Origin of the sequence: Achromobacter sp. MYb9 (genome assembly GCF_002975275.1) — a bacterium.
Taxonomy (GTDB): domain Bacteria; phylum Pseudomonadota; class Gammaproteobacteria; order Burkholderiales; family Burkholderiaceae_B; genus Achromobacter.
This window is the reverse complement of sequence record NZ_PCOQ01000014.1, coordinates 56,289-151,847: the sequence shown is the minus strand read 5'-3', so window position 1 is coordinate 151,847 and position 95,559 is coordinate 56,289. Positions and strand designations below refer to the sequence as shown.

Below are 95,559 nucleotides of genomic sequence, written 5' to 3'. Positions count from 1 at the left end.
GTGTCCGTTGGGTTGCCCCGGGATGCCCTTGCTTTGCCTGTTGTGCTTGCTTGGCTTCGCCGTTCAAAAAACTGTCTGAACTGCGAAGGAGCGAGACTATAGCATAAGTTTTTGGGCTGTCATCCGATGGAAGCCAGAAAGTTGCTACGCCATGCATGGCGCAGGCGTCGCCCCATCCCTCCGCACGCCTTCCCCATACCTGACTCTATATAGAGGGGCGGTTTTTCTGCCTTCTCTATATATAGTTGCCCTGCCCGGCTTGCCTACCCTTGGGGTACGTTTACTATTCGCCTGTACGCCGTACCTAATTGGAGACGAACACGCTATGCCCCCAGCCATCGCCCTGCGCGAAGATATCCTGATCAACGTCACTCCCTTTGAAACCCGCGTGGCGCTGGTGGAATTGGGGTCCGTACAGGAGCTGCACGTGGAACGCAGCATCCAGCGGGGCCATGTTGGCAATATTTACCTGGGGCGCGTGGTCAGAGTGCTGCCCGGCATGCAAAGCGCCTTTATTGACATCGGCCTGGAGCGCGCCGCTTTCATCCATATCGCCGATCTGCGCGAGAACCGGGGCGAGCGTAGCCAGGGTTTGACGCCCACGCCCATCGAGAAGCTGCTATTCGAGGGACAGACCATCATGGTTCAGGTGGTCAAGGACCCCTTGGGCACCAAAGGCGCGAGGCTGTCGACCCAGATCAGCATGGCCGGCCGGATGCTGGTCTACCTGCCGCATGATCCGCACATCGGCATTTCACAGAAGATCGATTCCGAGTCGGAGCGCATCCAATTGCGCGAGCGTGTGCAGGCCCTGATGCCGGCCGAGGAAAAAGGCGGTTTCATCGTCCGCACCCAGGCAGAGGGCGCCAACGACGAGGAGCTGACGGCCGACCTGGAGTATCTGCGCAAGCTGTGGGCCAGCGTCCAGGCCGCGGCCCGCACCAAACCCGCCCCCGCCCTGCTTCATCAGGACCTGACGTTGGCGCAACGTGTGCTACGCGACATGGTGGGCCCAAGCACCGGCACTATTCTGGTGGATTCGCGCACGACCAGCGCGGCCATGCTGGAATGGGCGCGCGTTTACACGCCATCGGTGGTGGACCGCATCCAACACTACAGCGGCGAGCGCCCCCTGTTCGATACCGCCAACGTGGATGACGAGATCGCGCGAGCGCTGTCGCGGCGGGTGGACCTGAAATCCGGCGGTTACCTGATCATTGACCAGACCGAAGCGCTGACCACGGTGGACGTCAATACCGGCGGTTTCGTGGGTGGCCGCAATTTCGACGACACTATTTTCAAGACGAACCTGGAGGCCGCGCAGGCCATCGCTCGCCAGCTTCGGCTGCGCAACCTGGGCGGCATCGTCATTCTGGACTTCATCGACATGGAGGAACAGGAGCACCGCGATACCGTGCTGGCCGAGCTAAAGAAGGCCCTGTCGCGCGACCGCACCCGCATGACGGTCAATGGCTTCACACAATTGGGCCTGGTGGAGATGACGCGCAAGCGCACGCGTGATTCACTGGCGCATCAGCTGTGCGAGCCCTGCCCCATGTGCGAATCGCGTGGCAACGTGCGCACGCCGCGCACCGTTTGCTATGAGATCCTGCGCGAAATCCTGCGCGAAGCGCGCCAGTTCAATCCCAAAGAGTTTCGCATCCTGGCGTCGCAAGACGTGGTGGACCTGTTCCTGGAAGAGGAAAGTCAGCACCTGGCGATGCTGGGCGACTTCGTGGGTAAGCGCGTGTCGCTGGAAGTGGAAAGCACGTATTCCCAGGAAAAGTACGACATCATCCTGGTTTAGTTTTCCGTCCTGACGCGCCGCCTTTCCCTGAAGACATGGATCTGACGCTTGCCCGAGTCCTGCTGTTCGGCTTAAGCCTGGCGGGCATCCCCCTTCTGGTGTTCGCGATAAAACTGATCCGTGGCGTGTTCACGGAGGAGATCGTCGCCGAGCTGCCTTATACGCAAAAAGAAGCGCCATTTTCGATTGCCACGGCGGGCACCTACGCCATCTGGCAGAAGGCACCCTTGCTTGCCAGGACGCCCGTCGGCGAATTTCGCCCGGAAGTACGATCGAGCCCGTCGGGCCGTCCCTTGCGATTGCGTGTTTCCTGGATGCGGCCCAGCGTCAATAACGGAATGACGGGCCGGATGGAACTATTCCGATTCTTCGCCCCCGCGGGCGATTACACGATCGCCTTCGGGGAAGGCGCGAGCGTGTCCAAGGTCGAGCTGGCGCTCTCCGCGCTTTTGCCGATCCGAAAGTCGGCACTGCCGGCAGACTATTCGCTGCAAGTCACGAAGGCGCGATCGGCTTTCGTTCTCTTGGCGGGGATATTCCTGATCCTCATCGCGGCCGGCTGCATTCTTGGCGGATTTGTTTTGGGGATATCGGCGCACCAGTTTGCCGGCCAGGCGGCAACGGCCCTCACGCGTTAACAGGTCGCAACGTTCTTTTCAACCCAACCTGTATGGATTGTGTGACTTAACAATTCGATTGAAATGAAGTTTGAAACCGATGGCGGCAACAGAAAGCAGCCGATAAGCTGCGGGCGCTTTGCGGGGTCTACCCTGCCTCGCGCCTTTTTCTTATGCTTTCGGAGGTCAATGCAATGAAGTCCCTATTCCGTCCGTTCCTGTTGCTGGTCGCAGCGTTGCCGCTGGTGCTGGCCGCCTGCGGCAACAAGGAGCCCGAGCAGCGCGCCGCGTTCACGCAGTACCTGCAAACCCGCATCGTCGATAAGCCCGGCGTGCGCGTGCCCGCATTGACGGATGAAGAAAAGAAGTCTTTTGGCGATTACGCGGCGCACTACGCCGTGATCACCGATTTCAATTCCGGCATGGATGCATCGGTCAAGCCGCTGTCCAGCATCATGCAGAAGGGTGCCGTGCGTTCGTTGAGCGATATCGTGGCGCGCCGCGACGACCTGAAGGGTGTGCAGACGTCGCTGAACGACATGGGCGAGGCATTGAAGGCGCAGAAATCGAAAGCGGATGCCGCACGCGCGCAGCTCAAGCAGCCCGATGACCTGAAGGCCGTGTACGACAAGGCCTATGACAAGACGGTGAGCCTGCCGGCCGATACATTCCGCGATGTGTTGCCGCAGCTGAACGCCACGTTCGACAGCAGCCTGAAGATCGCTGATTACGTCCAGGCCCACAAGGCGCAGATCGAGATTTCGGGCCCCGTGGTCAAGGTGCAGGATCCGGCGGTGCAAGCTGAGTTGAACCAACTGCTGCAAGACCTGAACGCCCAGGCGAAGAACCTGCAGCAGGCGCAGACGCGCATGCAAGCGGTGATGCTGGGCCGCTGATCGCACCCAGGCCCCGGGCCGAGGCCGCTACAGCGCGACAACCCGGTTTCGACCGGATTCCTTGGCCTGGTAGACGGCAGCGTCGGCGGCTTCGACCAAGGCGGACGGTTCATCGCCCGCCTTGGGGAGCATGGTAGCAACACCGATGCTGACCGTGACGACCCCGCCGTCGTTGTCCGGGTGCGGGACGCCTGATTCCAGCATGGCGCGCCGGATGGCTTCGGCAATGCTTATCGCACGCTGACCGCTGGTATCAGGCAACAGCACCACGAATTCTTCGCCCCCGTAGCGCGCCGCCAGGTCGCGCGGACGGCGGGCGTTTTTTTTCAGTATCGCCGCCAGCGTCTTCAGCAATTCGTCGCCTTCCTGATGGCCGTAGCGATCGTTATAGCGTTTGAACCGGTCCGCATCCAGGAACAGCAACGATAGCGGATGACCGTCGCGCCGGGCGGCCTGCCACTCGCGCGCCAGCGCCTCGTCAAACGCACGCCGGTTGGGAATGCCGGTCAGGGCGTCCGTCTGCGCTTGCATTTCAAGTTGCGCCTCGAACGCGCGCCTTAAGCGCATCTCTCGCCGGAACAGCACGATCTGCGCGATGACCGATAGGAACAACGCCAGTGTGACGGGCACGACCAATGCGACGCGCCTGACCCAGGGCTCGAGGATATCGTCCACGGCCTGCGCCACGTTAATCACCAACGGCGTATCTTCTATTGGCTCGAACGTGTACAAGCGCTTGACGCCATCCGGCGACAACGTGCCGACGAATGCACCCTCGCGGCGGATCAGAAATTGCTGGAAGTCCTGTGGGAAATCGACTTCGCGGCCCATGTCCGACAGCGAGTAGGGATTGCGAACCAACACCACGCCGTCATTGCGGAAAACCGTGATGGCGTCGCGCTCGCCAATCGACAGCGTGGCGAAGCGGTCACGGAAGTACGCCAGCCGAAGCGACCCGACGACGACACCCGCGAAACTGCCGTCGGAATGGGAAACCCGCCGGCTGATGGCGATACTCTCGTCTCCGCCGCGCAAGGGGCTCTGATACGGGCGGCTGACATACATGCCGACATCGTCGGCGTCACGGTGGACCTGAAAATAGTCCCAGTCGGAAAAATTCCGGTCTGCCTCGTCGATTTCCATCGAGGCGTAGCGCACGTTGCCATGTTCGTCCAGGACGCCGATGGCGCCCAGGTATTCCGCCGAGGACGACCGGTCGAACAGGAAACGGCGCAGCGCTTCGCCTTTGACTTGTTCGATCCCGGGTTCGCGCAGGCGTTCGACCACGCCTTGCAGCGACAAGTCGTAGAGGTGCAGCGTACGGCTGATGTCGGCGGCCAGCACGCTCGTGACGTTGTGCCCCGCGGTATAGGCGGCCTCCCACGTCAGGCGCCTGTCGATCCACAGCAACGCGACCGCGGCGGCACAGATGCCGATGGCGACCAGCCCGGCCAGTGCATACAGGATGCGATGCAAAAATCCACGGGATTTCAATGCGGCACTCCTTCGCAATGGCGGCCCGGACGCGGTGGCTGCCGCGCGGGCTTCATGTCCGGAGAGATAATGCCGGGCCCCCGCCCCCTGCGCAAGATCGCGACGGGCTCGGGGGGGCACGATCAAGGATGGCCCTTGGCTTTACTTGCGGGATTCGAGAATGCGCGGAGCGCGCGCCGTGGAACGGGCGCTTTACCGGCGAAAATCGCCGGTGATCGCCAGCAGGCGATGGCTTAGTCTTGAACTCCGGACGCTCTGCGCCCGGAGTCGCCCTTACGACACCGCCGTGGCGGCGATGCGGAAGGGAAAGGCGCGGACGCCCCGTACCTTGTCGGTCTCGCGTTGCGCGTTGATCGCCCAGGCAGGCCCAGCCCCGCCAGAGGACGACATCAGCTGGCGCATCGCGCCGGCCGAAAACCCGCACTGCAAGGCCAAGGCCTGGCGCCGGGCAAGCTCAACACCCACAGCGTGCGGCGTCGCGAAACTACGATCCGATTGCAGCATGGCAGCCCCCTGGCAAATGCTCTTCGTCAGTGAAGAGTCAGTGCAAATGAGACTACCGCAGTCTTTTAGTTTTGCGCGTGAAATGATACGTAAAGTAATGCAAAGATGCGGAAATATAGCGTACGAAATAAGGCTGTCATGCCAATGGGTTAGCAGCCGCCTGGGCGGTTTCGCGGTCGGGCTTGTCATTTCTGCCATCCGCCGGGCCCACCATGTTCCCGTACAGCAGCGATCGGCCCGCAAACAGCCCGCCCGCCACTTCGAGGTCAAACCGCTCGGTGTCGCGCCTGCGGACATCTTCAACGACCTGTGATGCTTCGTCCGCCGGCACGCCGATGGCGCGCAAGGCGGCCTCGCCGAATACCAGCGCGGATTCCAGGGTTTCGCGCACCTGATAATCCACGCCCTCCTTGGCCAGCGCCAGGGAATGGATCCGGTCATATGCGCGCACGACCACCTGGACCAACGGGAATTCAGCCTTGATCAGCTTGACCATGTGATTGACGGCCTGGGGATTGTCGATGCAGATCAGGATCGCGCAAGCGTGTTCGGCACCGGCGGTGCGCAGCATGTCGATGCGGGTGCCGTCGCCGTAATAGACCTTGACCCCCCATTTTGCCGCTGCGCGGATTGCGTCGGTGTCGGTGTCAAGGATGGACACTTTCAGGTCGCGGGCCAGCATCGCCTGCGTGACGATCTGCCCGAAACGGCCAAAACCGACGATCAGGGCGCAGCCGTCCAAATCCTTGGCGACGTCCACGCCGTCCATGGAGGGCGTGGATTTGGGTAGTAGCCAGCGTAGCGCCAGCACGCACAGCGGCGTCAAAGCCATCGAAATAATGACGACGGCCGTCAGCACGGCGCCCGTATGGGCATCGAAAATGCCGGCCGCGGCCGCCGCCCCATAGAGCACGAAGGCAAACTCGCCGCCTTGGGCGAGCAGCGCGGTGCGCGTCATGGCTTCGGCGTGGGAGGCGCGTAGCAACCGCGCCACCACGTAAACACCCACCGATTTCACCAGCATGAACACCAGCACGGCCGCCAGGATCAGGGGCCACTCCCGGGCCACGGCGGACAGGTCGAGCGACATGCCAACGCCCAGGAAAAAGAGGCCCAGCAAGATCCCCCGGAACGGCTCGACCTCGGCCTCTAATTGGTGACGGAACGTGGACTCGGACAATAGGACGCCCGCCAGGAAAGCTCCCATCGCCATCGAAAGGCCGCCCAGTTCCATCAGCAGCGCGGCCCCGAGCACGACCAGCAGGGCAGCCGCGGTCATGACTTCCCGGGCATGGGCAGCCGCCAGCAGACGGAACAGCGGATTCAACAGCCAGCGGCCCGCGGCCAACAGGGCCAGGATGCATCCGATTGCGATGGCGGACTGCAGCCAAGGGTCGCTTTGCTCGGCGCCGCCCGCCGGGGCCAGCAAGGCGACCAGCGCCAGCAGGGGCACGATGGCCAGGTCTTCCAGCAGCAGGATGGAGACGATGCGTTGACCTTGCGCAGTGGCGCTGTCGCCGCGTTCGCCCAGGATCTGCATCACGATGGCGGTGGAGGACAGCACGAAACCCATCGCTGCCATGAAGGCGGCGGGGCCCGACAGGCCGGCCAACAGGCCGACGACCGTCAAGAGGCCGCCGCACGTCAGCACCTGGGCCACTCCCAGGCCAAAGATCTCGCCCCGCAGCTTCCACAGGCGCGAGGGCTGCATTTCCAGCCCGATGATGAACAGGAACATCACCACGCCCAGTTCAGCGACGTGCAGGATGGATTTCGGATCCGAAAAGAAGCCGATCCCGAAGGGACCGATGGCCAGGCCGGCCGCCAGGTATCCCAGCACTGAGCCCAGCCCCAGCCGCTTGAAGATCGGAACGGCGATGACGGCCGCGCCCAGCAAGACGACGACGTTGACGAGTTGATTGCCTTCGATAGGCAGAGCCATGTGGCGCTCCAGGTTATGCGGCGGGGGCCTGCCCCATTTTCCGGCAATCCGGGGGATTGGCAATCCGGGAGTACGGCAAGCTGAAGGCAAAAAAACCGCCGCGATGGGCGGCGGTCGAAGGGGAAAGTTCGGTCAGTCGTCGCGGAACTGCATCTTGTACAGCGAGGCGTACAGGCCATTGGCGGCCAGCAGTTCGGCGTGGGGGCCGTGTTCGACGATCTTGCCGGCGTCCAGCACGATGATGCGGTCGGCGTTCTGGACGGTGGACAGGCGGTGCGCGATGACCAGCGTGGTGCGGCCCTTCATCAGGCGTTCCAGCGAGGCCTGGACCTGGCGTTCGGACTCGTTGTCGAGCGCCGAGGTGGCTTCGTCCAGGATCAGGATGGGCGCATTCTTGATCAGCGCCCGGGCAATCGCCAGGCGCTGGCGCTGGCCGCCCGACAGGCGGGCGGCATTTTCCCCGACCGGCGTGTTGATGCCCTGCGGGAGCCCTTCCACGAACTCCAGCAGGTTGGCGGCCGCCAGGGCGTCGCGCACCTTCTGTTCGCTGGAATTGCCCAAGGCGCCATAGCCGACGTTGGCGGCGATGGTGTCGTCGAACAGCACGACGTCCTGGCTGACCAGCGACAGGTGTGATCGCAGGCTGCGCAAGGTCAGGTCGTTGATTGGCGTGTCGTCGACCAGGATGGTTCCCCCGTCGGCCAGCACGAAGCGCGGCAGCATGTTGACGAGCGTGGTCTTGCCGCTGCCTGATCGGCCCACCAGGGCCACGGTCTGACCGGGTTCCACGACGAAGGAAATGTCGTTGACCGTATCGCGGTCGGCATCGGGGAAACGGTGCTTGACGTTGCGGAATTCCACCTTGCCACGCACGGGTTCCGGCAGTTCCTTGGTGCCCGTGTCGTTTTCGGGCGTCTGGTCGATCAGCGCGAACACGCTTTCGGCCGACACCAGCATCTTCTGCATGCGCGCCGCGACGTTGGTCAGGCGCTTGATGGGATCGAAAATCTGCGCCAACGCGGCCATGAAGGAAGCGAAGCTGCCCACGGTGAGCGCCCCGCTGTTGGCCTGGCTGAGCGCGACGGCGATGACCGCACCGACGGAAATCGAGATGCAGACCTGCGTCAGCGGCGTCAGCGCGGCATCCGCCGTGGCGGTGCGCATCGCGAAGCGGCGGAGACGGCGGCTGACGAAATCGAAACGGCCTCGCTCGACTTCATAGCCATCGAACAGCTTGATGACACGCTGGCCATCGATGCCTTCGCCTACCACGCGGGTCAGCTCGGCGTTCATGTTGACGGTGTCGCGGTTGATGCGGCGCAGGCGCTTGATGAAGAAGCGCGAAATCAGCACCGACACCGGCAGCATAATCAGGATGATCAGCGTCAATACCCACGACATGTAGAGCAGCACGCCAATCAGGGCCAGCACCACCAGCGTTTCGCGCACCAGCACCGTGATGACGTCGGTGGCGTATCCCGTGACGTTGCCGGCATCGATCGTGAAGCGGTTGAGCAGCCGTCCGGTGTCGCCGCGCTTGAAATCGGAATCGGGCAGGCCAAGCAGGCGTTCGAACATGTCGCGGCGCATGCCCAGCAACACATTGTTGGCCACCCAGGCCAGCAGATAGTCACTGAAGAAGTTACAGATCCCGCGCAACAGGATCAGGCCCACGACCGCCAGCGGCAAGGCCCAGACATAATAGGGTTTGGCCCCGGAAAAGCCGCCATCCAGCAACGGCTTCATAATGACGGCCAGGACGGGTTGCGTGGCCGCCGCGCCCGCCATCAGCAGGACAGCCAGCAGCAAGCCCTTCCAGTAGGAACCCACGCGGCTGTAGATCCGGCTCCAGAGTTCAGACTTGACGGGGTTGGAATCCGCGGGTGCGTTGCGTGCGGCAGAATTCAAAGGGAACACTCGCTTTTATACAATTGTGCCCCGGATTGTACCGGCTACGCGCCGCCGCGCTGTAGCGCCCACCCTCATTTCAGCCCCATTTTCCCCTCGCCCGCCCATGTCCGAAATCAGTTGCTTGTACGTCCGGTTACCCAATTGGGTGGGCGATGTCTGCATGAGCCTGCCCAGCCTGCGCGCCCTCCAGGGCAGCGGCTTGCCCCTGGTGATCTGCGCCCGCCCGTGGGCCCGCGACCTGCTGGATGGCGTGGCCAAGCAGGATTTCATCCCCATGCGGGGCAAGGTCGGCCCCGATCGGGCCGCCGTCAGCGCCCACCGGCGCAGCCTGGGCGCCCTGGGCCGGCGCGCCCGCGGACTGCTGCTGCCGGATTCGCTGTCCAGCGCGCTGGTCTTCCGGCTGGCGGGCCTGCCATCGGCCGGCTATCGGGACGACGGGCGCAGCTTCCTGCTGCGCTGGCCGATCGCCAAGCCCGATGAATCACTGCACGCCGTTCAGTCATGGCATTACCTGACCCGCGCGGCCCTGACCCGCTGGGGCCTGCCGTCCGGCCCTGCTCAGCCGGGTCCGACCCTGGATTTGCCCCTGACGCCCGCCCACCAGCAGGCCGCCAGCCAGGCGCTGGACGCCGCCGGGCTGACCGCCGACCGATTCGTGCTGATCGCTCCCACGGCCACCGGCCTGCACAAGGGCAAGATCAAGGTCTGGCCGGGATTCGATACACTCACCCGCGCCTTGCAGGCACGCGGCCATACCGTGGTAATGTGCCCCCCTCCGGCCGAAACCGACGAGGCGCGGCGCAATGCACCGACGGCGCAGTTGCTGCCGCCGTTGTCGCTGGGCGCCTTTGCGGCGCTGACGGCCCGGGCGGCACTGGTGATTTGTAACGATTCCGGCGTCTCGCACGTTGCCGCGGCGGCTTCCGCCCGGGAACTCGCGCTGTTTGGCGTGACCCGTCCGGGACGGACCGGCCCCTGGTCGCCGCAGGCGGTCTGCGTCGGATCGGATCAAGCGTGGCCGTCCGTGGAAGAAGTTGAACAGCAGGCCGTCACCCTGTTGGGCAGGACGAAGTAATCAGGATAGTTTTGACATGACCTTTTCCAGCTACCTCACGAATCTGATCATTCCCTACAACCTGTGCGTGACCTTAGTCATCATCGGTCTCGCGTTAGGCTGGTTCCGGCTGCGCAAGACCGGCGGCGCCATCATCGCCACGGGTTTGCTGTGGGCGCTGGTTTGGTCGCTTCCGGTGACTTCGCTGTGGCTGGGCGGCGCGCTGGAAAACCGCTACCCGCATCTTCCTCCGGCGGAATCGCCAACGGCCGACGCGATCGTGGTGCTGGGTGGCAACACGGCCAATGGCCGGGCCAATTGGTTCTTGCCCTATGACAAGGACACCGCCATCGTGCGCATCGATACTGCGGCCCGCCTTTATCTGGCTGGCCGAGCCCCCAAGGTGCTGCTGTCGGGCGGCGCGTTGGAAGGCGATGTCAGCGAAGCCCGCGGGATGGCGCACGCGATCCGTCAACAGGGGGTGCCTGAAACCGCGCTGATCCTGGAAAACGCCAGCCGCACCACTTACGAAAATGCCGCCCTGACCGAAGATACGCTGAAGTCGCGTGGCATCGGCAAGGTGCTGCTGGTGACGTCGGCGCTGCACATGCCGCGCGCCATGGCGGCCTTTTCCAAGCAAGGCGTGGAAGCCATTGCCGCCCCCGCCCCGCCCCAGATCGTGGCACCCGCGGATGGCTCGCTGCCGTTGTGGCTGCCCGACCAGCGCACCTTTGACGCCAGCCGTTCCATCATCAAGGAATACGCCGGCCTGTTCGTGTATTGGCTGCGCGGATGGGTGTGAGCCCGGCCGCGCGGCCCGCGCCGGCGCTGGACTGCCGGGCGGGATGTGGCGCCTGTTGCATCGCGCCATCGATCACCCGGCCGATTCCGGGCATGCCTGACGGCAAACCGGCGGGCGTGCCCTGTATCCAGTTGCTGCCGGACATGCGTTGCGCCATCTTCGGCCTGCCCTCGCGGCCGGACTTCTGCGGCGGCCTGCAACCCCAGCACGACATGTGCGGCCCCGACCGCGAGCACGCGATCCGGTGGCTGGGGGACCTGGAACGAGCGACTGCCCCGGCCCACTGAACGGCCGCTTCTTCAGCAGCGGGCTTCCAGCACCTTTTCGTACAGTTCCTCGTACCTTGAGGCGACCGTTTCCCAGCTTTGATCGCGCGCGATCTCCAGGCCGCGTTCGGTCAATGCCGCCCGCAACTCGGGTTCCGAACCCAGCCGTTCCAGCGCCTGCGCCAGTTGGGCTCCGTCGCGCGGATCTTGCAGGATCAGGGCATCCTTGCCGGCGCAAAGGTATTGCGCGAACCCGCAATATGCCGGAGAACTGACCACGACCGGCAAACCATGCGACATGGCCTCCAGTGGCGCCATGCCGTAGCTGTCGTTCAGCGTGGGATGCGCGTAGATATCGGCCGCGCTGAAATACTGCGCCACGTCCGGGGTGGGATCGACGAGCGAGATGCGGTGGGCGATGCCACTGGCGGCGCGGACGCGGTCGCGGGTGGGCTCGTCCGCCCCGACGACCAGCAGCTTGTAATGGGCCGGCAACTGCGACAGCGCATCCAGCAAGGCCGGCAACCCTTTGCGCAGCGGATTGCGAGCCACCAGCAGGCAGCCGATGGTGCCGGCGTCCCAGCCCAGGCGGGCCCGCGTGGCCTCGCGGCCCAGGGCATCCTCGGCAGACGGCAATTTCACGCCGGGCGCGATGATGTCCACCAGTAGTTGCTGGCCGTAGCTGCGGTGCAGCTGATCCATGATCAGGCCGGACACGGCCACCACGCGCCGCAGCGGCGTACCGCGCACGCGCAGCTTTTCCAGCAGCAGGTAGGTCGCCAGGCGCGGGCTCAGCCAGGCCGTCACCCGGGCGAGCGGCCTGACGCGGGTGACGCGGTTGTAACGCACGGGCGTCACGTGCATGACCTGGATCTCTCCGGCCCACCCGTTCATGTGCGAGTGCACGATGTCGAACTTGCCGCGCGTGAGCCGGTCGGCCCGCCAGGCGAAGTACAGCACGCGCATCCAGCTGGGCAACCAGCCCGGAAAGCGCACCGGCAGGAAACGGAACGGCAGGTCGCTGTCGAAGTCGCGCGCCACGATGGAGATCTCGTGGCGCTGACCCAGGACGCGCATCAACTCGACGCCATAGGCCTCCGCGCCTCCGAAGCGATTGCCGAAGCGGTCGACCAGCAACGCGATGCGAAGCCGCCGCTCAGCGGCGCCGGCGGGTGTCTTCATACCGGGTCAGGCACTTCTGCAGGAAGCGGATGATGTTGGTGGAACGCGCCACCGTCACCCGGGGCAACCCGAAGGGATCGTCGGACGCCGCAGCCAGACCGCGCTGCGTCAGCGTGGCGTTGTCGTAGCCGGCCTCGCGCACCATGTCGCGATGTTCCTGCCCGTGGTCCCCGTAGGGGTAGCAGAAGGCCGTCACGGGCGCTCCCAGCGCCTGCTCCAGTTCGTCCTTGGATTCGACGATCTGGCGCCTGGCTTCAACGGGCGTCATCTGCGGCAGGTGCACGTGGTCCAGCGTGTGCGAGCCCACCTCATTGCCGGCCTGGGCCCATTCGCGCATTTCCTGCACGGTCATCAGGGCCGAAAACGGGATGCCTTTTTCATGGTCCCAGACATTGCCGCCATCGAACTGATGCGCCACGAAATAGTTCGTGGCGGTAAAGCCCAGTTCACTGAGCATGGGCATCGCATTGCGATGCACGTTGCGGTAGCCGTCGTCGAAGGTAATGCCGAACACCTTGCCCTGGCGCTCGCCGCGCACATAGGGCATGACGTCGCGCATCGACAGGCCGCGGTAACCCAGCCGGCGCATCCAGCGCATCTGGCGGGCAAAGCTGTCGGGATGTACGGTCAGCCCACGAAACGGCGTGCCCTTGGGGTTGGGCTCGCCGATCTGGTGGTACATGAGAATGGGGATAGACATAGGACCGGATTATAGGGCCCGGCGTCCATCCCGCGTACGCTGGTAGACGTCGACTGTGGCGGCGGCGAAACGGTCGATATTGAAGTCGCGCAGGCTGGTTTCCCGGGCACGGACGCCCATGGCGCGAACCGTATCCGGATGCTCGAGCATGAACCGCAGCTTGGCCGTCATCGCGGGCACATCGCGCACCGGCACGATCCAGCCATCCACGCCGTCGGTCACGTTTTCAGGCAGCCCGCCCGCATCGGTCACCAGCGCGGGCAACCCCAGGCCCATGATCTCGCGGCAGGCGAAGGACAGCGCTTCGCGATAGGACAGCACGAAGCCCGCGTGGCATGACGCCAGCGCGGCGCGCACATCGTCGAGCAGGCCGGGGAACCGCACCTGGTCGATCATGCCCAGCTCGCGCACACGGGCCAGCTTGGCCTCGGAAGGCGGATCGCCCGCCACCATCAGCAGCACGCGCGCCTTGTCGGCTGGCGGCAATGCCGCCACCGCCGCCACCAGATCCAGCCAGCCCTTGTCGTAGTCGGTGCCCCCCGCGCTGCCCAGCAGCAGCTTGCCTTCCCACTCGGCGCCGAAGATCAGCGCGCGCAGCTTGTCCAGACTTTCGGGCGGAGGCGGGGCGAAGAAATTCGTGTCGATGCCGTGCCGGATGGTCGTGATGGGGCGCTTGCTGTAGGGCGAACGCTGCATCAGGCCATGCACGTAATCGCTGACGGCGATGCCGTGGTCGGTTGCCAGCGCGACGCGCAGCTTGTGACCGAAGCTGGTAAGCGGATGGTCGTTGTGCTTGGTGAACACGATGCGCGGACGGCGCGCCATGCCCAGCGTGGCCAGCATCACCTGCTTGTGGTCGGCCGAACCGTTGACATGGATGATGTCGAAGCGCCCTGCCTTGATCAGGCGGCGCAGTTGCGCGCGGTCCTTGAACCAGGAGGACGGACGGGTCGTGTACTGCATGTCGACCACCGTCACGCCGGGAATGGCGCGGGCGTAGCGGTGCAGCCGGCTGGTGGCGGGGGCCGCCACGGTGATTTCGTGATCGCGCGCCAGCGCTTTCGCCAGGTTGATGATGTAGGTGACGTGCCCCCCGCCGTTGCCGGCGTGGAAGTTCGTGTACAGGATCTTCACTTCTGTTTCTCGGCCAGGAACATCAGCTTGGAATAGCGGAAAAAGCTGCCTGCCGCCGCCGTCACCGCCAGCACCAGGCCGTGCTTGCCATCCAGAAAGCCGCGCCGGATCAGATAGATGCGCACGAAGGTCCAGAAACCATGGCCCAACGCGCCGAAGATCGACGTGCGGCGCCCCTTGGCGTACATCATCGCCGCGGCATCCGAGGAATAGCGGTTGACCTTGTTGATCAGCGCGTCCAGGTTGTCATAGGGGTAATGATTGAAGTAGCCCTGCATTTTCAGCGGCTGGCCGTTGGCCGGCACGACACGCTCGTGCACCGCGGCGTCGGTGAAGCGCGCCGTGCCGCGCTTGAACAGGCGCAGCACGTAATCGGGCCACCAGCCGCTATGCCGGATGTCCTTGCCGCAGAAATTCGACAGCCGGGCGATCTCGTAGGCGTCGGCGCGCGGATTCGCCAGCACTTCCTGGATTTCGCGGGCCAGTTCGGGCGTGACGTGCTCGTCGGCATCGATGGACAGTACCCAATCGCCTGTCGCCAAGTCCAGCGCCCGGTTCTTCTGGGGCCCGAAGCCAGGCCAGTCGGACGTGATTTCAACGCGTGCGCCCAGCGCTTGCGCGAGCTCGACGGTGCCGTCGGTGCTACCCGAATCCACCACGATGAATTCGTCGGCGAAAGCCACGGACTTGAGGCAGGCGGCGATGTTCGCCGCTTCGTTCTTGGTGATGATGATGACTGATAGCTTCATCCGCGATTCCTAAGACGCTTTTTCCAGGCTTTCCAGGCGTGGTAGCGAGGCCCCCAGAAGGGGTCGCGCGACAGCCAGATGCGCCGGTTCAGCCAGGTTCCGCCCTGATTGCGCACCGCGAAACGAAAGATGTGTCCGGGGTCGGCGCCAGGCGTGTTCTGCCCGAAAGGGTCGGTAGTGTACAAGTGCGCAAAGCCTGCCTGCCGGGCGGCGGCCACATAATCCGCATCGAAATAGCCCTGCGGCCAACAAAGATGGTCGCTGACGGCGCCCAGGCGCTGCAGCAGGGTCTTGCGGGAGTCGTGCAGCTCTTGTGCGATGTGGTCACGCTTGGCGTCCACGTCGGCGCCACAGACCTTGTCCCAGCGGGTATGGGTATGCGTGTGGGAATGGAACTCGAAGGTGCCCGCCGCCTGCATGGCTTCGATTTCGCTCCAGCGCAGCATGGCCTCGTCGGGGCGACCCGCAGCCACCAGCTGTTTGCAGGCGTCGTGATCGGGCGTGGCCGGCAACGGACCGCCCTGTCCCGCATGCGGCCGCACGGGACCGTCGCCGATCCAGCCCGTGATGGTGAACAGCACGGCATGCATGCCGTGGCGCGCCAGCACGGGATGCGCGTGCACCCAGTTGTTCAGGTAGCCATCATCGAAGGTGATCAGCACGGACCGTTCAGGCGCCGGGCCGCCCGCCAGATACGCCGCGAACTGGCTGGCGGACAGCGATTGGTATCCCGCCCGCGCCAGGCGCGAGATCTGGGCATCGAATACGTCGGGTGTCGCCGCGATCATGCCGCCCGCGGGCGTGACATGGTGGTACATCAGCACGGGGACGTTGGGCGCGTTCATCCCGCCCGCTCCGCCAGCCACTTGAGGTAGACGGCTTCGGTGGTTTCGGCCAGGCGGGCGGGCGAAAACACGGCCTCTTCCCAGACCATCTTGTGGCCGGCTTCGCCCATGCGTCGCCGCAGGGCCGGGTCGTCGATCAGGCGCGCTAGCGCGTCGGTCAGCGCCTGGGGATTCTTGGGAGGCACCAGGATGCCGGTATCGCCATTGCGCAGCATCTCGGAAACGCCGCCCACGTCGGTGCCGATCACAGGCAAACCGCTGGCCTGGGCTTCGACATAGACGGTGCCCGACGCTTCCTGCTGCGTGGCCAGTGCGAACAGGTCGAATCCGGCCAGCAGATTTGGCACGTCGCGGCGCATGCCCATCAGGTGGATCCGGTCTTGCAGGCCGAGTTCGGCCACGTAGTCTTGGGTCTGCTCAAAGACGGGCGACCCGCCGCCGACGAACACCAGATGCAGTTTGGGCCGGCTTGCCATCAGCGGCGCCATCGCGTCGATCAGGTCCTTGTGCCCCTTGGTGGCGCGCATGACGGCCACGCAGCCCACGACGATATCGTCTTCGGCCAGGCCGAGTTCGTCGCGCAGCGTCGAGCGCTCGACGGGCGGCGGCAGCACGATGGGCGAGTAAACGGTGGCCACTTTGTTGGCGGGCACGCCGCGTTCGATCAGGTATTTGCGCACATGATCACTGACCGTCGTGACCCTGTGCGGCAGACAGGTATAGGACCATAGGGAGCCCACCTTGTTCGACAGGTGGCGGGTCCGCACGATCAGCGCAGTGCCCGCCAATCTGGCACCGACCGCCGCGATGACGGTATCGCGCCGGCTATGGGTGTTGAGTACGTCAAAGCGCCCTTCCTTCAGGATGCCGCGGACGGCCGCCACGCCCTTCAGGTAGTTCACGGGCCCGTCCATCTCTATCTTGTGCACCGTGAAGCCGGCATCGGACAGACGTTCAGCCAGCAAGGCCTTGGGCTGGCAGATGGCTTCAAGATGATGGCCGCGCGCGCGCATGGCCGTCATTTCCTTGAAGATCCGCCCTTCCTGGCCGCCAAAGCTCGTGGCGGCTTCCGAATGCACGATACGCAGATTTCGCATCAATAGGTGACCTCGACTCCGTCCGGCTTGGTCCAGGCATTCAGGTTTTCAAGCAGCGTGTCCGCCATGCGAACCCGCCACTCCTCGCCCAACCGGACCGTGCACAGGAAATTGTTCTTGGTATAGACAATATCGATCGGCACGCCGGGGATGCCGTTTTCGGGCTCGGCGCGGAACGGGTTCAGCATCTGGCGCAAGCGCGCCGCGTCGGCCGACCCGTTGAGCTTGACCCGCAAGGATTTGGCGCGCGCTTCGCGGGCCAACTGCAGGTCGTACAGCTGTTCGGCCACGATGCGCATGCCGCCGGAATAGTCGTCGTTGCTGACCTTGCCCTGGACGATGACCAATTGATCTTCGCGCAACCGGTTGCGGTGCTTCTCGTAGAGTTCGTTGAACACCGAGATCTCCACCTGCGCGGTGCCGTCATCCAGCACGGCGAACACCATCTTGCCGCGGCGGGTCATCATGACGCGCACGCTGGCCAGCACGCCGCACATCCATTGCAGGTCTCGCTGCGGTTCCACGCGCGCCAGCTGCATCGGCACGATGCGGCGGACTTCGTCGCGCCAAGCGTCGAACAGGTGGCCGCTGTAGTAGTAGCCCAGCGCGGATTTTTCTTCCGTCAGCTTCTTGTGCAGGTCCCACGGCGCGACCTTGGCCAGTTCGCCCGCAACCACGTCGCCGCTATCGTCGCCGAACAGCGAGGCCTGGTTGGCGCTGCGCGCCGCCTGTTCGGCGGCTTCCATCGCGGTAGGCACCGACGCCAGCATGGCGGCGCGGTTGGGTTCGATGGTGTCGAAGGCTCCAGCCTTGATCAGGGCTTCGATGGTGCGGCGGTTGACGGCCTGCTTGCCGACGCGGCGGCAGAAGTCGAACAGGTTCAGGAACGGGCCGCCTTCCTTGCGGGCACGCAGGATGTCTTCGACTGCGCCCTGCCCGGTGCCCTTGACGGCGCCCAGGCCGTAGCGCATGGTGCGCGGCGGCTTGCCTTTTTCGGTGTACTTGTCCTTGACGGGTTCAAAGCGATAGCCCGAAAAATTGACATCGGGCGGCAGCACTTCAACGCCGTTGTCCTGGGCGTCGCGGCAGAAAATCTGGACCTTGTCCGTGTCGTCCATATCGGAAGACATGGTGGCGGCCAGGAATTCGGTCGGGTGATAGGCCTTGAGCCACGCGGTCTGGTACGAGATCAGCGCATAGGCGGCCGAGTGCGACTTGTTGAAGCCGTAGCCCGCGAACTTTTCCATCAGGTCGAACAGCTTGACCGCCAGGTCCGGGTCGTGGCCCTTTTCCTTGGCGCCTTGCTCGAACAATTCGCGGTGCTTGGCCATTTCCTCGGGCTTTTTCTTGCCCATGGCGCGGCGCAGCAGGTCGGCGCCGCCCAGCGAGTAGCCGCCGATGATCTGCGAGATCAGCATCACCTGTTCCTGGTAGACGATGACCCCATAGGTGCTTTTCAGGGTGCCTTCCAGGTCGTTGTGGAAGTAGTCCACCGCGGCGCGGCCGTGCTTGCGATTGACGAAGTCGTCCACCATGCCCGACTCCAGCGGCCCCGGACGATACAGGGCCAGCATGGCGATGATGTCTTCGAAGGTGTTCGGCCGCAGCTTTTTCAGCAGCTCCTTCATGCCGCGCGATTCCAGCTGGAACACGGCGGTGGTGTTGCCGTCGCACAGGATCTTGTAGGCGGCGGGGTCGTCGAGTTCCAGCGCCATGACATCGAAGTCGCGCTTGTCCTCGTTGAACTGGCGCACGTAGCGCACGGCCCAATCCAGGATCGTCAGGTTGCGCAAGCCCAGGAAGTCGAACTTCACCAGGCCGGCGGCTTCGACGTCGTCCTTGTCAAACTGCGAGACCGCGCTGTTCTCCTGGCCCGGCTGGCAATACAGCGGGCAGAAGTCGGTGAGCTTGCCGGGTGCGATCAGCACGCCGCCGGCGTGCATGCCGATGTTGCGGGTCAGGCCTTCCAGCGGCTTGGCCAGGTCGACCAGCGCGCGCACTTCCTCTTCCTGCTCGTAGCGGTCCTTGAAGGCGGGTTCGTCCTTCAGGGTGCGCTCCAGCGTCCAGGGATCCATCGGGTTGAACGGGATCAACTTGGACAGGCCGTCGCAGAACATGTAGGGCATGTCCAGCACGCGGCCGGCGTCGCGCACCACGGCCTTGGCGCCCAGCGTGCCGAACGTGGCGATCTGGCTGACGGCGGCGCGGCCGTACTTTTCCTTGACGTAGTCGATGACGCGTTCGCGGTTGTCCTGGCAGAAGTCGATATCGAAGTCGGGCATGGAGACCCGCTCGGGATTCAGGAAGCGCTCGAACAGCAAGTCATAGCGGATCGGGTCCAGGTCGGTAATGCCCAACGCATAGGCCACCAGCGAACCCGCGCCCGAACCGCGTCCGGGGCCGACGGGCACGCCGTTGTTCTTGCCCCAGTTGATGAAGTCCTGCACGATCAGGAAGTAACCGGGGAACCCCATCTGGATGATGGTTTTGCATTCCCAGCGCAGGCGCTCGTAGTATTGCTCGCGCTTGGACTCGCGTTCCGCCTCGTTGGGAAACAGGAACGCCATGCGTTTTTCCAGGCCTTCTTCCGACAACTGGACCAGGTAATCGTCCAGCGTCACGCCCTCGGGCGTGGGGAAATTGGGCAGCCGCGGCTTGCCCAGCACCAGGCTCAGGTTGCAGCGTTTGGCGATTTCGACCGTGTTGGCCAGGGCCGAAGGCACATCGGCGAAACGCCGGGCCATTTCCTCGGAACTGAGTAGATACTGTTCCTTGGTGAAGCGGCGCACGCGGCGCGGGTTTGCCAGGATTTCGCCTTCGGCAATGCAAACGCGCGCCTCGTGGGCCTGGAACTCGTATTCATCCAGGAATTGCACGGGATGGGTGGCCACCACCGGCAGCCCGGCCTCGCCGGCCAGCCGCATGGCCGCCTGCGTATAGGCCTCGTCGCCGTCCATGCCGGCCCGCTGCAATTCAATGTAGTAGCTGCCGGGAAACAGGAGCGCCCATTGGCGCGCCAAGGCCAGCGCGGACACGGCGTTGCCGGCGTCCAGCGCCTGACCCACGTCGCCCATGCGCCCCCCGGACAGCGCGATCAGGCCCTGCTGGCCTTGCAGCCATTCACGGCGGATTTCCGCGCGGCCCTTGCCCTGGTTCGTCAGGAAGGCCTTGGACAACAGTTCGCACAGGTTCAGGTAACCCTGGTGGTTGCGCACGAGCAACAGCAGACGGAACGGCTTGGCCGGGTCGTCGTCGTTGGTCAGCCAGACATCGCAGCCGGCGATGGGTTTCACCCCCGCGCCGCGCGCGCCCTTATAGAATTTGATCAGACCGAAAAGGTTCGACAGATCGGTCAGCGCCACGGCCGGTTGGCCCAGCTTGGCGACGCGTTTGATGAGGTCGGGGATGCGCACGATGCCGTCCACCACCGAAAACTCGGAGTGGACGCGGAGATGCACAAAAGGGGTCGGGGTTGTTACGGCTTCGGACATAGCGGGAATTGTACCTAGGGATCCCGGTCCAAGCCGATGCGCCCGAGATTCCGCAAAGGGGGCGCCACGGACCTTGTGTAACAATATAGGTAGACATGACCCATCTGTCGCAGGACAACGATTACGTATGAAATGGTTAATACCCGGGATCTGGCTGGCCGCCATCCTGTTTGCGCACTTCCGAGGCCGAGTAAGACTGCCGCTGGGTCGGCAGATGTTGGACCACTCGGTGCTCCTGGCTCCGGTCAACGCGTTCATGGTGCTGGCCTCTCGCGTGCCGTCCACCCCCTACCTGACCACGAGTGAAATCGCCGAACTCAAGGTGCTGGACGACAACTGGGAGACCATCCGCGAGGAAGCCGTGCAAATGGCCGAATTGCAGCGCATCAAGGCGGCCGACGCCCATAACGACATCGGCTTCAACTCTTTCTTCAAGTACGGCTGGAAACGCTTCTACCTGAAGTGGTATGACGCCCGCCACCCGTCGGCCGAAGAACTGTGCCCCAAGACCGTCGCCATCCTGAAGACCCTGCCCAAGGTCAAGGCCGCGATGTTCGCCGAGCTTCCCCCCGGCGGCCAGTTGAACCCGCACCGCGACCCGTTCGCCGGTTCGCTGCGCTATCACCTGGGCCTGGTGACGCCGAACGACGACCGCTGCCACATCATCGTGGACGGCGAACCCTATAGCTGGCGCGATGGCGAAAGCGTGGTGTTCGACGAAACCTATGTGCACGAGGCGTACAACCACACCGATGAAAACCGGATCATCCTGTTCTGCGACGTGGAGCGCCCGCTGAAGTGGGGCTGGGCTGAAGCGTTCAACCGCTGGTTCGGCCGCGTGGTCATGTCGGCCGCCAGCTCGCCCAACGATGGCAGCGACCAGACCGGCGCCATCAACCGGTTGACGCACGCGCACTGGGTCATCGACCAGAAGCGCAAAGCGTTCAAGACCTGGAACCGGACGGCCTACAAGGCCACCAAGTACGCCTTGATTGCCCTGGTCATCCTGGGCTTTCTCGCCCTGTAATACGGCCGGGCCGCGCCCAAGAGGCGCCGGCCCACCGCCTCAACGCTTCAGCGACTCCCAGCTCTTCATCAGCCGCTTGACCGAAACCGGCATGGGCGTCCGCAGTTCCTGGGCGAACAACGCCACCCGCAGCTCTTCCAGCAACCATCGGAATTCGTCCAGCCGAGGATCGGGCGCCCCCTTCAATGCCGCCCGCGCGCGCTGATACTGCGTGACCAACGGCGCCATTTCCGCCACCAGCTTCGCATCGCGGCCCGGGTCCGCCCGCAACTTGTCGATGCGGGCCACGGCTGCCTTCAGGTAGCGCGGATAGTGCGAAAGCTGCGAATACGGCGTGTCGCGGATGAACATCTTCGGCATCAGCGCGCCTAGCTGCTGCTGCAAATCCGCGTACGCCGCCGCATGCGGTTTTGCTTGCGGCAACTTGCGTTGCAATGCCGCGTACTCCGTCAGCACCGCGCCTGCCAGCCTGGCCACTTCCTGCGCCAGCAGGCCCAGCCGGCCCTTGCCTTCCGTGCGGCGCGCATCGAATTGCTGTTCATTCACCGGCCAGGGTTCGGCCAGGCAGGCCTGCCCCAGCGCGCAATCAATGATCTGGTCGCGCAATTCCTCTTGCGTGCCCAGCGTCATGTACAGCATGCTGATCTTGGTCAGGTCGGCCAGGTTCTTTTCCAGGAACTTGACCTGCTCGCGCAGCCCCAGCCGGAACAGTTTCAACAGGCCCGCGCGGTGATGCTTGCGCGCCTCGTCGGGATCGTCGAACACGTCCAGGTCGCAATGCGCGCCCCGGTCCACCAGCGCCGGATAGCCGATGACCGACTGGCCGCGCCGCTTGATTTCCATGATTTCCGGCAACGGCCCGAACGACCAGGTCGTCAGATTTTCGTGCGCCAGCGCCTGGGCCACCTGCGTATCGCTGGCCGCCAATTGCTGGAAGGTGGCCTGCGCCTGCTTGCCGAATTCCGCCCGCAGCTGCGCCAGATTGCGCCCCGCGGCCAGCATGCGGCCGTGCTCATCGACCACGCGGAAATTCATGAACAGGTGGGGCGGCAGGGTTTCAAGCTTGAAGTCGCCCACGGCCGGGCGCACCTGCACCTGGTCCCACATGTCGGCGATGATGGCATCCACCAGGCCCTGCCGCGGATCCGCCTGCCGATCGAACCAGCGCTCGTAGAAGCCAGCGGCGTAATCGGGCAGCGGCACGCAATGGCGACGCAGCTTTTGCGGCAGCGACTTCAGCAGCAGATGCACCTTTTCCTTCAGCATGCCCGGCACCAGCCATTCGCAACGTTCCGGGTCGATCTGATTCAGCGCGAACAGCGGCACCGACAGCGTCACGCCGTCCCGGGGGGACCCGGGCTCGAAGTGGTAGTCCAGCGCCATCGACACGCCTTGCCATTCCACCTTCTTGGGGAACACATCGGTCGTCACGCCGGCGGCTTCGTGCCGCATCAGTTCGTCGCGGGTCAGCATCAACTTGCTGGCGGCCGCCTTGTCCAGGCCGGATACCCATTTCTCAAGCGACGCCGTCTGCGAGATATCCGCCGGCAGTTGGCGGTCGTAGAAGGCGAAGATCAGCTCGTCGTCCACCAGGATGTCCGGACGGCGGGTCTGGTGCTCCAGCTTTTCGATGCCGGCGATCAGCTTGCGGTTGTGCGCCACGAAGGGCAGCCGCGTATCGATCTCGCCGGGCACCAGCGCCTGGCGGATGAACAATTCGCGCGCGTGAGTCGGGTTCACGCGGCCATAGTGGATGCGGCGGCCCGTGTAAATGGTCAGCCCATACAGCGTGGCGCGCTCGTTGGCCACGACCTGCCCGGCCTTCTTCTCCCAGCGCGGGTCCGACCAGTTCTTGCGGATCAGGTGGGCGCCCACCTTTTCCAGCCACACCGGATCAATACGCGCCACGCAGCGCGCATACAAGCGCGTGGTTTCGACCAGTTCGGCCGCCATGATCCAGCGCCCGGCCTTCTTCACCAGGCGCGAGCCCGGATGGATGTGGAAACGGATTTCGCGGGCGCCCTGGTAATGGCCGCCCTCGTCGCTCTTGAAGCCGATATTGCCCAACAGGCCAGACAAAAGCGCCAGATGCAGCTGTTCGTATGTGGCTTCCACCTGGTTGACGCGCCAGCCTTGCTCGCCCACCAGCGCCGCCAGCTGCGTATGGACATCGTGCCATTCGCGCAGCCGGATGGGCGACAGGAAGTTCTGCCGCAGCAGGTTCACCAGCTTGCGCTGCGAGGCCTTGTGCTGCACCTGCTCGCCATACCAGCGCCACAGTTTCAGGAAGGAGATGAATTCCGATTTGTCGTCGGCGAACTTGGCGTGCGCCGCCTCGGCCGCCTCGCGTTCCTGCATGGGGCGGTCGCGCGCGTCCTGCACCGACAGGGCCGACGCGATGATCAGCATTTCACCCAGGCACTGGTGCTCGCGCGCGGCCAGGATCATGCGGCCGATGCGCGGGTCCACCGGCAACTTGGCCAGTTCGTGCCCGGTCTCGGTCAATACGAAAGATGCGCCGGTCCGCGTGGCTTCGGGGTCGTCGTCCGATGCGGATGCGAGCTCGATCGCACCCAATTCCTGCAGCAGATGGTAGCCGTCGGCCACCGCGCGCCCAGGCGGCGCCTCGACGAAGGGGAACTGTTCGATATCGTCGAGCTTCAGCGACTTCATCCGCAGGATGACGGATGCCAGCGATGACCGCAGCACCTCCGGATCCGTGAAGGCGGCGCGGTTATTGAAGTCCAGTTCGTCGTAGAGCCGGATGCACAGGCCTGGCCCTACGCGGCCGCAACGGCCGGCGCGCTGGTTGGCCGAGGCCCGGCTGATCGGCTCGATCCGCAGCTGTTCGACCTTGTTGCGCCAGGAATAGCGCTTGATGCGCGCCAGCCCGCTGTCGACCACGAAGCGGATGCCGGGCACGGTCAGCGAGGTTTCCGCCACGTTGGTGGCCAGCACGATGCGCCGCGCATTGGTGCGCGGATGGAATATCTGTTCCTGCTCGGCCTGCGACAGGCGCGCATACAGCGGAAGCACCTCGGTGCCGGCGGGATGACGCTTGCGCAGGGCCTCGGCGGATTCGCGGATTTCGCGCTCGCCGGGCAGGAACACCAGCACGTCGCCCGGGCCATGGCGGGCGCATTCGTCCACGGCATCCACGATGGCGTCGATCAGGTCGCGTTCTTCGTCGCCGGACATGCGCTCGCGCTCGCGCCCGGACTTGGCGGCCGGGGCGGCGGCGTCTTCGGGCAGTTCCTCGCGCACGGGCCGGTAGCGGACTTCGACCGGATACAGCCGGCCCGACACCTCGATGACGGGTGCGGGCTTGTCTTCGGACGCGGCAAAGTGGCGGGCGAATCGCTCGGCGTCGATCGTGGCCGACGTGATGATCAGCTTCAGGTCCGGACGCCGCGGCAGTAGCTGCTTCAGGTAGCCCAGCAGGAAATCGATGTTCAGGCTGCGTTCGTGCGCCTCGTCGATGATGATCGTGTCGTAGCGGCGCAAGAGCGGGTCGCGCTGCGATTCGGCCAGCAGGATGCCGTCGGTCATCAGCTTGATGGACGCGTTGGGGCCGGTGCGGTCGTTGAACCGCACCTGATAGCCCACGACTTCGCCCATCGGCGTATTCAGTTCTTCGGCGATGCGCTTGGCCACCGAGGTCGCCGCCAGGCGGCGCGGCTGGGTATGGCCGATCATCTTCTGACGGCCGCGGCCCAGCTCCAGGCAGATCTTGGGCAACTGGGTAGTCTTGCCCGAGCCGGTTTCCCCGCTGACGATCACGACCTGATGGCCGGCGATCGCGCGCGCGATCTCCTGCCGCCGCGCACTGACGGGCAGGTCTTCGGGGTAGGTCACCACAGGGATGGGGCGCTCGGGCCGGGGCGTGCTACGGGGCTCGTTCCGGGGCGATTTCTGGCCCCCGGATTGCGGCGCCGGCTTGGCAGGCGCCCGCGGGCGGGAGGATTCAGGCATGTAGGATTTATCCAATTAGCCCGACATTATAAATTTCTGGCGATTTCGCGCCCGGGCCCGGCCACTCGCGGCCCCTGCCCGACCGCGACCGCTACAACAGCTTGCCCGGGTTCATCAGCTGGTTGGGGTCCAGCGCGCGCTTGATCATCAGCATCAGGTCCATTTCCACGGGCGACTTGTAACGCCGCAGCTCGTCGCGGCGCAGCTGCCCCACCCCGTGTTCCGCGCTGATGCTGCCCCCGCGCTGCGCCACCAGATCGTGCACGCGGCGGTTCAGGGCGGCCGTCAGGCGGGCGTACTCGGCGGGCGCCACGTCCAGCGGCAACAACACGTTGTAATGCAGATTGCCGTCGCCGATATGGCCGAAGTTCACGACGGGCAGATGGGGAAACTCGGACATCAGCGCCAGGTCGGCCTCGTCCACGAAGGCCGCCAGCCGCGAAATGGGCACGGCGATGTCGTGCTTGACCGCCTTGCCCGCCCGCATCTGCGCCTGCGAAATGCCTTCGCGCAATCGCCACATCGATTGCGCCTGGCTGTCGTTCATGGCGATCACGCAATCTTGAATCAGGCCCGCCTCCAGCGCCCCGCCCAGCGTGGATTCCAGCATGGCGGGCAGACCGGACGGTTCGGTGTCGGACAGTTCCAGCAGCGCGTAGTACGGATGGCGCGCGGACAGCGGATTGGCGGCGCCGTCAACGTGGGCCACGATCAGGTCCAGGCAACGCGCCGACATCATTTCGAACGCGGTCAGACGGTCTCCGCAGGCCGCCTGCATGCGCGTCAACAGGCCGACCACCTGCGCCAGCGACTCCACCCCGACCCACGCGGTGGCGCGGCCGGCGGGTGCGGGAAACAGCTTCAGCATGGCGCCCGTGATGATGCCCAGCGTGCCTTCGGAGCCGATGAACAGGCTTTTCAGGTCGTAGCCGGTGTTGTCCTTGCGCAGACCGCGCAAGCCGTTCCAGACCCGGCCATCGGGCAACACCACTTCCAGGCCCAGCGCCAGGTCGCGCGTATTGCCATAACGCAGCACCGCCGTGCCGCCGGCATTCGTGGCCAGGTTGCCGCCAAGGGTGCAACTGCCCTCGGAACCCAGGCTTAGCGGGAACAGCCGCCCCGCGCAGCGTGCGGCCTGCTGCACGTCGGCCAGCAGCACCCCGGCATCGGCGCAGAGCGTGTTGTTGACCGGGTCCACCTCGCGGATGCGCGTCATCCGGTTCAAGCTCAGGATCACCTGCGCGCCGCTGGCGTCCGGGGTGGCGCCACCGCTCATGCCGGTGTTGCCGCCCTGCGGCACCACCGGCGTACGGCTCTGATGACACAGCCGCATCACGGCCGAGACCTCGGTGGCGTTGCGCGGGCGCACCACCACGGGCGTGCCGCCTTGCCATTTGCCCAGCCAATCCCGCACGTAAGGCGCCTGTCCCTCGGCATCCAGCACCAGTCCGGTATCGCCCACCAGATGCGATAAGCGTTCGATCAATTCCGGTTTGCGCATGACGGCCTCAGGCGCCGTGCCAATTGAGCTGGATGCGGCCGATGGCCATGGCTGCCGCCGCCTGCGTCGGCTCCACGACAGGCACCCCCAGTTCGGCCTGCAACCAGCCCCGGTAGTTGGCCATGCCGGCGCAGCCCAGCACCAGCACATCGGCCAGATGCTCGTCGCGCAGGCGGCGGCCCACTTGCAGCAGCCGTTCGCGTGTGCGGGCAACGTCCGACAATTCCACCACGGCAAGGTCCAATGGCAACTCGGCGGCCACGCGGCCCGACAGGCCGGCCGCCCCGAACAGCCGGCCATGGCGCGGCAGCGACTGGCGCAGAATGGCGATCACGCCCACCCGCTGGCCCAACGTCAGCGCCGTCAACATGCCACATTCACTGATGCCCAACACGGGTTTGGCCGTAACCTCGCGCACCGCGTGCAGGCCGGGGTCGCTGAAGCAGGCGATGACGTAGCCCGCCGCGGCGGCGCCATGCTCCGCGTCCAGTTCGCGCACGCGCCGGGCCAGCGGCAAGGTCACGCTTTCCACGTCCATCTGCGTCTGCACGCCCGCCGGGCCTTCGGCCAACGTCAGGCATTGAATGCGGGGGCCACCCGCCACGCGCAGCGGCTCCAGGGCCGCATCGAACGCATCGGTCACGGCCTGGGTGGAATTGGGATTGATGACAAAAAGGGTTTGTTCCATTTGTCTGTCCGGGTAAGGGATTGGTCAGGATACGGCGCCAGTCTAGCTGCGCCGCCCCCTAAGCATCCATTGTCAATTTGTGCGTTTCCCTTAACTCTTTGTTATGCTTTTTTCGACCCCACCCCAGCGTGCGCGCCATGCAACTGAATCTGCGACAAATCGAGGTCTTCCGCGCGGTCATGACGACCGGCACCATCAGCGGGGCAGCCAAGCTGTTGTTCGTGTCCCAGCCGGCCGTCAGCCGCCTCTTGTCGCATACCGAACAGCGACTGGGATTCGCGTTGTTCGAGCGCATCAAGGGCAGGCTCTACCCCACGCCCGAATCGCGGCAGTTGTTCCGCGAGGTTGAAGCGGTGTATGCCGGCGTGCGGCGCGTGGGCGAGTTGGCCGCGGAATTGGCCGAACGGCGCAGCGGCATCCTGCACCTGGTGTCCAGCCCCAGCATCGGCCACATGCTGATTCCGATGACCATCACGCGCTTTCGCGAAACGCATCCCGACGTAAAGATCACGTTCCACCCGCTGACACAGCAGCCGCTGACGCAGATGCTGCTGGAGAACCGCGCGGAGCTGGGCGTGGTGATCCTGCCTGTCCAGCATCCCAACCTGCTCACGCAGGCCATCGGCCAGGCGCGGCTGGTCTGCATCTGCCCCTACAACCATCCGCTGGCGCACCGCTCGCTCTTGTCCATTGCCGACCTGCTACCCTATCCGCTGATTTCGTACGGCGGTGACACCCCCTTTGGCACGCTGGTCGAACAGATGTACCAAGAGGCCGGACACACGCGCCGGGTGGCGGTGGAGGTCAGTTCGCCGCAGAACGCCTGTTCGCTCGTGCAGGCCGGCGCCGGCATCGCCATCGTGGACGAATTCTCGGTCAAGAGCCGTACTCAGGGGGACTTCGTCGTGCGCCCGATCAACCAGGCGAAGATCCTGACGGCGAACCTGGTGCAGTCGCGTTTCGAGCCGCTGTCGCAGTTGGCGCAAGCCTTCGCGGATGTCTTGCGGCACACGCTGCAGGAACAGGGTTTCGAGCTCTCGAATTCCGTCCAGACAAACCCTGCCAAGGGTAAACCTTGACTTAACTCGGTGTTATACCAAGGCAATAAAAAAGCAAGTGGAGTCCTAAAACATCCGCATTAGGATGACAACCGAAACGCTGTTTTCGCTTTCGGTTTTCACGCATCCTGACGGAGAAATGATGGCTGGTTCCATTGACGCCCGAGGCGTCTTCACCATTTGCCCCACGCCCTTTGACGACGCCTTGAAGGTGGATGCCGACAGCATCCGCACCCTGGTCGATTTCCTGCTGGAAACGGGCGTCACCGGCCTGGCCATCCTGGGGTTCCTGGGCGAGCTGCACAAGCTGTCCAATGAAGAACGCCGACAGGTGCTGAAGACCTTCGTCGACCATACCGACGGCCGCGTGCCGGTGTGGGTGGGCGTGCGCGCCCACGGCATCGCGGGCGCCATCGAGCAGGCGCGGGAAGCCCAGGACCTGGGCGCGGCCGCCGTGTTCGCCGCGCCGCTGGACAACGCCAACGACGCGCTGCTGTTCGACTACTACAAGGCCGTGGCCGACGCCGTGCGGATTCCGGTCGTCATCCACGATTTTCCCGACTCGTTCGGCACCGAGATTCGCCCTGAAGTCGTGGCGCGGCTGGGCCGCGAAGGCGGCGTGCACATGATCAAGATGGAAGAGCCGCCCGTCGCGCAGAAGATCAGCCGGATCCGCGAACTGGTGCCCGACGAGGACATGTTGATCTTCGGCGGGCTGGGCGGCGTGTACTTCCTGGAAGAGCTGCAACGCGGCGCGGTGGGCACGATGACGGGCTTTGCCTTTCCCGAAATCCTGGTGGCCATCTATGAACGCTACGCGCGCGGCGACAAGGCCGGCGCCGCCGCCATCTTCGACCGCTACTGCCCACTGATCCGCTACGAATTCCAGCCCAAGATCGGCCTGGCCCTGCGCAAGTATGTGTACCAGCGCCGTGGCGCCATCAAGAGCTACGCCTTGCGTTCGCCCGGTATGCGCATCGACCCGGTGACCGCCGCCGAACTGGAAGCCACCGTCGCGCGCGTGGGCCTGTCGCTGGCCGCCACCGGCCGCCAAGCCGTTCAAGACTGAGGAGGTTCGACATGGATCTGGGAATCCGGGGCAAGCGCGCGCTGGTGTGCGCGTCCAGCAAAGGATTGGGCCTGGCCTGCGCATGGTCGCTGGCGCGAGAAGGCGTGGACGTGGTGATGGCCGCGCGCACCGCGGCAACACTGGACGCGGCGGCCGAGGCCATTCGCCGGGAGACGGGCGCGACCATCGTTACCGTGGCCACCGACGTCACCACCGAGGCCGGCCGGCAAGCCCTGCTGGCGGCCTGCCCCGAACCCGACATTCTCGTCACCAATGCGGGCGGCCCCAAGCCGGGTGACTTTCGAGAATGGTCACGCGAAGACTGGATCGCGGCGCTGGACGCCAACATGCTGACGCCGATCGCCCTGATCCGGGCCACGGTGGACGGCATGATCGCGCGCCGGTTTGGCCGCATCGTCAACATCACGTCGGCCGCCGTGAAGATGCCCATCGACATTCTTGGCCTGTCCAATGGCGCCCGCGCCGGACTGACCGGTTTCGTGGCGGGCCTGGCGCGCCAGACGGTGCGGCACAACGTCACCATCAACAATCTGCTGCCCGGCCCGTTCCTGACCGACCGGCTGCGCCAGACCGCCGAACGTGCCGCGCGCGACGCCGGCAAAACGGTGGATGACGTTCTGGCGGCAAGACTGGCGACGGTGCCTGCCGGCCGCTACGGCGATCCGGCCGAATTCGGCGATGCCTGCGCGTTCCTGTGCGGCGCCCGCGCCGGCTTCATGACCGGGCAGAACCTGGTGCTGGATGGCGGCATCTACCCCGGCACGCTCTGATCCCTTCTTCCTTTTTCCCCCTTGCCCCATGACCCACGTCGCCCCCTTTGACCTGACGATACGCAACGGCCGCATCAGCACGGCCACCGACACTTTCCATGCCGACATCGGCGTGCGCGATGGCGTCATCGCGGCGCTGGGCCAGGGCCTGGCGCCCGGCGCGCGGGACATCGACGCGGCCGGCCGCTGGGTGCTGCCCGGCGGCATTGACAGCCATTGCCACGTTGAACAGTTGTCCGGCATGGGCATCATGTGCGCCGACGATTTCCATAGCGCCACCGTGTCGGCCGTGTTCGGCGGCACCACCACCATCATTCCGTTCGCGGCCCAGCACCGCGGCAACGCCTTGCCCGAGGTCGTGTCCGACTATGCGCGCCGCGCCGCCGAGAAGGCCGTCATCGACTACGGCTTCCATCTGATCCTGTCGGACCCGACCGAACAGGCGCTGCGCCACGACCTGCCCGAATTGATCCGCAACGGCATCACCTCGTTCAAGGTCTTCATGACGTATGACCGGCTGAAGCTGGACGACTACCAGCTGCTGGACGTGCTGGAAGTGGCCGACCGCGAGGGCGCGCTGGTCATGGTGCATGCCGAGAACAACGACATGATCCGCTGGGTGGCGCGCCGCCTGGCCGAACGCGGCATGACCGCGCCCAAATACCATGCCGTGGCCCACACGCCGCTGGCAGAAAGCGAAGCGACGAACCGTGCCGTGAGCTTGGCGCGCATGATGGACGTGCCGATCCTGATCGTGCACGTGGCGGGCCAGGAAGCGGTGCGCGTCGTGCACTCGTCGCAGGCGCTGGGCCTGCCGATTCATGCGGAAAGCTGCCCGCAATACCTGTTCCTGACCGCCGACGACATCGACCTGCCCGGGCTGGAAGGCGCCAAGTTCTGCTGCAGCCCGCCGCCGCGCGATCCGGCGTCGCAAGAAGCCGTGTGGCAAGGACTGATCAACGGCACGCTGCAGCTGTATTCGTCCGACCACGCTCCTTACCGGTTCGACGCCAGCGGCAAGTTGCCCAAGGGCGAGGACACCACGTTCAAGGACGTGGCCAATGGCGTGCCCGGGCTGGAGGTCCGCATGCCGCTGCTGTTTTCGGAAGGCGTGCTGAGCGGACGCCTGAGCATCGAGCGCTTCGTCGCGCTGACCTCGACGAACCATGCCCGTACCTACGGCCTGTACCCCAAGAAAGGCACGATCGCGGTCGGCGCGGACGCAGACATCGCCATCTGGAACCCGGAACGCAGCGTCACGATCGGCACCGCCATGCTGCACGACAACGTGGGCTACACGCCCTATGAAGGCAAGACGGTGCGCGGCTGGCCGGAAGTGGTGATCAGCCGTGGGCGCATCGCGGTTGAAAACGGCGAATTGCACGTGGCGCGCGGCAGCGGCCAGTTCATCAAGCGCGGCACGCCGGAACCGGTGCTGCGCCAGCGCCTGAACGGCAACCCGGACGCGTTGGTGCGCAAGTACTTCAGCAATACCGCCCCCACCCCTTCCCACGACTAAGGAACACACGATGAGCAAACGTCCCTTTGGCCTGGCGGTCGCGCAGATGGGCCCGGTGCAGCCCGAGGAAACCCGGCGCCAGGCCGTGGCCCGGCTGCTGGCCATGATGCGCGAGGCCCATGCGCGCGGCGCGAAGCTGGTGGTGTTCCCGGAGCTGGCGCTGACGACCTTCTTTCCGCGCTATTGGATGACCGAGGAAGAAGCCGTGGCGCGCTACTTCGAAAAGGAAATGCCGGGCCCCGATACCCGCATCCTGTTCGACACGGCGCGCGAGCTGGGTATTGGTTTCTACCTGGGCTATGCCGAAATCGCGTCGGATGGACGCCGCTTCAACACCAGCATCCTGGTCGACACGAACGCGCGCATCGTCGGACGCTATCGCAAGATCCACCTGCCGGGACACAGCGACCACAAGCCGCAGGCGCCGTTCCAGCATCTGGAAAAGAAATTCTTTGAAGTCGGCAACGACGGCTTCAACGTCTGGGAAACCCTGGGCACACGCATCGGCATGTGTCTGTGCAACGACCGCCGCTGGACGGAAGCCTGGCGCGTGCTGGCGCTGCAAGGCGCCGAGGTCGTGGCGCTGGGATACAACACGCCGTCATTGAATATCCACTGGAATGAACCGGTCCACTTGCGCATGTTCCACCACCTGCTCAGCTTGCAGGCCGCCGCGTATCAAAACGCGGTGTGGGTGGCGGCGGCAGGCAAGGCCGGCGTGGAAGACGGCAGCCACCTGATCGCCGGATCAGCCATCGTCGCGCCCACGGGCGAGATCGTGGCGCAGGCGCAGGGGGAGGAGGATGAGGTGATTTTTTGCCAGGCCGACCTGGCCCTGGGAGACACCTTCAAGCAACACATCTTCAACTTCGCCGCCCATCGGCGCCCGGAACACTACGGCTTGATTCTTGAGCGCGTGGGGGCCGGGCCGGCGCTGGGCAAGACGCCTCTTCCCTAAAGGACCCGCCATGAACCGCAACATCCGTATCCTTTCATTCGCCAGCCGCTGTGGCCTGACCCTGTTGCTGGCCGGCGCAGGCCTGGCCCATGCCGCCAAACCCCTGACGACGGGCGTGGACGCCACCTTTGCGCCCCACGCCATGCCGAAGCTGGGCGGCGGCCTGGACGGCTTCAACATCGAACTGGGCCAAGCGATTGCCAAGCAGTTGGGCACCACCATCACCATCGAAGGAACCGAGTACGCCGCGCTGATTCCGGGGCTGAACGCCAAGAAGTACGACTTCGTGCTGGCGCCCACCACGGCCACCGAGGAGCGCGCCCGCGCACTGTTGTTTTCCGAGGGTTACCTGAACACGGACTACACCTTCGTGATCGCCAAGTCCGGCAAGGACATTGCCGGGCTGGACGACCTGAAGGGCCGCAAGCTGGCGGTCAACAAAGGCTCGGCCTACGAGAACTGGGCGCGCGACAACGCCGCCAAATACGGCTTCAAGTACGACGTTTATGCGTCCAACGCCGATGCCGTGCAGGCGGTGCAGTCCGGCCGCGCCGACGCCAACCTGGCCGGCAACACCGTCGCGGCGTGGGCCGCCAAGCAGAACCCCGCCGTGCGCACCAGCTACACCATCAAGACGGGCCTGGTCTGGGCGCTGGCGTTCCGGCTGGATGACAAGGAAGGCCGCAACCGCGTGTCTTCCGCCCTGAAGTGCCTGAAGCAGGACGGCACCGTGTCCAAGCTTGCGCAGAAGTGGTTTGGCTTCACGCCTCCGGCCGGCGCCGCCGCCGTGACCGTCACGCCGGGCCAGGGCGTGCCGGATCTGCCCGGCTACGACGCCACGCCCGTCGAACTGCGTTGCAGCTGAACCCACGCCCGCAAACCAGGAGCCACACGATGGACACTCCCATCCTGAAAATCGCCGGGCTGCACAAGTCCTACGGCGACAACGCGGTGCTCAAGGGTATCGACCTGGAGGTGAAACGGGGCGAACTGGTCTTCATGATCGGTCCGTCCGGCTCGGGAAAAAGCAGCCTGCTGCGCTGCTGCAACCGGCTGGAAGAGGCCACCGCCGGCAGCATCCATGTCGATGGCGACGAAATCACGGCGCCCGCCGCCCCGCTGAACCGCATCCGCCAGAACATCGGCATGGTGTTTCAGCACTTCAACCTTTACCGCCACATGTCGGTGCTGTCCAACATCACGCTGGCGTTGCGCAAGGTGCAGAAGCTGGCGCGGGCCGAAGCGGACCGGCGCGGCATGGAGGCGCTGGACCGCGTCGGCCTGGCCGACAAGGCATCGTCGTTTCCCGACCAATTGTCCGGCGGCCAGCAGCAGCGCGTGGGGATTGCACGATCGCTCGCGCTGCGGCCCAAGGTGGTGCTGTTTGACGAACCCACCAGCGCGCTGGACCCCGAGCTTGTCGGCAGCGTGCTGAACGTCATGCGCGAATTGAAGCATGACGGCATGACGATGATGGTGGTCAGCCACGAAATGGGATTCGCCAAAGCGGCGGCCGACCGCGTCGTGTTCATGGACGGCGGCGTGATCGTCGAGCAAGGCCCGCCGCAGGACGTCTTTGGCGCCCCCCGTCAACCCCGCACGCAGGCATTCCTTGCCCGCATGGCGGAACATGCCGCCTAGCGCGCATCCGGTACGTATTCCATGGATCTGAAAGCCCTGCTGTTTTCCTTCTTCAACGCGGAAGTCGCCTGGCGATATTTGCCGGACATCCTGTCCGGCATGTGGATCACGCTGCAACTGGGGGTGGCGGTGGCTGCCACCGGCGTGGCGCTGGGCCTGGTGCTGGCCGTGGTGCGCGCGCTGCGCATCCGGCCGCTGAACTTCCTGATCATCTGCTTTGCCGACATCCTGCGCGCCTTGCCGCCGCTGGTCGTCATCATGCTGCTGTTCTTTGCGTTTCCCTACATCAACCTGTCGATGTCGGCCTTCATGGCCTGCTGGCTGTCGCTGTCATTGGTGCTGGCGGCGTTTGCCGAAGAAATCTTCTGGGCCGGCATCTTGTCGGTGCCGCGCGGCCAGGCCGAAGCCGCCCGCTCGACGGGCCTGAACTGGCTGCAAAGCATGGTGTATGTGGTGATGCCGCAAGCCATGCGGCTGACGGTCGCGCCGCTGACCAACCGCGTCATCGCCATCACCAAGAGCACGGCGCTGGGGTCGGTGGTGGGTTTGAGCGAGGTGCTCAACAACGCGCAATCGGCCAGCAGCAACGCGGGCAACGCCACGCCGCTGACGCTGGCGGCCATCGCCTGCCTGCTGATCTTTTTGCCCGTGGTGATTCTGGGCCGATGGACCGAAACGCGCTTCAAGTGGAAGCACTGAAGTCGAAGCACCGAGCCGGCTACACGGACCAAGGGGAATGGCATGGATGAAATCCTGCAGAATTTTTTCAATCTGAATATCTACAAGAATGTCGCGCCCTACCTGCTGCAAGGCTTGGGCCGCACGCTGTTGCTGTCGGCAATGGTGATTCCGGTGGGGCTGGCCTCGGGCCTCTTGATCGGCGTGCTGTCGATCACGCTCAAGCGGCGCTGGGCGCGGGTGCTGCTGGCGGTCTATATCGATTTTTTCCGAGCGCTGCCGCCGCTGGTGCTGCTGATCTTCATCTACTTCGGCGCGCCGTTCCTGGGCATGGACCTGCCCAAGCTGCTCGCCGTGGCCATCGGCTTCATGCTGAATAATTCCTCTTATTACGGCGAGGTGTTCCGGGCGGGCCTGGAAAGCGTGCCGCGCGGCCAGATCGAAGCGGCCAGATCGACCGGGCTGTCCAGCTGGCAAACGCTTTGGCATGTGCAGATTCCGCAAGCCACGCGCAATGTCATGCCCGATCTGATCAGCAACACGCTTGAAGTGGTCAAGCTGACCACGCTGGCCAGCGCCGTCGCGCTGCCCGAGCTGCTGCGGGTGGCGCGGGACGCCCAGTCGCTGGTCTACAACCCGTCGCCGATCGTGCTGGCCGCCCTGTTCTACCTGGTGCTGCTGTGGCCGGTGGTACGCCTGCTGAGCCGGCTGGAGCACCGGCACCTGCCCGGCCACTGAGGGCGGCGTGGGCGTCACGCAACAAATCCTGTCACGCGTTGCAACGGTGAGGGGGCCTTGCGGCCATATAATTCCGCGTAGCGCCGCCCCCGGCGGCGCGAGCGGCCAGGCCCAAGGCCACGCCGTCCCGCGATCTCATAGGACCTTGCAACCCACATCATGCCCGACCTGGAACCCGACACCGTCTCCGCCCTTGAAGCCCCAGAATTCGCACCCGCCCAGTTCGTCCGATGGTTTCGAGACGTGGCGCCCTATGTGCATGCATTCCGAGGCAAGACCTTCGTGGTGGCGTTCGGTGGTGAACTGGTGCAGGCTGGCGCGCTGAATGCGCTGGTGCAGGATCTGTCCCTGCTGTCGTCGCTGGGCATCCGGCTGGTGCTGGTGCACGGTTCGCGCCCGCAGGTCAATGAACAGCTGCGCCTGAAGGGGTACACGCAGCAATTCGACCGTGGCCTGGCGCCGACCGACGCCGCCGCGCTGGAATGCGCCAAGGAGGCCGCGGGCGAAATCCGGCTGGACATCGAAGCCGCGTTCAGCCAGGGGTTGCCCAACACGCCGATGTCGCATGCGCACATCCGCGTCATTTCCGGCAATTTCGTGACGGCCCGCCCCACTGGCGTGTTGGACGGCGTGGACTACAAGCACACCGGCCAGGTGCGCAAGATCGACATCGACGCGCTGAAGTTCGCCATCGAAAAAGGCTCGTCGGTGGTGCTGCTGTCGCCGCTGGGCTTCTCGCCGACGGGCGACGCGTTCAACCTGGCCATGGAAGACCTGGCCACCAGCGTCGCCGTGGCGCTGCGCGCCGAAAAGCTGATCTTCCTGTCCAGCTCGCAAGGCGTGCTGAACGACGACGGCACGCTGGACACCGAACTGGCCCGCGTGGATGCCGACGCCCTGCTGGCAGGCGGCGAACTGGACGAAGAAACGCACGCCTTCCTGCAATACGCGTCGCTGGCCGTCAAGCGCGGCGTGGCGCGCGCCCACCTGCTGCCATTCGCGCTGGACGGCAGCGTGCTGCTGGAGATCTTCACCCACGACGGCGTGGGCACCATGGTGGTGGAAGACACGCTGGATGACCTGCGCGCCGCGACGATCGACGACGTGGGCGCCATCCTGAGCCTGATCGAACCGCTGGAAGCCGACGGCACCCTCGTTCCGCGCCCGCGCAGCGTGATCGAACGGGACGTGGAAAACTTCACGGTGCTGGAGCACGACGGCGTGATCTACGGCTGCGCCGCGCTGCACACGTTCGCCGACGAGCAGATGGCCGAGATGGCCTGCCTGATCGTGCATCCCGAATGGCAAGGCTCCGGCGAAGGCGAGATTCTGCTGCGCCACATGGAGTCCCGCGCGCGGGCCACCGGCGCCAAGCGCCTGTTCGTGCTGACCACCCGGACCTCGCACTGGTTCATCAAGCGCGGATTCGTGCAGGGTGGCGTGGCCGACCTGCCCCGCGAAAAGCAGAACAACTACAACCGTTCGCGTAACAGCATGGTCTTCATCAAAAAGCTGTAACCGCCGCGTCGATCAGGCCCTGACCGCAGGGCTTGAAGGGGCTTGGCGCCCCCTGGACGCCAAGCCCGTTAAAATACGCCGTTATCTATCTTTCCGGCAGCGAACCATGTCCCGTATCGTCAACTGTGTGAAATTGAAGCGTGAAGCCGAAGGGCTGGACTTTCCTCCCTACCCCGGCGAACTTGGCACGAAGATCTGGCAGAGCATTTCCAAGGAAGCCTGGGAAGAATGGAAGGCCATCCAGACCCGCCTGGTCAACGAAAACCGCCTGAACCTGGCCGACGCCCGCGCACGCAAATACCTGAAAGAACAGATGGAACGCTTTCTGTTCGAAGACGGCACCGTGGAAGCGCACGGCTACGTCCCGCCCTCGGCCTGATTCCAGCTGCGCCGACGGTGCCGGACGGCATCGGCGACCCCGTTCGAAGCCCCTCGTCAGCGAGGGGCTTCGTGTTTTCGGCCGCCGCGCGCGCATCGCCAAGACGTCGCCCCCCGTTGCGCTTAAGATTCGAACATTGCTGGCCGTATTAATGCAGTCATGAAAGAAGAATCGCGCTTGTCCCCTCCCGCCGCACCGCCGCCGTCCATCGCGCGCGCGCTGGCGATTGCCCCGGACCGCAAAACCGGCACGCTTCAAGATGTACGGCATATCGTCATCCTGATGCAGGAAAACCGGTCATTCGACCACTATTTCGGCACCTTGCCGGGCGTGCGCGGTTTCGCGGACCCCCACCCGGCGCCCACGGCCTCGGGAAACGTGCTGACGCAAACGGACGGCGATACGCAGTGCCGCCCGTATGCGCTGCAACCGGAATACGCCAGCGGCACGCCAGTGGGCTACATCACGCCGCACACCTGGGACGACGCGCAACGCGCCTGGAACGACGGCCGCATGGATCAATGGCTGTCTGCCAAGGGCCGCCTGGGGCTGGGCGCCTACACCACCGCCGACGTGCCGTTCCAGACGGCGCTGGCCAATGCCTTCACGGTCTGCGACGCCTATCATTGCTCGGTGCATGCTGGCACCAATCCCAACCGGCTGTTCCTGTGGACCGGCACCAACGATCCGCTCGGACAGGCGGGCGGCCCCGCCCTGGTCAACACCTATGATCGCTTGGGCCCGGCCGATGCCGGCTATGCCTGGACCACCTACCCCGAACGCCTGCAGGCGGCCGGGGTGGACTGGCGGGTGTACCAGGACATGGCCGACAATTTCCACGACAACCCGCTGGCCGGCTTCCGGCAGTACCGCCGCGAACATGCCAGCGGCGCCGAAAACGCCCCTTTGCGCGATCGCGGCCTGTCCACGCACACGCTGGATGACCTGGCCCGCGACGTGGACGACGGAACGCTGCCCCAACTGTCCTGGATCGTCGCGCCCGCGGCCGATTCCGAACATCCCGAGGTGTCGTCGCCGCGCCAGGGCGGGGCCTACACCGAGCGCGTGCTGGACATCCTGACCCGCAACCCGGACGTCTGGAGCGGTTGCGTGTTCTTCGTCACCTACGATGAGAACGACTGCTTCTTCGATCACATGCCGCCGCCGGCGCCGCCCGCCCGCCACGCCGATGGCCGCTCTGGCGGACTGTCCACGGTGGAGCTGGATGGCGAATACCACGACACCCGCCACGGCCCGAGCGCCGCGTCCCCCGACGACCCCGCCAGCCTGCATGGCCGCGGCTTCGGCCTGGGGCCGCGCGTGCCGATGCTGGTGGTGTCGCCCTGGAGCCGTGGCGCGTGGGTCAACTCGCAAGTGTTCGACCACACCTCGGTGATCCGCTTTCTTGAAGCCCGCTTCGGCGTGGCTGAACCCAATATCAGCCCTTGGCGCCGCGCCGTCGCGGGCGACCTGACGTCGGCGTTCGATTTCGCCGGCGACTGGGGCCCGCTCCATCCGGACAGCAATCGCCACGCCTGCCCGCTGCCCTATGCGCTGGAAGCCGTGGGCCGCATGACGGCCGACGGCGAACACTACCGGCTGACCCTGCGCAACCCGGGCAGCGCGGCCGCCGTGCTGCACGTGTACGACCGCCTGGATCTGGCGCATGCGCCTCGGCGCTACACGGTGGGCCAAGGCGCGCGGCTGGATGACGGCTGGCGGCTGCACGACCACGGTCGCTACGACCTGTGGCTGTTGGGGCCCGACGGTTTCCACCGGCAATTCCGAGGTGACGCGCGGGATGCCGGCATGCTGGAGGCGCAACTGGTTCCCGTAAGCTCGGGCCTGCGCCTGCGGCTGATCAACCACAGTGATGCGCCGCAACCCGTAAAGGTCGAATCCCACATGGGCGACGGCTGGCGCGCCATGGCGCATGTGCAGGCCGGCGGCGCGCTGGAACTCAAATATGCCGGCAGCGAAGGCTGGTACGACCTGGAAATCAGCGCCCCGGCCCTGCCCGCTTTTGGACGCCGGCTGGCAGGCCGCGTCGACGCCGGCAAACCCGGCGTGCCCGACCCACGCCTATGCCAGGGCGCCGCGCTGCCGCTGTAAGCCTCGCGGCAGCCCGCCCGGCTACTGCTCGTCTTCTTCGGTGCCGTCGTCACCGCGCGCCAGGCGCTCGGTGTTCTTCACGCCGGTGTGGCGCACGTCAGCGCCCTTGACCATGTAAATCACGCGTTCGGACATGTTCTTGGCATGGTCGCCGATACGTTCCAGCGCGCGTGCGATGAAGATCATGTCGATGGCGCGCGAGATGGTGCGCGGGTCTTCGATCATGTAGGTGATCAGGTGCCGCAAGGCGCCCTTCCATTCCTTGTCCACTTCCTTGTCGCTGCGCACGACGGCAGCGGCCTGGATCGGGTCAAGGCGGGCAAACGCGTCCAGCGCCTGGTGCAGCATGGTGCGCACATTGGCGGCCATGTGGCGCAGTTCGATCACGGGGATGTGGCGCAGTTCGGCTTCGTGGATACGGCGGGCGACGGTCGCGACCTTCTCGGCCTCGTCACCGGAACGCTCCATGTCGGTCAGCATCTTGGACACGGCCATCAGCATGCGCAAGTCGATGGCGGTAGGCTGGTGCCGGGCCAGAATGCGGCTGATGCTTTCGTCGATCTCGACTTCGTGGCGGTTGACTTCCTTTTCCCGCTCACGGACCTTTTCCACCAGCGACAGGTCGCCCGTGGCCAGCGCGTCGATCGCTTCCTGGATCATGGCTTCCACCAAGCCGCCCATTTGCAAGAACTGCGAACGGACGCTTTCCAGATCGGCGTCGAACTGCTTGTTTGTATGCTCCGTCATCCGGGCTCCCTGCGTGGTTGATCTCATTGCATTGCCCCGAAATAAGAGAATTACGAGATGGGCCTGCACAACCGGCAAGGTTATGACCCAAGTGTGACAGGATTATGAATCGAGGCCCCGCCGCCCGCAAGGCAGGCAGACGGAGCGGCCTTCCCCCCGCACGGGCCGGGAGGCTTACGCGGCGCGGTCCAGGCGGCGAATGCCGTTCTGCGTTGCCAACAATGCCACATCGGCGCCGGCCAGTGCAAACAGGCCGCAGGTGACGACGCCCGGCAAGTTGTTCACGCGGGCTTCAAACGCCGGCGCATCCGTGATGGACAGGCCCGACACGTCCAGGATGATATTGCCGTTGTCCGTGACAAAGCCTTCGCGCAGGCGCGGCTGGCCGCCCAGGGCCGCCAGGGCGCGCGCCACCGATTCGCGCGCCATCGGGATGACTTCCAGCGGCAGCGGGAACTTGCCCAGAGTCTGGACCAGCTTGGATTCGTCGACGATGCAAATGAAGCGCTGGGCGACCGACGCCACGATCTTCTCACGCGTCTGCGCGCCGCCACCGCCCTTGATCATGTGCAGGTTGGCGTCGATTTCGTCGGCGCCATCCACGTAGATCGGCATGGTCGACACGTCGTTCAGGTCCAGCACCTTCAGACCATGGCCGGCAAGGCGGGCCGCGCTGCGTTCGGAACTGGCCACCGTGCCGGCGATCCGACCCTTGAAACGCGCCAGGCCATCGATGAACAGGTCGGCCGTCGAGCCGGTGCCCACGCCGATGATGGCGTCCGGGCCGGCGACCTGTTCAACGAATTCCAGGGCGGCGTCGGCGGCTTGTTGCTTGAGTTCTTGTTGCGAGAGCATGGCGGTGAAGAATGCGGGTAGGTTGGTCAAGCCAGGAAATTTAGCATGCGGCGGCAGGCCAGGCCCGCGACAGGATCGCCCGGGTGTCGGCGCCGGCGGCCAGTTCTCCGAAAATACCGCCGTCCGCTTGCAGGCGGCTGGCCACAAAAGCCTGCGCGACGGGTTCGGGCGCATGCTGGATCAGCAAGGCGGCCTGCCATAGCCGCGCCAGCCCACCGGCGATGCGGCGCGCGTGGAATTCCGCCTGTCCGCCATCGGCCAGCAAGGACCGCCAGCGCGCCACGGCCTCGTCGAATGCACGATGCCGTCCGGCCGCCTGCGCGAATTCCTGTTCCAGCGCGGGCAAGGCCTCGGGCTCGCGTTGCAACGCGCGCAGCACGTCCAACGCCATCACGTTGCCGGAGCCTTCCCAAATAGAGTTGACCGGTGTTTCCCGGTAGATGCGCGGCATCGGCCCTTCTTCCACATAACCGTTGCCGCCCCAGACCTCCATGCACTCGGCGACCGCATGAACGGCGCGCTTGCAGATCCAGAGCTTGGCCGCGGGCGTGCCCACGCGCACCAAGGCCCGCGACGAGGCATCGGCGCGCGCGTCCACCGCCCGCGCCAGGCGCAGCGCCAAGACCATGGCGGCCTCGCTTTCCAGCGCCAGGTCGGCCAGCACGTTGCGCATCAGCGCCTGTTCGATCAGTGGCCTGCCGAAAGCCGAGCGATGCCCCGCGTGATGCAGGGATTGCACCAGCGCCTGCCTGAGCAGGGCCGCGCTGCCCAGCACGCAGTCCAATCGGGTCGTGGCCGCCATTTCCAGCAACACGGCCAGGCCCCGTCCGGGTTCGCCGACCATGACGCCCCACGCGCCCTCGAACTCGACTTCGGCGCTGGCGTTGCTGCGGTTGCCCAACTTGTCTTTCAACCGCCGCACACGGATGGCATTACGCGGTCCGTCCGGAATCCAGCGCGGCACGAAGAAGCAGCTCAGGCCGTCATCCGTCTGCGCCAGCACCAGATGCGCATCCGCCTGCGGCACTGAAAAGAACCATTTGTGGCCCACCAGTTCATAAACGTTGCCCCGGCCCGGCGTGCCCAGCGGCACGGCGCGGGTGCTGACCGCGCGCAAATCGGAACCGCCCTGCTTTTCCGTCAGCCCCATGCCGATCAAGGCGCTGCGCTTGGCGGACAGCGGGGCGTCGGCCCCGTCGAATTCGCGCGAATACAGCGCGGGCAGCCATTGCCCCGCAAAGTCGATAGCGCCGGACGGTTCGCGCTGCAGCAGCGGCACGGCGGCGAACGTCATGGTGGTGGGGCACAGCGTGCCCGCTTCGACCTGCCCCTGCATCAGATAGGCGGCCGCTCGCGACACCTGCGCGCCCGGCACCGGCTGCGCCCAGGCACGGCTGTGCAGGCCGCGGGCCAGGATGCCGCTCATCAGCAAGTTCCAGGCTGGATGGAATTCGACATGGTCGATGCGGTGGCCGCCGCGGTCATAGGCGACCAGCCTGGGCGGACAGCGATTGGCCTCGGCGCCGGCCGCCAGCGTCTGCGCGCGCCCCAGCCAGGCGCCATGCGCGGACAGATCGCCCGCCCAGTTTTCGGCCCCTTCGCGCCGCACTGCCTCGCCCAAGGCGGGGTCGGTGTCGTACAGCGAATAGTCTTCCAGGGGTGGAACCTGATTCTGTACGGTATGCGTCGCGAACGATGACATGGCTGCTCCGTGGAATGCCGCTATCTGGCCATGGGCGCCACCAGGGCCCAGGGCCGCAATGCTTCGACCTGCGCCGCCAGCTCCAGCAGCAGCGCTTCGCTACCCAGCGGGCCCATGACCTGGATGCCGATCGGCAGCCCGTCGGACGACACCGCGAACGGAATGGAGATCGCCGGCATGCCGGTCAGGTTGGCCAGGGGCGCGAAGGGCGAATAGCCGATCACGCCCTTCTTGCCCAAACGGTAGGCCAGGTAGTCGGCGTTGTCCATGGCGTAGCGGCCGAGAGGCGCTGGCAGTTGCGCCAGGACGGGGCTGAGGAACAAGTCATGGCCTTGCGTGCCGTCCCGGTGCAGAAAACGCCCGATGCGGCGCGTGATGTCGTGGCACGTGTCCACGCAAGCCACGTACTGCGCGCCCGAGATGGCGCGGGCGTACTCGCGCGCGCCTAGCGTGGTGGGCTGCAATTCGTCGGCGGCCAGGCGGCGGCCGCGCGCGGCCACGAAACTGTCGATGGCGTTGGCCGCGGCGCTGGCGATCAGCGGCAGCATCGGCGACAGCACTTCTTCGGAACCGACCGGCGGCGCGGCCACCACCATTTCGTGCCCGAGTCCCGCAAAAAACCGCGCGGCCTCGTCCACGGCTTCGGCCACTTCCGGATGAATCGCACCGCCCTCGTACGTGGTGTTGATGAATGCGATGCGGCGGCGCGGGGCCGCGTGTGGATCGGCCGCCACCCGTGCCGCCACGGCGCGGAACGACTCCTGCGGGACCGCCGGCGCCGCGTAAGGCGCCCCCACATCGGCGCCCGCGCTGATATCCAGCGACGCGGCGCAATCACGCACCGATAGGGTCATCATGTGTTCGGTCGCCAGACCGCCCCAGCCTTCGCCCTTGAGCGGCCCCAGCGGCATCAGCCCGCGGGAGGGCTTCAACCCCAGCACGCCGCAGCACGAGGCCGGGATGCGGATGGAACCGCCGCCGTCGCTGCCGTGCGCGATTCGGACCATGCCGCTGGCCAGCGCCGCTCCCGCGCCGCCACTGGATCCGCCGGCGCTGTGGCCGGCTTTCCAGGGATTCTGCGTCGGGGGCCCGTAGGCCGGCGACTCGGTGGTGGGGCTCAAGCCAAGTTCGGCACTGGTTGTGCGGCCGAACGGGATCAGGCCCGCGCGGCGGTAGCGCTTCACGATTTCAGCGTCGACGTTCCAGTCCACGTGGCCATAGAGCACCGAGCCCATCGCGCTGGGCAGGCCCAACGCCGCCGTGCCCAGGTCCTTCAACAAGGTGGGCACGCCCAGGAAGGGACGGCCCTGCAATTGCGCCACGCGCTGTTCCGGTGTCAGGGCGGCCAGTTCGGCGTCCAGCGCCTGGGCCAGGCGCAGCCCGGTTTCGGGCTGCATTCCGCATGCGGCGTTGATGGTGGGATTGCGCGCCGCCACCCGGTCCACCGCCTGCTGCATCGCAGCAAGCGCGGTCGTGACCCCTTGGGCGATATCGGCGCCCAGCGCCGTCGCGTCGAGGGAAGAGGAATCATGGCGTTCAGCGGGGCTCATGCTTGCGATGCTCCAGGGTTCGACGGCAACATGCCGCACATGCCAGGATATCGACAGTCCGCGCGGCCAACAAGCTTGCAGGGCGGCGGCCGACGCCGATTCAAAAACTGCCCTGCCCGCCCGAACGGATCAGATCGCGCCGCGAGCGGGCGCGGGCGGGGCATCGCCCTCTTCGTTCAAGCCGCCATCGGCGTCGCCGTCCCCGTCGGCTTCGGCTTCCGGCCCTGCCCCCAATAACCGCAAGGCGTCGGCCTCGGGCAAGGCTTCGACGCTTTTCAGGTTTCTGAGCATCGCGCGGGTGCGCACTTCGGTCTGGCCGATCTTGTTGCTGGCGGTATCCAGCGTCTTCTTGACGCTGGCCAGCGCTTCGCCGAACTTGCCGAATTCGGTCTTGACGGCGCGCAGCACCTGCCACACCTCGGAGGACCGCTGCTCGATCGCCAACGTGCGGAATCCCATCTGCAAGCTGTTCAGCAAGGCGGCCAGATTGCTGGGCCCGGCCACGTTGATGCGCAGGTCATGCAGCTTATCCAGCAGGCCCGGGCGCCTCAACACCTCGGCATACAGGCTTTCCGTGGGCAGGAACATGATGGCGAAATCGGTCGTGTGCGGCGGCGCGACGTACTTGCTGGCGATCAGCCTGGCCTGCACCTCGACCGCCCGGCCCAGCGCGGCACCGGCCGCTTTCACGCCTTCCGCGTCCGCGGCCTCTTGGGCGTCCATCAGGCGCTCGTATTCTTCCTTGGGAAACTTCGCGTCGATCGGCAGCCAGACGGGTTCGCCGCCTTCGCCCCGCCCCGGCAGGCGGATGGCGAACTCGACGACGGCGTCGCTGCCCGGCACCGGCTTGATATTGCTGGCGTACTGGTCTGGCGTCATGTTGTCTTCGATCAGCCGGGCCAGTTGCACTTCGCCCCACGTGCCTCGCGACTTCACGTTGGTCAACACGCGCTTCAGGTCGCCGACTCCCGCGGCCAGGGCCTGCATTTCGCCCAGGCCTTTATGCACCGCCTCCAGCCGGTCGGACACCAGCTTGAAGGATTCGCCCAGCCGCTGCTCCAGCGTGGCATGGAGTTTTTCATCCACCGTCCGGCGCATCTCATCCAGCTTGGCGCTGTTGTCCGTCTGCAACGATTGCAGGCGCTGATCCACCGTGGCGCGCACTTCCATCAGGCGGCGCTCGTTGATCTGGATCAGCCCCTGCAATTGCTCGCCAAAACCGGCGGCAAAGCGCGCCAGGGACTCGGCCGATTCCGCGCGGGCGGCTTGGGCGTCCCGCGATAAGCCTGCACGCAGGTCGCCATGCGATTGCGACAATTCCAGCCGCAGCGCGCGGGTGGACTCCGCGAATTCGCTGCGCAAGCCGCGCTGGCCTTCGGTGATGTCGGCGCGCAGCGCGCGTTCGGTGCGTTCCAGACCTTCCAGCAAGGCGTCCAGCCGGGCGTCCCTTGCGGGGGGCCGCAACCATGCCAGCACGGCCGCCAGGCAAGCCAACACGGCGCCGCCCGCGGCGACCCAAAGCAGAATGTCGTTCAAAAGAGGCATCTCCAAAGCCGGAATTGTAGGACGCATCCGCCCCCCGTTGTAACCAGACGACAAGACTTTGACCGCCCCTGAGCGCGGCCGGCGCGCAACGGGATTAAACTTGCCCCACCCTGAACTGATCGCCCGGCCCTCATTTGAATCCCGCTGATCTTCCCTCCTGTCGACCCTGGGTGTCGTTCCAGTCGGTCTTCGGCCCGCTGGACCTGAACGCCGAACATCCCCTCGCGACAGGCGGCGACCGCCACATTTTCCAGCACCCCCATGCCCCTTCGCTGCTGGTCAAGGTGATGGACATGCGTGCCCGCGCCATTTATCTGGAAGCGCGGCCGTTCAAGCGCTGGTACAAACAGTACCAGCGTGAAAGCGCCTACCGCGTCTACCTGAACGAAATATCCGAATATGTCACCACGACCACCCGCCCCTCCGGCGTGTGGCAAGTGCCCATGGCGCGCATCCTGGGGGTGGCGCAGACCACGCTGGGGCTTGGCCTGCTGGTCGAGAAAATCACGGATCCGGCGGGCGATATCGCGCCCACCGTGGCCGACCTGGCCCGGCAGGGCAAGGTCGACGACCATTTTTTTGGACAGCTGGACGAATTTTTCGAAGACCTGGCCGACGCCCACGTCGTGTTGCATGACGTGTCGGCCAGCAATATTGCCTGCGGCCTGAACGCCGACGGCAAGCAGGGCCTGTATCTGATCGACGGATTCGGGGTGCTGCCGCTGGTGCCGCTCTACGCGTGGAGCAAGTCGCTGAACCGCAAGCGCATCGCGCGCAAGTACAAGGAAATGCGCGAATCCCTGGAGAAGCGCATACAGGACACGGGCAGCGCCTAGCGCATGCCCGGCCGAGGGTCCTCGGGCAATACGATGCCCTGGCGGTCCACCCACACATAGTCGTGCCCGGCGCGCTGGCCGCGCCGCAGCGGATTGCGCGTGCAGACCGCGGCGTAGGCGGGGTCCACAAAACGATAATGCAGATGTTCGTCTCGTCCTGGCGGGATGCCCAGGCGTGTCGTGCAGATCAGGAATTCCGGCGAATCGCCCACATCTTCGACATAGAGCGCGTCGGGGTCGAAGCGGCGCGCGTCCCACTCGGGCACCTTCAAGCCCAGCGACCGGCACAGCAGCGTCTGGCCCGCGCACAACCGCGACGGCGGACGTGGCTGGCCTTGCGCATCCGGATTCAGTTGCTGCATCCGGGCCAGGGCATCGGGCCCCGACCGCGCGTCCGTCCAAGGATGGGCGGATTTGATCAGTACGGCGTTGCCGGGGCCCGCGGCGCTGAAGTTCAGCGAGTCGCCGCCCCGCGCGTAGTACATGTAGATGACGCCGCCATCCATGAACAGCGCCCGGCGCTTGTGGGTGTAGCCCAGCGACGCATGGCTGCCCTTTTCTTCCAGGTAGTAGGCTTCGGTTTCGATGATGCGGGCCGACAGCCACAGGCCGTCCTGGCGATGGCGGATGACCTTGCCCAACAGATCCCGCGCCAGCTCGGCGGCATCGCGATTGAAAAAAGCATCGGGCAACGCCAGCGCGGCGTTGCCCGATGTCTGGATGGAGGCTGCCATCGCCGCAGGCGCCGTGTCAGGCGAAGCGTTCGCCGTAGCGCTTTTCGCTGAAGCCCACGGTGACTTCGCCATCCGGCGTCACCGTGACGGGGCGGCGAACCAGCGCGGGATATTCCGCGATCAGTTGGCTCCATTGCACATCGGTGTGCGCCGTCTTGCGGTCTTCGGGCAGGTTGCGCCACGTCATCGACGTGCGGTTGACCAGCTTTTCCCAGCCACCGACCTTGTCCGACCAGGCTTTCAGCGTGGCCGCCGGCACCGGCTGATCGCGATAATCCACGAAAACGTGCTCGACGCCGTGCGCCGACAGCCAGTCGCGCGCCTTGATGCAGGTGCTGCACTTGGTCAGGCCGTACAGGGTGGTTTGTTGCTTCATTTGGGTTCGGACTCCTTGCGCCATTGCAGGCGGTTGGCCAGGATCACGCACGTGCCCACCGCAAGGATGAACAGGGTGGCAAGCGCGTTGATCTCGGGTTTCAGGCCCAGCCGCACTCGCGAGAACACTTCCATCGGCAGCGTGCTGGAACTGGGACCGGACAGGAACGACGCCAGGACGACGTCATCCAGCGACAGCGTGAACGACAGCAGCCAGGCCGAGGCCAGCGCCGGCGCGATCAGCGGAAGCGTAATCTTGAAGAACACGGTAATGGGCGTGGCGCCCAGGTCCAGCGCCGCCTCTTCCAGCGACCGGTCCAGGTCGCGGATGCGGGTCTGGATGACGACGGCCACGAACGCCATGCACAGCGTCACGTGCCCCACCCAGATCGTGAAGATGCCGTTTTCGGCCGGCCAACCCAGGCTGCCCCGCAGTTCCACGAACATCAGCAGCAAGGAAATCCCCAGCACGACTTCGGGGATGACCAGCGGCGCGCTCAGCATGCCGACGTACAGCGAGAATCCGCGGAAGCGGCCCATGCGCCCCAGCACATACCCGGCCCACGTGCCGATGATGACGGCCGCCGTCGCCGTCATCGCCGCGATGCGGAACGACAGCCAGGCCGACCGCAGCAGCGCATCGTCGTTGAACAGCGCGTGATACCAACGGAACGAAAAACCGGCCCACGACGTGACGGTGGGCGACTCATTGAACGAAAACGCCATCAGGCTGACGATGGGCACATACAGGAAGAAATACCCCAGCCCCAGCACAACGGCGCGCAGTGTCTTGTTGGGCCCCTTCATTTGCGGCCTCCACTGCCTTGTTCTTGCTGCTTGACCTGGTTGTACTGGAAGTAGACCAGGGGCACGAGCAGCAACAGCACCATCACGCAGGTCACCGCCGACGCCATGGGCCAGTCGGCGTTATTGAAGAATTCGTTCCACATGACGCGGCCCATCATCAAGGTATTGGCGCCCCCCAGCATTTCGGGGATCACGTATTCACCCACCGCAGGAATGAACACGAGCATGGCGCCCGCGATGACGCCCTGGCGCGACAGGGGCACGGTGATCTGCCAAAACGCCTGCCAGGGCTTGGCGCCCAGGTCATACGCGGCTTCCAGCAGGCGCAAATCCATCTTTACCAGCGTCGCGTACAGCGGCAGGATGAAGAACGGCAGGTACGCATAGACCATGCCGATGTAGACCGCCACGTCGGTACGGTAGATTTCCAGCGGGCTGGAAATCAGCCCCAGGCTTTGCAGCAGATTGTTCAGCAGGCCGTCGTTGCGCAGGATGCCGACCCAGGCATACACGCGCAGCAGCAGCGACGTCCAGAACGGCAGGATCACGCCCAGCAGCAGCAGGTTGCGCACCCGCGGCGAAGAGCGCGCGATGTAGTAGGCGATCGGGTAACCGATCAGCACGCAGATCAGCGTGGTGATACCGGCGATCTTCACCGAGCTAAGGTAGGTCTTGAAATACAGGCTGTCGGTGAACAGCAGGATGTAGCCGCGCAGGTGCAGGCTGAACTGCACGGCTTCGTCCTTGAATTCCGCCAGCGCCGTGTAGGGCGGGATACCGAACGTCACTTCGGCGAAGCTGATCTTCAGCACCAGCAGGAAAGGCAGCAGCAGGAACAGCACCAGCCAGGCGAACGGCGGCACCACCGCCAGCGCCCGGCCCGACGGCAACCAGTCGCGGGGCGAAAACCGGATCATGACGCCAGCACCGTCGCGCTATCGGCGTCCCAGCTGACGAAGATCTCTTCGTCGATACCCGGGGCGTCCATCTGGGCCAGCAGCAGGCTGGGCACGCTGGCCTCGACCGTCTTGCCGGAATCCAGGCGGATCTGATACAGCGCGTAGCTGCCCATCCAGGCCATGTGGCTGACCATGCCGTGGGCCCAGTTGTATTCGCCGGCAGGTTGCTCGCGCGACACCACCAGGCGTTCGGGCCGGATGGAGACATGCACCTCCATGCCCAGCGGTTCGGAGACGCCATGGTTCACGAACAGCGGCCGCGTCAATTCAGCGCATTCGATCGCCACGTGGTCGGGTTCATCGACCACGATGGTGCCGGTGAACATGTTGGTCGACCCGATGAAGCTGGCCACGAAGCGCGAATTCGGGAACGCGTAGACGTCCTGCGGCGTGCCGCACTGAACGATCTGCCCTTCGGTCATGACGGCCAGGCGGTGCGCCATGGTCATGGCTTCTTCCTGGTCGTGAGTCACCATGATGCAAGTCACGCCGACCTGCTCCAGGATCTTCACGAGTTCGATCTGGGTCTTCTGGCGGATCTGCTTGTCCAGCGCCGACATGGGTTCGTCCAGCAGCAGCAGCTTGGGGCGCTTGACCAGGCTTCGCGCCAAGGCCACGCGCTGCTGCTGGCCGCCAGACAGCTGGTTCGGCTTGCGGCGCGAATAGCCCGCCATCTGGACCAGGTCCAGGGCTTCGAACACGCGGTCGTGGATTTCAGCGCGGTCCACGCCTTCCTGCTTCAGGCCGAACGCCACGTTGGCTTCGACCGTCATGTGCGGGAACAGCGCATACGACTGGAACATCATGTTCACGGGGCGCCGGTACGGCGGCACGCTGGTGATGTCTTCGCCGTCCAGGAGTATCTGCCCGGACGTCGCTTCCTCGAAACCGGCCAGCATGCGCAGCAAGGTGGATTTGCCGCTGCCGGAGCTTCCCAGCAGCGCGAAGATCTCGTTGCGCTTGACGGACAGGTTGACGGAACGCACGGCGACCACATCGCCAAAAATCTTGACCACATCGGAGACCCGGACGAACTCGTCCGGGTCGACCGCATGCGGCGCCGAGTAACGGCTATCGCTCATGATGACTTATCTTCCAGACTTCAGCTCGGACCACATCCGGTTTTGCAGGCGTTGCACGTTCAAGGGCAGCGCCTTGATCACGTACAGGGTCTTCGCGACCTCGGCCGGCGGGTAGATCATGGGGTTGTCGGCCACGTCCTTCACCACGTACTGGCGCGCCTCTTTGTTGGCGTTGGGGTAGAACATGGTGTTGGTGATGGCCGCATGGACCTTGGGCGTTTCAATGTAATTGATGAACGCCAGGGCCTCTTCCGGATGCGGGGCATCCTTGGGGATGACCATCAGGTCGAACCACGCGGGCGCGCCGCCCTTCGGGATGAAGTAGTTCACTTCATACGCCTTCTTGGCTTCCTGCGCGCGCTTCTTGGCGATCATGACGTCGCCCGAAAAGCCGTAGACCATGCAAAGGTCGCCGACGGCCAGTTCGTCGATGTAGCCCGACGAACTGAACTGGCGGATATACGGACGGATCTGCTTGAGCACGCCCAGCGCAGCCTTGTAGTCGTCGGGATTGGTGCTGTTGGGATCCTTGCCCAGGTACTTCAGCACTGCCGGGAACACCTGCGCGGCCTCGTCCAGCATCGAGATGCCGCATTCTTTCAGCTTGGCGGCGTTCTCGGGCTTGAAGATCATGTCCCAACTGCCCAGGTCGACGTTGTCGCCCATGATCTGCTTGACCTTGGTGACGTTGTAGCCCAGGCCGTTGGTGCCGTAGCCCCAGGGGATCGCGTGCTCGTTGCCGGGATCGACGGTCGCCACCAGCGCCATCACTTCCGGGTCCAGGTACTTCCAGTTCGGGATCTTGGACTTGTCCAGCTTCTGGAACAGGCCGGCCTCGATCTGGCGCGAGGCGTAATGGGTGGACGGGACAACGACGTCGTAACCCGACTTGCCGGCCAGCAGTTTGGCCTGCAGCGTGTCGTTGCTGTCGTAGACGTCATAGCGGACCTTGATGCCGGTTTCCTTTTCGAAACCCGGAATCGTGTCCGGCGCCGTGTATTCGGCCCAGTTGTAGACGTTGACGACCTTGTTCTGCGCGACCGCCGACGATGCCGATGCCGCGACCAACACCGCGCCTAGCGCCCAGCGCATTCCCGCCCTTAGTTCCATTACGAGCCCCCTTGCTGTATGCCGTGAGTGTCAGGACTACCAAAAGGCGAAATCATAAAGCCTTTTGGCGGTCGGCCGCCCAACTTCAGGGGATCTTCGATGCAATTGGGGCCCGATGACGGCAAACGGGCGCCCCGCGCCGGATCAGGGTTGGACGCCGACGCCCCATGCCGTCCAGTAGCTGTCGCGCAGCTTCATCCAGAAGCGATCGCCTTCTTCTCCCGCCACTTTGACCAGCGACCGGCGCAGGCGGTCCAGGTTGGCTTGACGCTGCCGATCCGACAACGCGCCCTGGGTGCCGCGGTCGAAATCGATCAGCCAGACCCGGCCATCGCCCCCGATCAGGATGTTGAAGGCATTCAGATCGGCGTGCCACACACCGGCGCGGTGCATGCGGACGATGGCGTCCGCCACCGCGCCCCACAGCGGCTCGGCCAGCGCGTGGGCCAGGGGCTGCACGCCGGGGATCCGTTCGACCACGATGGCCGCCCGGTAGATGGGGCCCTGGCGCCAATACGCGGCGGCCAGCGGCGCGGGCACGGCCAGCCCCTGGGCGCGCATGGCGGCCAGCAATCGGTATTCGCGGAAGCTGCGCGTGCGGTCTTCGCCGTTCCAGAGATAGGCATCGCGGCTGACGCGGGCGATCATGCCGCCACGACGGTAGCGGCGCAGCACGCCCTGCCAGCCCTGGCCCTGCACGAACCACGCCGCCTGGCGGCCGCCAGCGTCCACGGGACGGGCCCGGTCGCCATAATGCGCCGGGTTGAAGATTTCCGGGCCCGATCCGGCCAGGCGGGACGCGTCGCTGAGCATGGCGCCGCCAAGCGGCCCTGGCCAGGACTGACGCTGGGCGCCATTACGGGGATCGTCAGCCTTCACGGTTGCGCATCCAGTCGGCCACGCCGTAGAACGATTCCAGCAGCCGCTCCACCAGCGGCGGGGCAATGCCCTGATCTTCCATGGCGCGCCCGATGCAAGTCACCCACTGGTCGCGCTCGACCTCGCCGATCGAGAACGGCAAATGGCGTGCGCGCAGGCGGGGATGGCCGAAGCGTTCAATATAGTGGTCGGGGCCGCCGAAGTACCCGCACAGGAACCAGAACAGCTTGTCGCGCGCCTGGTCCAGGCTGGGCCCGTGGGCAGCGCGAAGCGCCTTAAGGTCGGGCTCCATGTCCATCAAGTCGTAAAAGCGGTCGACCAGCGCACGCACGCCGGGCTCGCCGCCAAGAAGGTCAAAAACGCTGCGGGTGTTTTCCACGGGTTCAGTAATGGTATGGACGCGGGACGTCATCAGGTTTCTCGAAGGGTGACCAGGGGCGGCGTGCGCAACACGCCGCGCAGGGCCAAGGCGCCGCCTGCCCAGGCGCCCAGCATACCCGCGCCGATACCGGCCAGCCACGGCCAGAGGCTGAGGGTAATGGTGAAATCGAACACCTGGGTTGATAAAACCCAAGCGATCGCGGTGGCGCCGGCGGCCGCCAGCAGACCGGCCAGCCCGCCCACGGCCCAAAGCTCGATGCGCTGGGACCGCGCCAGTTGGCTGCGCGTGGCGCCCAGCGCTCGCAGCACCGCGGCTTCGCGCATGCGCTCGTCGCGGGTGGCCGTCAGCGCCGCCGACAGCACCAGCACACCGGCCGCCAGGGTGAACAGGAACAGCAGCTGAACCGCCTTGCCCACTTCATTCAGCACCGATTGCAATTGCTGCAGGATGGCGCCCACGTCGAACACGGTCAGGTTCGGGAACTCGCGCACCAGCGCGGGCAGCACTGCCGCCTTTTCAGGCGGCAGGTAAAAGGAAGTGATCCAGCTTTGGGGCATGTCGGCAAGCGCGGCCGGGGTCAGGATGGCGAAAAAATTGACGCGCATCGTATCCCAATCCACGCGCCGGGTGCTGGACACGGCCGCCTCGACCTGCTGGCCGGCCACATCGAAAGTCATCTTGTCGCCCAGTTTCAGGCCCAGCGTCTTGGCCAGCCCCGATTCCAGCGACACCTCGGATGAGCCCGGCGCCAGCCAGCGGCCTTGCTCGATCTTGTTGGTCGACGGCATTTCGTCGCCATAGGACAGGTTGAACTCGCGGTCCACCAGCCGCTTGGCGCGCGGTTCTTCGTAATCATCAGGGCCGACGGGCTTGCCGTTGATGGCGATCAACCGCCCGCGCACCATCGGCGACAACGCGATGCGGCCCAGGCCCTCGCGGGTCAGCGCATCGGTCACGGCCTGGCGCTGGTCGGGCTGCACGTTGATCAGGAAGCGGTTGGGCGCATCCGGCGGCATCGTGCGCTGCCAGCCGTCGATCAGGTCGGTGCGCGTCATGGTCAGCAACAGCAACGCCATCAGGCCCACCGCAAGCGCGCAGACCTGCGTGATCGTGGCGGCGCGCCGGCGCACCACCCCGGCCAGCGCGAAACGCAGCGCGGGCAGCCCCGAAGCCAGCCCGCGCAGCCGCGCCAGGCCCAGGATGCACAGCCACGCCACCAGCGCGAATACGGCGAAAGCGCCCAGAAAGCCCCCGGCCACCACGCCACCCAGCTTGGCGTCGCCCGCGAACCACCAGATCAGCAGGGCAAAGCCCGCGGCGCCCAGCGCGTAGCCGAAGGCGCTGCGGGCGCTGATCGTGTCGGCGTCGCGGCGCAGCACCCGGGCCGGCGGCACATGGCGCAACTGCGCCAGCGCGGGCAAGGCGAACCCCAGCAGCAGCAACAGGCCGGTCAGCACGCCCTGCAAGGCGGGAATGGCGGACGGCGCGGGCAACTGCGTGTCGATCAGCGACCCCAGCAGCATCACCAGCACCTGGTGCACCGCGTACCCCAGCAGGCAGCCCGCGGCGGACGAAAACAGGCCGACCAGCGTGAACTCCAGCGTCAGCATCCGCGACACCTGCGACTGCACGGCGCCCAGGCAGCGCATGACGGCAATGCCGTCGCGGTGCCGGGTCATGTAGCGGCCGGCGGCCAGCGCCACGGCCACCGCGGAAATCAGCACGGCCAGCAACGCCACCAGGGACAGGAAGCGCTGCGCGCGGTCCAGGGTGCGGCGCACCTCCGGCCGGCCGGACTCCAGCGTGGCAACCTTCTGGCCGCGCTTCAGATTCTGGTTGAGCCAGGCCGAATATCCGGCCACGGCGTCCGGCTGACCGGCCACCAGCATGGCGTAGCCGATGCGGCTGCCCGGCGCGATCAGGCCGGTGGCCGGCAGGTCGCTTGCGCGCAGCAGCACGCGCGGCGCCACATTGACGAACTGCATGCCGCGGTCCGGCTCGTAGGTAATCACGCGGTCGATGCGCAGGTGGGCATCGCCCACGTTCAGGGTGTCGCCCACTTTCAGGTTCAGCAGCGACAGCAGTTGCGCGTCCACCCAGACGGCACCCTCGGCGGGAATGTCGCGGGTGGGCGCATCCGGGGCGAAGGGCGCTTCGGCCACGCGAAGGGCCCCGCGCAGCGGATAGCCCGGCTCCACCGCCTTCAGCGCCGCCAGTTGCGCGCCGTCGCCGGCCCCGACCATCGACGGGAACTGCCAGGTGCTGGAAAGCGCCAGGCCGCGCTCGCGCGCCTGGTCCAGGAACGCGGCGGGCACCGGTTCGTCGGCGTCCAGAACCAGATCGGCGCCCAGCATCTGCCCGGCGTCGCGTTCCAGCGCCCGGCCGACCCGGTCGGCCAGGAAGCCGACGCTGGTGACGGCAGCCACCGCCACGACCAGCGCCAGCACCAACAGGCGCAGCTCGCCCGCCCGGGCATCGCGCATCATCATCCTGGCGCCCAGGCGCAGGGTGGACCAGAAACCGGGGCGCTTGGCCTGTGACATATCAGGGAAATCCATCATTCATCAATGTTAACTAACCGCCTATAAGGCGTCCGAATCCCGATATCATCCCGGGGCGGGAGGCAATGCCGCCCATCAAGATACCTAATACCGGAGAAGACAATGCGTAAATCCTGGCTTGCGGCCACGATTCTGGCCGCCTGCGCGGCCGCCACATCCCTGCCCTCGGCAGCCCAGACCACCCTGAAGATGGCCTACGCCCTGTCGACCTCGTCGCACTACGGCGCGGGCGCCGAAGCCATGGCCAAGTCCATCGAGGCCTCGTCCAACGGCAAGTACAAGGTACAGCAATTCGCCAACAGCGCGCTGGGCGGCGAACGCGAAGTCATCGAAGGCCTGCAGATCGGCACCATCGACCTGGCCATCGTTTCGACAGGGGCTACCCTCAATTTTGTTCCCGAGACTGGGGTTTTCGATATCCCCTTCCTGCTGCGCGACCTCCAACACGCCCGCGCCGTGCTGGACAGCAAGATCGGCCAGGACATGTTGGCCAAGTTCCCCAGCCGCGGCATCATCGCCCTGGCCTGGGGCGAACAGGGCTTTCGCCACCTGACCAACAACGTGCGCCCGGTCAAGACCCCGGCGGACGCCAAGGGCCTGAAGATCCGCACCACGGAAAACCCCATCCACATCACGGCTTTCCGCCAGATCGGCATCCTGCCCACGCCCATGGCCTGGCCTGAAGTGGCCACGGCCCTGCAGCAAGGCACCATCGACGGCCAGGAAAACCCGCTGTCGGTGATCACGTCGGCCAAGCTGTCGCAAATGCAGAAGTACCTGTCGCTGACCGGCCACGTGTACGGCCCGGCGCTGGTGTTGATGTCGGCCAACGTCTATGACGGCCTGTCGGCCGCCGACAAGGCCAACTTCGACAAGGCCGGCAAGGAATCCGCCATGGCGATGCGCGCCTACGTGGACAACATCGAGAAAACCGGCGTCGAACAGCTGAAGAAGGAAGGCATGCAGGTGTCCGAAGTGGACCGCGCCGCCTTTGCCGCCGCAGTCGAGCCCGCCTACCCCGAGTACTACAAGAAGTTCGACAAGAAGCTGATCGACTCGATCCGCGACACCAAGTAAGCGGCATACGCCCCACCCGGGCGCCATGCCTTCAGGCGGCGGGATTGTCGTCCCGCTGCCTGCCGTTTTCCACCCTGTGCGTTTGACGCCATCGGGATTCATCATGCGTTTGCTCTGCGCTTTCGACCGCGGCCTGTTCAAGCTGGTCTCGGTTCTTGCCCAACTTCTGCTGGTAGCCGCCGCGGCTGCCGCCTTCTATCAGGTCATCGCCCGCTTCGTGCTGCATTCGCCTGCCGACTGGAGCGAGGTGCTGACGCGCGCCCTGCTGATCTGGACCGTGCTGCTGGGCGTGGCCCTGGCCTTCCGCCATGGCGCCATGATCAGCGTGGAATTGCTGCGCAACCTGCTGGGCGGCACGAAGCGCCGGGTGCTTGAAGCCATCATCGGGCTGATCTGCGCCAGTTTCCTGGGCTTTTTGGCCTGGATCGGCGGCAACATGACCTACCGCGTGCGCTTTCAGACCGTGCCCAGCCTGGATATCTCGATTTCCTGGATCTATCTGGCGATCCCCGTCGGCGCGACGCTGGCCGCCATCGCCGTGCTGGCCCGCTGGTGCGCCGGCGAAGAAGACGACGTGCCCGTGCGCAACGACGCGCAAGGCTAAGCCGCCCCAACGAACCTACGCAGCAGATATCGCCATGTCCCAAATAATGATTGTCTCGATGCTGATCTTCTTCGGGCTGTCCGTGCCGGTCGCCGTGTCGATCGGCCTGGCCAGCCTGGCGGGCGTCGGCACCGCCGGCCTGCCCTGGGTGGTGGTTGCCCAGCAGTTGTACGCCGCGCTGGACAAGTACCCGTTGGTCGCCATTCCCTTCTTCATCCTGGCCGGCAACCTGATGGAAGCCGGCGGCATTTCCGAACGCATGGTGGAATTCGCCAAGAGCGTGGTGGGCGGCATCCAGGGCGGCCTGGCCTGCACCTGCGTGCTGACCTGCATGATCTTCGCAGCAGTGGCCGGCTCCAGCGTGGCGACCACGTTCGCCGTGGGCGCCATCCTGATCCCGGCGATGATCCGCCACGGCTACCCGGCGCCGTTTGCCGCGTCGCTACAGGCCAGTGCGGCCGAATTGGGCGTGATCATTCCACCGTCGATCCCGATGATTCTCTACGCCGTATCCACCGACACGTCGACCGGCGAGCTCTTCATTGCCGGCGTGATGCCCGGCATCCTGATCGGCGTCGCGCTGATGTTCTACGTGTGGTTCTACGCCAAGCGCAACAACCTGGGCAAGCGCGACGGCGAAGGCCGCCTGCCGCTGTGGCCGGCGTTCAAGAGCGCCTGGCTGGCGTTGATGATGCCCGTGATCATCCTGGGCGGCATCTACGGCGGCGTGTTCACACCGACCGAAGCGTCGGTGGTGGCCGTGATGTACGCGGTGGTGGTCGGCAAGTTCATCTACCGCCGCCTCAGCTTCAAGCAGTTGTCCGTGACGCTGCACAAGTCCGTGGTGTCCACCGCCGTGATCATGTTCGTGATCGCCAACGCCGGCGTCTTCAGCTTCCTGCTGAACCGCGCGGGCATCCCGGATGCGCTGGGTACGTGGCTGTCGCAGATCTTCGAAACGAAGTTCTCGTTCCTGATGGGCGTGAACGCGGCGCTGTTCCTGATCGGGATGTTCATCGAAACGTCGGCATCGATCGTGGTGCTGGCCCCGTTGCTGCTGCCGGTGGCGATGAAGTTCGGGGTGGAACCGGTGCACTTCGGCATCATCATGGTGGTGAACCTGGCGCTGGGCATGATCACCCCGCCGTTCGGCGTGAACCTGTTCGCCGCTTGCGCGGTGGCCAAGCTGCCGCTGGAGCGGATAGTCAGGCCGCTGATTCCGTTTGTCGGGGTGGTGATTGTCTGCTTGATGGTGATTACCTACTGGCCGGGACTGTCCTTGGGGTTGAGGGATTTGGTTTACGGGAAGTGATGGGGGGATTCGTAGGTCGTGGTCAGCTTTTTATGCGACCGATGAGCGCTTCGTAGGTCGCCCATCGGCGGGGGCGCCATGGCCACTCGCGCCCCCGCCGACGGGCTGCCGTCGTCTTGGTTTGGTCCGCTGTTAGGGGTGGGGTGACTGACGAGTGCTGCGGGGCCCGCCGATTGCGCCCGCGCGGGCGGGCGTAATCGGCATACGAGGTGGTGGTGCGTCGCGCGGTGGTCGCTTGCGCGTGGGTGACGAGTCGGTTTCTTTGGGGTCCCGCAGTCATTAGGGGGTGGAGCGACGGGTGTAGCGCGATAAGTCCGGCATCAGGATGAGAGTGTCCAACGCGCGAAACCCATCATGCGGTCATGATCGACGATACCTGTCATGGGAACCCCAATGACATGCACCTGCGCCGATGATGGGTTTCATGCGGCGCGCACCGGCGTTCGTCGGCCTACCCGAACGCACTCCACCCATCCTACGAACACGATCAACAGCCCCACCCACACGCGCAGCGCAGAAGGCCACGACGCAAGACGCTGCGTAAGCCGTTGGTGGGAACCCCAAGCACGCCGCCCTCCCCGGCTGACGTCAGGGCACAGCTGCTGGAGTCTGGCGCTTGGGTGGTCTGAGGCGCGCGGGGAGTCGATAAGCCCGAGGGAATCCGAAGGCAGCGGCCGCAGGCCGCCACGAGGATGACGACGGGGAAGTCCGGAGCGAAGGCTCCGGACCGCAATCGTTGACCCGCGCGCCCCAGGCCACCCACGCGCCAGACGTCAAAAGAACACCCTCCCCAGCAGCACAACAACTAAGCCGCCACCGCCCTCCTCTCCCACCTCACCGCATGACACCGTACCTGGCGGCCGCCGACGACGCTCACCTCCGGCACATCGATCCGGCATTCGTCGCGCGCATCCGGACACCTGGGATGGAACGTGCACCCCGTCGGCGGCTGGATCGGGTTCGGGACTTCGCCGCCCATCGGCTCTCGGTCCCGCCTGGGGTCTTCCAGATCCGGAATCGTATCCAGCAGCATCCGCGTATACGGATGCTGGGGCGAATCGAACAACAGGTCCGCCGCGGCCTGTTCGACGATTCTGCCCAGATACATCACCGCCACACTGTCCGACACATGGCGCACGACCGACAGGTTGTGGCTGATGAACACGTAGGTCAGGCCGAATTCCTTTTGCAGATCGCCCATCAGGTTCAGGATCTGCGCCTGCACCGACACGTCCAGGGCGGAAGTCGGCTCGTCGCAGACCAGGAATTCGGCTTCCGTCGCCAACGCGCGGGCGATGGAGATGCGTTGCCGCTGGCCGCCCGAGAACTCGTGGGGAAAGCGGCCCGCGTCGCTGGCGGACAGGCCCACCAGTTCCAGCAACTCGTCGACGCGGCGGCGCGTATCGGCGGGCGTGGCCCGCAAGCCCAGCGTGATGATGGGTTCGGCCACAATGTTGCCCACGCGCCAGCGCGGATTCAGACTGGCGTACGGATCCTGGAAGATCATCTGCGGGTGCAACACGCCGCCACTGCGGTTGCGGCCGTATTGCAGCCTGCCACGGGTCGGGGCGACCAGGCCCACCAGCAGTTTCGCCAACGTGGACTTGCCGCAGCCGGATTCGCCGACGATGCTTAGCGTGGTGCCTCGCGGCACCGCCAGCGACACCCCGTCCACCGCCTTCAGCGTTTGCTCGGGCTGGCGCGACAGCGTCCGCTCGAGCCAGGGCGGCGACACATCGAACCAGCAGGCCAGGTCGTCGGCCCGCAACAGCAGATCATCGTTACGCGGCATGAGCGACGCCTCCTTGATGCAGCCAGCAGGCGCTGACCGTGGCGCCTGCCGGGGATGCGGCCAGCGGCGGGCGTGTTTGCGCGCAGCGCGGCCCTGCCATGGCGCAGCGGGGATGGAATGCACAGCCCTCGGGCATCGCGTGCAGCCGCGGCATGGCGCCGTCGATCTGGTTCAGGCGCTCGGCGCGCTGGCGCAGACCGGGGATGGCGTTCATCAAGCCCTGCGTGTAGGGATGGCCGGGACGGCGCAACACGTCCAGCACCGGGCCGATCTCGACGATGCGGCCCGCATACATCACCGCCACGCGATCGGCGGTCTCGGCAATCACGCCCATGTCGTGGGTCACCAGCAGCACCGAAGTGCCTTGCTCCCGACACAACCGGCGCAGCAACGCGGTGATCTGCGCCTGCACGGACACGTCCAGCGCCGTCGTGGGCTCGTCAGCGATGATCAGCGCGGGCCGCGCCGCCAAGGCCAACGCAATGACCACGCGCTGGCGCATGCCGCCGGAAAACTGGTGTGGATAGTGGTCGATGCGCTTGTCGGCCGCCGGGATCCCCACGGCCAGCAGCAGTTCCAGCGCACGGGCGCGCGCCGCGGCGGCGGAAGACTTGTCGTGATGGCGGATGGTCTCGACCAACTGGTCGCCGACGGTGAACAGCGGATGCAGGCTGGTCAAGGGGTCCTGGAAAATCGCCCCGATCTCTTTGCCGCGCAGCCGCTGGCGCGCCTTCGGCGGCAAGTTGTCAATGCGCTTGCCCGCCAGATGGATCTCGCCGCTGCCCAGCCGGCCGGGCGGCTCCAGCAGGCCGATCACCGCCATGCCGGTCAGTGATTTGCCCGCGCCTGACTCACCCACCATGCCCAGGACCTCGCCGGGCTGGATATCGAAACTGATGTCACGCGTGGCCACCAGGACGCCGTGCCGCGTCGGAAATTCCACGGACAGGTCGCGCACGGACAGGGTCGGCGTGCCAGCGGGCGTGGCGTTGGCCTCGGGCGTAGCCGAGCGGGACAGGATGGCCATCATGACGGGCTCCTTGCGGGACGCGGATAGCTGGAAGAGAAAATCTGGTCGGCCGGGGGATGGCCCCAGGTGCGATCGGGGTAGCGCGCGACCAGGCCGTCGAACTGCGCTTGCGCCTGCTCTTGCGCCAGGCGCGCATCGAAGCCGGGGATATGGCCGTCCACCATCACAAAGCGGCCGTCGATGATCACCTGCGACACGTCGCGCCCGCTGCCGCTGACCATCAGCGTCTGGATCGGATCGATCATCTGGCCATTGCGGTCGTGCGAGAAATCGAACACCACGATGTCGGCCTTGGCGCCGACCGCCAGCCGGCCCAGGTCTGGCCGCCCCAGGGCATCCGCGCCGCCGACGGTGGCGGCGTCGTAATAGTCCTCCGAGCGCACGGCTTCGGTCGTGCCGTCCGCCACCCGGCACAGCATCATCCCGATCTGCATGTTCAACACCATGTCGGGCGGCCAGGTGTCGGTGCCCATGCCGATGTTCACGCCCAGCTTGCGGTAGCGCGCGAACGATTCCAGCGTGGCGCCGTGGCGTCCCGACACCAGCGGGCAATGCACGATGCTGGCGCCCGCGTCGCGGATGATCTCGATATCGTGCCCGGGCCGGTCGATATGGCGCGAGCCCGACACGTAGGTGCCATGCGGCAGCAAGGCGCGTTCGGACAGGAAGTCCAGGCTTTGCAGCCATTCCGGCGGGCTCATGCCGTGCTGCTCCAGCACCAGGTCGTATTCCAGGCGCGACTGGCAGCAATGCAGCCGGATCGGGATGCCACGCTCGCGCGCGGCGGCGGCCGACGCACGCAACAACCCGGGCGTACACGTCTCGATGCGATCGGGCGACAGCATGGCGCGCACGCGGCCGCCGTGGCGCCCTTCGATCTCGTCGCAGAATGCGACCGCGTCGGCCAGACCCGCCATGCCACGCGCCTCATCGTAGTGGCAGCGGATCTTGCCCTCGCCGTCCACATACGTATGGCCGCTACGGTAAGCCGGGCCCAGATACACGCGCAGCCCCAGTTCGCCGGCGGCGTCGGCCGCCGACAGGAACTCGTCGCGCGTTTCGCCCCAGACGCGGTAGAACAGCGATGCGATGGGCAGTGCCGTGGTGATCCCGTTGCGAATCAGCTGCGCGAAGGCGTAGCGCTTCTGGAAAGCCAATTCGGCGGGGGTGTACATCTCGTACGGCCCCCGCTTCATATAGGTATCCGGCCAAATGCGGCCCTTGCGCCAGGCGGGGGAATTGTCGAAGCCCAGGATGGTCGTGTCCAGGTCGGACAACGCATCCAGGTCCACGAAACCCGGGCCGATCACCGCGCGGCCGTAGTCGTGGCGGCGCGCGACCGGCCCCGGATAACGGTGGCCGACATACACGATGCGATTGCCTTCGAAGACGACTTCGCCGTTCTCGTACAGGCAGTGGCGCCCGTTTTCGTGGCCGACCACCCAGCGCGCGGTCAGCAGGATGGGGCCTTCGGCGGCGCGCATCATGGCGCCTCCGCCAGCGCGCGGCCGTCGCGCGCGACCACGCGGCCACGTTTGACCACCAGTTTGCGGACCGGCCGCGACACGATTGCCTCTGCGACCGTTTCGGCATCCACCAACACGAAGTCCGCCTGGCAGCCGGGTTCCAGCCCGTAGTCCGCCAGATTCATGACCCGCGCATTGCCGTAGGTGGCCACGTCCAATGCCAGCGCCAGTTCGTCGTCGCGCCGGAAGTTATTGCGCAGGCCCACCAGCATCGTGCGTTCCAGCATATCCGGCTTGCCATAGGGGCCCCAGGTATCACGCATGCCGTCGTTGCCGGTACAGACGGTGACGCCCGCCTGGCGCAGGCGCGCCACGTTGGGCACGGGACGCGATGCGGAACCCGTCGTCATGATGTGGACGCCCGCTTGCAGCAACCCGTCGGTCAGCGCCTGCACCGCCTGCGTGTCGGTCATGCCCAGGCAAAACGAGTGCGATAGGGTGACTTTGCCCTGCATGCCCAGCGCCAGCACGCGGTCAATCGTCATCTGCATCGAAAACGCGCCCAGTTCGCCCGCTTCGTGCAGATGGATGTCGATCGGCTTGCCGTGCTTGTCGGCCAGCCCGAAGATGGCGTCCAGATGTCCCTTCGGGTCGCGGTCCATGCCCGCCGGGTCCAGCCCGCCCACGACTTCCGCGCCCATGCGCAGGGCCTCGTCCATCAGCTCCAGCGTACCCGGGCGGATCAACAGCCCGCTCTGCGGAAAGGCCACCAGTTCCACATCGATCTGGTCGCGATATTGTTCGCGGGCGCGCATCACGCCTTCGATCGCGGCCAGGCCAATGTCGGTGTCCACATCCACATGGCTGCGAATATGGCTGGTACCGTCCGCGATCGACATCACGATCTGCCGCGCCGACTGGCGGTACGGGTCGATGCCCAGGCGCTTCTTCTCGGCGCGCTCGTTCTCGATCTTGTCGATCAGCCGCGGCCCCACCTCGTTGCGGTACCAGGGCATGCCGTACATCGTCTTGTCCAGGTGCGCGTGGGCGTCGATCAGCCCCGGCAGCAACAGGGCGCCGCCGCCATCCACGACCGGCACGTCGGCGGGGGCCGCGCCCCCCCATGCGTGGATGCGCCCGTCGCGCACCAGTACCGACGTCGGTTCGCCGCCCGCCGGACGCACGTGGGTATACAGCGTTGCATTTTCCATGCTTGTCCTCTATTGAACGATGCGCTTCAGCGCAAACGGGGATTCAGGGCGTCGCGCAGCCAATCGCCCAGCAGGTTCACCACCAGCACGATCAGGCTCAGATACAGCGCGGGGAAAACCACGACCCACCATTGCCCCGAAAACAGGAACTGGTTGCCCAGGCGGATCAGCGTGCCCAGCGACGGCTCGGTGGGCGGCATGCCCACGCCCAGGAAACTCAGCGTGGCCTCGATCAGGATGGCCAGCCCCAGGTTCAGCGTGGCGGTCACCATGACCGGCGTCAGCGTATTGGGCAGGATGTGGGTCAGCATGATGCGCAAGGGACTGACGCGGATCAGCCGCGCCGCCTGCACGTATTCCTTGCCCCGTTCCACCAGCGCCGAGGCCCGGACCGTGCGGGCGTACTGCACCCAGTTGGTCATGGAGATCGCCAGGATCAGGATGACGGACGACAGCGTTTCGCGCAGCCCCGGCGGCAGCAACTGGCGGAACACGGCCGTCACCAGGATGGCCACGAGAATCGTCGGGATGCTGAGCAGCGTGTCGCCCAGCCGCATCAGCGCGTTGTCGATCCAGCCGCCGAAGTAGCCCGCCGCCAGCCCCACCAAGAGGCCGATCGCCAATGACAGCACCACCGTCGCCAGGCCGATCACCAAAGACATGCGCGAGCCATACAGGATGGCCGACCACACATCGCGGCCCTGCGTGTCCGTGCCCAGCAGGAATTGCGGGTCGGCGCCCTCCACCCAGAACGGCGGCAATTCGGCGTTCAGCAGGTCCAGCTGTGCCAGGTCATAGGGGTTCTGCGGCGCGATCCACGGCGCGAACAGCGCCAGCAAGACCACCACCAGCAGCACGACGCCCGCGCCCATCGCCACGTAGTCGTGCCGCAGGCTCCACCACAAATCGCTTTGCAGGAAGCGGGACAGCCGGCTCTGCGCGCCGCCCGAAAAAGGTTTAGTGAGCATTGGCGCCTCCTTTGACGTGCTGACTGCGCAGGCGTGGATCCACCACGCCGTACATCATGTCCACGAGCGTATTCAGCGCCACGAAGATGAAGGACACGATCACCAGATAGGCCGCCATGACGGGAATGTCCACGAACATGACCGATTGGATGAACAGCAGGCCCATGCCCGGCCACTGGAAGACCGTTTCCGTGATCAGCGCGAACGCGATCAGGTTGCCGATCTGCATGCCGGTCACGGTAATGACGGGCATCAGGCAGTTGCGCAGCGCCAGCCGAAAATGCACCACCCTGTCGGGCAGGCCGCGCGCCCGCGCGAACTTGATGAATTCGGTGCGCAGCGTCTCCAGCATCTCGGCCCGCACCAGCCGCATGATCAGCGTGATCTGGAACAGCGCCAGCGTGATGGACGGCAGCACCAGCGCCGCGCGGCCCGACGGCGTCAAGAGGCCCGTGGACCATCCACCGGTCTTCACCGTATCGCCGCGGCCGAAACCGGGCAGCCAGCCCAGCTGGACCGAGAAGATCAGGATCAACATGATGCCCACCACGAAGCTGGGCAGCGAGATGCCCAGAATGGACACGAACTGCAAGGCCTGCGCCACGCGCGACTTGCGGTAGATGGCCGTCAGGACGCCCAGCGGCACGCCAATGACCAGCGACAGCAGCGTCGCCATCATCACCAGTTCGAACGTGGCGGGAAAGCGTTCAGCCACCAGCGCGAACACGTCTTGCTGGTTGCGGTACGAAATGCCGAACTCGCCTTGCGCCGCATTCGTCACGAAGTGGACGAACTGCATGCCCACCGAGGCGTTCAGCCCCAGCCGCTCGCGCAGTTCATCGCGCTGCGTCTGCGAGGCCTGCTCGTTCAGCATCATGTCGACGGGGTCGCCGACAAAACGGAAAATCACGAAGGCCAGCAACGCCACCGCCAGCATCACGCCAACCGCGTTTACGACCCGTCTAACAATGAATGCCAGCATGTGCGGCTCCCTTCAGACCCGATGTCGGACTCCAGGCCGCCGCGCCCCGATCGGCACGCGGCAGCCCGCTCAGGCACGCATCACTGCATGCGCACATTCCACAGACGGGCCTTGTTGTCCGGCATCTGCAGCACGTCGCCCACCTTGTTGCCCACGGCCCAGGCCATGGGCTGCTGGTGCAAAGGCAAAAAGCGCACGTCGTCATGCAGGGTCTGCAATACCTCAGCCATCATCTGGATGCGCTTCGGACGGTCCATCTCGGCGGCGGCCGCGTCGATCTTCGCGTCCAGCGCCGCGTCTCCCCACTGCCCCCAGTTGAAGACGCCGGCAGGCCCCGTGCGGCTGTGCATCACCTGCAGCAGGATCGACAGCGCGTCGATCTGCGGCTCGTTGGCCCAGCCATGGATGGTGATATCGAACTCGCCGCGCGAGCGCTTGGGGTTTTGCAGCGAGCGCGGGCCGCTGGCCAGCGTCGCCTTCACGCCAATCCTCGCCCACATCGACGCCGCGGCCTGGCACAGCTCTTCCTCGTTCACGAACATATCGTTCGAGCACAGCAGGGACAGCGTGAAGCCGTCGGGATATCCCGCGTCGGCCAGCAGCTTCTTGGCACGGGCGGCGTCGAATGGCAGGCGCTCGTCCTGCTTGGCCTCGTAGCCCGGGATGGTGGGCGCCACCAATGCGCCCGTCGTGCGCGACAGGCCGCGCATCACGCGCTTTTGCAGCAGATCGGGCGATAGCGCCATGTACAGCGCCTGGCGCACGCGCACATCCTTCAGCGGATTCTTGTCCGTGATATTGGAGCCGACCAGCTTGTCGCTCAGATTGAACCCGAAGTACAGCGTGCGCAGTTCGGTGGCCGCCAGCACCTTCACGTTCGGCGCGGCGCGCAGGCGGTCCAGATCCTGGAGCGGCGCGTTTTCCGTGAAATTGATGTCGCCCGACAACAGCGCCGCGACCCGCGTCGGCGCCGAAGCGATGGGCGTGAATTCGATGCGATCCAGGTTGTGCCGCGGCGTGTCCCACCAGGCTTGGTTCACGACCAGCACGGTCCGCGTGTCGGGGCGGTACGACTCCACCTTGAACGGGCCGGTGCCGTTCGCGTTGTGCGTGGCATAGCCTTCGATCTTCTTCGCGGCGTCCGTCGGCTTGGTGCTGTTGTTGTCCACCAGCCACTGGCGATTGAAGATGAAGATGTTGGTCAGGTCATTGAGCATCAACGGGTACGGATGCGTCATCTCGATGTCGACCGTGAAGTCGTCGACCTTGCGCACGGACTTGAACGCCGGCAGGTTGCCCTTCAGCGGCGAGGCGACGTCCGACACCCGGGTCATCGAAGCCACCACGTCGTCGGCGGTAAACGGCGCGCCGTTGTGGAACTTCACGCCCTGGCGCAGCTTGAAGCGCAGCACGGTGGGCGACGTGGCCTCCCAGGACTCGGCCAGCGCCGGCGTGATGTTGAACTTGTCGTCGTAGCGGATGAGCGCTTCGTACACATGGTTCAGGAACGCCAGATTGAAGGTGCTGCCGTAGGAATACGGATCCAGCGAATCCAGGTCGCGCGCGGCGCCCCACTTCAGCGTGTTGGCGGCAGAGGCCCCGGTGATGGCGGACAGCGCGATCACGGCCCCGGCGGTCCATTTAAGCAACGTCTTCATGGCTGCAACTCTCCCTTGTCTATCGGTCTGAAATACCGGTTTGCTGTCGCCGGGATCGGGCCCGGCGCGATGTGTGAAGCGATCGGGTCGGGCGGGTCAGACTGGGGCGTACAGGCGCTGCGCCCGGTCCAGCGAGGCCAGGGCCAATACTTGGGCCAGCGCCGCCCGGTACGAGTCGATGATGGGTACGGCTGGCCGGCGCGGCAGCGCGGGCAGGTAGCCCGCCAGCGCCGCGCCCGCCACGATCACCACGTCGGCGCCCTGCGCCACCGCGCCATCCAGCGCGCGGCTGACTTCGGCGGCCGACTCGGGCGAACGCGATACGTAGTCCAGCGCGTTGCCGGGCAAGGCGATGATGCCGGCGCAACGGGACTCAAGCCCCAATTGGCGGATCTGCTCGCGCAGCATGCCGGGCCAGCGCTGGCCCACCGTCACGATGGCGTAGCGGTCGCCGCGCTGCATGGCGGCCATGATCGAGGCCTCGGCCATGCCCACGACCGGCACCGGCAGGCATTCGCGCACGGCGCCAATGCCGGGTTCACCGAAACAGGCCAGCAGGCAGGCGTCGAACGGGGCCTCGGCCAGGGCAACTTCGCGTTCGACGGTTTCCAGTACCGCATGGGCGGCCACCGCCGCCTCGACGCGGCTGGCGATGTAGGCCGGCCCGAACGCGGCCGTGACGGCATGCACGTGCGCCGCGCCCCCCAGGAAAGCACGAGCCTGCTCGCCCAGGCTGCGGGTCAGGTCAGACGTGGTGTTGCCATTGATCACCAGCAAGCGGTATGGCGTGAAAGCGGGCCGATCGAAGGCGACGGCGTCGGGCGTGGCGGACATGGAACAAACCTCGGTCATTTTGTATACAAACAAAATGCAGAAACAGGATAATCCCGACCAATTTTGTATAAATATTTGTATACGATTTATGCCGACAATGTACGCGTTTCAGTCTTGCCTTCAAGCTATCGCTAACCCTTATCGCCCGGTGTAGTATGCTTGCTACACCCCGCCGTGCGCGCCGGCAGCGGATGCCGGAGCTTTTCCGACACAATGAAAATGCGCATGCACAGGAGCCTAAGAAGAAGATGAAACCTCTCGCGCCGCCGGCTAACGAGCCCGCCAAGAAAGACATAAACCGCAGCGAAATCGTATACATTAATTTGCGCCGGGCCATCATCGAACAAGCCCTGCTGCCGGGCGACAAGCTGCCAGAAGACGTCATCGGCGAGCGCTTCGGCGTCAGCCGGACCATCGTTCGGGGAGTGTTGACGCGGCTATTCAGCGAAGGCCTGGTGGATCTGCGGCCGAACCGGGGCGCCGCCGTGGCCCGCCCCAGCCTGGAAGAGGCGCACGACATCTTCGAGGCGCGCCGCTGCCTGGAGCGCGATGTGGCCCGTCGGCTGCTGCAGCACATCACTGAAGCGGGGTTGACGCGCCTGGCGCAGCACGTGGCGCAAGAGGAAGAAGCCCGCAAGCGCAACAGCACGAACGAATCCATCCGCCTGTCGGGCGAATTCCACATCCTGATGGCGGAGCTGTCGGGCAATGCGGTGTACGCCCGCTACGTGAACGAAATCGTCTCGCGCTGTTCACTGATCCTGGCGTTATACGGCCGCCCCCATTCCAGCGAGTGCGCGGTCAGCGAGCACATGGAGATCGTCGAAGGCCTGCGCGCACGCGATGAAAAACACGTGCTGCATCTGCTGGAGCATCACCTGGAGTCCGTCACGGCACGGGCGCTGCTGAGCACGGATGGCTCGGGGGTGCGCGACATCCGCAAGATCCTGGACCGCTACGGGACCTGAGTCTGATCGGGGCCTGGCGCGCGGATGCGGCGCCTAGGGGCGTGCCCGCCCGATGGGCGAGCAGGGTGGCCCCCAAGAATGAGAAAAGCGCCCGGTCGGGGCGCTTTTCGGTTCTGGGGCCTAGATTTCGCGTTCTTCCGTCTTGAGGTTGTTGTCGCGAGCGAAATCCACCACGAACTTGTACGCCAGCGGTTCCAGGTCGCGCAAACGCAGGTCGACCACGATTCCGCGCACGCCGTCGATGACGACGGGCAGCACATAGGGCGAATAAGTGAGGTGGTTACCGGCACAGCCGGCGGGCCGGAACTGTGCCATTACGCCGGCGAGCCGTTCCGCCCAATCGCTGGGGCGGAATCGGCTACCGCTTTCGGTAACGCCATGAATTACGAATTGTCTGACGCGAGTTGCCATGAGTTCTTTCACTACAGCGCGCCTTTCACGAAAGCCGGATCTTCGGCGTGATCAAACATGCGCCCTGCGCCGCGAATTGTATATGATTGATCCTTTGCCCTCTTCCAAATGGCGTTTCTTACAAGAAACACCCCAAAAAAAGGGCCGGCATTTTTGGTAATCCCCCAGGAGGATCCGCAATGACCTCGCCTCTGGCCAATATCTATTCCCGCCTGCCGGTTGCGTTCACGCACGGCCAGGGGGTCTGGTTGTGGGATGCCGACGGCCGCAAGTACCTCGATGCGCTGGCCGGCATCGGCGTGTCGTGCCTGGGCCATGCCCACCCGAAGCTTGTCGCCGCCATCAGCGAGCAGGCCGCGCGCGTCATCCATACCTCGAACATCTATGAAGTGCCGCAACAGGCGGCGCTTGCCGCGCGCCTGACGGCGTTGTCCGGGATGCAGGAAGTCGCCTTCAACAACAGCGGCTCGGAAGCCAATGAAGCGGCGATCAAGCTGGCGCGCTATTACGCTTACCAGCGCGGCAACAAGCACGCCCACATCATCACCATGGATTCGTCCTGGCATGGCCGCACGCTGGCCACGCTGGCGGCCACCGGCAGCGACAAGGCGCGCAAGGGCTTCGAACCGCTGCCGACCGGCTTCATCCAGGTCGCCTACAACGACATCGATGCCGTGCGCGCCGCCGGCGACGCCGAACCGCGTACCGCGGCGGTGCTGCTGGAAGTGTTGCAAGGCGAAGGCGGCATCCGTCCGTCCGACATCGCCTACCTGCAGGAAGTGCGCCGCCTGTGCACCGAGCGCGGCTGGCTGCTGATGATCGACGAAGTGCAATCCGGCATCGGCCGCACGGGCAAGTGGTTCGCCCACCAGTGGGCGGACATCACGCCCGACGTCATGACGCTGGCCAAGGGCCTGGCGGGCGGCGTGCCGATTGGCGCGATGCTGGCCGCAGGCCCTGCCGCGGGCGTTTTCACCCCGGGCAGCCACGGCACCACGTTCGGCGGCGGCCCGCTGGTGTGCGCGGCCGGCCTGGCCGTGCTGGACGCCCTGGAATCCGAGCGTCTGCTGGACAACGCCCATACCGTGGGCGCATACCTGAAAGACGCGCTGCAACAAGCCCTGGCCGGCACCGATGGCGTCGCCGAGGTTCGCGGTCGCGGCCTGATGCTGGGCATCGAGCTGGCGCGTCCCTGCGGCGTTCTGGCCGCGCGCGCGCTGGCGGCCGGCCTGCTCATCAACGTCACGCGCGACCGCGTCATCCGCATGCTGCCGCCTTTGATCCTGAACAAGCAAGAGGCAGACCAGATCGTCAGCACACTGGTCCCGCTCATCCAACAATTCCTGGCCGAAACATCCCATTCCCGCCCGGGCCACGAGCCCGGCCGGGTCCAATGACCTGCGACATCACCATGACTCCTCCCACGACTCAAAACGGCCCGTTGCGGCATTTTCTCCAGTTCAAGGACTTTTCGTCCGCCGAGATCGCGTATGTGCTGGACCGCGCGCGTCTGATCAAAGAAAAATTCAAACGCTACGAACCCCACATGCCGCTGCACGACCGCACGCTGGCGATGGTGTTCGAAAAAGCCAGCACCCGCACCCGCGTGTCGTTCGAAGCGGGCATGTACCAGATGGGCGGCTCGGTCATCAACCTGACCTCGAACGATTCCCAGCTGGGCCGTTCCGAGCCCATCGAAGACACCGCGCGCGTCATTTCGCGCATGGTCGACATCGTCATGATCCGCACGTTCGAGCAGACCCGCATCGAACGCTTCGCGTCGCACTCGCGCGTGCCGGTCATCAACGGCCTGACCAACGAGTTCCACCCCTGCCAGATCCTGGCGGACATCTTCACCTACATCGAGCATCGCGGGCCCATCGCCGGCAAGACGGTGGCCTGGGTGGGCGACGCCAACAACATGGCCTACACGTGGCTGCACGCCGCCGAAATGCTGGGCTTCACGCTGCACGTGTCCACGCCCGCCGGCTACGAACTTGAAGCCGCGCGCATCGGCACGCCGTCGCCCAACGTCCTGCGCCAATTCAAGGACCCCATGGAGGCTTGCCAAGGCGCGCACCTGGTCACGACGGACGTCTGGACCAGCATGGGCTACGAAGCCGAAAACGACGAACGCCGCGCCGCATTCGCCGACTGGTGCGTGGATGCCGAAATGATGGCCGCGGCCGACGCCGAAGCCGTCTTCATGCACTGCCTGCCTGCCCACCGCGGCGAGGAAGTCACCGGTGAAGTCATCGACGGCCCGCAAAGCGTGGTCTGGGACGAAGCCGAAAACCGCCTGCACGTGCAAAAGGCGCTGATGGAATTCCTGCTGCTGGGCCAGATCAAGTAAGCCTGCAGGCAACCAAAAAGGGCCCGGATATCTTGAGATATCCGGGCCCTTTTGCTTGAAGCGCCGCGGCTGGGCGTCCGCGATCGCCCCCCTTTCGAAGGCGCCGCGATCAACGCAACGTGCGTTCCCAGGCGGCGATGGCGTCCACCACGGCCTGCGGTTTTTCGGGCACCAGCGCGTGCCCTGCCCCGGGAATCACGACAAGCGACACGCGATCACCGAATTCGTCGCGGATTTCGTTGCGCGTGGTGGGCGGCTTGAACAGATCCAATTCTGCTTGCAGGTCCAGCAGCGGTTTGGCGCCGCCCGACCACCAGTCCGCTTGACGCGTTGCCTTGCCGGCCAGACGCTGGCTTTCGCTGACGTCGGGATACCAGCCGTTCAACCAGACCCGCGCGTCGTTGCCGGGCGCGAAGAACGCGTACTGGATCGACTTCAGGCGTTCGGCGTCGGGCAACGACAGTTCGGCGCTGCGGTCCACGTGTTCGCTCAAGCCTTTGGGATATTGCTTGGCCGCCGCCGCCACGATCACGACCCCGCGCACCAGCTCCGGGTAGTCGACGCCCGTGGCGCGGGCCACCCAGTTGCCGAACGCGTGGCCGACCATCACCACCGGCTGGCGCGCCACGTTGCGGATCACGGCGGCCTGGTCGTCCGCCAGATCATGCAGCGTGATGCCCGACATCGGTCCGGTACTGCCGCCGATGCCGCGCGGCTGCGGACGCAGCACGCGATAGCCGGCTTGCACGAAGCGTTCGGCCAGTTCGTCGAAATCCTGCGCGCCGCGTCCCCGCGACGGCAGCAGCACCAGCGCGGGCCCCTGCCCCTGGTCCAGCACCTCGATCGACGCACCGTTGCCCACCAGCACGTTGACGCGTTTGGGCGTATCGGCCAGCACCGAACCTGATGCCACGACCGCGCACGTGATCGTCAGCCCGGTCAGCAGTTTTTTCACCATCATCATGCCTCCTTGCCGGCCCATCGCCGGCCCGCCGTCACAGGATTTTCTTGAACATCGTGCGGCGGGAATTGCGAAACGAAGGCCGCACGCGGCTGCTCCAGTCGGTGGCGCGCACGGCCAGCCACGGCGGGCTGCCGAAGGTGTCGCGGGTGTGCAAGTCGTAGCAGGCCAGGTATCGCGGCGATTCATCGCGGCATTCGAATCGCATCGCGCGCACCGTGCCGGGCACGGACGCCAGCCCGGGCAGATGCTCCCGGTCATACCAGGCGTTCAGGTCCTGCTCGGCCCCGGGCAGCACATCGGTTTCCACGATGTAGTGCCATGGCGCGTCCTGGCCGGCCGAAGCCCCCGGCAGGTCCAGCGTTTGATGCAACACGCGTGCGCGGGCGCCGGGAAAACTCTCGGCCAGACGGGCCTGGATTTCGGCCAGCGCGTGGCCCGCGCCGCGCAGGTACACATACGTGTCGGCCTCTTCAACGGCGGCAAAGGCGCTGACGCCCACGCCGTCCAGCCCGGCCGTCAGGCGCTGTGCCATGTCGGCCGCGCGGGCGTTGTCAAAGCGTTCGCCCAGCGACACCAGCAATAGGGTTTCCTGCACTGTCTTCTCCTTTCAATGGCCGACGCGTAGCGCCACAAGAAAGCGCGACACCATGTTGTAGGCGCCCACCGTGGCGGCCAGCTCGACCAGTTGCGCATCATCGTAGCGTGCGCGCACGGGCGCGAACACCGCGTCGGGCACCTCGATGTCGCGCGTCATGGCGTCGGTCAGCGCCAGCACCTCGGCTTCGCCGGGAGCCAGCCCTTTCACGTCCTGGGGGGCCGGGTTGGACCGCAACGCGTCGATCACGTCTTGCGGCATGCCGCCGGCCAAGGCGTGCGGCACATGCGCGTCAAATTCGTAAGGCGCGTTGTTCAAGGTCGCCACGCGCAGGATGATGAGTTCACGCAAACGCGGCGACAACGACGTCTTCTGGCGAATGGCGGTCAGCATGGCTTCCCAGCCATCCACGACGGCCGGGCTATTCAGCAGCACCTGGTACAGCGGCGAAATCCGGCCGCGCGCAGCGCTGATGCGCGCCTCGATCGCAGCCAGTTCCTGGCGGGTACCCGGAACCACGGGGGTGACTCGGCTTGCACTCATGCTCACTCCGGACGGATGTTCTTGCGCTGGATCAGCGCGGTCCACTTGGCGCGGTCGGAGGCGATCAGCGCGGCCAGTTCCTGGGGCGAGCTGGGCGCGGCCTGCGCGCCGAACTTCTCCAGCTTGGCGCGCACGGCCTCGTTGCCCAACGCGGCGCGCACCGCCTGGTTCAGCTTGTCCACCGTCGCCGCCGGCGTAGACGACGGCGCCACGATCCCATACCAGTTATTCGATTCCACGCCCGCGATGCCCTGTTCGGCCAGCGTCTTCACGTCCGGCAGCAGCGGGTGACGCGCGGGCGCGGCGATGCCAAGCGGCTTGAGCTTGCCGCCCTGGATATGGCCGATCAGGCCCGGCACGTCGCCGAAGAACCCGGCCACCTGGTTGCCCATCACGTCGTTGATGACGGGCGCCGCGCCTTTGTATGGCACGTGCAGCACGTTGGCTTTGCTGGCATCGGCGAACATCTCCATCGTCAGGTGCGGAATGCTGCCGATCCCCGACGACCCGATCGCCACCGACTGCTTGGCGGCCTGCGACGCCTTCACGAAATCGGCGGCATTCGTGGCCGGATTGGAGGGATTCACCACGAACACCGTGGCGTTGTTCACGACTTTGGACACCGGCGCGAAATCGCGCACCGGATCGTACGGCAGGTCCTTGTACAGCGCCGGACTGATGGCGACCGCGCCGACGCTGGTCAGGAACAGCACCGAGCCGTCGCCGGGCGCCTTGGCCACGTACGCCGCGGCGATATTGCCATTGGCGCCCGCCTTGTTCTCTACGATGACCTGCTGCTTGAGTTCTTTGCCCAGTTGCTCGGCCAGCACGCGCCCCACCAGGTCCACCGGACCGCCGGGCGGGAACGCGATGATCAGGCGAACGGGGCCGTCGGCATGCGCCGCGCCGAACGCGGCCAGACTCAGCACCGTGGCCGAGAGAATCTTATTGAACATGGTGTCTCCTCGTTGAATGGAATGTTCTTTTGTGCCCGGCCCCCGGAAGGGGCGGGCCTGCCGTCTAGTTGAATCCGTACAGCCGCGCGGGGTTGTCCACCAACACGCGCTGGCGCAGCGCCGCATCGGGACACGCCTCGAAGAACGTGTCCACCAATTCGCCGTCGTCGGGCATGTCGCCCGCCACATTCGGGTGCGGCCAGTCAGTGCCCCACAACGTCCGATCCGGCAGGGCCTCGACCAGCGCGCGGACAAAGGGAATGCCTTCCGCGAACGGGCGCTGGCCCGATGCGATGCGGTCGATGCCCGATACCTTCACCCAGGCCTGCGGCACGTCGGCCAGGCTCAGCAAGGCGCGCATCGCGGGCGATTCCAGTCCGTCGGCGGCCTTCAAGCGGCCCATGTGGTCCACGACGAACGGCAGCGGCAACGCCCGAAGACGTGGCAGCAGGTCGGGCAGCATCGCGCCATCCAGATGCAGGCACAGGTGCCAACCCAGCGGCGCGATCAGGGACACGACATGGTCGAACACCGCCGGCTCGGGCGCGCCGCCCAGATGGGGCACGAAATTGAACCGCGCGGCGCGCACGCCGCCTTCATGCAACGACTTGACGCTGGCCACCGTGGCGTCCGCCCCCAGCAACGCCACCCCGCGATAGCGGCCGCCGCTTCGAGCCAGCGCGTCCAGCAGGGCGCGATGATCCGAACCGTGGCAATTGGCCTGCACCACCACCGCGCGCTCGACGCCCAGATGCGCGTGCAACGCCGCCATCTTCGCGTAGGAGGCATCGGGCGGCGTATACGAGCGGCCCTCGGCATACGGGAACACGTCTGTCGGTCCAAAAATGTGGCAATGCGTGTCGCACGCGCCCGGCGGCAGCGCATGGCGCGGATGGGAAGGGGACGCAAGCGGGGGACGGCAATCGGGCACGGCGGTTTCCTGCTGGAAAAATGACATCGTCACGGATTGCCGGCCGGCAAACAATGCTATATCTTTGATTTCAGATATGCATAAATTAAATATCCAATGGATCTGAAACAGATCGAGTATTTCGTCCGGGTCGCGGAGCGGCGCAGCTTCTCGCGCGCCGCCGAAATGCTGGACGTGGCCCAACCCACGCTTAGCCGGCAGGTGCGCCTGCTGGAACTGGAACTGGGCCAGCACCTGCTGTACCGCAACGGCCGCGGCGCCGAACCCACCGAAGCCGGCCTGCGCTTCCTGGAACACGCCCGCGCCCTGCTGACGCTGGCCGACCGCGCCAAGGAAGACCTGCAGTCCTTGCGCGAAACCCCGGCCGGCAAAGTCGTGGTTGGACTTCCCCCGCGCATCGCCCGCGTGCTGACCCCGCCGCTGGTGCAGGCGTTCCGCCGCAGCTTTCCCGACGCCTCGATCGCCGTCGCAGAGGGCCTGAGCGCCCAGGTCCGCGAATGGTTACTGGCCGGCCGCGTCGACCTGGCGCTGCTGTATGACCCGGCGCCCTCGCCCCAATTGGCCTATGAATCGCTATTCCGGGAAGACCTGGTGCTGGCCGCCGCCGCCCGGCACGAACCGCCGCTGCCGGCCCGCGTGGCCGTGGCGCAGTTGGGCGACTATCCCCTGGTGCTGCCCAGCCTGCCCAATGCCATCCGCACGCTGGTGGAAAGCGTCTGCCGCGCCCAGGGCGTGCGCCTGAAGGTCGCGGCCGAGGTAGACGCCGTGCAGACCATCGTGGAACTGGCGGCGCAGGGCGACGCCTATGCCATCCTGCCGCGTTCGGCCGCCCGGGGGCCCGCCGCCGAACACGCGTTGTCGCTCTGCGACATCGGCTCGCCCAGGATCACCAACAACCTGGTATTGGCCAGCGCCCGGCATCGTCCCGCCACGCGGCTGGCCACGGCCACCGGTGCGCTGATCCGTCAACTGGAACTGGCCCGCCTGTTCGCGCCGGCGGCCGACACCCGCATCCGCGCGGACGCCCTTCCGCCCGGCACCGCCCGCCCCGGTCAAAAGAGTTAAAATGCGGTCACCTTTCTTGTTTGGCGGCTCGTTGCTGTCAAAGTCCTGTTGGCGTCTCACCTCAAACAATGACCACTATCCTCCCGAACCTTCCCACCGGCCAGAAGGTCGGCATCGCCTTTTCCGGCGGCCTCGACACCAGCGCCGCGCTCCTGTGGATGCGCAATAACGGCGCGATTCCGTACGCCTACACCGCGAACCTGGGCCAGCCCGACGAGTCCGACTACGACGAGATTCCCCGCAAGGCCCTGGCCTACGGCGCCGAAAACGCCCGCCTGATCGACTGCCGCGCGCAGTTGGTGGCAGAAGGCATCGCCGCCCTGCAAGCGGGCGCGTTCCACATCTCGACCGCCGGCATCACCTACTTCAACACGACCCCCATCGGCCGCGCAGTCACCGGCACGATGCTGGTGGCCGCCATGAAGGAAGACAACGTCAACATCTGGGGCGACGGCAGCACCTTCAAGGGCAACGACATCGAACGTTTCTACCGCTACGGTCTCTTGACCAATCCTGACCTGAAGATCTACAAGCCGTGGCTTGACCAGCGCTTCATCGACGAACTGGGCGGCCGTTCGGAAATGTCCGAATACATGCGCCAAGCCGGCTTCGACTACAAGATGTCGGCCGAAAAAGCCTACTCGACCGACTCCAATCTGCTGGGCGCCACCCACGAAGCCAAGGACCTGGAACAACTGAACTCCGGCATCCGCATCGTCAAGCCCATCATGGGCGTGGCGTTCTGGCGCGACGACGTGGCCGTGAAGGCCGAAGAAGTCACCGTCCGCTTCGAGGAAGGCCAACCGGTCGCCCTGAACGGCGTGGAATTCAGCGACCCGGTCGAACTGCTTCTGGAAGCCAACCGCATCGGTGGCCGCCACGGCCTCGGCATGAGCGACCAGATCGAAAACCGCATCATCGAAGCCAAGAGCCGCGGCATCTACGAAGCCCCGGGTCTGGCCTTGCTGTTCATCGCCTACGAACGCCTGGTCACCGGCATTCACAACGAAGACACGATCGAGCAGTACCGCGAAAACGGCCGCAAGCTGGGCCGCCTGCTGTACCAGGGCCGCTGGTTCGACCCGCAAGCCATCATGCTGCGCGAAACCGCCCAGCGCTGGGTGGCCCGCGCCATCACCGGCGAAGTCACCATCGAACTGCGCCGCGGCAACGACTATTCGCTGCTGAACACCGAATCGGCCAACCTGACGTACGCGCCCGAGCGCCTGTCCATGGAAAAGGTGGAAAACGCCCCCTTCACCCCGGCAGACCGCATCGGCCAGCTCACCATGCGCAACCTCGACATCGTCGACACCCGCGAAAAGCTGTTCACCTACGTCAAGACCGGCTTGTTGGCCTCCAGCGGCACGTCGCTGCCGCAACTGAAGGACGACGGCAAGAAGAAGAAGTAATTCTTCCGCCCCAGTAATTCTTGCCCCAAAAAAAAGCCCCTCGGCAAAAACCGAGGGGCTTTTTCATGCCCGCGACATTCATCGCAGATCTGACGGATAGGTCACGAGCGCAACCTCACGAGGCAAGACAACGCCCCGGCAAAAAACAAGCCTACAACTCGACCTGCATCCCCATCTCCACGACCCGATTCGCCGGAATCTTGAAGAACTTCGTGCTTCGCGTCGAATTCCGCGCCATGAACGAGAACACGGCCCTTCTCCACCGCAACAACGCCGGCTTCCTTGCCGCCACCACCGTCTGCCGCGACAGGAAGTACGACGTCCGCATCGGCTCCAGGTCCAATTCCGGATACGCCTCGGCCACCAGCCGCAACGCGTCCGGCACGTCGGGATCTTCCTTGAATCCGTAGTTGATCGTCGCCGTCCAGCTGGACGCGCTCAGCTTGTTCACGACGAAACGCTCTTCCGGCGAGATATACGGCACGTCCGCCACCAGGATCGTCAGGAACAGCACATGATCGTGCAGCACCTTGTTGTGCTTCAGGTTGTGCAGCAGCGCCGGCGGCACATTGCCCGAATTCATCGTCATGAAGATTGCCGTCCCGGGCACCCGCGACGGCGGATACGCCTCCAGCTGTTCCATGAATTCCTTGAGCGGCTGCCGGTCGCGATGCTGCATATCAGACAGCAAGTGCCGGCCGCGGCGCCACGTCATCATCAGCGTGAACACCACGATCGCCACCACCAGCGGCAGCCATCCCCCCTCGTGGATCTTGAACACGTTGGCCGAAAACAGCAGCACGTCGAACAGCAGCAGCAGGCCCAGCACCGTGAACCACAGCATGCGCTTGACGCCCGTGGTGCCACGCGGCAGCACCGCGAACGCCAGCACCGACGTCGTCAACATCGTGCCCGTCACCGCGAACCCGTAGGCCGCCGCCAGGTTGTCCGAATTGCGGAACAGCAGCACCAGGACCAGCACCGCGCACAACAACAGCGCATTGACCTGCGGCAGATAGATCTGGCCTTTCTCGACCGCCGACGTATGCAGGATCTGCATGCGCGGCCAGAAGCCCAACTGCACCGCCTGGCGCGTCACCGAATAGGCGCCGGAGATCACCGCCTGGGACGCCACGATCGTCGCGATGGTGGCCAGCGCCACCAGCGGCGCCAGGCCCCAATCGGGCGCCATCATGAAAAACGGGTTGCGGATCGCCGTGGGGTCGCGCAACAGCAACGCGCCCTGACCGAAATAGCACAGCGTCAGCGCGGGCAGCACCATGCTGAACCAGGCGCTGCGGATGGCCGGGCGGCCAAAGTGGCCCATGTCGGCGTACAGCGCCTCGGCGCCCGTCAACGCCAGCACCACCGCACCCAGCAGCACGAAGCTGATCAATGGGAATTCGACGATGAAGCGCAGTCCCCACATCGGGTTCAATGCCGACAGCACCTCCGGCATCTGCCAGATCTGCCAGGCGCCCAGAGCGGCCAGCGTGCCGAACCACACCAGCATCACCGGGCCGAACAGCTTGCCCATGACGCCCGTTCCGTGCGATTGGATCGCAAACAGCGCCACCAGCACCACCAACGCGATCGGCACCACCCACGCATCCAGCGTGTGCGACACGATCCCGATGCCTTCCAGCGCGGACAGCACGGAGATGGCTGGCGTGATCATGCTGTCGCCGTAGAACAGCGCCGCGCCAAAAATCCCCAACACGATCAGCACCCAGCGCATCTTGCCGTCACGATTGCGCACCGCCAGTTCCAGCAGCGCCAGCGTACCGCCTTCGCCGCGGTTGTCGGCACGCAGCACCAACGTCACGTACTTCAGCGACACCACCACCATCAGCATCCAGAACAGGATGGAAAGCACGCCAAGCAGATGCGCGGGCTCCAGGTCGGTATGCACGCTCAAGCCCGTCAGGCAGGCACGCAAGGTATACAGCGGGCTGGTGCCGATGTCGCCGTAGACCACGCCCAGCGCGCCCATGATGAGCGCCGCGCGCGACGATGGCGCGTACGCGCCACCCGGATTCGCGCCGGACGATGAAGGAACACCAGCCGTGGCTTGGCTCATGATGTGGGTTCTTGACGGGTAAGTTGAGCCCCTTTGCGGGGGCCGGGGAACACGACGGACAACCGTGTGCCGGAGAATTGGGGGCGGCTGGTCAGCTTCCACCAGGCGCCGTGGGCGTGCGCAATTTCGCGCACGATCGCCAGGCCCAGGCCCGAGCCGCCCGCTGTCGCAGTGGGTGACCGGTAGAAAGCCTCGAACACGCGGTCGCGCTCGTCGGCGGGAATTCCGGGCCCGTCGTCTTCGACGGTCAGCGAAGGCGGATTGGCGCCCACGATCAGCGTGATACGACCGGTCTCATTGCCATAGCGCAAGGAGTTGTCGATCAGGTTGCTCAGCAGTTCAGCCAGCAGCAAGGGGTCGGCGTCGATCCAGATGGGCGCGTCGGGCGCCACCAGGTCCAGCTCGTAGCGGGCCTCGCGCACCCGTGGGAACCACTCGGCGCCATGCACCCTCACCCACTCGCACAGGTCGATGCGCACGAAGCTGTCCTGCGGTCGGGCGTTGGGATCGGCGCGCGCCAGCACCAGCAACTGCTGGCCCAGCCGGATCATGCGGTCGCTGACGGCCTTGATGCGCTCGGCGCGGGCGCGCACGTCGTCAGGCAAGGGGCGGGCCAGCATCAGTTCGGATTCCAGCCGCAGGCCGGACAAGGGGGTCCGCAGTTGGTGCGCCGCATGCCCGATGAAGCGGCGCTGCGCTGCCAGCGACGCGTCCAGGCGCAGCAGCAGGTCATTGGTATGGGTCACCAGCGGCTCGATTTCCACCGGCACGCCCGCCACTTCCAGCGGCTGCATGTCGTCGATGGAACGCTGGCGGATCTCTTCGGACAGATGGTTCACGGAGCGCAGCCCCGAGCGCACGCCCTGCACCACCACCCAGGTAAACAGGGCGATCAGCGCCACCTGCCCCACCACCATCAGCCAGAAGAAATCTTCCAGCATCCAGAGCGACATGTCGATCTTGTGGGTGATGACCCAGGTGGCCGCCAAGTCCAGCAGGACCAGCAGCAAGATAGGCGGCATCAGGCGGATCACCAGGTGCCGCGCCAGCGAACGGGAAGGGAGCAAGGGGCGTGCTGCCGGAAGAGCGGAAGGAGTGCGTTCCTGCGTCATGACGCGATACCCTCGCTTGAGCGGATGGAAGCGCGCAGCCGGAGCACGCCGGGCGCGACCGGGCCGTCAGGCCGCTTCCACATCCAGCATGTAGCCGAAGCCGCGCACCGTCTGGATGCTGGCGCCCGTGCCTTCCAGGCGCTTGCGCAGACGGTACACATACACTTCGACAGCGTTTTCGCTGAAATCGGCGTCCCAGGCGGACAGCGAGTTGACGATCTGGCGCTTGGTCACGACGCGGCCCACGCGGGCCATCAACATCTCCAGCACGGAGAGTTCGCGCACGGATAGCGACAGGCGCTGGCCGTTGGCGCGGACTTCGCGGCCGACCGTGTCGAACACCAGCGGGCCCACTTCGATCAGCGGCTGCGCCTGACCGGCACGGCGCCGGCCGAAGGCGCGCACGCGCGCGGCCAGCTCGGGCAGTTCGAAAGGTTTGGTGACGTAGTCGTCGGCGCCGGCGTCCAGGCCCGCAACGCGGTCTTCGATGCCGTCGCGGGCGGTAAGGATCAGCACGGGAACCTGATTGCCGTCCTGGCGCAGTTGCCGCAGCACATCAAGCCCGCTCATGCCGGGCAGATTGAGGTCGAGCAGCATCAGGTCATACGGCTGGCCAGCCAAAGCGCCCAGGACTCGGTCGCCTTCCGTCAGCCAGTCGACCGCATAACCCTGGTCGGCCAGGAACTCCTGGAGCGCGTGGCCCAGGGTGGTGTCGTCTTCGATTACCAGTACTCGCATGCCGCGATTCTAGCGCGATCCGAAAAAAAAGGGGCGCGAAATGCGCCCCTTTCCTTGGGATCCGTTCACCGGCCGGACGGCGCCACAGCGGGAGCCGGGGTGGGCCCGCCCGCGGCCGGCGCGCCAGTGGCGGCGGCCCCGCCCGAAGGCGGCGTCGTGACGAATCCGATACGCGACATCCCCGAGCGGCGAGCCGAGGCCATGACCTTGGCAAGGGTTTCGTAACGGGTGTTCTGGTCGGCGCGGATGCGGATTTCCGGTTGCGGCTTGGTGCCGGCGATCGACTTGAAGCGGTTGGGCAGGTCGTCGATATTGACCGGCTTTTCGTCCCAGAACAGCGCGCCGCTGGCATCGATCGCCAGGTCCACGGTCTTGGGCTCTTCCTCGATCTGCTCCGCGGCCACCTGGGGCATGTTGATCTTGATCGAGTGCGCCAGCAGCGGCGCCGTGATGATGAAGATCACCAGCAGCACCAGCATGACGTCGATCAGGGGCACCATGTTGATCTCGGAAACCGTGTGGCTTCCGGATCCTTTACCCTCGAAGCTGCCAAAGGCCATTATTCGCTCCCGCGTTGAACCGCAGCGCCATTGCCGTTCTGGCGGCGCAGGGCGCGCACCTTGCCATCGGACAGCGACACTTGCTGGCCCGTGGTCAGGAACGCGAACAGGTCATGCGCGAACGCATCCAGACGCGACAGGAACACGCGGTTGTTGCGCACGAAGGTGTTGTACGCCAGCACCGCGGGAATTGCCACGGCCAGGCCCAGACCGGTCATGATCAGGGCTTCGCCCACCGGACCGGCGATGCGGTTGATGGTCACGCCATCCGACAGACCAATGCCGACCAGGGCGTGGTAGACGCCCCAGACCGTGCCGAACAGGCCGACGAACGGGGCCGTCGAACCCACCGACGCCAACACCGTCAGGCCATTTTCCAGCTTGGCGGTTTCTTCGTCGATGACCTTGCGCATGGTGCGGGTGACGAAATCGGAATTGCTGCCCGACTCTTCCAGCTTGGTCGCGCCGAACTTGTTGTGGTGCGCCTGGGCGTGCATCGCGTGGCTGGCCAGATGCGAGAACGGGTCGCGCGCGCCGTGCGTGGTGATCTCGTGCTCGACCTGCTCCAGCGAGCTGGCGTTCCAGAACTTGTTCAGGAAGTCGGCCGAGCGCTTGCGCATGCTGACGTTGCTGGCGGCCTTGACCAGGATCAGGTACCAGGTCACCAGCGACATCAGGATGAGGATGATGAACAGGCTCTTGCCCACGAAGTCGCTCTGCGCGACAAAGTGCAGGAACCCCATGTCGGGCGCGGCGGCCGGGGCCGGCGGCAACGACGGCAGCCCGGCGGCGGCGCTGTGCAGCGCATCCGCCGATTGCTGGACGACGCCGCCAGCGGTCGTCGCGGCTTGTTGGGCCGCGGGCGCAGCCGCGGCGGCGGCGGGCGCAGCCGCGGCGGCGGCGGGCGCAGCCGCGCCGGCAGCAGCCGGCGCTGCCGGGCTGGTGGTCGCCTGCGCCACCAGGGTGGCGCTATGCAGTGCGTTGGACATCTCAGTTCCTCATTACGAAATCGAACGGAATTTTGGCTTTGGCGGGATAGGCCACGCCGTTACGGGTATAGGGCTTGAACTTGGCCTTGCGGGCGGCGGTCAGCGCCGATTCGTCCAGTCTCGAGAAACCCGATGACGTGTCGATCGATGCGCGGTCCACCAGGCCCTGCGTATTGATTTCCACCAGCACCAGCACCCGTCCCTCTTCCCGCATGCGGCGCGAGGCCTGCGGGTAAACGGGCATGGGGCGCGCGCCCTGGAACTCAATGCTGGACACCAGGATAGGCTGGTCCGGCGGAGGCCCCTGCTGCGGGCTCTGCGAGGCCTTCGCGCCATCCGTCGCGCCCGCGGGCGGCGTCTGCGGAGGCGGCGTGTCCGGCTTGGGCTCGGGTTTGACTTCCTGCTTCGGCTGGGGCTTGGGTTTAGGCTTCGGTTTGGGCTTGGGCTTGGGCGCGGGCACCGGCGGCTTCTCGACCACCGGTTCGGGTTCCGGTTCCGGCTCGGGCTTCAATTCGGGTTCGGGCTCCGGTTCGGGCTCCGGCTCGATTTCGGGCTGCGGCTCGGGCGGCGGTTCAACGACCGGCTGCGGCACTTCCGGCGTGGGCTCGGCCTTCGCAATCTGCGGGACGGGCGCATCCACCAGACTGACCATGACGGCTTCGGGCTCCTCCAGTTCAGGAGGATTCGCAGGAGCCATGAAAATGGCGCCGATTACTGCCGCGTGAAGCGCGACAACCGCCAGGCCAGCGCCTGCACGTATACCAAACGAAGACGGCGAAGATGAATTCCAACCGCGTTGAAAACTAGGCATGAATCAGCCAGGGTGCATTGACTTATCCGGCCAGCCAGGGAAACGGCGCACACGAAAAAACGGCGCCGGCTGGCCGGTACAAGCCGAATATAATATCTTAAATGCGAATGATTCGCACGTTCTATTTCGTCTGGGCTAGCGTAGCACCCTTGATGCACATCACATCCGGCTGCATAAAACGTTTACGAAAAAGCGCGCTTTTAAGTCGAGCTTCTACGCCCCGCCTCTCCGGCACGCGGCCATGAGGCCAAGGGCCACGGCGAATCGCCAACCAGGCCGGAAAAACAAAAAACCCGCCACGGTGACGTGTGCGGGTTTTGTGTGCGGCGTGGTGCGAACCTTTGAGGGATCCGAACCGCCTGCGTGGGCTTTTGGTGGGTGCTACAGGGGTCGAACCTGTGACCTACGCCTTGTAAGGGCGCCGCTCTACCAACTGAGCTAAGCACCCGATCTTGACGACTTGCCGCGGCATCGCAACGGCCGTCAATGTGACGATTCTTGCGAAGCAACTGCCAACTCGGGGTACTCAAAAGCAATACGCGGGCCGGAGTATACCGGACCGCGTAATTGTCGGCAAATCGCGGGGGCCAATGCCCGGCGACCGCCATGCCGCCTTTAGTTGACGGCGTCCTTCAGGGCCTTGCCCGGACGGAACTTCGGCACCTTGGCCTTCTTGATCTTGATGGTTTCACCGGTGCGCGGGTTGCGGCCGGTGCGAGCAGCGCGAGCCGACACGGCAAACGTGCCAAAGCCAACCAGCGTGACCGTACCGCCCTTCTTCAGGGTGGTCTTGACGGCACCGATCAAGGCGTCGAGCGAACGACCGGCGGCAGCCTTGGAGATATCGGCCTTGCTGGCGATGTGATCGATGAGTTCGGTTTTGTTCATTCAGGTGTACCCCTCACAAGGTATGGAGTCTGGCGAGGCCGTGCGGTTCATGGCTGTCATGATGGGACGCCACTAACCAACGCATGGCCCGACAAACGACGAACAGACAGTGGATAAACTTTTTCTTGCGCTGCAAAGCACAACTTTTAAACTGCTGCGCCGCTTAAGATTTGATGGCTCTGATGCCTTCAAACCGTCAGCGACGCAGACATGTATTAGGCCTTGGCGTGGCGCGGCTGTCAAGCAAAAACCTCACTAGAACCCGCGCCAATACTAGCTTTTAGCTGGTTTCGCAATATACAAAAACGCGCATTTTGTGTTTGCGCGACACCGTCCGGGCATCACTTCAAGCTTGAATCAAACATCGACCCAACGACGCAGCAAATTGTGATAAATGCCCGTCAACTGAACAATGGAAGGATGCCCGGCGGCGTCTTGATTCAGACGCTGTATGGCCACATCCATGTCCAGCAGCAACGCGCGCTGGCTGTCTTCGCGCACCAGGCTCTGCATCCAGAAGAACGAACTCACTCGCGCGCCGCGCGTGACGGGATTCACCTTGTGCAGGCTCGTGCCGGGGTACAGCACCATGTGCCCCGCCGGCAACTTCACGGCCCGCGGCCCGTAGGTGTCGTCAATGACAAGTTCGCCGCCGTCATAGGTATCGGGCTCGGAGAAGAACAGCGTGGCGGACAGGTCGGTGCGCACACGCTCGGACGTGCCTGAGATGCCGCGCACCGCGTTGTCGACGTGATAGCCGAAGGCCTCGCCGCCTTCGTAGCGGTTGAATAGCGGCGGGAATATCTTGCGCGGCAACGCGGCCGACATGAAGAGGTTGTTCGCGGCCAGGCGCTGCAAGATCAGGTTGCCAAGCTCTTCTGCAAGCGGATGCTGCTCGGGCAACTGGCGGTTGCGCTTGACCTCGGCTGATTGGTAGCCGGCGGTGACTTTGCCATCCACCCAGTCGGCGGCATCCAGCTTGCGCCGAATGTCCGCCGCCTCGTCGGGCGTGAAAACCTCTGCGATCTGTATAAGCATGTGAGTCGTCCCGATTGCAAAGCCGGCGCGTCCTCGCGCCCGGCTTGCGCGTGCCGCATTATCCCTTCAGGCAACCGGTCAGCGCCTGATCGAAATCAAACAGCAGATCGGCCTCGTCTTCGATGCCGACCGACACCCGAATGAGGCTGTCCGCAATGCCCATTTGCTTGCGGCGCTCGGCGCCCATCTCGTAATAGATGGTGTGCGCGGCAGGCAGCGCCAGGCTGCGCGTATCGCCAAGGTGGGTCGCCATCAGCACGATCCGCAGACGGTTCAGGAAATCGAAGCAATCCACGCCGTCGGCCAATTCGACCCCCAGCAGCCCACCGAATCGCGCGCCGAACAGCGCCGATGCCCGGGCATGTTGCGGATGGCCCGCCAGGCCCGGATAGTGCACCTTGGCCACGCCAGGATGCGATTCCAGGAAACGCGCCAGCGCCAGCGCGTTGGCGCAGTGCTTGGCCATGCGCAGCGCCAGCGTCTCGGCGCCCACGGCAATGCGGTGGGCGGGCTCGGCGGCCAGCGTGCCACCCATGTCGCGCAAGCCCTTCTTCTTGATCTGGGTAAGCCCCCAGCCAGTGGACGGGCCTTTGCGGTAGGCCTCATAGATGTTGGTGTAGCCAGACCAGTCGTACAGGCCCGTGTCGGTCACCGCGCCGCCCAGCGCGTTGCCATGCCCGCCGATGTACTTGGACAGCGAATTCATCACCAGCGACGCGCCGACTGCCGACGGACGGAACATCCACGGCGAGGTCAGCGTATTGTCCACGACGTAGACAAGGTTCTTCTCGCGGCAGATCTCGCCGATCACGGCCAGGTCGGCCACTTGCGTGCCCGGGTTGGCGATGGTCTCGGTGAAGACCATGCGCGTATTGGGCTGGATCGCGGCGCGCACCTGCGCCGCGTCGGTCGCGTCGACGAAGGTGATCTCCACGCCCAGTTCCAGCAGCGTGCCCAGCAGGCTGTTGGTATTGCCAAACACGAACTGGCTGGACACCAGATGATCGCCCCGGCGCAGCAACGTCGTGAAAATGGCCGACAACGCCGCCATTCCCGTTGCGAAGCTGACCGTGCCTTTGCCGCCTTCCATGTGGTTGACCTTCGCTTCCAGCGCGGTGGTCGTCGGCGTGCCCTGGCGCGCATACGTGAAGCCCGCCTTGCCCTGGAACACCGCGGCCAGCTCGCGAGCATCGTCGTAGGCGAATTCCGACGACGGATGCATCGGCTTGTGCACCGCTCCGTGCTCGACGGATTGTTGGCGGTCGGAATGGAGGATCGTGGTGGTGAAGCCGTTCTGGTGCATGGTGAGCTGAGGCGTAAAGGAAGAGCTACGAATAGGTCGGGTCGGGGGGGATCAGGATTGGCGCTGGCGCACGGTCTCGTACAGACAGACGGCGCTGGCCACACTGACGTTCAGGCTTTCCACCGAACCCAGCATGGGGATATTGACCAACTGGTCGCAGGTCTCGCGCGTGAGGCGGCGCATGCCTTCGCCCTCCGCCCCCATGACCCACGCCATCGGCTGGCGCGCATCGATCTTGTGCATGCTGTCGGTCGCCTGGTCGTCGGTGCCGACCAGCCAGACGCCGCGGTCCTTCAGGCCGCGCATCGTGCGCGCCAGATTGGTGACCATCACATACGGCACGGTATCGGCCGCGCCGCAGGCCACACGCTGCACCGTGGCGTTCAAGCCCACGGCGCGGTCGCGCGGCGCGATCACCGCGTGCACGCCGGCGGCGTCCGCCGTTCGCAGGCAGGCGCCCAGGTTGTGGGGATCGGTCACGCCATCCAGGATGAGCAGCAGCGGCGGACCCTCGATCACGTCGAGCACCTCGTCCACATCCACCGCCAACTGGCGTTCGTCGGCCAGGGCCACGACGCCTTGATGGCGGGTGCCGCGCGACAGGCCATCCAGCCGCTCGGCAGGCACCGGATGCAGGCGGCAACCCGCCTTCTCGGCCTGCTCGATGAGCGTCTGCATCCGCTTGTCGCGACGCGACGCCTCTACATAGATTTCCTTGATCGACTCGGGCGCGTGGCGCAGCCGCGCGACAACCGCGTGAAACCCGGCCAGAACTTGGGTCGACGCCATAAATGCAATACCTTTAGATAAACGAATACCCGCCCCAAAGGGGGCGGGCCACCGGAGCAAGCCGGCCATCAACGCAATGTTACCCCTTATGGCCCGGCGGCCCTAAGACGCGCCGGCCATAAAGAGGATCCATCAGCCGGATCAATGCCGCTTGTGCGTCACTTTCTTGGCTGGCGCGGCGCGTTTGGACGCCCGGGGCGGCTTACCCGCCTTTTTGGCGTCGGCACGCCGCTCCTTGGCGGTCTGTCCCTTTAGCGCGGCGGGCTTGGGCGCCGCCGCTTTCTTTACACGGCGCATCGGTTCTTCCGGCCCGCGTGCCGCAGCCTTGCGCAGTGCGTCGAAGCTGGTGCCCTGCACCAGGCGGAATTCGATGCGGCGCGCTTCGAGGTCAACGCGCGCCACCTGCACCTGCACCTTGTCGGTCAGGCGATACCGCATGCCCGTGCGCTCGCCGCGCAATTCATGCAGGGCATCGTTGAACTGGAAGTACTCGCCGCCCAGCTCGGAGACGTGCACCAGCCCTTCGACGTGCAACGTGTCCAGCGTGACGAAAATGCCGAAGCTGGCCACGCCGGTGACGGTGCCGCTGAAGTCTTCGCCCACGCGCTCCTTGACGAACCAGCACTTGAGCCAGGCTTCGACATCGCGCGAGGCTTCGTCGGCGCGGCGTTCGCTGGCCGACAGCACCAGGCCCATCTTTTCCCAGATGGCGTGCTCGTGTTCTTTCTGCGTGCGACCGATAACCACCGCGTGGTCGTCCAGGCTGGGCACATAGCGCTGCCCGGCCAGCAAGGCCTTGATCACCCGATGCGTCAGCAGGTCGGGATACCGCCGGATGGGCGACGTGAAGTGGCTATATCCCGGATACGACAGGCCGAAGTGGCCCATGTTGTCGGGGCTATAGACGGCCTGCTGCATGGATCGCAGACACATGGTCTGCAGCAGTTGGTAATCGGGACGACCGCGCACGGTATCCAGGAAATCGCCGTAGTCCTTGGCGGTGGGCGTTTCGCCGCCACCCAGCGACAACCCCATGGTGCGCAGGAATTCGCGCAACGATTGCAGGCGCTCGGGAGTGGGGCCTTCGTGGATGCGGTACAGGCCAGGATGCTTGCTGCGCGTCATGAAGTCGGCCGCGCACGTGTTCGCGGCCAGCATGCATTCTTCGATCAGCTTGTGGGCGTCGTTGCGCACCGAGGGCACGATCTGTTCGATGCGACCCAGCTCGTTGCAGACGATCTTGGTTTCAACCGTATCGAAATCGATGGCGCCGCGCTTCTTGCGGCCCTGCACCAGCAACTGGAAAAGCTCATATAGATGCTGGACTTGCGGCATGACGGCGCGCATGGCCGCGGCGGCCGGGCCGCCAGGCTGCTGCAATGCCGCCCAGATGTTCGTATACGTGGTGCGGGCATGCGAGTGCATCACCGCGTTATAGAACTGGTAGGCCGTGACCGTGCCGGCCTTGGCGCCGGTAGCGGGAATCACCATATCGCAGACCAGCACCAGGCGGTCCACGTCGGGGTTCAGCGAACACAAGCCATTGGACAGCGTCTCGGGCAGCATCGGAATGACGCGGCGCGGGAAGTAAACGCTGGTGCCGCGTTCGATCGCGTCGTCATCCAGCGCATCGCCCGGGCGCACATAGTGGCTGACATCGGCGATGGCCACCAGCAGGCGCCAGCCCGGGCGCTTGCGCTGACCCGTGCCCAGTTCGACGGGCTCGCAATAGACGGCGTCGTCGAAGTCGCGCGCGTCTTCGCCGTCGATCGTGATCAACGGCACGTCGCGCAAGTCCACGCGGTCTTTCAAGTCGCTCTTGCGCACCACGTCCGGCAGGCGCGCGGCCTGCTTGCGGGCGGCTTCCGAGAATTCGACGGGCACATCGAACTTGCGCACCGCGATCTCGATTTCCATGCCGGGATCGTCGATTTCGCCCAGCACCTCGGCCACGCGGCCCAGCGGCTGCGTATGACGGGTGGGCTGCTCCATGATCTCGACCGCGACCACCTGCCCGTGCTGGGCGCCGTTGGTGTCGCTGGGCGGAATCAGGATGTCGTGCTTGATACGCTGGTCTTCGGGCACGACGATGGACAGGCCATGTTCGTGCAGGAAGCGGCCCACCAGTTTGTTGGTGCGGCGTTCGATGACCTCGACGATGGTGCCTTCCGGCTTGCCGCGGTATTCGCCCGACGGCTTGACCAGCACGCGGTCGCCATGCAGCACCTTGAGCATTTCGCGCGGCGACAGGAACAGGTCCGGGCCGCCGTCATCACGCAACAGGAAGCCGAAACCATCGCGGTGGCCCAGCACCTTGCCGGCGACAAAGTCCAATTTGGTGGCCAGCAGCAACACGCCCTTGCGGTTGGGCATCAATTGCCCGTCGCGTTCCATGGCGCCCAAACGGCGCTCGAACCCGACCATCGTCGCGGCACGCTCGACGCCCATGCGTTCTGCCAATTCCACCGGAGACAACGGCGAGCCCGCGGCTCGGAGCGCGGTCAAAATGGCTTCACGGGACGGGACATCGGGATCGAAGTCCGGCGGCGCTTCGGGCAAGGGTGTTGATCTATTGTTTTTCGATTCGTTATTCGATCGTTTTGCCAAAGCTGAAATTTCCGTATATAATGCGCAGCTTCTGTGGTTCGCCCAAGGCTGAACACTGAAGCAGAAATGGTCAGAAGGGGTCGAAAGACCCATTGTAAAACCAACTGCGCTCGGGACGCATGTTTTAGTTAAGTCAGTACGCTGGAAACAACGTATGGCCCTTAACAAAACAAAGCAACTAGAGCGGCAGCGTATCACATAGTTCTGACATTATCTTTCAGTGCCCAGGTGGCGGAATTGGTAGACGCGCACGGTTCAGGTCCGTGTGCCGCAAGGTGTGGAGGTTCGAGTCCTCTCCTGGGCACCACGGAATTTAAATCGGATCCGCTTTCGGGCGGGCCTGATAAGCAAAGTAGCTGATAAGCAAAGTAGTAAAGACAGTGAAAGATGTGAAGCACGAAAGTGCTTCCCAGTGCCCAGGTGGCGGAATTGGTAGACGCGCACGGTTCAGGTCCGTGTGCCGCAAGGTGTGGAGGTTCGAGTCCTCTCCTGGGCACCAATTATTACATCACGAGATACCTGTCGTGATGCGCCAAGAAGAACCCCGATCGTGCAAACGACCGGGGTTTTTTCTTTTCCGGCCCCGGCAACACCGGGGCGCTGCGCCGCCCTACTTCAGCACCCGCGTCATCACCACGTGCGGGATACCCGCTTCCACGAATTCCTCGCCTTCGACGGTAAAGCCGTGCGCCTCGTAGAATCCGGCGGCGTGGGTTTGGGCGTGCAGCACCAGCATGCGGTGGCCGTCGCCGTGGCCTTGCCCGATCAAGGCGTCCAGCAACTGCCCGCCCACGCCCATGCCGCGCGCTTTCTTGTGCACGGCCATGCGGCCGATGTGGCCGTCTGGCAGCAGCCGGCCCGTGCCCATCGGCGTGCCGTCCGGGCCATAAGCCACGGCATGCACCGACACGGCGTCGTCGTCGTCCAGCTCGATCTCGGGCGGCACTCGTTGTTCGACGACGAATACCTCGTAGCGGACCGAATACGCGTCTTCGCGCAGCCGGTCCCACGTACCCAAAGCGATACGCACCGTAGATTGCTTGTTGGTCGACATCTCCGTTCCCTCGCGTGCAGCAGATCAATAACAAATATCCTACGCCGCATTCTCTCAGGGATGGCCGCCACGCGAAAAGGGGTACGATCGCGGCTTGCCCACGTTGCCCAGGCACGACATGACGCCCTCTGCCCCACCGGCTTGGCTGAAAGCCGCACCCGCGCTTTTCCTATTGTTGTGGTCCAGTGGATTCGTCGTGCTCAAGATCGGGCTGGCCTACGCCGATCCCATGACCTTTCTGGCGGTTCGGTACGCCTGCGTCGTGCTCATCCTGCTGCCCTTCCTGCTTGTCCTGCGCCCGCCCCTGCCGCGCGGCGCCAGCGCATGGGGCCACCTGGCGATGGTGGGACTGCTGTTGCAGGCCGGCTACTTCTGCTTCACCTATCTATCGTTGAAGCAAGGCATGTCGGCGGGCGGCATGGCGTTGATCGCCTCGCTGCAGCCGATTTTGATCGGACTGCTGGCGCCGCTGATCGCGCACGAACGCGTCGATGCCCGGCGGTGGGCCGGCCTGGGCCTGGGGGTGGCGGGCGCCGGACTCGTCATCGTCGCCAAGGCGTCCATCGATGTGCTGGCGCCGCTGGGATTGCTGTTCGCCGTGGCGGCGCTGCTGTGCATCACGGGCGGCACCCTTTATGAAAAACGCTATGGCGCGCAAACGCACCCGGTCACATCCAATCTGGTGCAGTACGCGGTCGGGCTGGCCGTGTCGGCGCCGCTGGCGTTCTGGCTGGAACCGATGCGCATCGAATGGACGGGCCCGTTGCTGGCATCGTTGGCCTATCTGGTGGTGGGCAATTCGCTGGTCGCCATCACCCTGCTGCTGACCATGATCCGGCATGGCGAAGCGTCGCGGGTGTCGGCGCTGTTCTTCCTGGTGCCACCCTGCACGGCCATCTTCGCCTTGATCGCCCTGGGCGAGTCCATCCCGATGCTGGCCTGGCTCGGCATGGCGCTGGCCGCCATCGGCATTCTGCTTGTCACCCGCAGCGCGCGGGCGCCGCAAGTAGAATAGGCGCCTTCCCGCGCCCCTGGCCTGCCCGCACCGTCGCCCATGAATGCCGTCGTTACCGCCGCCCTGCCAGTCTTTGCGCTGATCCTGACCGGCTGGCTGGCCGCCCGCCGCAATCTGCTGGGCCCGGGCGCGACCGATGCGTTGAACCGCTATGTGGTGTACCTGTCCCTGCCCGCCTTGCTGTTTCGCGCCATGACGCAGGTGGACCTGGCGCATATGGCGCACTGGGGCTTCGTCGGTGCGTTCGCGGGCGGAATCGCGGTTACGTTCCTGGTGTCGTTCCTGCCGGGACGCGGCGGCCGGCGCACGCTGACCGACCGCAGCATCGAGGGCCTGGCCGCCTCCTATGCCAATGCCGGGTACATGGGCATTCCCCTCTGCCTGGCGCTGTTCGGCGCCGAAAGCCTGGCGCCTGCCGCTTTCACCACCCTGCTGACCGCCAGCGTCCTGTTCGGCGTCGCCATCGCGATGATCGAATTCGACCGCCAGCAAACGCCCAACGTGGCAGCCACCCTGCTCAAGGTCGGCCGCGCACTATTGCGCAACCCCTTGCTGGCGGCGCCCATGCTGGGCCTGGCGTGGGCGTCGACCGGCGTGGCCCTGCCGGAAGGCGTGGACCGCTACGTCGCGCTGCTGGGCGCATCGGCCAGCCCCTGCGCGCTGGTCACGATCGGGCTGTTCCTGGCGCAGACGGAAACGTCGACCGCGGGCCCCGGCGTGCTGCGCCTGGTGACGGGCAAGCTGCTGCTGCAGCCGGCCGTCACGGCGGTGCTGGCCTTTACCGTTTTTTCCATGCCCCCGCTATGGGCCTGGACCGCCGTGCTGATGAGCGCGCTGCCGATCGGCACCGGCCCTTTCATGCTAGCTAAGATGTATGGCCGCGACGCCCGCGTGACATCGCGCGCCATCCTTGTATCCACCGTGGCGTCGGTGCTGACGGTCAGCCTGCTGGTCGCCTGGATCAACGCCCATCCCCTTTCCTGACCGCTTTCCATGCTGCTTGCCGCCTCCATTTTCATCCTGACCATCACGCTCGTGATCTGGCAGCCCAGAGGGCTGTCGATCGGCTGGAGCGCCGTGATCGGCGCGGGCCTGGCCCTTGCGACGGGCGTGGTCCACGTGGCCGACATCGCCGATGTTTGGCACATCGTCTGGAACGCCACCGCCACCTTCATCGCC

85 protein-coding genes and 3 tRNA genes (1 of these 88 cut by a window edge) are annotated in these 95,559 nt (G+C 65.4%); 33 read left to right on the top strand and 55 right to left on the bottom strand.

Annotation, left to right across the window (positions count from 1 at the left end; all coding sequences use genetic code 11):
* Nucleotides 1-343: 343 nt before the first annotated feature.
* From rng to CQ050_RS19915, 3 genes are all read left to right on the top strand, one after another.
* On the top strand, nt 344-1,807 hold the full coding sequence (gene rng, locus CQ050_RS19925; protein ID WP_105558562.1) for a ribonuclease G: 1,464 nt from the start codon (nt 344-346) through the stop codon (nt 1,805-1,807).
* Between the two features lie 35 nt (nt 1,808-1,842).
* The gene (locus CQ050_RS19920) at nt 1,843-2,445 is read left to right on the top strand and encodes a hypothetical protein (RefSeq protein ID WP_105558549.1); all 603 of its coding nucleotides are present in this window, start codon (nt 1,843-1,845) and stop codon (nt 2,443-2,445) included.
* A gap of 173 nt (nt 2,446-2,618) precedes the next feature.
* Complete coding sequence (locus CQ050_RS19915) at nt 2,619-3,320, top strand: DUF3053 domain-containing protein (protein ID WP_105558548.1); 702 nt, start codon at nt 2,619-2,621, stop codon at nt 3,318-3,320.
* 27 nt (nt 3,321-3,347) lie between these two features.
* Here CQ050_RS19915 and CQ050_RS19910 read toward each other — a convergent pair whose 3' ends face one another.
* From CQ050_RS19910 to msbA, 4 genes are all read right to left on the bottom strand, one after another.
* Nucleotides 3,348-4,814 carry a sensor domain-containing diguanylate cyclase gene (locus CQ050_RS19910; RefSeq protein ID WP_105558547.1) on the bottom strand — a complete coding sequence of 489 codons (1,467 nt, stop codon included), beginning with the start codon at nt 4,812-4,814 and terminating at the stop codon, nt 3,348-3,350.
* 273 nt (nt 4,815-5,087) lie between these two features.
* Nucleotides 5,088-5,318 carry a hypothetical protein gene (locus tag CQ050_RS19905; RefSeq protein ID WP_105558546.1) on the bottom strand — a complete coding sequence of 77 codons (231 nt, stop codon included), beginning with the start codon at nt 5,316-5,318 and terminating at the stop codon, nt 5,088-5,090.
* Between the two features lie 136 nt (nt 5,319-5,454).
* Nucleotides 5,455-7,260, bottom strand: a complete 1,806-nt coding sequence (locus CQ050_RS19900; protein ID WP_105558545.1) for a monovalent cation:proton antiporter-2 (CPA2) family protein — start codon at nt 7,258-7,260, stop codon at nt 5,455-5,457.
* A 132-nt stretch (nt 7,261-7,392) separates the two neighbouring features.
* Nucleotides 7,393-9,168, bottom strand: coding sequence for a lipid A export permease/ATP-binding protein MsbA (msbA, locus tag CQ050_RS19895; protein WP_105558544.1), 1,776 nt, complete (start codon nt 9,166-9,168; stop codon nt 7,393-7,395).
* 106 nt (nt 9,169-9,274) lie between these two features.
* On the opposite strand from msbA, the gene CQ050_RS19890 reads away from it, so the two are divergent.
* The 3 genes from CQ050_RS19890 to CQ050_RS19880 are packed head-to-tail and all read left to right on the top strand — an operon-like array spanning nt 9,275 to nt 11,314.
* A complete protein-coding gene (locus CQ050_RS19890) occupies nt 9,275-10,246 on the top strand; it encodes a glycosyltransferase family 9 protein (RefSeq protein ID WP_105558543.1) in 972 nt (323 codons plus the stop codon).
* Between the two features lie 16 nt (nt 10,247-10,262).
* Complete coding sequence (locus CQ050_RS19885) at nt 10,263-11,027, top strand: YdcF family protein (protein ID WP_105558542.1); 765 nt, start codon at nt 10,263-10,265, stop codon at nt 11,025-11,027.
* On the top strand, nt 11,018-11,314 hold the full coding sequence (locus tag CQ050_RS19880; protein WP_105558541.1) for a YkgJ family cysteine cluster protein: 297 nt from the start codon (nt 11,018-11,020) through the stop codon (nt 11,312-11,314). The genes CQ050_RS19885 and CQ050_RS19880 overlap by 10 nt, the downstream gene beginning before the upstream one ends.
* Before the next feature lie 12 nt (nt 11,315-11,326).
* Here the strand turns inward: CQ050_RS19880 and CQ050_RS19875 are convergent, their stop codons facing one another.
* The 7 genes from CQ050_RS19875 to dnaE are packed head-to-tail and all read right to left on the bottom strand — an operon-like array spanning nt 11,327 to nt 20,491.
* On the bottom strand, nt 11,327-12,475 hold the full coding sequence (locus CQ050_RS19875; RefSeq protein WP_105558540.1) for a glycosyltransferase family 4 protein: 1,149 nt from the start codon (nt 12,473-12,475) through the stop codon (nt 11,327-11,329).
* Nucleotides 12,450-13,175, bottom strand: coding sequence for a polysaccharide deacetylase family protein (locus CQ050_RS19870; protein ID WP_105558539.1), 726 nt, complete (start codon nt 13,173-13,175; stop codon nt 12,450-12,452). The genes CQ050_RS19875 and CQ050_RS19870 overlap by 26 nt, the downstream gene beginning before the upstream one ends.
* Before the next feature lie 9 nt (nt 13,176-13,184).
* Entirely contained in the window at nt 13,185-14,309 is a 1,125-nt protein-coding gene (locus tag CQ050_RS19865) for a glycosyltransferase (protein ID WP_105558538.1), read from the bottom strand.
* On the bottom strand, nt 14,306-15,058 hold the full coding sequence (locus CQ050_RS19860; protein WP_105558537.1) for a glycosyltransferase family 2 protein: 753 nt from the start codon (nt 15,056-15,058) through the stop codon (nt 14,306-14,308). Before CQ050_RS19860 ends, CQ050_RS19865 begins: the two co-directional genes overlap by 4 nt.
* A complete protein-coding gene (locus CQ050_RS19855) occupies nt 15,055-15,903 on the bottom strand; it encodes a polysaccharide deacetylase family protein (RefSeq protein WP_105558536.1) in 849 nt (282 codons plus the stop codon). Before CQ050_RS19855 ends, CQ050_RS19860 begins: the two co-directional genes overlap by 4 nt.
* Nucleotides 15,900-17,000 carry a glycosyltransferase family 4 protein gene (locus tag CQ050_RS19850; protein ID WP_105558535.1) on the bottom strand — a complete coding sequence of 367 codons (1,101 nt, stop codon included), beginning with the start codon at nt 16,998-17,000 and terminating at the stop codon, nt 15,900-15,902. The genes CQ050_RS19855 and CQ050_RS19850 overlap by 4 nt, the downstream gene beginning before the upstream one ends.
* Complete coding sequence (gene dnaE / locus CQ050_RS19845; protein WP_105558534.1) at nt 17,000-20,491, bottom strand: DNA polymerase III subunit alpha; 3,492 nt, start codon at nt 20,489-20,491, stop codon at nt 17,000-17,002. Before dnaE ends, CQ050_RS19850 begins: the two co-directional genes overlap by 1 nt.
* A 127-nt stretch (nt 20,492-20,618) precedes the next feature.
* Here dnaE and lpxO point away from each other — a divergent pair, with 127 nt between their 5' ends.
* Entirely contained in the window at nt 20,619-21,518 is a 900-nt protein-coding gene (gene lpxO, locus CQ050_RS19840; RefSeq protein WP_105558533.1) for a lipid A hydroxylase LpxO, read from the top strand.
* Between the two features lie 39 nt (nt 21,519-21,557).
* Here lpxO and hrpA read toward each other — a convergent pair whose 3' ends face one another.
* From hrpA to CQ050_RS19825, 3 genes are all read right to left on the bottom strand, one after another.
* Nucleotides 21,558-25,490, bottom strand: a complete 3,933-nt coding sequence (gene hrpA / locus CQ050_RS19835) for an ATP-dependent RNA helicase HrpA (RefSeq protein ID WP_105558532.1) — start codon at nt 25,488-25,490, stop codon at nt 21,558-21,560.
* Nucleotides 25,491-25,581: 91 nt separating this feature from the next.
* Nucleotides 25,582-26,991 carry an FAD-binding oxidoreductase gene (locus CQ050_RS19830; RefSeq protein WP_105558531.1) on the bottom strand — a complete coding sequence of 470 codons (1,410 nt, stop codon included), beginning with the start codon at nt 26,989-26,991 and terminating at the stop codon, nt 25,582-25,584.
* 7 nt (nt 26,992-26,998) lie between these two features.
* Nucleotides 26,999-27,679 (bottom strand): aspartate/glutamate racemase family protein, encoded by a 681-nt coding sequence (locus CQ050_RS19825; RefSeq protein ID WP_105558530.1) that lies wholly within the window; start codon nt 27,677-27,679, stop codon nt 26,999-27,001.
* 137 nt (nt 27,680-27,816) lie between these two features.
* On the opposite strand from CQ050_RS19825, the gene CQ050_RS19820 reads away from it, so the two are divergent.
* The 12 genes from CQ050_RS19820 to CQ050_RS19765 all read left to right on the top strand — a co-directional run bounded on the left by CQ050_RS19820 (nt 27,817) and on the right by CQ050_RS19765 (nt 40,140).
* A complete protein-coding gene (locus CQ050_RS19820) occupies nt 27,817-28,758 on the top strand; it encodes a LysR family transcriptional regulator (RefSeq protein WP_105558529.1) in 942 nt (313 codons plus the stop codon).
* Nucleotides 28,759-28,879: 121 nt separating this feature from the next.
* Complete coding sequence (locus CQ050_RS19815; protein WP_233214172.1) at nt 28,880-29,806, top strand: dihydrodipicolinate synthase family protein; 927 nt, start codon at nt 28,880-28,882, stop codon at nt 29,804-29,806.
* 11 nt (nt 29,807-29,817) lie between these two features.
* Entirely contained in the window at nt 29,818-30,597 is a 780-nt protein-coding gene (locus CQ050_RS19810) for an SDR family oxidoreductase (protein ID WP_105558528.1), read from the top strand.
* Between the two features lie 28 nt (nt 30,598-30,625).
* A complete protein-coding gene (gene hydA / locus CQ050_RS19805) occupies nt 30,626-32,116 on the top strand; it encodes a dihydropyrimidinase (protein ID WP_105558527.1) in 1,491 nt (496 codons plus the stop codon).
* A gap of 10 nt (nt 32,117-32,126) precedes the next feature.
* Nucleotides 32,127-33,074 (top strand): N-carbamoyl-D-amino-acid hydrolase, encoded by a 948-nt coding sequence (locus CQ050_RS19800; protein ID WP_105558526.1) that lies wholly within the window; start codon nt 32,127-32,129, stop codon nt 33,072-33,074.
* Between the two features lie 10 nt (nt 33,075-33,084).
* The gene (locus CQ050_RS19795; RefSeq protein WP_105558525.1) at nt 33,085-33,939 is read left to right on the top strand and encodes a transporter substrate-binding domain-containing protein; all 855 of its coding nucleotides are present in this window, start codon (nt 33,085-33,087) and stop codon (nt 33,937-33,939) included.
* Nucleotides 33,940-33,968: 29 nt separating this feature from the next.
* On the top strand, nt 33,969-34,715 hold the full coding sequence (locus tag CQ050_RS19790) for an amino acid ABC transporter ATP-binding protein (RefSeq protein WP_105558524.1): 747 nt from the start codon (nt 33,969-33,971) through the stop codon (nt 34,713-34,715).
* 21 nt (nt 34,716-34,736) lie between these two features.
* The gene (locus tag CQ050_RS19785; RefSeq protein ID WP_233214170.1) at nt 34,737-35,414 is read left to right on the top strand and encodes an amino acid ABC transporter permease; all 678 of its coding nucleotides are present in this window, start codon (nt 34,737-34,739) and stop codon (nt 35,412-35,414) included.
* A gap of 42 nt (nt 35,415-35,456) precedes the next feature.
* A complete protein-coding gene (locus CQ050_RS19780) occupies nt 35,457-36,131 on the top strand; it encodes an amino acid ABC transporter permease (RefSeq protein ID WP_105558523.1) in 675 nt (224 codons plus the stop codon).
* A gap of 159 nt (nt 36,132-36,290) precedes the next feature.
* Entirely contained in the window at nt 36,291-37,649 is a 1,359-nt protein-coding gene (argA, locus tag CQ050_RS19775; protein WP_105558522.1) for an amino-acid N-acetyltransferase, read from the top strand.
* A gap of 106 nt (nt 37,650-37,755) precedes the next feature.
* Nucleotides 37,756-38,028 carry an oxidative damage protection protein gene (locus tag CQ050_RS19770; protein ID WP_006218476.1) on the top strand — a complete coding sequence of 91 codons (273 nt, stop codon included), beginning with the start codon at nt 37,756-37,758 and terminating at the stop codon, nt 38,026-38,028.
* Between the two features lie 159 nt (nt 38,029-38,187).
* Nucleotides 38,188-40,140 (top strand): phosphocholine-specific phospholipase C, encoded by a 1,953-nt coding sequence (locus CQ050_RS19765; RefSeq protein WP_105558521.1) that lies wholly within the window; start codon nt 38,188-38,190, stop codon nt 40,138-40,140.
* 21 nt (nt 40,141-40,161) lie between these two features.
* Here the strand turns inward: CQ050_RS19765 and phoU are convergent, their stop codons facing one another.
* The 5 genes from phoU to rmuC form a co-directional block, all read right to left on the bottom strand.
* The gene (gene phoU, locus CQ050_RS19760) at nt 40,162-40,887 is read right to left on the bottom strand and encodes a phosphate signaling complex protein PhoU (RefSeq protein ID WP_105558520.1); all 726 of its coding nucleotides are present in this window, start codon (nt 40,885-40,887) and stop codon (nt 40,162-40,164) included.
* A 174-nt stretch (nt 40,888-41,061) separates the two neighbouring features.
* Entirely contained in the window at nt 41,062-41,742 is a 681-nt protein-coding gene (gene rpiA / locus CQ050_RS19755; protein ID WP_105558560.1) for a ribose-5-phosphate isomerase RpiA, read from the bottom strand.
* 40 nt (nt 41,743-41,782) lie between these two features.
* Nucleotides 41,783-43,444: an isovaleryl-CoA dehydrogenase gene (locus CQ050_RS19750; RefSeq protein WP_105558519.1), complete on the bottom strand. Its 1,662-nt coding sequence runs from the start codon at nt 43,442-43,444 to the stop codon at nt 41,783-41,785.
* A gap of 20 nt (nt 43,445-43,464) precedes the next feature.
* The gene (locus CQ050_RS19745) at nt 43,465-44,994 is read right to left on the bottom strand and encodes an amidase (RefSeq protein ID WP_105558518.1); all 1,530 of its coding nucleotides are present in this window, start codon (nt 44,992-44,994) and stop codon (nt 43,465-43,467) included.
* A gap of 129 nt (nt 44,995-45,123) precedes the next feature.
* Nucleotides 45,124-46,539, bottom strand: a complete 1,416-nt coding sequence (gene rmuC, locus CQ050_RS19740) for a DNA recombination protein RmuC (RefSeq protein ID WP_105558517.1) — start codon at nt 46,537-46,539, stop codon at nt 45,124-45,126.
* Nucleotides 46,540-46,673: 134 nt separating this feature from the next.
* Between rmuC and CQ050_RS19735 the strand changes: the two genes are divergently transcribed.
* The gene (locus CQ050_RS19735) at nt 46,674-47,375 is read left to right on the top strand and encodes a PhoP regulatory network YrbL family protein (protein ID WP_233214168.1); all 702 of its coding nucleotides are present in this window, start codon (nt 46,674-46,676) and stop codon (nt 47,373-47,375) included.
* Here CQ050_RS19735 and CQ050_RS19730 read toward each other — a convergent pair.
* From CQ050_RS19730 to CQ050_RS19690, 9 genes are all read right to left on the bottom strand, one after another.
* A complete protein-coding gene (locus tag CQ050_RS19730) occupies nt 47,372-48,109 on the bottom strand; it encodes a DNA-3-methyladenine glycosylase (RefSeq protein WP_105558515.1) in 738 nt (245 codons plus the stop codon). The genes CQ050_RS19735 and CQ050_RS19730 overlap by 4 nt on opposite strands.
* A gap of 16 nt (nt 48,110-48,125) precedes the next feature.
* Nucleotides 48,126-48,485 carry a Spx/MgsR family RNA polymerase-binding regulatory protein gene (locus tag CQ050_RS19725; protein WP_105558514.1) on the bottom strand — a complete coding sequence of 120 codons (360 nt, stop codon included), beginning with the start codon at nt 48,483-48,485 and terminating at the stop codon, nt 48,126-48,128.
* Nucleotides 48,482-49,291 (bottom strand): ABC transporter permease subunit, encoded by an 810-nt coding sequence (locus CQ050_RS19720; protein WP_105558513.1) that lies wholly within the window; start codon nt 49,289-49,291, stop codon nt 48,482-48,484. Before CQ050_RS19720 ends, CQ050_RS19725 begins: the two co-directional genes overlap by 4 nt.
* Entirely contained in the window at nt 49,288-50,208 is a 921-nt protein-coding gene (locus CQ050_RS19715; protein ID WP_105558512.1) for an ABC transporter permease subunit, read from the bottom strand. Before CQ050_RS19715 ends, CQ050_RS19720 begins: the two co-directional genes overlap by 4 nt.
* Nucleotides 50,205-51,332 carry an ABC transporter ATP-binding protein gene (locus CQ050_RS19710; protein ID WP_105558511.1) on the bottom strand — a complete coding sequence of 376 codons (1,128 nt, stop codon included), beginning with the start codon at nt 51,330-51,332 and terminating at the stop codon, nt 50,205-50,207. The genes CQ050_RS19715 and CQ050_RS19710 overlap by 4 nt, the downstream gene beginning before the upstream one ends.
* A gap of 6 nt (nt 51,333-51,338) precedes the next feature.
* Nucleotides 51,339-52,442: a polyamine ABC transporter substrate-binding protein gene (locus tag CQ050_RS19705; RefSeq protein ID WP_105558510.1), complete on the bottom strand. Its 1,104-nt coding sequence runs from the start codon at nt 52,440-52,442 to the stop codon at nt 51,339-51,341.
* 144 nt (nt 52,443-52,586) lie between these two features.
* Nucleotides 52,587-53,321 (bottom strand): 3-deoxy-D-manno-octulosonic acid kinase, encoded by a 735-nt coding sequence (locus tag CQ050_RS19700; RefSeq protein WP_105558509.1) that lies wholly within the window; start codon nt 53,319-53,321, stop codon nt 52,587-52,589.
* Nucleotides 53,311-53,733, bottom strand: coding sequence for a group II truncated hemoglobin (locus CQ050_RS19695; RefSeq protein ID WP_199196873.1), 423 nt, complete (start codon nt 53,731-53,733; stop codon nt 53,311-53,313). The genes CQ050_RS19700 and CQ050_RS19695 overlap by 11 nt, the downstream gene beginning before the upstream one ends.
* Entirely contained in the window at nt 53,733-56,264 is a 2,532-nt protein-coding gene (locus CQ050_RS19690) for an ABC transporter permease (RefSeq protein ID WP_105558508.1), read from the bottom strand. Before CQ050_RS19690 ends, CQ050_RS19695 begins: the two co-directional genes overlap by 1 nt.
* Before the next feature lie 102 nt (nt 56,265-56,366).
* On the opposite strand from CQ050_RS19690, the gene CQ050_RS19685 reads away from it, so the two are divergent.
* The 3 genes from CQ050_RS19685 (at nt 56,367) to CQ050_RS19675 (ending at nt 59,257) form a co-directional block, all read left to right on the top strand.
* Nucleotides 56,367-57,341: a TRAP transporter substrate-binding protein gene (locus tag CQ050_RS19685; RefSeq protein ID WP_105558507.1), complete on the top strand. Its 975-nt coding sequence runs from the start codon at nt 56,367-56,369 to the stop codon at nt 57,339-57,341.
* A 103-nt stretch (nt 57,342-57,444) separates the two neighbouring features.
* Nucleotides 57,445-57,945 (top strand): TRAP transporter small permease, encoded by a 501-nt coding sequence (locus tag CQ050_RS19680; protein ID WP_105558506.1) that lies wholly within the window; start codon nt 57,445-57,447, stop codon nt 57,943-57,945.
* Between the two features lie 34 nt (nt 57,946-57,979).
* Nucleotides 57,980-59,257: a TRAP transporter large permease gene (locus CQ050_RS19675; protein WP_105558505.1), complete on the top strand. Its 1,278-nt coding sequence runs from the start codon at nt 57,980-57,982 to the stop codon at nt 59,255-59,257.
* 805 nt (nt 59,258-60,062) lie between these two features.
* On the opposite strand, the gene CQ050_RS19670 is transcribed toward CQ050_RS19675, so the two are convergent.
* The 8 genes from CQ050_RS19670 to CQ050_RS19635 form a co-directional block, all read right to left on the bottom strand.
* Nucleotides 60,063-61,049, bottom strand: a complete 987-nt coding sequence (locus CQ050_RS19670; protein WP_105558504.1) for an ABC transporter ATP-binding protein — start codon at nt 61,047-61,049, stop codon at nt 60,063-60,065.
* Nucleotides 61,039-62,079, bottom strand: a complete 1,041-nt coding sequence (locus tag CQ050_RS19665; RefSeq protein WP_105558503.1) for an ABC transporter ATP-binding protein — start codon at nt 62,077-62,079, stop codon at nt 61,039-61,041. The genes CQ050_RS19670 and CQ050_RS19665 overlap by 11 nt, the downstream gene beginning before the upstream one ends.
* Complete coding sequence (locus tag CQ050_RS19660; RefSeq protein WP_233214167.1) at nt 62,076-63,566, bottom strand: amidohydrolase family protein; 1,491 nt, start codon at nt 63,564-63,566, stop codon at nt 62,076-62,078. The genes CQ050_RS19665 and CQ050_RS19660 overlap by 4 nt, the downstream gene beginning before the upstream one ends.
* The gene (locus tag CQ050_RS19655; protein WP_105558502.1) at nt 63,563-64,756 is read right to left on the bottom strand and encodes an amidohydrolase family protein; all 1,194 of its coding nucleotides are present in this window, start codon (nt 64,754-64,756) and stop codon (nt 63,563-63,565) included. The genes CQ050_RS19660 and CQ050_RS19655 overlap by 4 nt, the downstream gene beginning before the upstream one ends.
* A gap of 26 nt (nt 64,757-64,782) precedes the next feature.
* The gene (locus CQ050_RS19650) at nt 64,783-65,724 is read right to left on the bottom strand and encodes an ABC transporter permease (protein WP_105558501.1); all 942 of its coding nucleotides are present in this window, start codon (nt 65,722-65,724) and stop codon (nt 64,783-64,785) included.
* Complete coding sequence (locus tag CQ050_RS19645; RefSeq protein WP_105558500.1) at nt 65,714-66,706, bottom strand: ABC transporter permease; 993 nt, start codon at nt 66,704-66,706, stop codon at nt 65,714-65,716. Before CQ050_RS19645 ends, CQ050_RS19650 begins: the two co-directional genes overlap by 11 nt.
* A gap of 80 nt (nt 66,707-66,786) precedes the next feature.
* On the bottom strand, nt 66,787-68,364 hold the full coding sequence (locus CQ050_RS19640; RefSeq protein WP_105558499.1) for an ABC transporter substrate-binding protein: 1,578 nt from the start codon (nt 68,362-68,364) through the stop codon (nt 66,787-66,789).
* Between the two features lie 96 nt (nt 68,365-68,460).
* A complete protein-coding gene (locus CQ050_RS19635; protein WP_105558557.1) occupies nt 68,461-69,198 on the bottom strand; it encodes an aspartate/glutamate racemase family protein in 738 nt (245 codons plus the stop codon).
* 248 nt (nt 69,199-69,446) lie between these two features.
* Between CQ050_RS19635 and CQ050_RS19630 the strand changes: the two genes are divergently transcribed.
* Nucleotides 69,447-70,166, top strand: a complete 720-nt coding sequence (locus CQ050_RS19630) for a GntR family transcriptional regulator (RefSeq protein WP_105558498.1) — start codon at nt 69,447-69,449, stop codon at nt 70,164-70,166.
* A 120-nt stretch (nt 70,167-70,286) separates the two neighbouring features.
* Here CQ050_RS19630 and CQ050_RS19625 read toward each other — a convergent pair whose 3' ends face one another.
* On the bottom strand, nt 70,287-70,577 hold the full coding sequence (locus CQ050_RS19625) for a DUF3579 domain-containing protein (RefSeq protein WP_013392635.1): 291 nt from the start codon (nt 70,575-70,577) through the stop codon (nt 70,287-70,289).
* 179 nt (nt 70,578-70,756) lie between these two features.
* On the opposite strand from CQ050_RS19625, the gene CQ050_RS19620 reads away from it, so the two are divergent.
* A complete protein-coding gene (locus CQ050_RS19620) occupies nt 70,757-71,974 on the top strand; it encodes an aspartate aminotransferase family protein (RefSeq protein ID WP_105558497.1) in 1,218 nt (405 codons plus the stop codon).
* A 14-nt stretch (nt 71,975-71,988) separates the two neighbouring features.
* Nucleotides 71,989-72,930 (top strand): ornithine carbamoyltransferase, encoded by a 942-nt coding sequence (argF, locus tag CQ050_RS19615; RefSeq protein ID WP_105558556.1) that lies wholly within the window; start codon nt 71,989-71,991, stop codon nt 72,928-72,930.
* A 109-nt stretch (nt 72,931-73,039) separates the two neighbouring features.
* Here the strand turns inward: argF and CQ050_RS19610 are convergent, their stop codons facing one another.
* From CQ050_RS19610 to CQ050_RS19590, 5 genes are all read right to left on the bottom strand, one after another.
* Entirely contained in the window at nt 73,040-73,891 is an 852-nt protein-coding gene (locus CQ050_RS19610) for an alpha/beta hydrolase (protein ID WP_332008700.1), read from the bottom strand.
* Nucleotides 73,892-73,925: 34 nt separating this feature from the next.
* A complete protein-coding gene (locus CQ050_RS19605; protein ID WP_105558495.1) occupies nt 73,926-74,489 on the bottom strand; it encodes a DUF4286 family protein in 564 nt (187 codons plus the stop codon).
* A gap of 12 nt (nt 74,490-74,501) precedes the next feature.
* The gene (locus tag CQ050_RS19600) at nt 74,502-75,032 is read right to left on the bottom strand and encodes a carboxymuconolactone decarboxylase family protein (protein WP_105558494.1); all 531 of its coding nucleotides are present in this window, start codon (nt 75,030-75,032) and stop codon (nt 74,502-74,504) included.
* A gap of 2 nt (nt 75,033-75,034) precedes the next feature.
* A complete protein-coding gene (locus tag CQ050_RS19595) occupies nt 75,035-75,988 on the bottom strand; it encodes a tripartite tricarboxylate transporter substrate binding protein (RefSeq protein WP_105558493.1) in 954 nt (317 codons plus the stop codon).
* Between the two features lie 64 nt (nt 75,989-76,052).
* Complete coding sequence (locus CQ050_RS19590; RefSeq protein ID WP_233214175.1) at nt 76,053-76,919, bottom strand: amidohydrolase; 867 nt, start codon at nt 76,917-76,919, stop codon at nt 76,053-76,055.
* 96 nt (nt 76,920-77,015) lie between these two features.
* On the opposite strand from CQ050_RS19590, the gene CQ050_RS19585 reads away from it, so the two are divergent.
* On the top strand, nt 77,016-77,984 hold the full coding sequence (locus CQ050_RS19585; RefSeq protein ID WP_105558492.1) for a LysR family transcriptional regulator: 969 nt from the start codon (nt 77,016-77,018) through the stop codon (nt 77,982-77,984).
* Nucleotides 77,985-78,052: 68 nt separating this feature from the next.
* Nucleotides 78,053-79,396 (top strand): argininosuccinate synthase, encoded by a 1,344-nt coding sequence (gene argG / locus CQ050_RS19580; RefSeq protein WP_105558491.1) that lies wholly within the window; start codon nt 78,053-78,055, stop codon nt 79,394-79,396.
* Between the two features lie 151 nt (nt 79,397-79,547).
* Here the strand turns inward: argG and CQ050_RS19575 are convergent, their stop codons facing one another.
* The 12 genes from CQ050_RS19575 to rnr all read right to left on the bottom strand — a co-directional run bounded on the left by CQ050_RS19575 (nt 79,548) and on the right by rnr (nt 92,311).
* A complete protein-coding gene (locus CQ050_RS19575) occupies nt 79,548-81,476 on the bottom strand; it encodes a potassium transporter Kup (RefSeq protein ID WP_105558490.1) in 1,929 nt (642 codons plus the stop codon).
* Nucleotides 81,473-82,588 carry a HAMP domain-containing sensor histidine kinase gene (locus tag CQ050_RS19570; RefSeq protein WP_233214166.1) on the bottom strand — a complete coding sequence of 372 codons (1,116 nt, stop codon included), beginning with the start codon at nt 82,586-82,588 and terminating at the stop codon, nt 81,473-81,475. Before CQ050_RS19570 ends, CQ050_RS19575 begins: the two co-directional genes overlap by 4 nt.
* A 66-nt stretch (nt 82,589-82,654) precedes the next feature.
* The gene (locus CQ050_RS19565; protein ID WP_057285123.1) at nt 82,655-83,326 is read right to left on the bottom strand and encodes a response regulator transcription factor; all 672 of its coding nucleotides are present in this window, start codon (nt 83,324-83,326) and stop codon (nt 82,655-82,657) included.
* A 65-nt stretch (nt 83,327-83,391) separates the two neighbouring features.
* Entirely contained in the window at nt 83,392-83,886 is a 495-nt protein-coding gene (locus CQ050_RS19560) for a biopolymer transporter ExbD (protein ID WP_105558489.1), read from the bottom strand.
* The gene (locus CQ050_RS19555; RefSeq protein WP_105558488.1) at nt 83,886-84,875 is read right to left on the bottom strand and encodes a MotA/TolQ/ExbB proton channel family protein; all 990 of its coding nucleotides are present in this window, start codon (nt 84,873-84,875) and stop codon (nt 83,886-83,888) included. Before CQ050_RS19555 ends, CQ050_RS19560 begins: the two co-directional genes overlap by 1 nt.
* A 1-nt stretch (nt 84,876) precedes the next feature.
* Nucleotides 84,877-85,686, bottom strand: a complete 810-nt coding sequence (locus CQ050_RS19550) for an energy transducer TonB (RefSeq protein ID WP_105558487.1) — start codon at nt 85,684-85,686, stop codon at nt 84,877-84,879.
* 372 nt (nt 85,687-86,058) lie between these two features.
* Nucleotides 86,059-86,134: transfer RNA gene (locus CQ050_RS19545), tRNA-Val, on the bottom strand.
* Nucleotides 86,135-86,301: 167 nt separating this feature from the next.
* Nucleotides 86,302-86,574 carry an HU family DNA-binding protein gene (locus CQ050_RS19540; RefSeq protein ID WP_003812968.1) on the bottom strand — a complete coding sequence of 91 codons (273 nt, stop codon included), beginning with the start codon at nt 86,572-86,574 and terminating at the stop codon, nt 86,302-86,304.
* Nucleotides 86,575-86,931: 357 nt separating this feature from the next.
* A complete protein-coding gene (locus tag CQ050_RS19535) occupies nt 86,932-87,612 on the bottom strand; it encodes a Fe2+-dependent dioxygenase (RefSeq protein ID WP_105558486.1) in 681 nt (226 codons plus the stop codon).
* A 58-nt stretch (nt 87,613-87,670) separates the two neighbouring features.
* Complete coding sequence (locus tag CQ050_RS19530; RefSeq protein WP_105558485.1) at nt 87,671-88,915, bottom strand: cystathionine gamma-synthase family protein; 1,245 nt, start codon at nt 88,913-88,915, stop codon at nt 87,671-87,673.
* Nucleotides 88,916-88,966: 51 nt separating this feature from the next.
* On the bottom strand, nt 88,967-89,704 hold the full coding sequence (rlmB, locus tag CQ050_RS19525) for a 23S rRNA (guanosine(2251)-2'-O)-methyltransferase RlmB (protein ID WP_105558484.1): 738 nt from the start codon (nt 89,702-89,704) through the stop codon (nt 88,967-88,969).
* Nucleotides 89,705-89,845: 141 nt separating this feature from the next.
* On the bottom strand, nt 89,846-92,311 hold the full coding sequence (rnr, locus tag CQ050_RS19520; RefSeq protein WP_105558483.1) for a ribonuclease R: 2,466 nt from the start codon (nt 92,309-92,311) through the stop codon (nt 89,846-89,848).
* Between the two features lie 222 nt (nt 92,312-92,533).
* Between rnr and CQ050_RS19515 the strand changes: the two genes are divergently transcribed.
* Nucleotides 92,534-92,618 (top strand) — tRNA-Leu (locus CQ050_RS19515).
* A 107-nt stretch (nt 92,619-92,725) separates the two neighbouring features.
* Nucleotides 92,726-92,810 (top strand) — tRNA-Leu (locus CQ050_RS19510).
* 111 nt (nt 92,811-92,921) lie between these two features.
* On the opposite strand, the gene CQ050_RS19505 is transcribed toward CQ050_RS19510, so the two are convergent.
* The gene (locus CQ050_RS19505; RefSeq protein WP_105558482.1) at nt 92,922-93,365 is read right to left on the bottom strand and encodes a GNAT family N-acetyltransferase; all 444 of its coding nucleotides are present in this window, start codon (nt 93,363-93,365) and stop codon (nt 92,922-92,924) included.
* Nucleotides 93,366-93,483: 118 nt separating this feature from the next.
* On the opposite strand from CQ050_RS19505, the gene CQ050_RS19500 reads away from it, so the two are divergent.
* The 3 genes in view from CQ050_RS19500 to CQ050_RS19490 are tightly spaced (at most 39 nt apart) and all read left to right on the top strand, a layout consistent with a single transcriptional unit that may run on beyond the window.
* Nucleotides 93,484-94,380, top strand: coding sequence for a DMT family transporter (locus tag CQ050_RS19500; protein ID WP_105558481.1), 897 nt, complete (start codon nt 93,484-93,486; stop codon nt 94,378-94,380).
* 39 nt (nt 94,381-94,419) lie between these two features.
* Nucleotides 94,420-95,364: an AEC family transporter gene (locus CQ050_RS19495; RefSeq protein WP_105558480.1), complete on the top strand. Its 945-nt coding sequence runs from the start codon at nt 94,420-94,422 to the stop codon at nt 95,362-95,364.
* Between the two features lie 9 nt (nt 95,365-95,373).
* Nucleotides 95,374-95,559 carry the 5' portion of an arsenic transporter gene (locus tag CQ050_RS19490; RefSeq protein WP_105558479.1) on the top strand. It continues 1,098 nt past the right edge of the window, so only the first 186 of its 1,284 coding nucleotides appear in the window; its start codon is at nt 95,374-95,376; the stop codon falls past the right edge of the window.

Bases quoted from the DNA above. Each gene is read 5' to 3' on its own strand.
- CQ050_RS19900 (WP_105558545.1), bottom strand. From the start codon at position 7,260: ATGGCTCTGCCTATCGAAGGCAATCAACTCGTCAACGTCGTCGTCTTG.
- CQ050_RS19675 (WP_105558505.1), top strand. From the start codon at position 57,980: ATGTCCCAAATAATGATTGTCTCGATGCTGATCTTCTTCGGGCTGTCC.
- CQ050_RS19825 (WP_105558530.1), bottom strand. From the start codon at position 27,679: ATGGAACAAACCCTTTTTGTCATCAATCCCAATTCCACCCAGGCCGTG.
- CQ050_RS19690 (WP_105558508.1), bottom strand. From the start codon at position 56,264: ATGATGGATTTCCCTGATATGTCACAGGCCAAGCGCCCCGGTTTCTGG.
- argG (WP_105558491.1), top strand. From the start codon at position 78,053: ATGACCACTATCCTCCCGAACCTTCCCACCGGCCAGAAGGTCGGCATC.
- CQ050_RS19495 (WP_105558480.1), top strand. From the start codon at position 94,420: ATGAATGCCGTCGTTACCGCCGCCCTGCCAGTCTTTGCGCTGATCCTG.
- CQ050_RS19595 (WP_105558493.1), bottom strand. From the start codon at position 75,988: ATGTTCAATAAGATTCTCTCGGCCACGGTGCTGAGTCTGGCCGCGTTC.
- CQ050_RS19695 (WP_199196873.1), bottom strand. From the start codon at position 53,733: ATGACGTCCCGCGTCCATACCATTACTGAACCCGTGGAAAACACCCGC.
- CQ050_RS19650 (WP_105558501.1), bottom strand. From the start codon at position 65,724: ATGCTCACTAAACCTTTTTCGGGCGGCGCGCAGAGCCGGCTGTCCCGC.
- CQ050_RS19625 (WP_013392635.1), bottom strand. From the start codon at position 70,577: ATGGCAACTCGCGTCAGACAATTCGTAATTCATGGCGTTACCGAAAGC.
- CQ050_RS19610 (WP_332008700.1), bottom strand. From the start codon at position 73,891: ATGATGGTGAAAAAACTGCTGACCGGGCTGACGATCACGTGCGCGGTC.
- CQ050_RS19770 (WP_006218476.1), top strand. From the start codon at position 37,756: ATGTCCCGTATCGTCAACTGTGTGAAATTGAAGCGTGAAGCCGAAGGG.
- CQ050_RS19860 (WP_105558537.1), bottom strand. From the start codon at position 15,058: ATGAAGCTATCAGTCATCATCATCACCAAGAACGAAGCGGCGAACATC.
- CQ050_RS19535 (WP_105558486.1), bottom strand. From the start codon at position 87,612: ATGCTTATACAGATCGCAGAGGTTTTCACGCCCGACGAGGCGGCGGAC.
- CQ050_RS19630 (WP_105558498.1), top strand. From the start codon at position 69,447: ATGAAACCTCTCGCGCCGCCGGCTAACGAGCCCGCCAAGAAAGACATA.
- CQ050_RS19815 (WP_233214172.1), top strand. From the start codon at position 28,880: ATGGCTGGTTCCATTGACGCCCGAGGCGTCTTCACCATTTGCCCCACG.
- CQ050_RS19680 (WP_105558506.1), top strand. From the start codon at position 57,445: ATGCGTTTGCTCTGCGCTTTCGACCGCGGCCTGTTCAAGCTGGTCTCG.
- CQ050_RS19550 (WP_105558487.1), bottom strand. From the start codon at position 85,686: ATGCCTAGTTTTCAACGCGGTTGGAATTCATCTTCGCCGTCTTCGTTT.
- CQ050_RS19870 (WP_105558539.1), bottom strand. From the start codon at position 13,175: ATGTCTATCCCCATTCTCATGTACCACCAGATCGGCGAGCCCAACCCC.
- CQ050_RS19565 (WP_057285123.1), bottom strand. From the start codon at position 83,326: ATGCGAGTACTGGTAATCGAAGACGACACCACCCTGGGCCACGCGCTC.
- CQ050_RS19710 (WP_105558511.1), bottom strand. From the start codon at position 51,332: ATGAGCGATAGCCGTTACTCGGCGCCGCATGCGGTCGACCCGGACGAG.
- CQ050_RS19905 (WP_105558546.1), bottom strand. From the start codon at position 5,318: ATGCTGCAATCGGATCGTAGTTTCGCGACGCCGCACGCTGTGGGTGTT.
- dnaE (WP_105558534.1), bottom strand. From the start codon at position 20,491: ATGTCCGAAGCCGTAACAACCCCGACCCCTTTTGTGCATCTCCGCGTC.
- CQ050_RS19665 (WP_105558503.1), bottom strand. From the start codon at position 62,079: ATGATGGCCATCCTGTCCCGCTCGGCTACGCCCGAGGCCAACGCCACG.
- CQ050_RS19570 (WP_233214166.1), bottom strand. From the start codon at position 82,588: ATGACGCAGGAACGCACTCCTTCCGCTCTTCCGGCAGCACGCCCCTTG.
- CQ050_RS19875 (WP_105558540.1), bottom strand. From the start codon at position 12,475: ATGAAGACACCCGCCGGCGCCGCTGAGCGGCGGCTTCGCATCGCGTTG.
- phoU (WP_105558520.1), bottom strand. From the start codon at position 40,887: ATGACGGAGCATACAAACAAGCAGTTCGACGCCGATCTGGAAAGCGTC.
- CQ050_RS19530 (WP_105558485.1), bottom strand. From the start codon at position 88,915: ATGCACCAGAACGGCTTCACCACCACGATCCTCCATTCCGACCGCCAA.
- CQ050_RS19660 (WP_233214167.1), bottom strand. From the start codon at position 63,566: ATGATGCGCGCCGCCGAAGGCCCCATCCTGCTGACCGCGCGCTGGGTG.
- CQ050_RS19890 (WP_105558543.1), top strand. From the start codon at position 9,275: ATGTCCGAAATCAGTTGCTTGTACGTCCGGTTACCCAATTGGGTGGGC.
- CQ050_RS19920 (WP_105558549.1), top strand. From the start codon at position 1,843: ATGGATCTGACGCTTGCCCGAGTCCTGCTGTTCGGCTTAAGCCTGGCG.
- CQ050_RS19730 (WP_105558515.1), bottom strand. From the start codon at position 48,109: ATGGCAGCCTCCATCCAGACATCGGGCAACGCCGCGCTGGCGTTGCCC.
- CQ050_RS19855 (WP_105558536.1), bottom strand. From the start codon at position 15,903: ATGAACGCGCCCAACGTCCCCGTGCTGATGTACCACCATGTCACGCCC.
- rpiA (WP_105558560.1), bottom strand. From the start codon at position 41,742: ATGCTCTCGCAACAAGAACTCAAGCAACAAGCCGCCGACGCCGCCCTG.
- argA (WP_105558522.1), top strand. From the start codon at position 36,291: ATGCCCGACCTGGAACCCGACACCGTCTCCGCCCTTGAAGCCCCAGAA.
- CQ050_RS19750 (WP_105558519.1), bottom strand. From the start codon at position 43,444: ATGTCATCGTTCGCGACGCATACCGTACAGAATCAGGTTCCACCCCTG.
- CQ050_RS19540 (WP_003812968.1), bottom strand. From the start codon at position 86,574: ATGAACAAAACCGAACTCATCGATCACATCGCCAGCAAGGCCGATATC.
- CQ050_RS19720 (WP_105558513.1), bottom strand. From the start codon at position 49,291: ATGAAGGGGCCCAACAAGACACTGCGCGCCGTTGTGCTGGGGCTGGGG.
- CQ050_RS19800 (WP_105558526.1), top strand. From the start codon at position 32,127: ATGAGCAAACGTCCCTTTGGCCTGGCGGTCGCGCAGATGGGCCCGGTG.
- CQ050_RS19640 (WP_105558499.1), bottom strand. From the start codon at position 68,364: ATGAAGACGTTGCTTAAATGGACCGCCGGGGCCGTGATCGCGCTGTCC.
- CQ050_RS19555 (WP_105558488.1), bottom strand. From the start codon at position 84,875: ATGTCCAACGCACTGCATAGCGCCACCCTGGTGGCGCAGGCGACCACC.
- CQ050_RS19685 (WP_105558507.1), top strand. From the start codon at position 56,367: ATGCGTAAATCCTGGCTTGCGGCCACGATTCTGGCCGCCTGCGCGGCC.
- CQ050_RS19575 (WP_105558490.1), bottom strand. From the start codon at position 81,476: ATGAGCCAAGCCACGGCTGGTGTTCCTTCATCGTCCGGCGCGAATCCG.
- CQ050_RS19620 (WP_105558497.1), top strand. From the start codon at position 70,757: ATGACCTCGCCTCTGGCCAATATCTATTCCCGCCTGCCGGTTGCGTTC.
- CQ050_RS19790 (WP_105558524.1), top strand. From the start codon at position 33,969: ATGGACACTCCCATCCTGAAAATCGCCGGGCTGCACAAGTCCTACGGC.
- CQ050_RS19820 (WP_105558529.1), top strand. From the start codon at position 27,817: ATGCAACTGAATCTGCGACAAATCGAGGTCTTCCGCGCGGTCATGACG.
- CQ050_RS19655 (WP_105558502.1), bottom strand. From the start codon at position 64,756: ATGGAAAATGCAACGCTGTATACCCACGTGCGTCCGGCGGGCGGCGAA.
- CQ050_RS19505 (WP_105558482.1), bottom strand. From the start codon at position 93,365: ATGTCGACCAACAAGCAATCTACGGTGCGTATCGCTTTGGGTACGTGG.
- CQ050_RS19880 (WP_105558541.1), top strand. From the start codon at position 11,018: ATGGGTGTGAGCCCGGCCGCGCGGCCCGCGCCGGCGCTGGACTGCCGG.
- CQ050_RS19670 (WP_105558504.1), bottom strand. From the start codon at position 61,049: ATGCCGCGTAACGATGATCTGCTGTTGCGGGCCGACGACCTGGCCTGC.
- hrpA (WP_105558532.1), bottom strand. From the start codon at position 25,490: ATGCCTGAATCCTCCCGCCCGCGGGCGCCTGCCAAGCCGGCGCCGCAA.
- CQ050_RS19705 (WP_105558510.1), bottom strand. From the start codon at position 52,442: ATGGAACTAAGGGCGGGAATGCGCTGGGCGCTAGGCGCGGTGTTGGTC.
- CQ050_RS19635 (WP_105558557.1), bottom strand. From the start codon at position 69,198: ATGTCCGCCACGCCCGACGCCGTCGCCTTCGATCGGCCCGCTTTCACG.
- CQ050_RS19765 (WP_105558521.1), top strand. From the start codon at position 38,188: ATGAAAGAAGAATCGCGCTTGTCCCCTCCCGCCGCACCGCCGCCGTCC.
- CQ050_RS19600 (WP_105558494.1), bottom strand. From the start codon at position 75,032: ATGAGTGCAAGCCGAGTCACCCCCGTGGTTCCGGGTACCCGCCAGGAA.
- CQ050_RS19715 (WP_105558512.1), bottom strand. From the start codon at position 50,208: ATGATCCGGTTTTCGCCCCGCGACTGGTTGCCGTCGGGCCGGGCGCTG.
- CQ050_RS19785 (WP_233214170.1), top strand. From the start codon at position 34,737: ATGGATCTGAAAGCCCTGCTGTTTTCCTTCTTCAACGCGGAAGTCGCC.
- CQ050_RS19780 (WP_105558523.1), top strand. From the start codon at position 35,457: ATGGATGAAATCCTGCAGAATTTTTTCAATCTGAATATCTACAAGAAT.
- CQ050_RS19795 (WP_105558525.1), top strand. From the start codon at position 33,085: ATGAACCGCAACATCCGTATCCTTTCATTCGCCAGCCGCTGTGGCCTG.
- rmuC (WP_105558517.1), bottom strand. From the start codon at position 46,539: ATGCCTCTTTTGAACGACATTCTGCTTTGGGTCGCCGCGGGCGGCGCC.
- argF (WP_105558556.1), top strand. From the start codon at position 71,989: ATGACTCCTCCCACGACTCAAAACGGCCCGTTGCGGCATTTTCTCCAG.
- CQ050_RS19585 (WP_105558492.1), top strand. From the start codon at position 77,016: ATGGATCTGAAACAGATCGAGTATTTCGTCCGGGTCGCGGAGCGGCGC.
- CQ050_RS19500 (WP_105558481.1), top strand. From the start codon at position 93,484: ATGACGCCCTCTGCCCCACCGGCTTGGCTGAAAGCCGCACCCGCGCTT.
- CQ050_RS19745 (WP_105558518.1), bottom strand. From the start codon at position 44,994: ATGAGCCCCGCTGAACGCCATGATTCCTCTTCCCTCGACGCGACGGCG.
- CQ050_RS19850 (WP_105558535.1), bottom strand. From the start codon at position 17,000: ATGCGAAATCTGCGTATCGTGCATTCGGAAGCCGCCACGAGCTTTGGC.
- CQ050_RS19645 (WP_105558500.1), bottom strand. From the start codon at position 66,706: ATGCTGGCATTCATTGTTAGACGGGTCGTAAACGCGGTTGGCGTGATG.
- CQ050_RS19725 (WP_105558514.1), bottom strand. From the start codon at position 48,485: ATGAAGCAACAAACCACCCTGTACGGCCTGACCAAGTGCAGCACCTGC.
- CQ050_RS19830 (WP_105558531.1), bottom strand. From the start codon at position 26,991: ATGCGCAAACCGGAATTGATCGAACGCTTATCGCATCTGGTGGGCGAT.
- CQ050_RS19560 (WP_105558489.1), bottom strand. From the start codon at position 83,886: ATGGCCTTTGGCAGCTTCGAGGGTAAAGGATCCGGAAGCCACACGGTT.
- rlmB (WP_105558484.1), bottom strand. From the start codon at position 89,704: ATGGCGTCGACCCAAGTTCTGGCCGGGTTTCACGCGGTTGTCGCGCGG.
- CQ050_RS19810 (WP_105558528.1), top strand. From the start codon at position 29,818: ATGGATCTGGGAATCCGGGGCAAGCGCGCGCTGGTGTGCGCGTCCAGC.
- lpxO (WP_105558533.1), top strand. From the start codon at position 20,619: ATGAAATGGTTAATACCCGGGATCTGGCTGGCCGCCATCCTGTTTGCG.
- CQ050_RS19915 (WP_105558548.1), top strand. From the start codon at position 2,619: ATGAAGTCCCTATTCCGTCCGTTCCTGTTGCTGGTCGCAGCGTTGCCG.
- CQ050_RS19885 (WP_105558542.1), top strand. From the start codon at position 10,263: ATGACCTTTTCCAGCTACCTCACGAATCTGATCATTCCCTACAACCTG.
- hydA (WP_105558527.1), top strand. From the start codon at position 30,626: ATGACCCACGTCGCCCCCTTTGACCTGACGATACGCAACGGCCGCATC.